The organism is Blautia sp. OM06-15AC (genome assembly GCF_003481425.1).
In the GTDB taxonomy this organism is placed as follows: Bacteria; Bacillota; Clostridia; order Lachnospirales; family Lachnospiraceae; genus Fusicatenibacter; species Fusicatenibacter saccharivorans.
This window is the reverse complement of the sequence record NZ_QULD01000003.1, coordinates 152,753-268,095: the sequence shown is the minus strand read 5'-3', so window position 1 is coordinate 268,095 and position 115,343 is coordinate 152,753. Positions and strand designations below refer to the sequence as shown.

General features: G+C 48.8%; 93 protein-coding genes and 1 pseudogene (2 of these 94 running past the window's edge). 84 read left to right on the top strand and 10 right to left on the bottom strand.

The window, feature by feature from the left end; all coding sequences use genetic code 11:
• Together DXB83_RS06505 and DXB83_RS06500 are read right to left on the bottom strand one after the other, a co-directional pair.
• Nucleotides 1–785, bottom strand: partial view of an EAL domain-containing protein gene (locus DXB83_RS06505; RefSeq protein ID WP_118697362.1) — the 5' end (the start) only. The gene continues 1,288 nt to the left of window position 1, outside the view; 785 of the gene's 2,073 nt are visible here — the first part of the coding sequence; the start codon lies at nt 783–785; its stop codon lies off the left edge, out of view.
• Nucleotides 786–1,149: 364 nt separating this feature from the next.
• Nucleotides 1,150–2,685, bottom strand: coding sequence for an aminotransferase class I/II-fold pyridoxal phosphate-dependent enzyme (locus tag DXB83_RS06500; RefSeq protein ID WP_118697361.1), 1,536 nt, complete (start codon nt 2,683–2,685; stop codon nt 1,150–1,152).
• A gap of 299 nt (nt 2,686–2,984) precedes the next feature.
• Between DXB83_RS06500 and DXB83_RS06495 the strand changes: the two genes are divergently transcribed.
• Complete coding sequence (locus DXB83_RS06495; protein ID WP_055219502.1) at nt 2,985–4,307, top strand: APC family permease; 1,323 nt, start codon at nt 2,985–2,987, stop codon at nt 4,305–4,307.
• A 22-nt stretch (nt 4,308–4,329) separates the two neighbouring features.
• Complete coding sequence (locus tag DXB83_RS06490; RefSeq protein WP_055219500.1) at nt 4,330–5,709, top strand: MATE family efflux transporter; 1,380 nt, start codon at nt 4,330–4,332, stop codon at nt 5,707–5,709.
• 78 nt (nt 5,710–5,787) lie between these two features.
• Here DXB83_RS06490 and DXB83_RS06485 read toward each other — a convergent pair whose 3' ends face one another.
• On the bottom strand, nt 5,788–6,192 hold the full coding sequence (locus DXB83_RS06485) for an ACT domain-containing protein (protein ID WP_022461391.1): 405 nt from the start codon (nt 6,190–6,192) through the stop codon (nt 5,788–5,790).
• Nucleotides 6,193–6,515: 323 nt separating this feature from the next.
• Here DXB83_RS06485 and DXB83_RS06480 point away from each other — a divergent pair, with 323 nt between their 5' ends.
• From DXB83_RS06480 to glgD, 3 genes are all read left to right on the top strand, one after another.
• Nucleotides 6,516–9,131, top strand: coding sequence for a glycoside hydrolase family 3 protein (locus tag DXB83_RS06480; RefSeq protein WP_118666485.1), 2,616 nt, complete (start codon nt 6,516–6,518; stop codon nt 9,129–9,131).
• A 299-nt stretch (nt 9,132–9,430) separates the two neighbouring features.
• A complete protein-coding gene (locus DXB83_RS06475) occupies nt 9,431–10,639 on the top strand; it encodes a glucose-1-phosphate adenylyltransferase (RefSeq protein ID WP_118666484.1) in 1,209 nt (402 codons plus the stop codon).
• The gene (gene glgD, locus DXB83_RS06470) at nt 10,633–11,775 is read left to right on the top strand and encodes a glucose-1-phosphate adenylyltransferase subunit GlgD (RefSeq protein WP_117801747.1); all 1,143 of its coding nucleotides are present in this window, start codon (nt 10,633–10,635) and stop codon (nt 11,773–11,775) included. The genes DXB83_RS06475 and glgD overlap by 7 nt, the downstream gene beginning before the upstream one ends.
• 221 nt (nt 11,776–11,996) lie before the next feature.
• Here glgD and DXB83_RS06465 read toward each other — a convergent pair whose 3' ends face one another.
• A complete protein-coding gene (locus DXB83_RS06465) occupies nt 11,997–13,760 on the bottom strand; it encodes a Na/Pi cotransporter family protein (protein WP_118600565.1) in 1,764 nt (587 codons plus the stop codon).
• A 283-nt stretch (nt 13,761–14,043) separates the two neighbouring features.
• The gene (locus DXB83_RS06460) at nt 14,044–14,472 is read right to left on the bottom strand and encodes a hypothetical protein (RefSeq protein ID WP_022461386.1); all 429 of its coding nucleotides are present in this window, start codon (nt 14,470–14,472) and stop codon (nt 14,044–14,046) included.
• A gap of 181 nt (nt 14,473–14,653) precedes the next feature.
• Between DXB83_RS06460 and DXB83_RS06455 the strand changes: the two genes are divergently transcribed.
• From DXB83_RS06455 to DXB83_RS06405, 11 genes and pseudogenes are all read left to right on the top strand, one after another.
• Entirely contained in the window at nt 14,654–16,087 is a 1,434-nt protein-coding gene (locus tag DXB83_RS06455; RefSeq protein ID WP_117509272.1) for a glycoside hydrolase family 32 protein, read from the top strand.
• Nucleotides 16,088–16,091: 4 nt separating this feature from the next.
• Nucleotides 16,092–17,510, top strand: coding sequence for a GH32 C-terminal domain-containing protein (locus DXB83_RS06450; RefSeq protein WP_117509271.1), 1,419 nt, complete (start codon nt 16,092–16,094; stop codon nt 17,508–17,510).
• 190 nt (nt 17,511–17,700) lie between these two features.
• Nucleotides 17,701–18,576 (top strand): methionyl aminopeptidase, encoded by an 876-nt coding sequence (locus tag DXB83_RS06445; protein WP_117509270.1) that lies wholly within the window; start codon nt 17,701–17,703, stop codon nt 18,574–18,576.
• Between the two features lie 89 nt (nt 18,577–18,665).
• Complete coding sequence (locus DXB83_RS06440) at nt 18,666–19,574, top strand: radical SAM protein (protein ID WP_243030452.1); 909 nt, start codon at nt 18,666–18,668, stop codon at nt 19,572–19,574.
• Nucleotides 19,575–19,710: 136 nt separating this feature from the next.
• Nucleotides 19,711–20,913 (top strand): class I SAM-dependent rRNA methyltransferase, encoded by a 1,203-nt coding sequence (locus DXB83_RS06435; protein WP_117760780.1) that lies wholly within the window; start codon nt 19,711–19,713, stop codon nt 20,911–20,913.
• Nucleotides 20,914–20,980: 67 nt separating this feature from the next.
• Complete coding sequence (locus DXB83_RS06430; RefSeq protein ID WP_117760782.1) at nt 20,981–21,205, top strand: DUF6472 family protein; 225 nt, start codon at nt 20,981–20,983, stop codon at nt 21,203–21,205.
• A 74-nt stretch (nt 21,206–21,279) separates the two neighbouring features.
• Nucleotides 21,280–21,801, top strand: a complete 522-nt coding sequence (locus DXB83_RS06425; protein ID WP_022461381.1) for a nitroreductase family protein — start codon at nt 21,280–21,282, stop codon at nt 21,799–21,801.
• A 135-nt stretch (nt 21,802–21,936) separates the two neighbouring features.
• Nucleotides 21,937–22,690, top strand: a pseudogene (locus DXB83_RS06420) (response regulator transcription factor).
• Nucleotides 22,691–22,713: 23 nt separating this feature from the next.
• The gene (locus DXB83_RS06415; RefSeq protein WP_199607195.1) at nt 22,714–23,733 is read left to right on the top strand and encodes a sensor histidine kinase; all 1,020 of its coding nucleotides are present in this window, start codon (nt 22,714–22,716) and stop codon (nt 23,731–23,733) included.
• Between the two features lie 146 nt (nt 23,734–23,879).
• Nucleotides 23,880–24,647 (top strand): ABC transporter ATP-binding protein, encoded by a 768-nt coding sequence (locus tag DXB83_RS06410; protein WP_118697360.1) that lies wholly within the window; start codon nt 23,880–23,882, stop codon nt 24,645–24,647.
• Nucleotides 24,640–26,640, top strand: coding sequence for an ABC transporter permease (locus DXB83_RS06405; protein WP_118697359.1), 2,001 nt, complete (start codon nt 24,640–24,642; stop codon nt 26,638–26,640). Before DXB83_RS06410 ends, DXB83_RS06405 begins: the two co-directional genes overlap by 8 nt.
• A 117-nt stretch (nt 26,641–26,757) precedes the next feature.
• On the opposite strand, the gene DXB83_RS17140 is transcribed toward DXB83_RS06405, so the two are convergent.
• Nucleotides 26,758–27,297, bottom strand: coding sequence for an FKBP-type peptidyl-prolyl cis-trans isomerase (locus DXB83_RS17140; RefSeq protein ID WP_330418077.1), 540 nt, complete (start codon nt 27,295–27,297; stop codon nt 26,758–26,760).
• Between the two features lie 327 nt (nt 27,298–27,624).
• Between DXB83_RS17140 and DXB83_RS06395 the strand changes: the two genes are divergently transcribed.
• The 10 genes from DXB83_RS06395 (at nt 27,625) to DXB83_RS06350 (ending at nt 37,280) form a co-directional block, all read left to right on the top strand.
• The gene (locus tag DXB83_RS06395) at nt 27,625–29,097 is read left to right on the top strand and encodes a vWA domain-containing protein (protein WP_117760790.1); all 1,473 of its coding nucleotides are present in this window, start codon (nt 27,625–27,627) and stop codon (nt 29,095–29,097) included.
• 87 nt (nt 29,098–29,184) lie between these two features.
• On the top strand, nt 29,185–30,627 hold the full coding sequence (locus tag DXB83_RS06390; protein ID WP_117760792.1) for an ATP-binding protein: 1,443 nt from the start codon (nt 29,185–29,187) through the stop codon (nt 30,625–30,627).
• Between the two features lie 102 nt (nt 30,628–30,729).
• The gene (gene truA, locus DXB83_RS06385; protein ID WP_117760794.1) at nt 30,730–31,467 is read left to right on the top strand and encodes a tRNA pseudouridine(38-40) synthase TruA; all 738 of its coding nucleotides are present in this window, start codon (nt 30,730–30,732) and stop codon (nt 31,465–31,467) included.
• A gap of 106 nt (nt 31,468–31,573) precedes the next feature.
• On the top strand, nt 31,574–32,902 hold the full coding sequence (rsxC, locus tag DXB83_RS06380) for an electron transport complex subunit RsxC (RefSeq protein WP_118697358.1): 1,329 nt from the start codon (nt 31,574–31,576) through the stop codon (nt 32,900–32,902).
• 13 nt (nt 32,903–32,915) lie between these two features.
• On the top strand, nt 32,916–33,872 hold the full coding sequence (locus DXB83_RS06375; protein ID WP_117814170.1) for an RnfABCDGE type electron transport complex subunit D: 957 nt from the start codon (nt 32,916–32,918) through the stop codon (nt 33,870–33,872).
• Nucleotides 33,869–34,507 carry an FMN-binding protein gene (locus DXB83_RS06370; protein WP_117801738.1) on the top strand — a complete coding sequence of 213 codons (639 nt, stop codon included), beginning with the start codon at nt 33,869–33,871 and terminating at the stop codon, nt 34,505–34,507. Before DXB83_RS06375 ends, DXB83_RS06370 begins: the two co-directional genes overlap by 4 nt.
• Nucleotides 34,504–35,208, top strand: coding sequence for an electron transport complex subunit RsxE (gene rsxE / locus DXB83_RS06365; RefSeq protein WP_118697357.1), 705 nt, complete (start codon nt 34,504–34,506; stop codon nt 35,206–35,208). The genes DXB83_RS06370 and rsxE overlap by 4 nt, the downstream gene beginning before the upstream one ends.
• Entirely contained in the window at nt 35,205–35,780 is a 576-nt protein-coding gene (gene rsxA, locus DXB83_RS06360; protein ID WP_022461368.1) for an electron transport complex subunit RsxA, read from the top strand. Before rsxE ends, rsxA begins: the two co-directional genes overlap by 4 nt.
• 13 nt (nt 35,781–35,793) lie before the next feature.
• Nucleotides 35,794–36,588, top strand: coding sequence for an RnfABCDGE type electron transport complex subunit B (locus DXB83_RS06355; protein WP_117509259.1), 795 nt, complete (start codon nt 35,794–35,796; stop codon nt 36,586–36,588).
• A gap of 191 nt (nt 36,589–36,779) precedes the next feature.
• Nucleotides 36,780–37,280, top strand: coding sequence for a heme-degrading domain-containing protein (locus tag DXB83_RS06350; RefSeq protein WP_022461366.1), 501 nt, complete (start codon nt 36,780–36,782; stop codon nt 37,278–37,280).
• 113 nt (nt 37,281–37,393) lie between these two features.
• On the opposite strand, the gene DXB83_RS06345 is transcribed toward DXB83_RS06350, so the two are convergent.
• Nucleotides 37,394–38,284 carry an RluA family pseudouridine synthase gene (locus DXB83_RS06345; protein ID WP_118697356.1) on the bottom strand — a complete coding sequence of 297 codons (891 nt, stop codon included), beginning with the start codon at nt 38,282–38,284 and terminating at the stop codon, nt 37,394–37,396.
• 257 nt (nt 38,285–38,541) lie between these two features.
• On the opposite strand from DXB83_RS06345, the gene ftsH reads away from it, so the two are divergent.
• The 37 genes from ftsH (at nt 38,542) to DXB83_RS06160 (ending at nt 85,878) form a co-directional block, all read left to right on the top strand.
• On the top strand, nt 38,542–40,401 hold the full coding sequence (gene ftsH / locus DXB83_RS06340) for an ATP-dependent zinc metalloprotease FtsH (RefSeq protein WP_117509257.1): 1,860 nt from the start codon (nt 38,542–38,544) through the stop codon (nt 40,399–40,401).
• 219 nt (nt 40,402–40,620) lie between these two features.
• A complete protein-coding gene (locus DXB83_RS16410; RefSeq protein WP_158565830.1) occupies nt 40,621–42,318 on the top strand; it encodes a hypothetical protein in 1,698 nt (565 codons plus the stop codon).
• Nucleotides 42,319–42,379: 61 nt separating this feature from the next.
• Nucleotides 42,380–42,772 carry a TIGR04086 family membrane protein gene (locus DXB83_RS16405; protein ID WP_158554962.1) on the top strand — a complete coding sequence of 131 codons (393 nt, stop codon included), beginning with the start codon at nt 42,380–42,382 and terminating at the stop codon, nt 42,770–42,772.
• 133 nt (nt 42,773–42,905) lie between these two features.
• Entirely contained in the window at nt 42,906–43,046 is a 141-nt protein-coding gene (gene scfA, locus DXB83_RS06330; RefSeq protein ID WP_022461131.1) for a six-cysteine ranthipeptide SCIFF, read from the top strand.
• 116 nt (nt 43,047–43,162) lie between these two features.
• Nucleotides 43,163–44,521: a thioether cross-link-forming SCIFF peptide maturase gene (gene scfB, locus DXB83_RS06325; protein ID WP_117509255.1), complete on the top strand. Its 1,359-nt coding sequence runs from the start codon at nt 43,163–43,165 to the stop codon at nt 44,519–44,521.
• 24 nt (nt 44,522–44,545) lie between these two features.
• Nucleotides 44,546–46,825, top strand: coding sequence for a protein translocase subunit SecD (secD, locus tag DXB83_RS06320; protein WP_117509424.1), 2,280 nt, complete (start codon nt 44,546–44,548; stop codon nt 46,823–46,825).
• Between the two features lie 79 nt (nt 46,826–46,904).
• Complete coding sequence (gene recJ, locus DXB83_RS06315) at nt 46,905–48,629, top strand: single-stranded-DNA-specific exonuclease RecJ (protein WP_118697355.1); 1,725 nt, start codon at nt 46,905–46,907, stop codon at nt 48,627–48,629.
• Between the two features lie 131 nt (nt 48,630–48,760).
• The gene (locus tag DXB83_RS06310) at nt 48,761–49,285 is read left to right on the top strand and encodes an adenine phosphoribosyltransferase (RefSeq protein ID WP_022461135.1); all 525 of its coding nucleotides are present in this window, start codon (nt 48,761–48,763) and stop codon (nt 49,283–49,285) included.
• A 47-nt stretch (nt 49,286–49,332) separates the two neighbouring features.
• A complete protein-coding gene (locus tag DXB83_RS06305; RefSeq protein ID WP_117801734.1) occupies nt 49,333–51,630 on the top strand; it encodes a RelA/SpoT family protein in 2,298 nt (765 codons plus the stop codon).
• A 15-nt stretch (nt 51,631–51,645) separates the two neighbouring features.
• Complete coding sequence (locus DXB83_RS06300; protein ID WP_117801733.1) at nt 51,646–52,269, top strand: MBL fold metallo-hydrolase; 624 nt, start codon at nt 51,646–51,648, stop codon at nt 52,267–52,269.
• On the top strand, nt 52,241–53,740 hold the full coding sequence (gene hemZ / locus DXB83_RS06295; protein ID WP_117814181.1) for a coproporphyrinogen dehydrogenase HemZ: 1,500 nt from the start codon (nt 52,241–52,243) through the stop codon (nt 53,738–53,740). Before DXB83_RS06300 ends, hemZ begins: the two co-directional genes overlap by 29 nt.
• Complete coding sequence (locus DXB83_RS06290; RefSeq protein ID WP_118697354.1) at nt 53,737–54,417, top strand: HD-GYP domain-containing protein; 681 nt, start codon at nt 53,737–53,739, stop codon at nt 54,415–54,417. Before hemZ ends, DXB83_RS06290 begins: the two co-directional genes overlap by 4 nt.
• Nucleotides 54,350–55,606 (top strand): histidine--tRNA ligase, encoded by a 1,257-nt coding sequence (hisS, locus tag DXB83_RS06285; protein ID WP_055227609.1) that lies wholly within the window; start codon nt 54,350–54,352, stop codon nt 55,604–55,606. Before DXB83_RS06290 ends, hisS begins: the two co-directional genes overlap by 68 nt.
• A 92-nt stretch (nt 55,607–55,698) precedes the next feature.
• Complete coding sequence (gene aspS, locus DXB83_RS06280; RefSeq protein ID WP_055227607.1) at nt 55,699–57,507, top strand: aspartate--tRNA ligase; 1,809 nt, start codon at nt 55,699–55,701, stop codon at nt 57,505–57,507.
• Between the two features lie 223 nt (nt 57,508–57,730).
• The gene (locus tag DXB83_RS06275) at nt 57,731–57,994 is read left to right on the top strand and encodes a hypothetical protein (RefSeq protein ID WP_022461142.1); all 264 of its coding nucleotides are present in this window, start codon (nt 57,731–57,733) and stop codon (nt 57,992–57,994) included.
• Nucleotides 57,995–58,216: 222 nt separating this feature from the next.
• A complete protein-coding gene (locus DXB83_RS06270) occupies nt 58,217–59,647 on the top strand; it encodes an efflux RND transporter periplasmic adaptor subunit (RefSeq protein WP_118697353.1) in 1,431 nt (476 codons plus the stop codon).
• Nucleotides 59,644–60,327: an ABC transporter ATP-binding protein gene (locus tag DXB83_RS06265; protein ID WP_117801729.1), complete on the top strand. Its 684-nt coding sequence runs from the start codon at nt 59,644–59,646 to the stop codon at nt 60,325–60,327. The genes DXB83_RS06270 and DXB83_RS06265 overlap by 4 nt, the downstream gene beginning before the upstream one ends.
• Entirely contained in the window at nt 60,324–62,711 is a 2,388-nt protein-coding gene (locus DXB83_RS06260; protein WP_118697352.1) for an efflux RND transporter periplasmic adaptor subunit, read from the top strand. The genes DXB83_RS06265 and DXB83_RS06260 overlap by 4 nt, the downstream gene beginning before the upstream one ends.
• 11 nt (nt 62,712–62,722) lie before the next feature.
• Nucleotides 62,723–63,973 (top strand): ABC transporter permease, encoded by a 1,251-nt coding sequence (locus DXB83_RS06255; RefSeq protein ID WP_118697351.1) that lies wholly within the window; start codon nt 62,723–62,725, stop codon nt 63,971–63,973.
• 275 nt (nt 63,974–64,248) lie between these two features.
• Nucleotides 64,249–64,716 carry a CBS domain-containing protein gene (locus DXB83_RS06250; protein ID WP_022461147.1) on the top strand — a complete coding sequence of 156 codons (468 nt, stop codon included), beginning with the start codon at nt 64,249–64,251 and terminating at the stop codon, nt 64,714–64,716.
• A 22-nt stretch (nt 64,717–64,738) separates the two neighbouring features.
• Entirely contained in the window at nt 64,739–66,505 is a 1,767-nt protein-coding gene (gene argS / locus DXB83_RS06245) for an arginine--tRNA ligase (protein ID WP_118697350.1), read from the top strand.
• A gap of 142 nt (nt 66,506–66,647) precedes the next feature.
• Nucleotides 66,648–68,255 carry a serine/threonine protein kinase gene (locus DXB83_RS06240; protein ID WP_117804371.1) on the top strand — a complete coding sequence of 536 codons (1,608 nt, stop codon included), beginning with the start codon at nt 66,648–66,650 and terminating at the stop codon, nt 68,253–68,255.
• Nucleotides 68,252–69,586, top strand: a complete 1,335-nt coding sequence (locus DXB83_RS06235) for a hypothetical protein (RefSeq protein WP_117804372.1) — start codon at nt 68,252–68,254, stop codon at nt 69,584–69,586. Before DXB83_RS06240 ends, DXB83_RS06235 begins: the two co-directional genes overlap by 4 nt.
• 90 nt (nt 69,587–69,676) lie before the next feature.
• The gene (locus DXB83_RS17135; protein WP_117801725.1) at nt 69,677–71,296 is read left to right on the top strand and encodes an HAD hydrolase-like protein; all 1,620 of its coding nucleotides are present in this window, start codon (nt 69,677–69,679) and stop codon (nt 71,294–71,296) included.
• Nucleotides 71,297–71,474: 178 nt separating this feature from the next.
• Nucleotides 71,475–72,206, top strand: a complete 732-nt coding sequence (gene rpsB / locus DXB83_RS06225; protein ID WP_022461152.1) for a 30S ribosomal protein S2 — start codon at nt 71,475–71,477, stop codon at nt 72,204–72,206.
• 120 nt (nt 72,207–72,326) lie between these two features.
• Nucleotides 72,327–73,265, top strand: coding sequence for a translation elongation factor Ts (gene tsf, locus DXB83_RS06220; RefSeq protein ID WP_022461153.1), 939 nt, complete (start codon nt 72,327–72,329; stop codon nt 73,263–73,265).
• A 254-nt stretch (nt 73,266–73,519) separates the two neighbouring features.
• On the top strand, nt 73,520–75,199 hold the full coding sequence (locus DXB83_RS06210; RefSeq protein ID WP_117804373.1) for an FMN-binding protein: 1,680 nt from the start codon (nt 73,520–73,522) through the stop codon (nt 75,197–75,199).
• A gap of 205 nt (nt 75,200–75,404) precedes the next feature.
• Nucleotides 75,405–75,782: a hypothetical protein gene (locus tag DXB83_RS16835; RefSeq protein WP_243108863.1), complete on the top strand. Its 378-nt coding sequence runs from the start codon at nt 75,405–75,407 to the stop codon at nt 75,780–75,782.
• 157 nt (nt 75,783–75,939) lie between these two features.
• Nucleotides 75,940–78,678, top strand: coding sequence for a translation factor GTPase family protein (locus DXB83_RS06200; protein WP_117804374.1), 2,739 nt, complete (start codon nt 75,940–75,942; stop codon nt 78,676–78,678).
• 1 nt (nt 78,679) lies between these two features.
• Nucleotides 78,680–79,384 (top strand): IspD/TarI family cytidylyltransferase, encoded by a 705-nt coding sequence (locus DXB83_RS06195; RefSeq protein WP_055219430.1) that lies wholly within the window; start codon nt 78,680–78,682, stop codon nt 79,382–79,384.
• Nucleotides 79,381–80,394: a galactitol-1-phosphate 5-dehydrogenase gene (locus tag DXB83_RS06190; RefSeq protein ID WP_117804375.1), complete on the top strand. Its 1,014-nt coding sequence runs from the start codon at nt 79,381–79,383 to the stop codon at nt 80,392–80,394. The genes DXB83_RS06195 and DXB83_RS06190 overlap by 4 nt, the downstream gene beginning before the upstream one ends.
• Before the next feature lie 4 nt (nt 80,395–80,398).
• Complete coding sequence (locus DXB83_RS06185; RefSeq protein WP_117801721.1) at nt 80,399–81,070, top strand: ribulose-phosphate 3-epimerase; 672 nt, start codon at nt 80,399–80,401, stop codon at nt 81,068–81,070.
• Between the two features lie 80 nt (nt 81,071–81,150).
• The gene (locus tag DXB83_RS06180) at nt 81,151–81,711 is read left to right on the top strand and encodes a manganese efflux pump (RefSeq protein WP_055219426.1); all 561 of its coding nucleotides are present in this window, start codon (nt 81,151–81,153) and stop codon (nt 81,709–81,711) included.
• Nucleotides 81,712–81,850: 139 nt separating this feature from the next.
• On the top strand, nt 81,851–82,615 hold the full coding sequence (locus DXB83_RS06175) for a glycosyltransferase family 2 protein (RefSeq protein ID WP_117804423.1): 765 nt from the start codon (nt 81,851–81,853) through the stop codon (nt 82,613–82,615).
• Complete coding sequence (locus tag DXB83_RS06170) at nt 82,615–84,012, top strand: sugar transferase (protein WP_118697349.1); 1,398 nt, start codon at nt 82,615–82,617, stop codon at nt 84,010–84,012. Before DXB83_RS06175 ends, DXB83_RS06170 begins: the two co-directional genes overlap by 1 nt.
• Nucleotides 84,005–84,880, top strand: coding sequence for a LicD family protein (locus DXB83_RS06165; protein ID WP_055219421.1), 876 nt, complete (start codon nt 84,005–84,007; stop codon nt 84,878–84,880). The genes DXB83_RS06170 and DXB83_RS06165 overlap by 8 nt, the downstream gene beginning before the upstream one ends.
• 17 nt (nt 84,881–84,897) lie before the next feature.
• On the top strand, nt 84,898–85,878 hold the full coding sequence (locus DXB83_RS06160; protein WP_055219419.1) for a glycosyltransferase family 2 protein: 981 nt from the start codon (nt 84,898–84,900) through the stop codon (nt 85,876–85,878).
• Between the two features lie 58 nt (nt 85,879–85,936).
• Here DXB83_RS06160 and DXB83_RS06155 read toward each other — a convergent pair whose 3' ends face one another.
• The gene (locus tag DXB83_RS06155) at nt 85,937–88,183 is read right to left on the bottom strand and encodes a hypothetical protein (RefSeq protein ID WP_158565832.1); all 2,247 of its coding nucleotides are present in this window, start codon (nt 88,181–88,183) and stop codon (nt 85,937–85,939) included.
• Nucleotides 88,184–88,382: 199 nt separating this feature from the next.
• On the opposite strand from DXB83_RS06155, the gene DXB83_RS06150 reads away from it, so the two are divergent.
• The 6 genes from DXB83_RS06150 (at nt 88,383) to DXB83_RS06125 (ending at nt 92,223) form a co-directional block, all read left to right on the top strand.
• Entirely contained in the window at nt 88,383–89,450 is a 1,068-nt protein-coding gene (locus DXB83_RS06150; protein WP_117804378.1) for a DUF6077 domain-containing protein, read from the top strand.
• A 12-nt stretch (nt 89,451–89,462) separates the two neighbouring features.
• Nucleotides 89,463–90,299 (top strand): hypothetical protein, encoded by an 837-nt coding sequence (locus DXB83_RS06145; protein WP_117804379.1) that lies wholly within the window; start codon nt 89,463–89,465, stop codon nt 90,297–90,299.
• 16 nt (nt 90,300–90,315) lie between these two features.
• Nucleotides 90,316–90,666 carry an EamA family transporter gene (locus tag DXB83_RS06140; protein ID WP_022462984.1) on the top strand — a complete coding sequence of 117 codons (351 nt, stop codon included), beginning with the start codon at nt 90,316–90,318 and terminating at the stop codon, nt 90,664–90,666.
• The gene (locus tag DXB83_RS06135) at nt 90,659–90,997 is read left to right on the top strand and encodes an EamA family transporter (protein WP_022462983.1); all 339 of its coding nucleotides are present in this window, start codon (nt 90,659–90,661) and stop codon (nt 90,995–90,997) included. Before DXB83_RS06140 ends, DXB83_RS06135 begins: the two co-directional genes overlap by 8 nt.
• A gap of 95 nt (nt 90,998–91,092) precedes the next feature.
• Complete coding sequence (locus tag DXB83_RS06130; protein ID WP_117804380.1) at nt 91,093–91,284, top strand: hypothetical protein; 192 nt, start codon at nt 91,093–91,095, stop codon at nt 91,282–91,284.
• Between the two features lie 126 nt (nt 91,285–91,410).
• Nucleotides 91,411–92,223, top strand: a complete 813-nt coding sequence (locus tag DXB83_RS06125; protein ID WP_117804381.1) for a hypothetical protein — start codon at nt 91,411–91,413, stop codon at nt 92,221–92,223.
• A gap of 117 nt (nt 92,224–92,340) precedes the next feature.
• Here DXB83_RS06125 and DXB83_RS06120 read toward each other — a convergent pair whose 3' ends face one another.
• Nucleotides 92,341–94,290, bottom strand: a complete 1,950-nt coding sequence (locus tag DXB83_RS06120) for a sulfatase-like hydrolase/transferase (protein ID WP_243002033.1) — start codon at nt 94,288–94,290, stop codon at nt 92,341–92,343.
• A 305-nt stretch (nt 94,291–94,595) separates the two neighbouring features.
• Between DXB83_RS06120 and rfbC the strand changes: the two genes are divergently transcribed.
• The 9 genes from rfbC to DXB83_RS06075 are packed head-to-tail and all read left to right on the top strand — an operon-like array spanning nt 94,596 to nt 105,530.
• A complete protein-coding gene (gene rfbC / locus DXB83_RS06115) occupies nt 94,596–95,156 on the top strand; it encodes a dTDP-4-dehydrorhamnose 3,5-epimerase (protein WP_022462980.1) in 561 nt (186 codons plus the stop codon).
• A gap of 16 nt (nt 95,157–95,172) precedes the next feature.
• A complete protein-coding gene (locus tag DXB83_RS06110; RefSeq protein ID WP_055227566.1) occupies nt 95,173–95,973 on the top strand; it encodes an ABC transporter permease in 801 nt (266 codons plus the stop codon).
• Between the two features lie 9 nt (nt 95,974–95,982).
• Complete coding sequence (locus DXB83_RS06105) at nt 95,983–97,314, top strand: ABC transporter ATP-binding protein (protein ID WP_117801715.1); 1,332 nt, start codon at nt 95,983–95,985, stop codon at nt 97,312–97,314.
• Nucleotides 97,315–97,342: 28 nt separating this feature from the next.
• Nucleotides 97,343–98,266 (top strand): class I SAM-dependent methyltransferase, encoded by a 924-nt coding sequence (locus tag DXB83_RS06100; RefSeq protein ID WP_117804382.1) that lies wholly within the window; start codon nt 97,343–97,345, stop codon nt 98,264–98,266.
• 4 nt (nt 98,267–98,270) lie between these two features.
• Nucleotides 98,271–99,647 (top strand): hypothetical protein, encoded by a 1,377-nt coding sequence (locus tag DXB83_RS06095; protein WP_117804383.1) that lies wholly within the window; start codon nt 98,271–98,273, stop codon nt 99,645–99,647.
• A 2-nt stretch (nt 99,648–99,649) separates the two neighbouring features.
• A complete protein-coding gene (locus tag DXB83_RS06090; protein WP_022462975.1) occupies nt 99,650–100,621 on the top strand; it encodes a glycosyltransferase family 2 protein in 972 nt (323 codons plus the stop codon).
• An 18-nt stretch (nt 100,622–100,639) separates the two neighbouring features.
• Nucleotides 100,640–101,881, top strand: a complete 1,242-nt coding sequence (locus tag DXB83_RS06085) for a rhamnosyltransferase WsaF family glycosyltransferase (protein ID WP_227093573.1) — start codon at nt 100,640–100,642, stop codon at nt 101,879–101,881.
• Nucleotides 101,862–103,295, top strand: coding sequence for an ArnT family glycosyltransferase (locus tag DXB83_RS06080; RefSeq protein WP_117509230.1), 1,434 nt, complete (start codon nt 101,862–101,864; stop codon nt 103,293–103,295). The genes DXB83_RS06085 and DXB83_RS06080 overlap by 20 nt, the downstream gene beginning before the upstream one ends.
• A 30-nt stretch (nt 103,296–103,325) precedes the next feature.
• Nucleotides 103,326–105,530 carry a glycosyltransferase gene (locus tag DXB83_RS06075; protein ID WP_118595180.1) on the top strand — a complete coding sequence of 735 codons (2,205 nt, stop codon included), beginning with the start codon at nt 103,326–103,328 and terminating at the stop codon, nt 105,528–105,530.
• A gap of 194 nt (nt 105,531–105,724) precedes the next feature.
• On the opposite strand, the gene DXB83_RS06070 is transcribed toward DXB83_RS06075, so the two are convergent.
• Nucleotides 105,725–107,032 (bottom strand): D-alanyl-D-alanine carboxypeptidase family protein, encoded by a 1,308-nt coding sequence (locus tag DXB83_RS06070; RefSeq protein ID WP_118595181.1) that lies wholly within the window; start codon nt 107,030–107,032, stop codon nt 105,725–105,727.
• Between the two features lie 250 nt (nt 107,033–107,282).
• Here DXB83_RS06070 and DXB83_RS06065 point away from each other — a divergent pair, with 250 nt between their 5' ends.
• From DXB83_RS06065 to glmS, 6 genes are all read left to right on the top strand, one after another.
• The gene (locus DXB83_RS06065) at nt 107,283–109,118 is read left to right on the top strand and encodes a glycosyltransferase family 2 protein (RefSeq protein WP_055265472.1); all 1,836 of its coding nucleotides are present in this window, start codon (nt 107,283–107,285) and stop codon (nt 109,116–109,118) included.
• On the top strand, nt 109,106–110,080 hold the full coding sequence (locus DXB83_RS06060; RefSeq protein ID WP_118666456.1) for a glycosyltransferase family 2 protein: 975 nt from the start codon (nt 109,106–109,108) through the stop codon (nt 110,078–110,080). Before DXB83_RS06065 ends, DXB83_RS06060 begins: the two co-directional genes overlap by 13 nt.
• A gap of 150 nt (nt 110,081–110,230) precedes the next feature.
• Nucleotides 110,231–111,640, top strand: coding sequence for an undecaprenyl-phosphate glucose phosphotransferase (locus tag DXB83_RS06055; protein ID WP_117509226.1), 1,410 nt, complete (start codon nt 110,231–110,233; stop codon nt 111,638–111,640).
• 18 nt (nt 111,641–111,658) lie between these two features.
• Nucleotides 111,659–112,855: an LCP family protein gene (locus DXB83_RS06050; protein WP_118595183.1), complete on the top strand. Its 1,197-nt coding sequence runs from the start codon at nt 111,659–111,661 to the stop codon at nt 112,853–112,855.
• A gap of 22 nt (nt 112,856–112,877) precedes the next feature.
• Nucleotides 112,878–113,831, top strand: coding sequence for a glycosyltransferase family 2 protein (locus tag DXB83_RS06045; RefSeq protein ID WP_118595184.1), 954 nt, complete (start codon nt 112,878–112,880; stop codon nt 113,829–113,831).
• A gap of 173 nt (nt 113,832–114,004) precedes the next feature.
• Nucleotides 114,005–115,343: the 5' portion of a glutamine--fructose-6-phosphate transaminase (isomerizing) gene (gene glmS / locus DXB83_RS06040; protein WP_118697348.1), read on the top strand. 488 nt of this gene lie beyond the right edge of the window; 1,339 of the gene's 1,827 nt are visible here — the first part of the coding sequence; the start codon lies at nt 114,005–114,007; the stop codon falls past the right edge of the window.

Genomic DNA, 115,343 nt, shown 5'->3' with positions numbered 1-115,343 from the left:
TCGTAATCACGCTCGTGCTCTATACGCTGCCGTTCCAGCATAACGGAGGTAAAATCTTCGACAAGTCCGATCTGCGCATAGCCCTCGCGGGAGGTCTCCATACGGATGTAGCGGATTGTTCCGTCAGAAAATGAAATTTCATACACCTTAGAATGCCCGACCCATACGGTATGAGAATGTGTCTGGTCAAATTCACGCAGCATCTGCTGGAAATACCGGGTGGAAAGCCCGGAGACATCTTCAGATGGAAGGTTGAGCATGGGAAAAAAGTTCTTTGTGACATAGACCGTGTTGAGATCAAAACGCATCTCATAGCCACCCAGTTCAATACTTGCCATTTCCATGATACGCAGGAATTTTGTGGAGGTTGTCAGAATAATGTGGATACTGCCGTCATCGGAAAAGTCACCTTCTTCCAGGTAATTGGGAAGATAGGCAGCCTTTTCTTTCTCTGTAAGATAAGGGGAAAGATCAACGACCTGTCCCATCTGCTCAAGCGTATAGGCGGTATCGGCGTAGGCGGAAAAAATATTTGGCATGGCAAGGGCACCAACCCTTCCTTTGGCGGCATCGAGAACATTTTTTTCCAGGTCATTGATGCTGCCCTGACTGGAGGCTCCGACCGTAATATGCTCTTTTTTTCCGATCGTTGTATTGAATTCCTCAACAAGACGTTCAAAGGAAGCTAACTGATCTCCGTTGTAATACGTCCATACGGTCAGCGTAACGGGTTTGTCGGAGGCGCGGCATCCGCCAAGAAGCGATACAGCGAGAACAGAACTCAAAAGAAAGGTTGTGACTTGATTTGAAAGAATTATAACATAAAGGAACAGGAGCCGCAATCGAAATTAAGCCGTGGAACAGAAAAGTTGTTACAGTTCACTGGTTCCCAGCGAACTGTAACATTCGCAGCCCTCATTTAAAGTTTTGCTTCGCAAAAGGAGGGCTGCTCACGCCTGAATCACTTTCTTACGCAGCGAAACAGCAAGTGTTTCACTGCTGAGTGAACAGTAACGAAAAGTTACCTGTTGTTTGCCGGGTACCGGTGAAGTGTAATGCAGCAGGAAAGAATCCGGTAAAGGAAAAAAGCTCCGCCGGAAAAAAAGGTGGTATTTCCGGTGGAGCTCTGTGAAAAAAGTGATCAGAATTTTACTGATGATAATAAGAGAGAAAGTCGGTGATCTTTCCAACCGCATCCTTTAAAACTTCAATTCGCGGCAGGTAAACAACGCGGAAGTGATCCGGCTGTCCCCAGTTGAAGCCGCCGCCGTGGACAATCAGAAGTTTCTTGTCGCGCAGCAGATCGAGAGCAAATTTTTCATCGTTTGTAATATTGAACTTTTTGGTGTCAATTTTCGGGAACATGTAGAACGCAGCTTTTGGTTTGACTGCGGTGATACCCGGAATATCGCAGAATGCCTTGTAAACGTATTCGCGCTGCTCGTAAATCCGTCCGCCCGGAATGATGTAGTCGTTGACACTCTGGTGGCCGCCAAGAGCGGTCTGGACAACGGACTGTGCCGGAACATTGGAGCAGAGACGCATGTTGGAGAGCATTTTGAGCCCTTCAATATAGTCCTTTGCGATAGCTTTATTTCCACTTAAGATCATCCAGCCGATACGGAAGCCTGCGATCATGTGCGATTTGGAAAGACCACTGAAGGTGACACAGAACAGATCCGGTGCGAGGGATGCAATAGAAACATGCTCGAGACCGTCCATGACGAGCCGGTCATAAATTTCATCGGAAAAGATGATCAGCTGATGTTCTCTGGCAAGCTCGACAATCTGCTGCAGTACCTCTTTCGGATAGAGTGCACCGGTCGGGTTATTCGGATTGATGATAACAATCGCTTTTGTGCGGTCGGTGATCTTCTTTCGCATATCATCAATGTCCGGATACCATTCGGACTGTTCGTCGCAGATGTAGTGGACGGCTTTTCCGCCGGCCAGCGTTGCGCAGGCAGTCCAGAGAGGGTAATCCGGGGATGGGATGAGGATTTCATCCCCGTCATCCAGAAGAGCGGACATACAGAGGTTGATCAGCTCACTGACGCCGTTTCCTGTATAAATATCATCAATAGAAACATTTGGCAGTTTCTTTAACTGTGCGTATTGCATGATTGCTTTTCTTGCGGAGAAAAGTCCCTGGGAAGGAGAGTAGCCCTCACAGTCGGTAAGCTGATGACTCATGTCGTAGATGACCTCATCCGGGGTACGGAAACCAAAAGGAGCCGGATTTCCAATGTTCAGCTTCAGAACCTGCGTGCCGCACGCTTCCATGCGGTTTGCTTCTTCTACGACAGGTCCGCGGACATCATATAAGACATTGTCGAGTTTCGATGATTTTTTAAATTCTCGCATAGGGGAACCTCCTGTTTTTGTCTGGGAAAGGGAAGCGGCAGATGGATCAGAAAAGGATTCTGCCGGATCGGAAACCGTATCTGCCGTATAGTTTACTGTGGAATCTTTTGCAAGCAGCCAGTCGGGATCGACCTGGAGCACATCGGCCAGAAAGTGAAGAATGTCGGAGCGCGGAACCGTTTTTCCGCTGACATACTGGCTGACATGGCTTTTCCCAAGCTTCACACCGCGCCGCTGGGCCGCTCGGATCAAATCGACCTGCTTGAACTGTTTCGCCTGCATGGCTAGTTTCAGACGGTCGGAAAAGGTTTCGTTTGTCATAGAAAATCTCCTTAAGATAGAATACAAAATAAAAAAAAGTTCAAAACTGTGCTTATTGTAGCATGGACAAGAAAAAAGTTCAATAGAAAAACTGAAAATTGTAAAAATGTTGAAAAGTTCAAAATTAAAGCGAAACAAGTTCAATTATAATATTGTCTATTCTGTACAGGTAAAGCGTTAAACCTTGCGCATTTTGCAAATTGACAAACGATGAGATTTCGGTAGAATAAAAAAATAGGATGCTATGCGTTTCTGTTGGGATCCGCCAATAGAAACGGGAGAGAAAGGAAGGAAAATGTATGGGGGAAGGTCATAAAAAACTGAATTTTTCCGATTGTATGGGACTTGCGATCGGACAGATCATCGGTTCGGGCATCATGGTACTGACGGGAATCGTCATCGGTCTGACAGGACACGGCATTGCCGCAGCGTTTATTTTAGGTGCCGTGCTTGCCATTATCACCTGTGTACCGTTCATCATCCTGACGTCCGCAATCCCGTCATCAGGCGCCGGCTTTACTTACATCCGACGATTGATGGGTGAAAAAGCCGGCTTTATGTACATTGCGATGTTTGTCTTAAGCCAGGTTCTGATCGCAACGTACGCGAAAGGCTTTGCGAGCTATTTCTGCTCGATTTTTCCACAGTTTGGCGAGTCGGCTGTCGCAATGGCAGCACTTGTAATCTGTACCGCCGTCAATCTCATCGGACTGAAATCGAGCGCACTGGTGCAAAAGGGCATGGTTGTGCTGTTGCTTTTGAGCCTGTTCTTATTTATTGTATTCGGTCTGCCCAAGGTGAGCTGGGATGCCCTGACACCGACGGTATCCAACCTGATGCCGAACGGTCCGAAGAACTTTTTCACAGGCGTAGCGCTTTTAAGTTTTGCGTGCGGAGGCGCAAAATTCGTTGCGGAGAACGGAGATGATATCGTGGAGCCGTCCCGCACGATTCCAAAGGTTATCGTGCTTTCCACGAGTATCGTTGCTGTATTCTACGTGCTGATCGGTATCGTGGCAGGCGGCGTGCTTCCGGTCGAAACGGTCGCATTTCAGAATCTGACGCTTGTCGCACAGGAGATTTTTCCAACCTGGCTGTACCTGTTTTTCGTGTTCGGTGGTGCCGTATTTGCGCTGCTTACCACCCTGAACGGAACCTTGAGCTGGGTGACAAGAGGACTGCAGGCTGCCGCAAAACAGGGCTGGCTGCCGGAAAAAACCGCGGAGGAGAATAGAAACGGTGTTCCGGCGATCCTTCTGATGGTCTTTTTCCTGATGGGCGCCATTCCGATCCTTACGGGAATGGATCTGACATTGATTTCCAACATGGGTGTCGGAACCGATATGGTGACGGAATTTATGGTACTCCTGGCCTGCTGGCGTCTGCCGGATATCTTCCCGGAAGAGTATCAGAAATCTGCGTTTTGTATGAAAAAGCGGACACTTCACATTCTGCTGTTTTTCATCGGCATTCTGATGATCGGAACCTCGTATGTCAATCTGTCGGATCTTACGGTTCCCGCGGCGATCGCATGCGGCATCTATATTCTGGTGATGTTTGTTTACACGCAGGTCCGATACCCGTATGTGAAGGCAAAACAGGAAAAGAAAGAAGACAAATAAAGAAGAGAAATGGAGAAGAAACATGAGGGCAACAACAAAAGAGCAGGGCTTTTACAGCCAGATTTTTAAGCTGGTTCTGCCGATTGTGATTCAGAATCTTTTAAGCGCGGCAGTCAACTCTGCCGATGTCGTGATGCTGAACTACGTGGGACAGTCCGCTATTTCCGCGGTATCCCTGGCATCCAACTATGCAAATGTATTATTTATGGTTTATTACGGACTGGGAACAGGAGCAACACTTCTGTGTGCCCAGTACTTTGGAAAAGGCAATATGCGAGCAATTCAGACTGTCGAGGGAATCGCACTTCGATTCTCCGTCATCATCTCCGTCGTTGTGGCAGGAATTGCTTTTACCATGCCACAGATGATGATGCGTCTGTTTACAGATAATGCGGAACTGATCCGGATCGGTGCTTCGTATCTGCGCGTCATGGGTGTGACCTACCTGTGCTGGGGCATTACGGAGATCTATCTTGCGGTGCTTCGAAGCCTCGGCCGTGTGACGATCAGCATGGCGATGAATATGATGGCATTCGCACTGAACGTATTTTTCAACGCATGCTTCATTTTTGGCCTCTTCGGATTTCCGAAGCTTGGAGCAACCGGTGTTGCAATCGCAACGGCGATGTCGCGTGTCATTGAACTGATCGGCTGCGTGATTGTGTCGATTATGAGTAAGGATATCAAGCTCGATCTGCGGTACATGTTCATCCGCAACAAGCTGCTGTTTTCCGATTTTGTGAAGCTTTCACTTCCGGCACTTGGAAATGATCTTTCCTGGGGCGTTGCATTTTCGATGTATTCTGTGATCCTGGGCCATCTGGGAAGCGATGCGGTAGCGGCAAACTCGCTCGTTGTCGTTGTAAGAAATATCGGAACCGTGCTGTGCTTTGGTGTGGCAAGTGCAGGCGGTATTCTGCTTGGAAATGTTATGGGAGAAGGAAATCTGGAAAAGGCGAAGGAATATGCATCGAAACTGCTGAAGCTGACGGTTGTTGCCGGAGCTGTGGGTGGACTGGTTGTGCTGGGTATCACGCCGTTTGTATTGAAATTTGCTTCTTTAAATGAGACCGCGATGCATTATCTGAAATATATGCTGCTGATCAATACCTATTATATTATGGGGGCGGCCGTCAATACGACGCTGATTGCCGGAGTATTCCGTGCCGGAGGTGACACAAAGTTCGGACTGGTCTGTGATACGATTGATATGTGGTGCTACGCGGTGCCGCTTGGATTTATTGCAGCGTTTGTCTTCAAGCTTCCTGTCCTTGTGGTTTATTTCCTGCTGTGTACAGACGAGTTTGTAAAATGGCCGTGGGTTCTGAAACGGTATAAGAGCGGACTGTGGGCAAAAAACATTACGCGGGATCACCTGTTTGAGGATGAAGAAAAAGAATAGATGATATAGAAAAAAGACATCTGCAGGGGTGAAAAATCACTTCGCCAGATGTCTTTTTTCGTGTTTTTCAAACATGCTCTAGAGAACGGTATATCCCTTGCTCTTTAAGCTTGCTTCTGTCTCGTATACATCCGGTACATGAAACACCATGATCGGGCAGCCGGACTCGCGGTTGAAAGAGAGATAGATATAGTCGATGTCGATATTTGTCTCAAGCAGTGTTTTCAGAAGGGAATTTAAGTTACCCGGCTGATCAACTACCTCGACACCGAGTACATCCGTCTGGCGTGTCATGTAACCGGCAGCCTGAAGCGCCTGCTCTGCTTTATCCGGATCGGAAACGACCATGCGGACAATGCCGTACTCTGCGCTGTCGTTGTTGACGGAACCTAAAATATTGACGTCGTTTTCAAACAGAATCTGTGTGATCTGCTGCATCGTGCCTTTTTTATTTTCTGCGAAAATAGAAAGTTGTTTTAACATAATGGGGGCCTCCTAAAATTGATCTCTGATTCCATTATACTGCCAAAATCAAACGCGTCAACGAATTTTGTAAAAGAAGACGAAAAAAAAGGTAAAAAAGCGTATCGTTTACAGAAAATTAATAGAATAAAAGCATCAATATAAAAAAATAAAAAAAGAAATCAATGAGCGAAAAAAAGACAGAAAAGTCGGATAATAAGAGAAAATGCACAAAATACAAATAAAATATGAGAAAACAGGTGAAAAAACTTTTGCATAATGACGAAAAATGCGTTACAATATAAGCGCTATATGTGAATTTATTATTGGGAGGTATTAGAATTATGGCAACATTTTATGCATCAAAAACAGGAGAAGTATCTGCAAGAGAAAAAGAACATTCCGCGCTGGTACGTGAACTGGCCGGTGAGTGCATGACACTTCTTGAAAACGACGGAACCCTGCCGCTTGCAGGTGCAGGAAAAGTCGCAGTTTATGGTAACGGCGTCCGCCACACGGTAAAAGGGGGTACCGGTTCCGGAGACGTTAACACAAGAACGGTTGTTACGATCGAACAGGGCTTAAAAGAGGCCGGCTTTGAAATTCTGACTGGTAAATGGCTCGATGAATATGACAAAGTGCTTGCAGATGCGCAGGCTGCATATCAGGCAGAGCTGGCAAAAAAAGCAGAGGAGCTTCACGTTCCGATTTTTGCTGTTATGTTCTCGGAAGTATTTGCACAGCCTGACGTGCCGGTAATTACCGAAAAAGAGGACACCGATACCGCTATCTATGTTCTGTCAAGAAACTCCGGTGAAGGTGCAGACCGCTATAACAGAGCATGCGATTATCTGCTCGGCGAAAACGAGCTCGCTGACATTGCCTATCTGGCAGAGCATTATGAGAAAACAGTTTTAATTTTGAATATTGCGAACCTTGTAGACACCACAGAGTTAAAGAAAATCAAAGGACTGAATGCAATTCTTCTTGCAGGACAGGCCGGAAATGCAACCGGAAACATCGTTGCAGACGTTGTTCTCGGAAAGAGCATCCCATCCGGAAAGCTGACTGATACATGGGCTGCTTCCTATGAAGACTATCCGTCCTCAAAAAATTTCAGCCACAACAACGGTGACACCAACGATGAGTATTACAGCGACGGCATTTATGTCGGCTACCGTTATTTTGACACCTTCAACGTAACCCCGAACTACTGCTTCGGCTATGGCAAAGGTTATACTGATTTTGAGACGGAAGTAAGGGACGTGGAGGCAGATGCCAAGAACGTTACCGTTACCGCATCCGTAAAGAATATTGGTGATACATTCGCCGGAAAAGAAGTCGTACAGGTTTACTATTCCGCACCGGATGGCACGATTGAGAAACCGTATCAGGAGCTTGGCGGCTTCGGAAAATCCGATCTGCTCTCGCCGGGTGAGTCCCAGACGATTACCATTTCCTTCCCGACGAGATCTATGGCTTCCTACGATGAGAAAAAAGCAGCATGGGTACTCGAGGCAGGAACGTATTACATCCGTGTCGGCAACAGCTCCAGAACAACGAAAGTAGCAGCAGCCCTGAATCTCAAAGAGACCGTTGTTACGGTTCAGGGAAAGAATCTCTTCCCGGCAGATGACGCTCCACAGGAACTCTCCAAAGCAGGCGTAACACCGTACAGCTATGAAGGTGAGGCAGAAGAAAAAGCAGCTGCAAAACAGATCGATATCTGCAGCAAATGCATCAAGACGGAGACTGTTGTCTACAGTGAGACACCGGAAGCATTCCCGGCTTATGAGGGAGAGAAGCTGACAGCGGCAGATGTAAAGAGCGGAAAAGCGACGTTAAAAGATCTCGTATCGCAGCTGACCGTAGAGGAGATGGCTGCCGTCTGCAATGGTACTGCAGACGGACTTGGCCAGGAAGGATTTATCGGATCTTCTTCCGATATGGCGCCTGGAGCAGCGGGAGATACAACTTCCATTCTTCTTGAGGACAGAGGTATTTACAATACGATTCTTGCAGACGGTCCGGCCGGTCTTCGTCTGATTCCGCACTTTGTCGTTGATGCAGACGGAAAGATGGTATCCTCCGGAAATCCTCTGGAAGATGCGTTTAACAAAAATGAAATCGAAGTTCCGGAAGGCGGCACGGAGTATTTCCAGTACTGCACCGCAATCCCGGTAGCAGCGCTTCTTGCGCAATCGTGGAACATGGATCTGATCCGGAAATGCGGTGATATCGTCGGAAAAGAGATGGAAGAATTCCACATTTCCGTATGGCTGGCGCCTGGCATGAATATTCACAGAAATCCGCTTTGCGGAAGAAATTTCGAGTACTACTCGGAAGATCCGCTGGTGGCAGGTATGTGTGCCGCAGCCGATACCAGAGGAATCCAGTCCCATGCCGGAATCGGAACCAGTATCAAGCACTTTGCAGCCAACAACCAGGAAGATAACCGTATGTACGTCAATGAGCACATCAGCGAGCGCGCAATGCGTGAAATCTATCTGAAGGGCTTTGAAATCGCAGTCAAGACAGCACAGCCGATGACGATCATGTCTTCCTACAACCTGGTAAACGGTGTGCATACTGCCAACAGCCACGACCTTCTGACCGCAGCAGCAAGAGATGAGTGGGGCTTCGCAGGCTATGTCATGACCGACTGGGGAACCTCAGAGGACATGAGCGGATTGTTCGCTTACAAATATAACCTGAAATATGGACATTCCACTTCAAGAGAGTGTGTTCTTGCAGGAAACGATCTGCAGATGCCTGGCCAGCAAGGAAACCGTCAGGAAATTGTAGCATCTGTTGCAGACGGAACTCTGCCGCTTGGACAGCTTCAGACCTGTGCATACCGCATTCTGAATGTTGTTCTGCAGTCCCTCGCCTATGATGACTGCAAACCATACGGTGATCAGTTCGATCTCGAAGAGGCAGTTACCGTTACAAAAGCATAAAAAATCAAAAAACATAGAAGCAGCCCCGCAGACCTTTACCATAAGGCTTTGCGGGGCTGCTTTTTGTACGGTCAAAGGAGCAAGGCTGTGACTGCAAGAGATAAGCGATTTCCGCAATCTGCAAGCCCAGCTTGGTGGCATAAAATGTAAAAAGCTCACGAAAGAACTGTAAAACTGGAGAAAAATACAGAATAAAATCGGTAAAAAAATAAAAAATAGTGAAAAATGCACAAAAAGATTGTCCATAGAGCAAATAGTGTGTTATAATGAATGCATCTATTAAAACAGGGGGATAGATTATGGCAAAAGAAATGATAGCAATGCTTCTTGCCGGAGGTCAGGGATCTCGCCTTTATGCGCTGACCGAGAAGCTTGCAAAACCGGCAGTTCCATTTGGCGGAAAATATAGAATCATCGATTTCCCACTTTCTAACTGCGTAAATTCCGGAATTGATACCGTAGGTATTCTGACACAGTATCAGCCAATGGTGTTAAATGAGTACATAGGAAACGGCCAGCCGTGGGATCTGGACCGCCTCCATGGAGGTGTTCACGTGCTGCCTCCTTATCAGAAAGCCTCAGGTTCTGACTGGTATAAAGGAACTGCAAATGCCATCTACCAGAATATTCCATTCATCGAGAGCTACGATCCGGAGTACGTCATCATCCTTTCCGGAGACCAGATCTGCAAACAGGACTACAGCGATTTCCTCCGCTTCCATAAGGAAAAGGGGGCAGAGTTCAGCGTTGCGGTTATGGAAGTACCGTGGGAGGAAGCATCCCGTTTCGGACTTATGGTGGCAGATGAAAATGACAAAATCACCGAGTTTCAGGAAAAACCAAAACAGCCGAAATCCAATCTGGCATCCATGGGTATCTACATTTTTAACTGGGATATCCTGAAAAAATATCTGATTGAGGACGAGGCAGACCCGAATTCTTCGAATGATTTCGGAAACAACATCATCCCGAATCTTTTAAAAGACGGACGCAATATGTACGCTTATCACTTCAGCGGATACTGGAAAGATGTAGGAACCATCTCCTCCTTGTGGGAGGCAAACATGGAAATCCTCGATCCGGAACACAGCGGAATCAACCTGTTTGACAATAACTGGAAGATTTACAGCCGAAACAGCGGAAAAACAGGCCATAAGATCACCGAAACCGCTGTTGTGGAAAACTGTATGATCACCGATGGCTGCCGTATTGCAGGTCATGTCAAACATTCGATTCTGTTCTCCGGCGTAAAAATCGCAGAGGGCGCAGAAGTAGAAGATGCCGTTATCATGGGAGGAACCGTGATCGAATCCGGAGCAGTCGTGAAACACTGTATTGTTGCGGAAAACGTTGTGATTGGCCAGAATGCCGTGGTAGGAGAAATGCCGCATGACGGTGAAAAAGGTGTTGCCACCATCGGATCCGGAATCCATATCGGTGAGCGTGCCAAAGTAGGACCAAATGCAATGGTAAATGCAAATGTAAAGGATGGTGAAGAAGAATGGTAAACGCAAATGCAGATGCACTGGGCATCATTTTCCCAAACAGCTATGATGAGCAGGTACCGGATCTGGTAAACGAGCGTCTGATGGCCTCCATTCCTTTTGCCAGCCGTTACCGCATGGTGGACTTTATTTTATCCAGCATGGTAAACTGCGGAATCGGAAATGTATCCATTATCGTCCGCAAAAATTACCATTCGCTGATGGATCATCTCGGCTCCGGACGTGAGTGGGATCTTGCCAGAAAAAAAGGCGGCTTAAACATTGTTCCGCCTTATTCCGAGAAGAAAATTCAGGTGTACTCCGGAAGAGTGGAAGCACTGGCAAATGTTCTCGATTTCCTGAAATGGCAGAAAGAAAAATACGTTGTTATGGCAGATACCAACATTGCCTGCAATTTTGATTTCAAAGAGATGCTGAATCAGCATATCGAAAGCGGCGCAGATGTTACTGCAGCTTATACCAAGCAGCCGATTCCGGAAGGCGTCAGAAGCTCTTACGAGAAAACCAATTATCTGCACTACACCTTCTCCATGGCAGGACAGAAGATCAGCAAGATTTTTGTAAACTCAGAGGAAAACGGAGTACAGAATGTATCGATGAATATCTACGTGATGGAGCGTCAGCTTCTGATCGACGAAATCAAAAAAGGCTTTGTCCTTGGAAATAAATTCTTTGAGCGTGATGTTCTGGCACCGCAAACGGAGAAACTGAACATTCAGGGATATGAGTTTACCGGTTATCAGGCAAGAATCGACGATATGAAGAGCTATTTTGATGAGAACATGAAGCTCTTAAAAGATGAGAATCTGGATAGTCTCTTCTCCGGCAACCCGATCTATACCAAAGTCCGCGACGACAATCCGACCCGTTATATCAACGGATCAAAAGCGAAAAACGTGATGGTAGCAGACGGCTGTGTGATCGAAGGCGAAATCGAAAACAGCATTTTGTTCCGTGGTGTCAAGGTAGCCAAGGGAGCAAAAGTAAAGAACTGCATTCTGATGCAGGATACTGTGATTGAAGCAGGCGCTGAGATTGAGTACGTTGTTTCTGATAAATACGTTACGGTATCTGAAGGAAAACAGCTCAAAGGAACCGATTCCTTCCCGGTATTTATTGCGAAGGATCAGGTTGTATAAAGAAAAGAATAGAATGAAATAGAAATACCGACTGCCAATGTAGAATATATCAATATTGATGGGCAGTCGGTATTTTTTGGAAAAATTCAGAGAAAAATAGTAGATTGAGTAATGCATCTGTGATATGGTAATAAAACAAAACAGTGATAGCCTAAGGAAGGGAAGATTCTTACCATAAAAATTCCCGGTTGTACAGCTTATGGTTACAGTACAGTCTGTTTTTAGGCTTTCAGCGTTGGCAGCTGATACTGTTTTTTCAGCTCTTTATATTCTGTCTCAAATTCTTCTTCTTTCTTTAATGCATGCAGATACTCATGTGTATCAAAGGATCCGCTGTGGATCTGGCTGACGCAGACGGCAATGTTGGAGCAGTGGTCGGAAATCCGTTCGAAGTCGGTCATCACATCGGAAAGGATAAAACCAAGCTCGATCGTGCATTTTCCACTCTGGAGCCGTTCGATGTGGTGGTTCTTCAGGCTGGAATTCAGGCTGTCAATCACCTGCTCGAGTGGTTCCACTTCATTTGCTTTTTTTACATCCTCATTGTTGAAAACGGAGAAGGTCAGGCTGACAATATCTTTGACTGCTTTTCCATAAACAGCAAGCTCTGCGGCTCCGTCAGAAGAGAACTGCAGGTTCTTGTCATGCATCTCTCTTGCAGCTTTCATGATGTTGACGGTGTGATCGGAAATTCGTTCGAAATCGCCGATGCAGTGCAGAATCATGGAAAGTGTCTGGCTGTCCTTCGGGGAAAGCTTTTCGCTGGAAAGCTTCACCAGATATGTGCCGAGGGCATCTTCAAAATGATCCACCTTTTTCTCAAGAATATCTACATTTTCCGCATCCGCCTCGTTGTAGGAGGCCATCAGGTCAACAGAAGTAACAAGACCGGTTTCGGTCAGTTCTGCCATTTTTGCGGCTGCAACTTTACACTGCTGCAGAGCAAAAGCCGGGCTGTCGAGGAAACGGGTATCGAGCATCTGAACCGCTTCGTCTGCTTTTTCTTCCGGTCCGTCCGGAATGGTCAGTTTCGCAAGTTTGACCAGTCCGTCTGCAAACGGGAACAGGATCAGTGTTGCGAAAATATTGAAGCCGGAGTGAACGATTGCGATGCCGGCTGCATTTGCCGAGGTTTCCAGGAATGGAAAATGTACAAAGGCATTGATTCCATAGAAGAGAACCAGGAAAAGAACAGTACCGATAATGTTAAAATAAAGGTGAACCATTGCGGTACGGCGTGCATTGCGGCTTGTACCGATGGAGGAGAGCAATGCGGTGATACATGTACCGATATTCTGTCCCATGATGATCGGGATCGCTACGGCGTAGCTGACGGAACCGGTTGCGCAGAGTGCCTGGAGAATACCGACAGAAGCAGAGGAACTCTGGATCACGGCGGTCAGAATGGTTCCGGCAAGAACACCGAGCACCGGAATTGAGAATTTTACGAGAAGTCCCGTGAATTCCGGTACATCTGCGAGCGGTGATACAGCGCTGCTCATGGTGTGCATACCAAACATCAGAATGGAAAAACCGGTTAACAGGGTACCGACATTTTTCTTTTTATCGCTCTTTGCCAGCATCAGCATAAAAACGCCGATGATTGCAAGAATGGGGGAAAAGGACGACGGGTTCAGCATTTTAATGAATACATTGTCGCCCTGAATGCCGGTAAGACTTAAGATCCAGGAAGTGATGGTGGTACCGATATTGGCGCCCATGATGATGCCGACTGCCTGGTTCAGCTTCATGATGCCGGAGTTTACGAATCCGACAACCATAACAGTAGTTGCAGAAGAGGACTGGATAACTGCGGTAACACCGGCACCTAAAAGAACTGCCATAATCCGCTTTGATGTCAGCTTTTCCAGCAGGTATTCCAGTTTACCGCCGGAAAGTTTGGTCAGGCCATCGCCCATGGCACTCATGCCGTATAAGAACATGGCAAGGCCACCGACAAAGGATAACACTCCAAAAATGTCCATAATTTCTCCCTTTACGTAATTTTCTTTTTCTTTTCGTGGTTTTAACAATAGATACACGTTTTGCAGGTCTTACTCGAGAAAAAACCTACATTTAGAAGATAACACATCTAAAAACAGTTTTGTGTTAAATGTATGTAAAGTTTGTAAAACGGTCAAAACAACTCAAAATCCGGTGCGGCACTGTTTTGTGCCGGTACCGGATCGTTTCTCGATTCCTTTGCATCCGAAAGAAGCTGCCACTCGCAGGATCTGCAGATGCGGGTAGTTTGGCTGAATATGATTTTCATAAGAAATCTTTTAACTTTTCCATGTTGTATTCTTCAAATTTTCGCAGCTTATCCATCAGATCCCGGATTTTGGGATCCGCGTCCTCATACTGGCGGTACTTCTGGATTGCCTCGACGATGCCCATGCTGCTTCCGGTAATCAGCATGCTGGCAATGTGTGAGACGGACGGATCCGTCATAGTCTGCAGGTTTATCATAAAATACGTGCGTGCTTTTTCCATTATGCCAAGGCCTTTTTCATCGTAGCCGTGTTCATTCAGCAGCTCCTTTGCCGCCTGATGAAATTCCTCATAGCCCTGAAACTGGGTTTTCAGATGTTCTTTTAAGTCTTTGTCCTCAACGACTCCAATGAGCTGCCGGATCGTGTCGACACCCATCTGGGAGTTCTGGTAAATAAAGTTTAAAAGCTCTGCATCTCCACTCATCGTGCATCTTCCTTTCTTACTTTCTTTGGTGGTTTCATGAAAAAGTATTGCCGGAAATCGGGGCAAATATACCTGATTTTAATTGTAATTTTACAGGGGAAAAAGTATAATAAAAGCATCGGAAAAAGAGTACGAAAAAGCGGGAAAAACCGCAGAAAAACGGAAAGGAGAAGAAAAAAATATGCAGTTATTTTATACCCCGCAGCATGCCCGTGTCGGCGATGTGATTCCTTATTATGAAGATGGGAAATTCCACCTTTTTTATCTGAAAAACTGGAATCCATATTTCGGCAGCGACAGGAAAGACGGCTGGCATCTGCTAAACACAAAAGATATGGTGCATTACGGGCCGGAGACGGCGATTGGGATTCTGGGAGGAACGGGATCTGTCATCAAGGCAGATGGGATTTACCATTTATATTACTGCGTCTTTGAACAGAATCCGCAGCGGCAGTACGTCTGCCACGCGACGAGCCGTGATCTGGACAGTTGGACGAAACACGAAGAAGAAACATTCGGACCGGACGAAACGATCTATCTGCCGACCGACTGGCGCGATCCATACGTGTTCTGGAATGAGGAAGAAAACTGCTGGTGGATGCTGCTGTGCGCGCAGAGCCAGGGAAAAACAGGCCGCCGCGGCTGTGTAGGCTTATGTAAATCTGCCGATCTTCACCACTGGGAGTGCTGTGAGCCGCTGTATGCACCACATGCGAGCATGTCGGCATACGAATGCCCGGATATGTTTTACGAAAACGGCTGGTGGTATCTGATCTTTTCGCAGTTCACAGACCGTTTCCAGACCATTTACCGCATGAGCCGTTCCTGCCATGGACCATGGAAACGCCCGAAAACAGATTCCTTTGACGGTCGTGCGTTCTACGCGGCAAAAAGCTGCGGGGATGGAAAACACCGGTATCTGTTCGGCTGGAATCCGACAAGGACACAGAACACCTGGAATTTCGACCCGGATCCGAACCACGAGGGATACGATTACAAAACATATGACTGGGGCGGTACGCTGATTCCGCATGAAATTTATGCACGGGAGGACGGCACACTGGCGGTAAGACCAAATCCGGCGCTGAAAGAGGTTCTGACCATTCAAAATGACGTAAAGTGGGCACCGATGAACGGCGCGTGGGAGATTGGTGAAACATCTGCCGTTGTTGATACGCCGTATGCTTATGCGTCTGCACTCAGTGAAAACGATGTTCCGCATCAGGGCTGTCTGGCATTTGATTTCACGTTTTCGGAAGGAACAGAGCGTTTTGCCGTGGCACTGCAGGTGGATGAGGAGTTTGCGAGAGGCTACTATTTCTACTTAGATCCGAAGCGGCAGCGTCTGGAGTACAAGAGCGCAATCCGTATGCATGAGCAGGGCGGATGGACGTTCCAGTACGATGTCGAGCTGGAGCGGCCGCTGGAACTGATTCCGGGGAAAACGTATTCCATGGAAATTTATATCGATGAGTCTGTGATGGAAGTCTATGTGGGCGGAACAACGGCTCTCAGTGTGCGCGCGTATGACTTGCACGACCGGAAGTTTGGTCTTGCTGTATCTGACGGAAAGGTGCGCTTTGAAAATATTCAATTGACAACGATGGGAGGGTGAGCGGATGAGTCTTTATTTTCGACCGGAAAAGGCAGTGCTGGGTGATGTGATCCCCTATTATGACAATGGTGTTTTTAAACCGTTTTATCTTCGCAATTACCGTGCGAACCGGGATGAACAGCATCAGGACAGCTGGGTGATGCTGAGCACGACAGATCATATTCATTATACGGAGCATGATACAAAAATTGTGGGCGGCACGGGTTCTGTGATCAAAGTGGATGGCCTGTATCACATGTTTTACTGTACCTTTCAGAAGCTGCCAGAGAAGAACTACATGAATCACGCCGTCAGCACCGATCTGGATGTGTGGACGGAAATCCCGGAGGACCGCTTCGCATCGGATGATGTGATCTATGAGCCGATCCACTGGAGGGATCCGTTTGTTTTCTGGAGTGAGGAGGAAAACTGCTGGTGGATGATTTTTGCGGCGCAGAAAAAAGGAAAAACGACGAGGAGAGGCTGTGTGGGTCTGTGCAAATCGAAGGATCTGCATCACTGGGACTACTGCGAGCCGTTCTATGCTCCGATGAATGCACAGTGTGCGTTTGAGTGCCCTGACTTTTTCCGGATGGGAGACTGGTATTATCTCGTCTTTTCTTCGTATGCGGACCGCTATCAGACGATGTACCGGAAGAGCAGAAGTCCGTATGGACCGTGGCAGACGCCGGAAATTGATACGTTCGACACGCGTGCTTTTTATGCGGCAAAGACGGGAAGTGATGGCGTTCACCGATACGTTTACGGCTGGAATCCGACAAGAGAAGTCAACGAGCACAATTTTGATCCGCCGGGATATCCCGGAAAAGACTGTAATACATGGGACTGGGGCGGCAGTCTGGTGGTGCATGAGCTGTGGCAGGATGAGAATGGCGATCTTTTTGTGAAGCCGATTCCACAGGTGCTGGAAGCCGTGGGATGGGAAGAACCGCTTCAGATGCAGGCACTGACAGGAGAGTGGAAGCTGGAAAAGAACCAGGCAGAGGTTGATGCACCGTACGATTTTGGTGCGCTGCTGCTGAATCCGGTGGGGGAAACGAGCCGTCTTTCCTTTGACGTCGAAGTGGACGGGGATTGTCCGAGCGTTGGAATTGCCGTGCATGTCGAAGAAACATTTACGGTCGGTTATTATCTTCTGATTGATTTTGGCCGCCGCCGGATCGAGTTTAAATCCGGAGTCCGCATGACAGAGCGGGGCGGACAGATGTTCCCATATGAGGTGGAACTGGAACGGCCGCTGCCGTCATCAACGGGAAGAAGCTTTCATGTCGATGTGATTGCAGACGGTACGATTCTGGAAGCTTATGTGGATGGCAAAATTGCGCTTGGAACACGGATGTATGATCAGACGGGCGGATGCTTCGGGCTGTATGCATCGGATGGGAAAGCGGTATTTCGGGATATAAAAGTTTTTCACGCATGATAACCTTACTGCACGCGCCGTCCGCATGCGGAATCCGGCGGAGGGTCTCTTTTGAGAGAGTTATTCATTTGGGAACTTTTGCTTGCAGTTTTGCCGGAGTGTGGTAAAGTAGTAGAGGAGTTATATGAATTTCAGCGGGAGACAGAAAATCGGATCTGTCGTTCCGCGTTCAGAAAGAGGATAGAACATTATGCTGAAAAAAATTGGAAGAAATGATCCCTGCTGGTGCGGCAGCGGGAAGAAGTACAAAGACTGCCATCTGGCGCTGGATGAGAAAATCAATTCTTATAAATTAAAGGGATGGAAAATTCCGCCGAAGAAAATTATCAAAAGACCGGATCAGATCGATGGAATTCGTGAAAGCGGTCTTGTCAATATTGCAGTTCTGGATTATGTGGCCGAAAACATTCATGCAGGCATGAGTACGGAAGATATCGACCGTCTGGTCGCAGAAAAGACAAAAGAACTCGGCGGAATTGCAGCACCGCTGAATTATGAAGGATTTCCGAAGAGCGTGTGTACCTCCATCAACGATGCGGTATGCCATGGAATTCCGAATGAGGAGGAAATTCTGCAGGACGGAGACATCATCAACGTCGATGTTTCTACTATTTATAAGGGATATTTTTCCGATTCTTCCCGTATGTTCTGCATCGGCGATGTAGATGATGTTTCGAAGAAGCTGGTGGAAGATACGTTAAAAGCCGTACAGCTTGGACTCTCTGAAGTACGCCCGTTCAACCGCCTCGGCAATGTCGGCGCGGTAATCAATGAATTTGCCCAGAGCCAGGGCTATAAAGTTGTCCGTGACATCGGTGGCCATGGCGTCGGTCTGGAGTTCCACGAGGATCCGTTCGTCAGCTATGTCACAAGACGCGATACCGGAATGCTGCTCGTACCGGGCATGGTATTCACCATTGAGCCTATGATCAATCTCGGAACCGATGAAATCTTCATCGACTCCGACAACGACTGGACTGTCTACACTGAGGACGGCGCACCGTCAGCCCAGTGGGAGGTTACGGTTGCGGTAACAGAAGATGGATATGAAATTCTGGCATATTAATTGACGCATAGAAATATGAAAGCTGTGTCTGTGGAAGAACTATTTTCCGGAGACACGGCTTTTTTCTAAAGAGAAAAGGGAGAAATACGATGCAGGATTTGGAACTGGAGATGAGCCGGTGCCGGGTTTGTCCGCGGAAGTGCGGAGCGGACCGGGAGCATGGAAAGACGGGATATTGTAAGGCGCCCTCCGGGGTTGCGGCGGCGCGGGCTGCACTGCATTTCTGGGAGGAGCCGTGTATTTCCGGGACGACGGGGTCGGGGACGGTTTTCTTTTCCGGATGTAATCTGCGGTGTGTTTACTGTCAGAACCATCATATTGCGGAGATGGAGAGCGGAAAAGTGATTTCGATCGGGCGGCTTTCGGATATTTTTCTGGAGCTGCAGGCGCAGAATGCGAATAACATCAATCTCGTGACGCCGAGCCACTACGTGCTGCAGATCCGGGAAGCACTTCTTCTGGCGAAAGAGAAGGGACTTACCGTACCGATTGTCTATAACTGCGGCGGGTATGAGAGCGTGGAAGCCCTGCAGGCCCTTGATGGGCTGATCGATATTTACCTGACGGATTTTAAATATATGGTTCCCTCCCTTGCAAAAGCGTACTCGCGGGCAGAAGATTACCCGGAAACAGCAAAACGGGCGCTGGCGGAAATGGTGCGTCAGACGGGCAGGGCTGTATTCGATGAGAATGGTCTGATGAAAAAAGGTGTGATTGTGCGCCATTTATTGCTGCCCGGTGCTGTAAAAAATGCAAAAGCTGTGGTAAAATACGTCTATGAGACGTACGGCGATACCGTCTGGCTGAGCCTCATGAGCCAGTACACGCCGCTTCCGCAGGTGGAAAACATAAGTCCGCTGAACCGGAAAACGACAAAACGGGAGTATGAGCGTCTGCTGGACTATACGTTTTCCCTCGGCGTCACCAACGCCTTTTTACAGGAAGGCCCGGTGGCTGAGGAGAGTTTCATTCCGGAGTTTGATGGAAGAGGAATCTGACGTTATAGTTCACTCGTGCAAAAAGGAGCTGCGCAGTAGCAAAAAGCGCTGGAAGCGCGGTTTTGAGAATGCAAGCAAAACACATTTGTCCATGATTAGATATGACTAACTATATTGTTTTAAGGAGGAAAAACTTTTGAGCAACGCAGTTGTAACACTGAAAAAAGGAGAGGGCCGCGCCTTAAAGCAGGGCGGAGCCTGGATTTTTGATAATGAGATCGCTTCGATTTTAGGAGCATATGAAAACGGAGATATCGTGCTGGTGCGCGACTTCGACGGATACCCGATGGGACGAGGTTTCATCAACGAGCATTCCAAAATCCGCATCCGTATGATGACAAGAAATATCGACCAGGAAATCGATGAAGCATTTTTGAGAAAAAGAGTGCAGGATGCTTGGGAATACCGCAAAAAAGTGACAGACACATCAAGCTGCCGCCTGATCTTTGGCGAGGCAGACTTCCTGCCGGGACTCGTAGTGGATAAATTCTCCGATGTGCTGGTCGTTCAGTCGCTGGCACTCGGTATCGACAAAATGAAAATGACGATCATCCGCCTGTTGGAGGAGGTTCTGGCAGCTGACGGGGTTAAGATCCGCGGCGTGTTTGAGCGAAGTGATGCAAAAGTGCGTGAGCAGGAGGGCATGGAGCGTGTGAAAGGATTTCTCTCCGAGCCGTTTGACACCAGCGTGGAAATCGTCGAGAATGGTGTCCACTATCTCGTCGATGTCAAGGACGGCCAGAAAACTGGTTTCTTCCTGGATCAGAAATACAACCGTCTGGCTGTGCAGAAGCTCTGCAAGGACGCGAGAGTGCTCGACTGCTTTACCCATACCGGATCGTTTGCACTGAATGCGGCATATGCAGGAGCAAAGGAAGTTATCGGCGTTGATGCATCAGAGCTCGGCGTAGAGCAGGCACGGAAAAACGCATCCTTAAATGGTCTGGAAAACGTAGCATCTTTCGTGTGCGAGGATGTCTTTGAACTGTTGCCGCGTCTTGAAAAAGAGGGAGAAAAATTCGACGTCGTTATCCTTGACCCGCCGGCCTTCACAAAATCAAGAAACTCCATCAAAAACGCAATCAAGGGATATCGTGAAATCAATCTGCGCGGCATGAAACTGGTCAAAGACGGTGGCTATCTGTGCACCTGTTCGTGTTCCCACTTTATGGACTACGAACTCTTCACGAAAACCATCAACCAGGCGGCTCACAACGTCCACAAACGCCTTCGTCAGGTAGAATACCGCACCCAGGCCCCGGATCATCCAATTTTGTGGGCGGCGGATGAGTCCTATTACCTGAAATTCTATATATTCCAGGTGGTGGATGAAAAATAGAAATTCTTCCTCTTCCGGAAGCGCCGAAACGGAAAAGCGAAGTGTAAGAAATGGGAGGAATTGCCATATGATAGAACCAACACCCCACACACAAAAGAAAAAGCACTCCCGCCAGATGGCCACAAGCTGTGAGTCGTGCGGCAATTTTGTGTATGATGAGGAGTATGAGTGCTACACCTGCGAGGTCGATCTCGATGAGGATGAGATGGCACGTTTTCTGCAGGATAAATTTTACGACTGTCCGTACTACCAGCTCGGCGATGAGTATCGAATTGTGCGGAAACAGATGTAGGCAGGCAATGCGTCCGGTATACAAGGCTGCGGCGTTTGCGATAAAAATAGAAAAAGAACAGGAGGATTTTTACCATGAACAATGAAGTATTAAATGCAATCAAAACAAGAAGAAGCATCCGCAAATACAAAGCGGAGCAGATTACCGATGAGCAGCTCGATGCAATTCTGGAGGCCGGAACGTATGCGGCAACCGGCATGGGAAAACAGTCGCCGGTGATTGTTGTGGTACAGAAACCGGAGCTGATTGCAAAGCTTTCGAAAATGAATGCGGCTGTTATGGGTACAACATCCGATCCGTTCTACGGCGCTCCGACCGTTCTGATCGTGCTTGCTGACCCGGAGCGCGGAACTTATGTGGAGGACGGCTCTCTTGTCATGGGAAATCTGATGCTGGCAGCACATGCCGTTGGTGTGGATTCCTGCTGGATCCATCGTGCAAAAGAAGAGTTCGCGAGCCCGGAGGGAAAAGCCCTCTTAAAAGAGTGGGGACTTTCCGAAAATTATGTTGGCATCGGCCACTGCATCCTCGGCTATCGCGACTGTGAGTACCCGGAGGCAAAAGAAAGAAAAGCAGATTATATTGTAAGAGTATAATCATCTGCGAAAACGGCTCTGGGAGCGGCTGTGCGTTGAAAACACCCGCCCGGAGTCCATATTTTTAACCGAATCAAGCAAGTAGCGAAGCGGATTGTGAATATCCGCTTTGCTAGAGACAACAGAGGAACAGCCATGTATCGAATTATGATTGTAGAAGATGATGAAGTCATCGCCCGCGCCGTGCAGCAGAGCCTGGTTTCCTGGGGCATGGATGCGTTCTGCGTACAGGATTTTTCCGGCGTTCTCGCCGAATTTGCCGTGAAAAATCCGCAATTAGTGCTGATGGACATTCATCTTCCCTTTTTTAACGGATTTCACTGGTGCCAGGAGATTCGAAAGGTCTCTAAAGTGCCGGTAATTTTTCTTTCTTCTGCATCGGACAACATGAACATCATTATGGCCGTTAATATGGGCGGCGATGACTTTATCGCGAAGCCGTTTGATTTAAGTGTCCTGACCGCCAAAGTCCAGGCGATGCTCCGCCGCACCTACGAATTTGCCGGAGAAACGAATTTCCTCGAGCACCGCGGTGCCATGCTCGATACGGGAAGTGGTGTGCTGAATTACCGGGGAAAGCGGATTGAGCTGACAAAAAATGAGTGGCGCATTCTGCAGTCCCTTCTCGAAAATAAAGGAAAAGCCGTCAGCCGCGATATGCTGATGATGCATCTGTGGGAGTGAGTGGCGCATTCTGCAGTCCCTTCTCGAAAATAAAGGAAAAGCCGTCAGCCGCGATATGCTGATGATGCATCTGTGGGAGTCGGACAGCTTTATAGATGACAACACGCTGACCGTCAACGTCACGCGCCTGCGGAAAAAACTGGAGGAGGCAGGACTTACAGACTTTATCCAGACGAAAAAGGGTGTCGGCTACCTGATCGCATGACGGAAGCAGAACAGGAGAAAAGGATGGAACAACAGAAAGAGGGAATCCGGCAGGAGTTTATGCTTCTTAACTGGTATTTGAAAGAGCATCTTGCATCGGCCGTGCGGATTGCCGCTTTTATAGGAGTATTTTCACTCCTCTGTTTTCTGCGCAATGTGCCGCAGGATGTCACCGTTTATATGATCGTGCTGATGGCTGCTGTCGGAGCCACAGGTTTTTGCTTTCATTATGGGAAGTACCGGAAACATCATCTGGTCTTAGCACTCCTTGCCGCCGAACCGCAGGGCAAAACAGAAGCGCTTCCGGAGGCGGACGGGCTTCTGGCGCGGGATTACCAGCAGATCATCGCATCCTATGAGCGGCAGTTTCAGGAAGAACAGATTAAGATGGAGCAGAAATACCGCGATATGATGGAGTATTACACGATGTGGACCCATCAGATCAAAACGCCGATTGCGGCGATGCGGCTGCTTCTGCAGGAGGAGGATACGCCGTTTTCGCGTGAAATGCAGAGCGAACTTTTCCAGACGGAGCAGTATGTGCAGATGGCGCTGCAGTACCTGCGCATGGAAAAAATGACATCGGATCTTGTCTTTGCAAGGTACGATTTGGATGCGCTGATCCGCCAGGCTGTGCGGAAATATGCTCCGCTTTTTATCCGCCGGAAGATTATCCTTTCCTACGAGCCGGTGCACTGCGAGGTGCTGACAGATGAAAAATGGCTCGTCTTTGTGCTGGAGCAGATTCTGTCAAATGCGCTGAAATACACGAAAAGTGGAAGCATTCACATCTATCTGTCACCGGATGCACCAAAAACGCTGGTGATTGAGGACACCGGCATCGGCATTGCGCCGGAGGATCTGCCGCGGATTTTCGAAAAAGGCTACACGGGCTGCAACGGCCGCGCAGACAAGCGGTCAACGGGCATCGGACTGTATCTGTGCCGCCAGATCATGGAGAAACTTTCGCATACCATCCGCATCGAGTCGGAGATGGGAGTGGGAACGAAGGTGTATCTTGGGCTGGATACCGTATCCCTGTAGTACATAGAGAGCTTCGCCGGGAATCTTACAGAAATGTAAGGTTGCCGGTCTTTTTGTAAGATGATCCTAAGGCAGAAGAGGGCGCGGACGGGTATAATAAGCCTTGTCAATTAAGAAAACAGTTCAGACAGAAAGGAAAATGTGACATGGCAATTCTGGAAGTAGAACATCTGAAAAAAACATATACCACGCGCCTTGGCAGCAACCGGGTGGAAGCGTTGAAAGACGTTAATTTTACAGTGGAACGGGGCGAATTTGTTGCAATCATGGGCGAATCGGGAAGCGGAAAAACGACGCTTCTGAACCTGCTCGCAGCACTAGACAAGCCAACTGGCGGACAGGTGCGGTTAAATGGAAAGAATCTCGGCGAATTAAAAGAGAAGGAGATTGCCGGATTCCGCCGCGAAAACTTAGGCTTCGTGTTCCAGGACTTCAACCTGCTCGATACCTTTTCCCTGCGTGACAACATTTATCTGCCGCTCGTGCTGGAAGGAAAAAAATACGAGGAGATGAGTCTTCGGGCAGAGCCGATTGCGAAAAAACTCGGCATCACCCAGATCCTCAATAAATACCCATATGAGGTATCCGGCGGACAGAAGCAGCGTGCAGTCGTTGCGCGTGCGCTGATTACCAATCCGGAGCTGGTTCTTGCGGATGAGCCTTCCGGCGCGCTCGATTCCCATGCAGCGGATGGCCTCATGAAACTGTTCGGGGAGATCAACGAGGAGGGCCAGACGATTGTTATGGTAACGCACAGTGTGAAGGCGGCCTGCTCGGCGAAACGTGTGCTGTTCATCAAGGACGGCGAGGTCTTCCACCAGCTGTATCGCGGTTCTTTAGGGCGCGATGAAATGTATCAGAAGATCTCCGATACGCTGACAATTCTTGCGACGGGTGGTGAACGGGATGAATAATCTGCTGTATGCCAGACTGGCAAAAACAAATTTGAGCAAAAACCGTCAGAATATTCTTCCGTATCTGCTGTCATGCATCGGCACGGTGGTGATGTTTTTTATCATGGATACACTGGCGCAGGGAAGTGGCTTTGATTCCATGATCGGAAAAGATACGATCCTGACAGTGATGGGGATGGGAACCTATATCATTGGCCTGTTCGCGGTGATTTTTCTGATCTACAGCAACAGTTTTTTGGCAAAAAGAAGAAAAAAAGAGTTCGGTCTGTTCCAGATTCTCGGCATGGAGAAAAAGCATCTGGCGAAGATCCTCTTTTTTGAGAGTCTGTATCTGTGGGCGGCATCGCTTGGAATCGGTATTCTGCTCGGTGTGTTGCTGTACCGCCTGCTGTTTCTGGTGCTGATGAAGCTGACCGGACTGAACGGAACAATTGGTTTTGCGTTCAGTGCAAAAGCCGTGGGAAGTACGATGCTGCTGTTCGGCCTGACTTTTGTGATCAATTTTCTCTTAAGCCTTCGCCAGATCCACGTCTCACAGCCGGTCGAACTGCTGCACGGCGGCGCGCAGGGTGAGCGGGAACCGAAAACGAAGCTTTTGACGGCGGTTCTTGGATTCATGCTTCTTGGTGTTGGCTATTATCTGGCTCTGACCTGCCAATCCTCGATGGACGCACTTGATAAGTTTTTTAATGCAATCGCTTTGGTTATGGTGGGAACGTACTGCCTGTTTTCTGCTGGAAGTATTGCATTTTTGAAAATTCTGAAGAAAAACAAAAATTACTATTACCAGACACGCCATTTTACAAGCATTTCAGGCATGCTGTACCGCATGAAGCAAAATGCGGTCGGTCTTGCGAATATCTGTATTCTGTCAACGGGTGTGCTTCTGGTTATCTCCATCAGCACATGTCTGTGGACGGGAATTGAGGAGGTTACCTATACGCGGTTTCCACATCAGATTTCGATCGAAGCAAATACTGGCGTGAGCGGCATTATGAAGACGGTGGAACCGGTCAGTCAGAAGATGATAGAGGAAGTGAAAACTGGGATTGATCAGCATCTGGAAGAAAAGCAGCTCAGAAAAAAGTATGAAAGTGATCAGAGATACTATGTTATGCTTGCTGATGTAGATAGAAACAAAGTAGAAAAAACACAGTCAGATGATGCTGCGGCGAGTACACTGATAAAGATTATGGAAGAGTCGGAGTACGAACAGGTAACCGGCGAACAGGTAGAGCTGGAACCAGGGCAGGCTCTGGTTTTTCAGGCAAAACAGAAAAATTATGGATATGACACGATTGAACTGGGAAATCAGACGTATGAAGTAAAAAAATGGAATACCGATAAGAAATCGTACATTCTGGATGAGAAGACGCAGGTGTATGAGACAATGACGGTGGTGACGCGGAATAAGGAAGCAAAGGAAGCGTATGCAGCTGTGCAGGGAAAGGAGCCAGAAGGATACAGTTGGGAATATGCTCTGGATCTTATCGGGGATGCCGGCGAACAGATCACAGTTGGAGATGAGATTGAGACGATACTGACGGAGTCATCTTTTAACGGATGGGTGGAAGTGCGCGAAAAAGAGCGCAATACGGTTTACAGTCTGTATGGTTCACTTCTGTTTTTAGGTGTTTTCGTCGGTGCGCTATTTTTGATGGGTGCCGTTATGATTATCTATTACAAGCAGGTTTCAGAAGGCTTCGATGACCGAAAACGGTTCCAGATTATGCAGAAGGTCGGCATGAGCCGCAAAGAAATCCGTCAGACGATTCAGTCACAGGTGGTAACGGTCTTTTTCCTGCCGCTCGCGGTGGCCGTGGTGCATACAATGGTAGCGTTTCCATTGACCAGGCGTATCATGGCAATGCTGAATTTCCCGGACAGCAATCTGTTCCTGGCTGCAACAGCGATTACGATTGCGGCGTTTGCCGTGGTTTACCTGATCGTCTATGTGCTGACGGCGCGGGCGTATTACAAAATTGTGGAATAAAAAGATGTACTTTTTTCAAAACATCAGCGCGGCTTTGAAAAAAACTTAACAAAAAACGATGAGAAAAAGACATCCGGCGCAGACGGAAAATCTGTGGAGGATGTCTTTTTTGCTGTTCTATTTATAAATGCCGTTGACGGTAACTTTGAAAAGAGCTTCTTTTCCGTTGAGTTCGTCTTTTCCATAGTCTTCCGGGAAAGTGACGGTTACATCTACGCTGTCGCCCGGGTGATGACCGATGAGCTGTTCTTCAAAGTCATCGATGTAAGTATGAGAACCGATCACAAGATCAGCGCCGTTTCCTTTTGTGTTTCCACCTTCAAATTCCACGCCGTCAATGGAGCCGACATAGTCGATATTGACGGTATCACCGTCCTCGATGGTAAGGGAAGTGTCGGTCTGCAAAGAGGCAGAAGCCGAAGTGGAGGCTGATGAGGCGGATGCGGTCGATGAGGCTGTGGAGGTATCCTCCGAGGCACTTTTGGTAGAGAGTCGTTTGGAATCGAGTACGCTGGCAATAATAAGGCCGACGATCACAACGACAATCAGAGCCGGTCCGGCCCAGCTCCAGATCTTTTTGTAATGCGCTACTTTCGCTTCGTGCTCCCGCTCTTTGGCACGCCGTTCCTTGGCAGCTTTTCTGTTTTCTTTGTTCATAAAAAGGATCTCCTTTGCACTTTTACGACTGCAATCGTATTTTATAATATCAAGTATATCATAAAAATATGGTAAAAGTGTGAAAAAAATAACACGATCCAACATTGTCAATGCTCAAAAATGACGATATAATGAGTGCAAGTGAGTCAAATGAAAATTTATTTTCAGTTGACGAACGACGAATGTTGCTTACGCGGCAGCGTAAGATTGAGTGCAAGTGAGTCAAATGAAAATTTATTTTCAATTGACGAACGACGAATGCCGCTTACGCGGCAGCGTAAGATTGAGTGCAAGTGAGAAAACGCGGCGAGTAAGGGAGTGAATAAAATGGATGACTGGAGTAGTTTCAGAACGACGACATCCGAACAGCAGCGCCTCCGGGCTGCACTTTCCAGCTTTTGTGAATCGCAGGATCTTCCGGAAGAACAGCGAGCCGCATATACTGCATACCTGCGGAAACGCATTCGTCCCGCTGTCGAAATGCTGATTCGTGAGGATGATTTTTCAAAGCTGGAACGTATTCTGCAGACCGGATGGCTGTCCGATGCAGACCGAAAACGTTTTCTCAACCTTGCTGCCGACCAGCAGAAATGGCAGGCTTTCCGTATTCTCCTGAACCGGAGCTCACAGGATCCGATGCAGGAGAATACGGAAAGCAGAAAAACAGAAGCTGCGTTTCAAAAAGAAAAGCCCACAAAAGAAAAAGAAGCGCTGGCGCTCCGGCTTTTCGAAGAAGCCCGCAAAAACCTCTGCTGGTTGTACCCGGAACTTGGTGAAGCGATTCTTTTCTTTCAGCATCAGCCATCCGACAGGACAAAAGCCATCACATCCGACGGTCATACGATATATTTTAACTCCGATTTTGTACTCTGCATGTGTGCCGAAAATTCATCGTTCCTCAAGGAAGGCTATCAGCACCTGCTGCTGGAATGCATCCGCCGGTTTGGGAAAGAAACACCGGAGCCGGAAAAAAAAGAACAGCCCCCGGTTTCATGGCTGATGCCGGAAAAAGAAAAACAGTCTCCGGTTTCATGGCTGGTGCCGGGAAAAGAACCGGAACTTATCGAGTCTTTTCAATCAGTCTGGAAACGTGCTTCCCGCAAGTTGGCGGAAAACTACGGCACCGGCGGCCTGCTGCGAGGCCAGAACCGTGGTGGAAAAAAAGAAACCCTGTCCGGGATCGAAAAAAGAGCGTACGATTACCGCCGCTTCCTGAAACGCTTTACCGTTACCCGCGAGGAAATGGAGCTGGATCTCGACAGCTTCGATCCAGTCGCTTACCATTATGGGCTTATGTATTACGGAAATTTCCCTTTCATCGAGCCGCCGGAGACGCGCGAGGGAAACCGTCTCGAAGAGCTGGTTATCGCGATCGACACATCCGGTTCGTGCAAAAAAGAAATTGTAGCAAAGTTCCTTGGTGAGACGCGCAGCATTCTTGAAGAAAAAGAAAACTTCTTTTCCCGATGGAACGTCTGCCTGATCCAGTGCGACAGCTTCGTGCAGGATGTCACGATGATCCATTCACCGAAAGAATGGGAAGCTTACCGTGAAACAATTATCATCAAGGGCCGAGGCGGAACCGATTTCCGTCCTGTCTTTCAGAAAGTGGAAGAGTTGCGGAAACAGCATGTATTCCGAAACTTAAAAGCGTTGATCTATTTTACCGACGGAGACGGAATTTATCCCGAACAAAAGCCCGATTACGAGACGGCATTCGTCTTTGTCAGACAGACCGAAAAAATGAATCTTGTCCCAAAATGGGCAAAAAAACTGCTGACAGAAGAATGTACTCTTTGAACAAAACTGACAAAAAAGCATCTCGCAAAATCAAACACAGAAAGATTTCGAGAGTACATAAAGAGTGCATAAGATAAGAGAGATCATATGAACATACAAGAAGCAAAAGAGACAATTGAAAAAGCCCTGCGCGCATACTTTGCAAGAGATGAAATTGGTTTTCCGCTGGTTCCGCTCCGGCAGCAGCGTCCCATTCTCCTGATCGGCCCGCCGGGCATCGGAAAAACGGCAATTATGGAGCAGATCGCAGAAGAGTGCGGTGTGGGGCTTGTCGCCTACACGATGACACACCATACGCGTCAGAGTGCCATGGGCCTTCCGGAGATCTGCACACGTGGAATCGAAGGGAAAATGGTACATACAACGGAATACACGATGAGCGAGATCATCGCCTCGATCTATGACTGCATGGAGCAGACCGGAAAGAAGCGGGGTATCCTCTTTCTCGATGAAATTAACTGCGTCTCCGAGACCCTCGCTCCGGTAATGCTGCAGCTTTTGCAGGACAAAAAATTCGGCAATCAGCACATCCCGGATGACTGGCTGATCGTGGCCGCCGGAAATCCGCCGGAATATAATAAATCTGTGCGGGAATTTGATGTGGCAACGCTTGACCGTGTGCGGAAGATCGAGGTGCTTCCCGAGCTTTCCGTGTGGCTTTCCTATGCAGAGAAAAATCAGATCCACAGCGCCGTGACAACGTACCTTATGGCACACAGTGACCATTTTTATTCTGTTTCGCATGAAGCGGATGAGAAGCGTTTTGTGACAGCACGCGGCTGGGAGGATTTGTCGGCAGTGCTGAAAAGTTATGAAATCCTGCATTTTCCGGTCGACGAAGCACTGATCGGACAATATTTGCAGGAAGAAAAGACGGCGGAGGAATTCAGCTCATACTACAGGATTTACGAAAAATATGGACAGGATTACGGTGTAGAGGAGATTCTGACCGGTGCATTTTCCGGAAAAATCATGGCAGAAAAACAGAAGATGGCGGCAAATGGTTCCGCAGAAGAGCGATCTGTACTGCTGTCTCTGTTTCATGCGGCACTTCAGAAAGAGGCATCCGGCTGCCAGAAGCAGGAGCACACGGCAAAGGAGCTCTCCGAGTGCTTTCGCCAGTTTACCGGGCTTTGCAGGCAGAAAAAAGATGAGACATACGCATCCTGGCTACAACAGAAAGAGCAGGGATTTGCAGTGTGCAAACAGCAGGGACTGCTGAAAAAGGGCGAGGAAGAAACGAATGCGCGGGTCTTGAAAAAGTTAAAAAAACTCGAGGAGACCGCTAAAAAATGTCGCAAAACCGATTCAGATCAGATGAAAGAGCTTTTTGAAACGGTATGTGAACTGGAACAGGAAAAAGTGGAGAAGGAAGTAAAGGATGTGAAACTGCAGATCCGCCGTGCCGCTGAATTTTTACAGAACAGCTTTCCGGGCGGAGCAGAAGTGGTGCTGTTTGAAGCAAATCTGGCGCGAAGTCCTGCGCTGCGAAGCTTTTTGATTGAGAAAAGCATGGATGCCGAAGGATAAGCTGCCACTTTGGAAAGAAGAAAATGGTTCTGAAAAGCCCATTTCTGGAGAAAAATGATTTGAAAGGAAGAGGAAGAACAGGACAGAGGAAGGAAGAAAAAGATGAATTATAAAATGATCCTGCAGTACGATGGCACGCGCTATAACGGCTGGCAGAAGCAGGGAAATACGGACAACACGATTCAGGGCAAGCTCGAAACGCTGTTGTCCAGGATCGCAGGAGAGCCGGTGGAGATCCACGGCGCGGGCAGAACCGATGCCGGCGTCCATGCGGCGGGACAGGTCGCAAATGCAAAGTTCCATACGGATCTATCCGATGAAGAACTTCTGCAGACAATCAACCATTATCTGCCGGAAGACATCGAAGTCACCAGCCTCGCGCGGATGCCGGAGCGCTTCCACAGCCGTCTGAATGCGGTGGACAAAACATACGAATACCGTATCGTGATCGATGGCAGAAAGCATGTTTTCGAGCGGAAATACGTGTATTTTCCGGAAGCACCGCTCGATGTGGAAAAAATGAAAGAAGCATCGAAAGCGTTTATCGGAACGTATGATTTCAGGAGCTTCTGTGCCAACAAACGTATGAAAAAATCGACAGTACGGACGATTACCGGAATTGATTTCTGCGAGAAAGACGGGATTCTTATCATTTCCTATACCGGAACCGGTTTTCTGTACCACATGGTGCGGATCCTGACCGGAACACTTGTGGAGGCCGGGATGGGAAAACGGGATATCGCATCAATGACGGAGCTTCTCAAAGCAAAAAATCGCGAAAGTGCGGGTTTTCTTGCACCGGCATGCGGACTCCTGTTAAAAGAAGTCCGATATGAATAACCGAAATAATCAGGGCAATGCACCAGCCTTTTTTGCATAAAAAACCGAAAAAAGGCTGTGAATTGATAAATGTAGCATAGAAAAGAGAAAGGATGAGGTGAAAAGCATGTTTCAGAAGAAAAGAAATACTTTTCATGGCGGCGTTCACCCGTACGAGGGAAAAGAGCTCTCCAAGGACAAACCGATTGTCAAAGCGCAGCCGGGCAACTTATTGTATTACGCAGTGTCACAGCACATCGGAGCGCCTGCTGTGCCGATCGTACAAAAAGGCGACCATGTAAAAGCGGGACAGAAAATCGCAGAAGCGGGAGGATTTGTTTCGGCTCCTGTTTACGCATCAGTTTCCGGCATGGTAAAAGGAATTGAGAAAAAAGTTTCCGCAGCCGGTTCCCCGGTAGATTGTATCGTTGTGGAGAACGACGGGTTGTATGAAAAAGAAACATTTGAGGAGTGCCCGCACTGGGAAAAACTCGACGCAGATACGATCCGGAACAAGATCAAAGAGGCCGGAATCGTGGGAATGGGAGGTGCAGGCTTCCCGACACACGTCAAAGTATCCCCGAAAGATCCGTCAGCAATTGACCACATTCTCGTCAATGGAGCAGAGTGTGAGCCGTATCTGACGAGCGACTATCGCAGAATGCTCGAAGAGCCGGAAAAGGTGATCGGAGGCTTAAAAATCATGCTGCATATGTTCCCGAAAGCAAAGGGAATCATCTGCATTGAGGACAACAAACCGGACTGTATCACAAAATTCCGTGAGCTGGTACTTCCGGAGGACAACATTGAGGTTCTGGAGCTCAAAACGAAATACCCGCAGGGTGCCGAGCGTATGCTGATCTATGCAGCAACAGGACGAAAGGTAAATTCTTCCATGCTGCCGGCGGACGCGGGCTGTATCGTGGATAACATTGATACCGTGACCGCTATTTACCAGGCAGTCCGCTTCGGCGAACCGCTGATGAGCCGTATCGTTACCGTGACGGGAGATGCTGTACAGAATCCGTGCAACTTTGAAGTACCGGTCGGCATGCTCTTGTCCGAACTTTTAGAGCAGGCAGGCGGTCTGAAAAACGAGGCGGTCAAGATCATCTGCGGAGGCCCGATGATGGGAAAAGCATTGTTTACAATGGATGTTCCTGTTACTAAGACAACATCTGCACTGACCTGCCTCACCGAGGATGAAGTATCTGCGCTGGCACCATCTGCCTGCATCAACTGCGGACGCTGCGTTTCCGTCTGTCCGGGTCAGATTCTTCCGGCCCGCCTTTCCGTTTTTGCGGAGCACGGCGAGGAAGAGAAGTTCCTGAAATATGGCGGAATGGAGTGCTGTGAATGTGGCTGTTGTTCCTTTATCTGCCCGGCAAGACGTCCGCTGACGCAGGAGATCAGCTCAATGCGTAAAGTGCTTCTGGCAAAGAGAAAGAAGAAATAGGGGGACCTTACATATGAATGGATTATTACACGTATCATCTTCCCCGCACGCACGGTCCAAGGTAACGACGGATAAAATCATGTTTGCCGTCCTGCTTGCCCTTGCCCCGGCAGCCTGCGTGGGAATCTGGAATTTCGGCCTTCGGGCGCTGCTTCTGATTGTGATTTCGATGGCAGTCTGTCCCCTGACGGAATATCTGTATGAAAAAGGAATGAAGAAACCGGTGACGATTGCCGACGGCAGTGCACTGGTAACCGGCCTTCTGCTGGCCATGAACATGCCGGTGCAGGCGCCTCTTTGGATGCCGGTGATCGGCGGTGTGTTTGCAATTCTCGTTGTAAAACAGCTTTTCGGCGGTCTTGGCCAGAACATCATGAACCCGGCGCTTGCAGGAAGATGTTTCCTTTTGATTTCCTTCCCGGGTCATATGACAAACTTCGCTGCCCCGGCAGCCGCACACCTCGTGGATACCGTATCCGGTGCGACACCGCTCGCCGCAGCAAAAGCAGGAGAGCAGGTGAATCTGCTGTCTATGTTCCTTGGAAATACGACCGGAACGATCGGTGAGACTTCCGCACTGGCACTTCTGCTTGGCGGCATCTTCCTTGTCTGTATTCATGTGATCGACCTCAATATTCCGCTCATCTACATTGGAACAGAGCTTTTATTTGCCCTGATTTTCGGCGGCCACGGTTTTGATATCAACTTCCTTGGCGCGCATCTTTTTGGCGGTGGTCTGATGCTTGGCGCATGGTTCATGGCAACCGATTACGTTACCCGCCCGATCACAAAGAAGGGACAGTATATCTACGCGGTCATTTTAGGACTTCTGACCGGTGTATTCCGTATCTTTGGAAATTCGGCAGAGGGCGTTTCCTATGCCATCATCTTTACCAACCTTCTGGTTCCGCTTATTGAGCGCGTGACCGTGCCGGTTGGATTCGGAAGAGGAGGCAAGAAGAAAGCATGAATAAAATAGTAAAAAATGCCCTGATTCTTGCGGCGATTACGCTGATCGCCGGCCTGCTTCTCGGTGCGGCCCACCAGGTAACCTTAGAGCCGATCCAGAAACAGCAGGAAAAAGAAAAACAGGAATCCTGCCAGAACGTATTCCCGGAGGCAGTTTCCTTTGAAGAAGTAACAATGAGCGATGCGGAACAGGCAGAGCTTACGGCAGCACTGATCGGCCACGGTTTTGAAGCACAGACGATTGACGAACTGCTGCTTGCAAAAGACGCATCCGGCGCGACGATCGGCCTGGTTGAGATCATCTCCACAACCGAAGGCTATGGCGGCGGCATGCAGTTCTCGATGGGAATTGCATCGGACGGAACGACAAAGGGAATCTCTTTCCTGTCACTTTCCGAGACGGCCGGCCTTGGTATGCGTGCCGACACAGACGATTTCAAGAATCAGTTCAAGGATAAAAACGTAGAAGCATTCTCCTACACAAAATCCGGCGCATCCGCGGATGATGAAATCGATGCGCTGAGCGGAGCAACTCTGACAACGAACGCTGTAACAAACGGTGTCAATGCAGGAATCTGCTGTTTTAACTACTGCAACGAATCCGGTCTGCTTTCCGGAGAGGGAGGGAACTCATGAGAAAAGATACGCCGCTGGAACGGCTTTATAATGGTATCATAAAAGAAAACCCGACCTTCGTCATGATGCTGGGTATGTGTCCGACGCTTGCGGTTACCACTTCTGCAAAGAACGGTATCGGCATGGGCCTTGCGACGATGGTCATCCTGACCGCCTCCAACCTGATGATTTCCCTGCTTCGGAAAATCATCCCGGACGGCGTGCGTATGCCAGCATACATCGTTGTTGTGGCATCGTTTGTAACCATCGTGGAATTTTTGATGGAAGGTTTTATTCCGGCACTCTATTCCGCCCTTGGCATCTACATCCCGCTGATCGTTGTAAACTGTATCATCCTGGGACGCGCCGAGGCATATGCTGGAAAACATGGTCCGATCCCGTCTTTATTTGATGGTATCGGCATGGGCCTTGGATTTACCGTCGGCCTGACCCTGATCGGTATGTTCCGTGAGCTGATCGGAGCCGGAACCCTGTTCGGTATCCAGGTAATGCCGAATGCTTACGAGCCGGTAAACATCTTCATCATGGCGCCGGGTGCATTCCTTGTGCTGGCAATGCTCGTTGCGGTGCAGAACCGCATCAAACGCCAGAAGTCAGAGAAAACCGGAAAACCGGCAGTCCCGGCAGAAGAGACCGGCTGTATGGCATGCGCCAATAAGGCATACTGCCAGGCTGTGAAAGGAAAGGAGGAAGCGAAATGAAAGAACTGATTTTGATTGCCATCGGTGCTGCGCTGGTGAACAACGTTGTCTTAAGCCAGTTCCTCGGCATCTGTGCGTTCCTCGGTGTTTCCAAAAAGATGGATACGGCGGCCGGCATGGGCGGAGCGGTTATTTTTGTCCTCACGATTTCTTCATTTGTGACAAGTCTGATTTACAAATTTATCCTGGCACCGGCAGAACTTGATTATCTGAAAACGATCGTTTTCATTCTTGTCATCGCGGCGCTGGTACAGCTCGTTGAGATGTTCCTGAAAAAGACGATTCCGTCTCTGTACCGAGCGCTCGGCGTTTACCTTCCGCTGATTACAACAAACTGCGCGGTACTCGGTGTGGCACTCATCAACGTACAGAAGGATTACACGATTCTGCAGGGTACGGTTTACGGTCTGGCAACCGCAATCGGCTTTACAATTGCCATGGTGCTGATGGCCGGCCTGCGGGAAAAGATGGAGTACAACGATATCCCGGAGTCATTCAAAGGAATGCCGATCGTTCTTCTTACGGCTATGCTGATGTCAATGGCATTTATGGGATTTTCCGGAATGATCTAGGAGGGATGAAGAGATGAATGGTATTTTAGCAGCCACCCTGATGGTGGGTGGAACCGGCCTTTTGATTGGTATTCTCCTTGGAATTGCCGGAAAGAAGTTTTATGTGGAAGTGGACGAGCGCGAGACGAAGGTCCGTGAAGCGCTGCCGGGCAACAACTGCGGCGGCTGCGGTTACCCGGGCTGTGACGGAGCGGCGGCTGCAGTGGTAAAGGGTGAAGCCCCGATTTCGGTCTGTCCGGTCGGCGGAGCGCCGGTTGCGGCAGCGATCGGTGCCATTATGGGACAGGAAGCCGGAGCACAGGAGCGCAGAAAAGCAGTGGTACGGTGCGCCGGTACGTGTGACGTGGCAAAGAACAAGTATGAATACACGGGTGCAAGGGACTGCTCCTACGCTGGTTTTGTACCGGGCGGCGGTCCGAAGAGCTGCGGAAACGGATGTCTTGGTTTTGGAAACTGCGTGAAGGCATGTAAGTTTGATGCGATCCATATTGAAAACGGCATTGCCGTTGTGGACGGCGAAGCGTGCAAGGCATGCGGTGCCTGCGTGAAGGCCTGTCCGAGAAATCTGATCGACCTGATTCCGTATGAGCAGAGGATCACGGTGAAATGCCGCTCAACCGAGAAGGGCAAGGCGGTGATGGCAGCGTGTGAGATCGGCTGTATCGGATGTAAGAAGTGCGAGAAGAACTGCCCGTCGGATGCAATTCACGTTGTGGACCAGCGCGCGGAGATCGACCCGGCAAAATGTACAGGCTGCGGCCTCTGCGCGGAGAACTGCCCGCGGAAGTGTATTATGGTAGAAAAATAAAAATGAGAAATTCCATGCTGTGGGAGGGAACTTCTGCGGCGTGGAATTTTTGCTTTTCGGTGATATCGTGTTAGCCAATGCCGGTGGTGGCTGGCTTGACTTGAATTTGGGAAAATGATAAACTGAAAGTCAGAAAACGAGGGGCAAAAAGCTAAAAAAATATAAAATGGCAGAAAGGACGGGGCAAAAGTATGACAATGACAATGGATGAACTGATGAAAGTGCTCGATATGCAGGAGGATATTCTGCAGTTTACGCATTTTACAAATGCAGACGCATGGGAACTGGGAACGATGATCCTGATGGAGGCAAGACGGCGCGGAGCACAGGTTGGCATCATGATCCGCAGAAGCAACGGGGAAGTTGTATTCCAGTATTGTGATAACGGCATTACGCCGCACAATGTGGAGCTGATGAGACGGAAGAGCAATTCGGTGCTTCTGACGGAGCGGAGTTCGCTGCAGCTCTACATGGCAGCGACGAATGCGCCGGAGAGCGTAAAACAGATGGTACTGGACCCGAAGGAATACGCAATGCTGGGCGGAGGTTTTCCGATCTGCGTGGAAGAAGTCGGCGTTGTGGCAACCGTAGCAGTGTCCGGCATGGGACAGGTTTCGGATCATGATGTGATTGTGAAATGCATCAGCAAATATTTGCATATCGATGAAGTACCGAGAATCAGAACTGTATGAAAATGATGATTGAAACTAAATTTTGTGTATGATACAATGTCACCGGCAAAAAGACATGACAGTTCCATCAGGGACAACAAAACCCCCGTGAGCGGCAACTCACGGGGGTTGGTTTATGTCAGCAGGTTTTGCATATCTTCCGGCAGTGGTGCGTGGAAGTTTAAGGGTTCTCCGGTGATCGGATGGACGAAGGAGAGCGATGCAGAGTGAAGTGCCTGGCGGGGGAAAGTGCCGGGAGTTTTGTTGTAGAGGGTATCGCCGAGCAGCGGATGGCCGATGTAAGCCATGTGGACGCGGATCTGGTGGGTGCGGCCGGTTTCGAGATTGAGTTCGAGGTGGGAGAAAACGGAGCAGTGCGCGAGGGTGCGGTAATGGGTTACGGAGCGCTCGCCGGAGGCAAAGTCGACGGTGCGCTGGATGAGGGAGCCGTTGAGGCGGGCGATCGGGGCGTCGATGGTGCCGGATGCAGCGGTTTCGCCGAGGGCGAAGGCCTGATACGTGCGGTGGATTTCGCGGGAGCGCATGGCCTGGGAGAGGACGGCGGCGCTTAAGGCGTGCTTGGCGAGCACGATAAGGCCGGTGGTGTCGCGGTCGAGGCGGTTGATGCAGCGGTAGACGAAGGGTTCACCTTTCTGTTCAAAATACCATGCAATGCCGTTTGCCAGCGTATTTTCATAATTTCCAATCGACGGATGAATCGGCGTATCAGCGGGTTTATCCACAACGAGGATGTCGTCATCCTCATACACAACCGAAAACGGAACCGGCCGCGGCAGAATTCCGTCGGAGGGTTCTGTTTCGACAAGGTGCGTTTCGATCACATCCCCGGCGTGCACGGCCTGGCTCGTCCAGGCGCGGACGCCGTTTCGGAAAATGCCGTCCTCTGTGCGTTTTAAGCCCGTAATAATATGGCGCGAATATCCATGCCGGCGGAGAAACCATTCCACAGTCAGATTTTCCCGTTCCTCCTCCGGCAAAACCACATATGTAAACCTGTGTCCCATACACAAAACCTCCGTTTCTATAGCTTTTTTATCGAATGAACCCTGTCATTTCGGGGCAAAATTTCAAAAAGAGACTTTCCCAGTCTTTCGCAAGTATAGCCGAAAACAGATGGAAAAGCAAGAAACTTACCTTTCTATAGCGAAAATATAAAAAAGTATAAAAGTTTCATGAAATGTCAGAATTTGATTGATTTTAGCGAAAGAAAAGTTTATGCTACTAAAAAAGAAAGAAAATCAAGAAACAGGAGGGGATACAGATGAAACAGGTGCAAAAACCGAAAAAACCCATAATTTTTTATTATGTGATTGCGCTGATCGTCATTCTGCTGTTAAATCTTCTGCTTTTCCCGAGACTTCTCGAGCCAAAAGTAACAGAAGTTGATTACGGAAAATTTTTGCAGATGGTAGATAACAACGAAATCAGCGAAGTCCAGATCCAGTCAAATGAGATTATTTTCAGCGACAAATCAAGCCCGGCGAATTATTATAAGACGGGTGTGATGAATGATTACAAGCTGGTAGATCGTTTATATGAGGCAGGTATTACCGAATTCGGAACGCCGATCATAGAGCAGATGTCGCCACTCATGGAATTTCTTTTAACATGGGTAATACCGATCGTTGTGATGGTTGCGCTCGGACAGTGGCTGATGAAACGCATGACGAGCAAGATGATGGGCGGCATGGGAAATGCGATGAGCTTTGGAAAGAGCAACGCCAAGGTTTATGTACAGTCCGAAACCGGCATTAAATTTGCAGATGTTGCCGGAGAGGATGAGGCAAAAGAAATTTTACAGGAGATTGTTGACTTCCTGCATAATCCCAAAAAATATGAAGAAATTGGTGCAAAAATGCCGAAAGGAGCACTGCTTGTCGGCCCTCCAGGAACCGGTAAAACGCTGCTTGCAAAGGCAGTAGCCGGAGAGGCAAATGTTCCGTTCTTCTCCATTTCCGGTTCTGAGTTTGTCGAGATGTTCGTCGGCATGGGAGCTGCGAAGGTGCGTGACCTGTTCCAGCAGGCAAATGAGAAAGCACCGTGTATCGTCTTTATCGATGAGATCGATACCGTCGGCAAAAAACGTGACGGCGGCGGATTCTCCGGAAACGACGAGCGTGAGCAGACCCTGAACCAGCTGCTTGCCGAGATGGATGGATTCGATGGAAAGAAAGGCGTTGTCATTCTGGCAGCGACGAACCGTCCGGATTCCCTGGACCCGGCACTTCTTCGTCCGGGCCGTTTCGACCGCCGTGTGCCGGTTGAACTGCCTGACTTAAAAGGCCGTGAGGAAATCCTGAAAGTCCATGCGAAAAACATCCGCGTGGGCGACAATGTCGATTACAATGCGATCGCACGTATGGCATCCGGTGCTTCTGGTGCAGAACTTGCCAATATGATCAACGAGGCAGCACTCCGTGCCGTCCGTGATGGAAGAAAATTCGTCACCCAGGCGGATCTGGAGGAGAGCGTTGAGGTTGTCATCGCCGGATACCAGAAGAAGAATAAGATCATGACCGACAAAGAGAAACTGATCGTTTCCTACCACGAGGTCGGCCATGCACTCGTCGCAGCACTGCAGAGCCATTCCGCTCCGGTTACGAAGATCACCATTATCCCGCGTACGTCCGGCGCCCTCGGCTATACGATGCAGGTGGATGAAGATGAGCACAACCTGATGAGCCGTGAAGAGCTGGAAAACAAGATTGCAACCCTGACCGGCGGCCGTGTGGCAGAGGATCTGGTGTTCCATTCCATCACGACAGGTGCTTCGAACGATATCGAGCAGGCAACGAAGGTGGCAAGAGCCATGATCACCCGCTTCGGTATGAACGAGGAATTTGGTATGGTTGCATTTGAGACGGTAACGAACCAGTACCTCGGCGGTGACACTTCCCTGGCATGCTCCGAATCGACAGCAGCACAGATTGATGAGAAGGTTGTTGCAGCAGTCAGAAAACAGTACGACAAAGCAGAGCAGCTCTTAAAAGATAACATGCCGAAACTCCACGAGCTGGCAAAATATCTGTATGAGAAAGAGACGATCACAGGTGATGAGTTTATGGAAATCCTGAATTTATCCCCGGATCAGCTCACGACAACGAGAATGGAAACAAACTAAAAAGCGATAAAAGCAGATGAGAATCCCGCGTTACTGTTCACCCAGCAGTGAAACACTTGCTGTTTCACTGCGTAAGAAAGTGATTCACGAATCCCGCGTTTCAAGGCGACTTCAGCCTTGCGCGGGATTCTTTCTTGTGCTATAATGCTGTAATGCGAAATTATGACACAAAAAGACAGATTTTTTAGGATAGACCAAGAGAACATAAGGAGAAACGCAATGAAGAAAAAACAGGCATGGAAAGTGATGGGTGCTGTCCTTGCGGGCACACTGGTATTTTCCGATGCAGTTCCGCTCCGTGCCAGCGCATCGGCAGGAACGGAAAAAAGCGCAGTACAGAACGAAACTGTCTCCGGAACGGAGAACGGTACAGAGACAAAACGGGCAGCCGTTTATGTGAATCTGAAAACCGGCGATGATACGGCAGACGGTACAACGGCAGAGACAGCAGTAAAAACCGTGGAAAAAGCACAGGAGCTTCTTGCAGTTGCAGCGGCAGAACTGCAGGCGGACGGGAAAACAACCGAAAAAAACACTGCTGCAGATACCAGCAAAACGGCAGCGGAGGAAGCAGCAGAAAAATATCTGGTATTCGTCGGAATGGATGAAAAAGAGCTGGAAACGTATCGAAAGAAACAGCAGAAAACAGACTTCAGGGGAAGAGTAACAGATACCGTTTTTGCGGCAGATGAAATCGTGGTGACAGAAGCCGGATATGAGGCTGTTCTGGCAGCAGAAAAAGCAAAAGAAACGGTTTCGGAAACACCAACGCTTGCGCCAGGCGAGTCTCCGGCACCGGATGCGGCAGAAGATACCGTAACACCAACTCCGGGTCCGACGGAAACGCCGGATGCAGAGCCAACCGCAGAACCAACGGTGACCCCGGACGCAGAACCGACGGAAACGCCGGACGCAGAGCCGACCGTAACGCCGGCGGAGGAACCAACGGCAACTCCGACACCGGATGCGGACAACGGAGAAGATACAGGGGATACACCAACGGCAGCGCCGACACCGGATGCGGAACCGACCGTAACGCCGGAAGTAACTCCGACGACAGCACCGGGCGAGAATACCGATGACAGTGAAAATCCGGAGAATCCGGAAACTCCGGCAGAAGATCCAACCGTGACACCTGCCCCGGATGATACAGCAAAAGACGATCCTGCAGCAGATGATACAAACCAGGACGATACAAACCAGGATAACCAGAACGGAACGGGAAATGATGCATCATCGGACCAGTGGAAACAGGATGAAAATCTGGATGACCTTGTAAAAGATGAAATTCAGAAAGAAAACGAAACCGTAAAAAATTTCGATGAAATTTCCAATCCATCCGGTACGGACAGCACAGAAGACGGCTATCTGATCTCCAATGTCTCTCTTTTGATCCAGCCGGTGGCAGTAAGTCTGTCCAGAAGCCTTGTATCAGAGGAGCAGACGGAAACAGCAGAAGCTGAGACGGCGGACGAAGGCGAGCATGAACTGCTTGCAGCTGCAGAGCAGAAATCCAACCTGAGTGCAGGTGAAATGACAGCAAGTGCAGCCGATGACGTAAGTACGCTGCGTGCCGCAGGAACGATCCTTGTAGGACCGGACAACTACGGAACGAATAAGACATCCACTCCGACTCCGACAGCCACACCGTCGAAGAGCAGCAGTAACAACAGCTCTTCCAATTCCAATACCGGAAGCACAAAGATTCCGCAGAAGAAGACACAGACCACTGTAAGCATCCGCAGCATCCCGGTCAACACCGGCGATGAGACGATGGTGCTTCCGCTGGCGATCAGCTCCGCACTTTCTGCAGCCGTTATGTTCTGCATGGCATTCCTTCAGATGCAGGCGAAACGCGCAAAGAGCATGGCCGCATGGCTGGAATTCAAAAAGAATCATCCGTTTGACGAAAAATAAAGAAACAGGCATATCCGGAAAAGCCATTCCATACATTTACAGTATGGGAGGGCTTTTTCTTATGGAAGAAAAGAAAACATGGGCGGTGGGTGCGGGCAGCGGGATCAGCTGGCTGAAGGCTCTTCTCGTTTCCTATCTGATCTCGGTGCTTCTTCTTTTGCTGCTGTCTTTCCTGCTCTGGAAATTTTCCTGGAAGGAAAGCTGGGTGCAGGCGGGCATTGTGGTGATCTATCTGGCATCAAGCTTTTCCGGCGGAAGAATGGCAGGAAACATGGCGGGAAAACGGCGGTTTCTCTGGGGCATCTGCTTTGGAATCGTGTATTTTGCCATTCTGATCATCGTCTCCGCAGTCTTCCTGCCGGGCGGATTTGCCGGAGCCGGAAGACTTCTGTGGGCGGCAGCAGTCTGTGCCGTCGGCGGAATGGCAGGCGGAATGACGGCACACGGCAGATAAAAGCGGACAAAACAGAACATTTTTTCAAAAAACAGACTTTTAAATTTGAAAAACCTATGCTATAATGGGAAGAGCTAATGGCCGAAGACTATAAAAAAGTCGCGCGTCAACTACAATGAAGGAGGAATGTGCCATGAAACACATCAAAACTTTAAATACAAAAAGCTTACAGAACACTGTAAAAAAAGGTGGATGCGGTGAGTGCCAGACATCCTGCCAGTCCGCATGTAAGACTTCTTGCACCGTAGGCAACCAGAGCTGCGAGCATAAGTAAAAGTAATCCATAAGGACGAGTAAAAGGTGTTCCCAGAACCGGTTTCGCCGGATTTGGGAACATTCTTTTTGCCAGGCACATCAAAAAAAGAGAGAGTTATAGAAAGGAATACCACAGTGATACATTTATATAAAAGCAATGGCTTCAACATGGTGCTGGACGTCAACAGCGGCTCCGTCCATGTTGTGGATGACTGCGTATACGATGTCCTTTCCTGCATGAACGAAGGAAAAAATGCAGAAGAGGCAGCAGAGGCGCTTAGCAGTAAATATGCCGAGCAGGACATCACCGAAGCCAGAGAAGAAATTCAGGAACTTACAGATAACGGCATGCTCTTTACAAAAGACATTTACGAAAACGCAATTGATCAGTTTTCCAACCGTCCGACCGTCGTAAAAGCACTCTGCCTCCACATTGCACACGACTGTAACCTTGCCTGTCGTTACTGCTTCGCAGAAGAGGGCGAGTATCACGGAAGACGTGCACTGATGTCCCTGGAAGTCGGCAAAAAAGCGCTTGATTTCCTGATCGCAAACTCCGGCAGCAGAAGAAACCTCGAGGTAGATTTCTTCGGCGGTGAACCGCTGATGAACTGGGATGTTGTAAAACAGCTCGTAGCCTACGGAAGAGAACAGGAGAAGTTACATAACAAGAACTTCCGTTTCACCCTGACCACCAACGGTGTTCTCTTAAACGACGAGGTCATGGAGTTCTGCAATAAAGAGATGGGCAACGTCGTATTAAGTATCGACGGAAGAAAAGAAGTTCACGATCACATGCGTCCGTTCCGCAAAGGTGCCGGAAGCTACGATCTGATCGTGCCGAAATTCCAGAAATTCGCTGAGCTTCGTCATCAGGATAAATACTATGTGCGCGGAACCTTCACGCATTACAACACAGACTTTGCAGCTGATGTTCTCCATCTGGCAGACCTCGGCTTCAAGCAGATCTCGGTTGAGCCTGTTGTAGCGCCTCCGACCGAGGACTATGCGATCCGTGAGGAAGACCTTCCGGTGATCTTCGAACAGTACGACATTCTGGCAAGAGAGATGATCAAGAGAGAAAAAGAGGGAAGAGGCTTCAATTTCTTCCACTTTATGATCGATCTGACCGGCGGACCATGTGTTTATAAACGTCTTTCCGGCTGCGGTTCCGGAACCGAGTACCTTGCGGTAACACCGTGGGGCGATTTCTATCCGTGCCACCAGTTCGTAGGACAGGAAGATTTCTGCCTCGGAAATGTTTACGAAGGCGTGAAAAAGACAGAAACTGTCAACGAATTCAAAAAATGCAACGTTTATTCCAAGAAGGAGTGCAGCCAGTGCTTTGCACGGTTCTACTGCAGCGGCGGATGCGCGGCAAACTCCTACAATTTCACAGGTAAGATCAACGATGTTTACGAGATCGGATGCAAGATGCAGCAGAAACGGATCGAGTGTGCATTGATGATAAAGGCAGCTCTGGCCGAAGATTAAAGAAAAGAGGAAAATCGCGACATGATGAAGAAGAAACAGAGTATCATCGCACTCGTCCTGGCAGCCATTGTAACAGTGCTTCTTGGATGGACGATGATCAAAGGATGGGGTCCTACCGGAACCGGTTCGATGAAGAACATCAACCTGGGTCTGGATCTGTCCGGCGGTGTCAGCATTACCTATCAGGCCGTAAAGGACAACCCGACAGACGAAGAAATGTCAGATACCCGCTACAAGCTGGAACAGCGTGCGCAGCAGTACAGCGAAGAGGCACAGGTATATCTGCAGGGCGACAACCGTATCACCATTGAAATCCCGGGTGCAACCGATGCAACCACCATTCTGGAAGAGATGGGTAAACCGGGAAGCCTGTATTTCATCAAACAGACCAACGATGACGGAACAGAAAACTACACCTACGACAGCTCGACCGGCGAGTACGTTCTGAACGGAAAAACTATCGAAGAGCTCGAGGAGGACGGCTCCGTCGTTCTGACCGGTAAAGATGTGGAGAGCGCAGAAGCCATGCATCAGCAGAACTCCACCACAAAAGCAACCGAGAGCGTCGTTCAGCTGAAAATGACCGACGAAGGAAAACAGAAATTTGCAGACGCAACCCAGGAAGCCTACAGCGCAGGAAAGAGCATCGGTATCTACTATGATGAAAAATTCGTCAGTGTACCGAGTGTAAACGCTGTGATTTCCGATGGTACTGCAGTCATCTCCGGCGGAAACATGGACTGGGATGAAGCAACCAGCCTGGCATCCACCCTCCGTATCGGTTCCCTTTCCCTGAAACTTGAGGAGATCAACTCCAGCGTCGTTGGAGCACAGCTTGGATCTGCAGCTGTTTCCACCAGCGTAAAAGCGGGAGCGATCGGCATTGTACTGATTATCCTTTTCCTTGCAATCGTATATCGCCTGCCTGGTATTGCTGCCGGATGGGCACTGCTCATCTATGTTGAGCTGAATCTGATTGCTTTAAATGCATTTGACCTGACATTGACCCTGCCTGGTATCGCAGGTGTTATCCTGTCGATCGGTATGGCGGTCGATGCGAACGTTATCATTTATGCCCGTATCGAGGAGGAGATCGGTGCCGGAAAGACGGTTCATGCGGCAATCCGCGACGGATTCAAGAAGGCAGCTTCTGCCATCCTGGACGGAAACGTGACGACCCTGATTGCAGCAGCTGTTCTGTATGCGCTTGCGAGCGGAAGTGTCCGCGGATTCGCCATGACACTTGCTCTTGGTATTGTTCTTTCCATGTTCAGCGCCATGGTTGTTTCCAGACTGCTGGTCAACAGCCTGTACGGTATGGGACTGAAGGATGCGAAATACTACGGAACCAAGAAAGAGCGCAAGGGATTTCCATTTGTGGAAAAGAGAAAGATCTTCTTCACGATCTCCTGCATTCTGCTGCTTGCCGTTCCGGCCAGCATGATTTTCATGCATCAGACAAAGGGAAGCGCACTGAACTTCGGCCTTGACTTCAAGGGCGGTACTTCCATCAACGTTCCGTTCAACGAGGATTACTCCATCGAAGAGCTGGACAAAGAGGTAGAGCCGGTTGTGGAAGGCGTGACAAAAGATTCCAATATTCAGATGACAAAGGTTGTCGGAGGCAACAATGTCATCATCAAAACACGTTCTCTGACTCTGGAAGAGCGTGAGCAGGTTTACCAGGCAATGGCAGACAATTTCGGTGTCGATACTTCTGAAATCACTTTCGACAACATTTCTTCTACTGTAAGTAAAGAAATGAGCCAGAATGCGATGAAAGCAGTTATCATCGCTGTAGTCTGCATGCTGCTGTACATCTGGATCCGTTTCCGCGACATCCGTTTCGCATCGAGTGCCATCCTTGCACTGATGCACGATATCGCCATTGTATTCGGATTCTATGTGGTATCCCGTATTTCGGTCGGCAGCACCTTTATCGCGTGTATGCTGACGATCCTCGGCTATTCCATCAACAGTACGATCGTCATCTTCGACCGTATCCGTGAGAATCTGCCGGAGTTAAAGAGAGAGCCGATCGAGTCCCTGGTTGACCGCTGCATCACGGACACCCTGACCCGAAGCATTTACAGTTCCCTCACCACCTTTATCACCATCTTTGTTCTGTTCGTGATGGGAGTTTCTTCCATCCGCGACTTTGCAGCACCTCTGATGGTTGGTATCGTATGCGGAGCTTACACTTCTGTCTGCATCACAGGTGCTCTGTGGTATGTGATGAAGCACGTTGGAAAAAACAAATATGTGCCGTCCAAAGCAGTACAGAATAAGACAAAAAATAAATAAAAGCAGCAAAAACCATAAAAAGAGAAACGCCGGACCGGAAAAGTCCGGCGTTTCCTGCTAACAGGAAAGAGGAGAACATATGAAGAAAGAACGCTGGGTAGTTTCGGCAAAACGCGCCGATTTCCAGGCAATTGCGGACCGGTTCGGCATCGATCCCGTCATCGCCCGCCTGATCCGGAACCGGGATGTGACCGGGGAGAAAGAGATCAAAGAGTATCTCTTCGGTGATCTGGAGCAGCTCCACGATCCGCTGCTGATGAAGGATATGGAGCGCGCGGCAGATCTGATCGCAGAAAAAATTCGGGAGAAAAAGCCGATCCGCATCATCGGGGACTACGACATCGACGGTGTTACGGCAACGTATATTCTGCTGACCGGATTAAAAGATCTCGGTGCCGATGCGGATGTGCGTATCCCGGACCGGATTGCAGACGGATACGGCTTAAATGAGCATCTTGTGCAGTTTGCCGCGGATGAGGGGCGGGACACGATCGTCACCTGTGACAACGGCATCGCGGCGGGCAGTCAGATCCGTCTGGCAAAAGAACTTGGCATGACGGTTGTTGTGACGGACCACCACGAGGTTCCGTTTGAGGAGGATGAAAACGGAGAACGCCGCTACATCCTGCCGCCGGCGGACGCGGTTGTCAATCCGAAACAGAAAGACTGTTCCTATCCGTTTCCGGGCCTCTGCGGTGCGGCCGTCGCATGGAAACTGATCCAGACGATGGAGGCAAAAGCAGGTATTCCAAAGGAGCACAGCTTCCGCTTTCTGGAATTTGTCGCCATTGCGACGATCGGTGATGTGATGGATCTGCAGGGAGAAAACCGGATTTTTGTAAAAGCCGGCCTTCGGGCGCTCCATAAAACGCAGAACCTCGGCCTGCAGGAGCTGATCCGTGTGCAGGGCATCGAGGCGGAAAACGTGACACCGTATCACATCGGCTTCGTTCTCGGCCCGTGCATCAACGCATCGGGACGGCTTGACACGGCGGAGCATTCGTTAAAACTGCTCTGCGCAAAGACACGTGAGGAGGCCGCAAAGCTTGCCGGGGACTTGAAAGACCTGAATGAAAGCCGCAAAGAGCTGACGCGCCAGGGTGAGGCGAAAGCAATCGAGCTCGTGGAAACCTCCCCGCTGCAGAACGACAAAGTCCTCGTCGTCTATCTGCCGGACTGCCACGAGAGCCTTGCCGGAATCATCGCAGGTCGCCTGCGGGAGCACTTCCACAAACCATCCTTCGTACTCACCAGAAGTGAGGAGGGCGTCAAGGGCTCCGGCCGCTCGATCGAAGCGTATTCGATGTATGAGGAGCTCTGCAAATGCAAAGAACTGATGACGAAATTCGGCGGCCACCCGATGGCTGCGGGCCTTTCCCTCGCAGGAGAGGAGATGATCGAACCGTTCCGCCGGGCACTGAACGATAATTCCACGCTGACGGGAGAGGATTTCGTCGAAAAAGTTGTGATCGATGTGCCGATGCCGATCACCTACATCACCAAAAATCTGATCCGCCAGTTAAGTCTCTTGGAGCCGTTCGGAAAAGGCAACACGAAACCGCTGTTCGCACAGAAAGGACTGACTGTATTAAATTACCGCATTTTTGGAAAGAATAGAAACGTGGTGAAAGTACAGCTTGCCGATGCGGGCGGATACCAGATGGATGGTGTCTATTTCGGCGAGGGAGAAGCGTTCGCCGCATACGTGGATGCACATCCGACCCTCTCGGTAGCGTACTATCCGTCGATCGATACGTGGAACGGACGCGACAAATTACAGATCAATATCCAGAGTTATTTTTAAAGATGCAGAAAAGCCGCAAATACCTGATTTTTCTGCCCTGTTTTCTATCGGAAACAAAATTGACGCAGAAGAATATTGATGCTATACTGTAAGGTGAATTGTCAAACCTTGACGAAACGGAGGAATATTTTATGAAAAAAGTAGAGGATTACGTAAGAAGTATTCCGGATTTCCCGGAACCGGGTATTATTTTCAGAGATGTAACGAGTATCCTGCAGGACGCAGACGGACTGCAGCTTGCCATAGATGAGATGCAGCATTTTGTAGAAGAAGTAGACTGTGATGTAATCTGCGGAACCGAGTCCCGCGGCTTCATTTTCGGTATGCCGATTGCTTACAATCTGCACAAACCGTTCGTGCCGATCCGTAAAAAAGGAAAACTTCCTCTGGAGACCGTCGAGGAGAGCTATGACCTGGAGTACGGCAGCGCAACGATCGAGATGCACAAAGACTCCATCAAACCGGGCCAGAAGGTAGTCATCATCGACGATCTGATTGCAACCGGCGGTACCGTGGAGGCTTGTGCAAAAATGATCGAGCGCCTCGGCGGCGAAGTAACCAGAATCGTGTTCCTGATGGAGCTTGCCGGCTTAAAAGGACGCGAAAAACTGGCAAAATATGATGTAAAATCTGTCATCCGTTACGATGGCAAATAACGTATCCAACGAAACGCAGGGGTTAATCATGAGAGCGGAGGATACATATGGAAGAAGAGAAAAGAATCAGTGAAGAAGAATTAAAGAAGGATGTGGCGGCGGCAGAAGCCAGAATCCGCAAGACGGACGATTTTACAAGTCCGGAGGAATTATACGGGGAATTGATCGCTTCTGTGAAAAAATATCATCCATCGGACGATATTTCCCTGATCGAAAAAGCATACCGCGTGGCAGCGGATGCACATAAGGACCAGAAAAGAAAGAGCGGGGAACCGTACATCATCCATCCGCTCTGTGTGGCAATTATCCTGGCAGATCTGGAGCTCGACAAGGAGTCGATCGCGGCAGGCCTTCTGCACGACGTTGTCGAAGATACCGTCATGACCGAAGAAGAGCTGACCGAGGAGTTCGGCCCGGAGGTGTCCCTGATTGTAAGCGGTGTCACGAAGCTGGCACAGCTGAAATATTCTGCGGATAAGGTCGAGGAGCAGGCAGAAAACCTGAGAAAGATGTTCCTTGCGATGGCAAAGGATATCCGTGTTATTCTGGTAAAACTGGCGGACCGTCTGCACAACATGCGGACTGCACAGTACTGGTCGCCGGAGACGCAGAAGAAAAAAGCGCGTGAGACGATGGATATTTATGCCCCGATCGCACAGCGCCTCGGTATTTCCAAGATCAAGGTCGAACTCGATGACCTTTCTCTGAAATATCTGGAGCCGGATGCGTACTATGAACTGGTGCAGAAGGTCAGCATGAAGCGGGAGCAGCGGCAGGAGTTTGTCGATGCGATCGTAAAAGAGGTGACCCGTCATATCCACCAGGCCGGCATTGAGGCAGATGTCAACGGACGAATCAAGCACTTTTTCAGCATCTACAAAAAGATGGTCAACCAGCATAAGACGCTGGATCAGATCTATGACCTCTTTGCGGTCCGCATCATCGTGGAATCCGTCAAAGACTGCTATGCAGCGCTCGGTGTCATCCATGAAATGTACACGCCGATCCCGGGCCGTTTCAAAGATTACATTGCGATGCCGAAGCCAAACCGTTACCAGTCCTTGCATACAACCCTGATCGGACCGAACGGACAGCCGTTTGAGATTCAGATCCGTACTTATGAGATGCACCGGATTGCAGAATACGGTATCGCTGCACACTGGAAATACAAAGAGGCCTCCGACGGCAAGAAACCGGGACCGGAGCAGGAAGAGGAAAAACTGACCTGGCTGCGCCAGATTCTGGAGTGGCAGCAGGACATGGCGGACAACCATGAGTTCATGAACCTCTTAAAGAGCGATCTCGACCTGTTTGCCGACAATGTTTACTGTTTCAGCCCGGCGGGCGATGTCAAAACGCTTCCGGTCGGCTCCTGTGCCATCGACTTTGCTTACTCCGTCCACAGTGCGGTCGGCAACAAGATGGTCGGAGCGAGGGTCAACGGAAAACTCGTGCCGATCGAGACGGAACTTCACAACGGAGACCGCGTCGAGATCATCACCTCGCAGAACTCCAAGGGACCGAGCCGCGACTGGCTGAAAATTGCGAAGAGTTCCCAGGCAAAGAGCCGCATCAACCAGTGGTTCCGCCAGCAGAACAAGACGGACAACATCGTCAAAGGCAAGGAAATGCTCACCAACTATGCAAAGCTGAAGGGCAAAAACCTTGGAATCTATACGAAACCGATGTACGAAGAGGCTGTCATGAGAAAGTACGGCTTCCGCGACTGGGATTCCGTTCTTGCGGCCATCGGCCACGGCGGCTTAAAAGAGGGCCAGGTCCTCAACAAGCTGATTGAGACGTACGAAAAGCAGCATAAAAAAGAGATCACCGACGAGCAGGTGCTCGAGGCGGCATCCGGAGAGAAAGTTCTGCCGGTTGGAAAGAGCAAGGGCGGCATCGTCGTGCGCGGTATCCACGATGTGGCAGTTCGCTTCTCCAAATGCTGCAATCCGATCCCGGGCGATGAGATCGTGGGTTTTGTCACAAGAGGACGCGGCGTGACCATTCACCGCACCGACTGTGTCAATGTCCTGAATCTGCCGGAATCTGAGCGGGTGCGCCTCATTGATGCTGAATGGCAGGCAGAGGACAACGGCGGCTCTCTCTATACCGTGGAGATCAGCGTTTACGCAAACAACCGTACCGGTCTTCTGGTGGATATCTCCAAGATCTTTACCGAGCGGAAGATCGACCTTGCGGCGATGAACGTGAGAACGAGCAAGCAGGGAACGGCTTCCATCGATGTGACGTTCGACGTGCACAACAACGAAGAGCTGAACAGCATCATCGAGAAGGTGCGCCAGGTGGAGAGCGTGATCGATATTCAGAGATCGAGAGGATAAAAAGGAGAAAAGCGTATGATAAAGGTAAATTACCGGGCACTTGGAATGCTCTCGACAAACTGCTACGTTGTGGAAAATCCGGACAGCCAGAAGGTGCTGATCGTGGACCCGGGCGATTCGCCGCTGGAGATTGAACGCCAGATCGACGAGATCGACGGCGACCCGGAGGCCATTCTGCTGACCCATGGCCATTTCGACCATATGCTGGCAGCGGATGCGCTGCGGAAAAAATACCATATCCCGGTCTATGTCCATGAAAAAGAGCAGCACCTGCTGGGGGATCCAAAGGAAAATCTTTCCGGGCTTTGGAGCAAACCGTACACGATGCAGGCGGACAAAACCGTAAAAGAGGGCGATGTGCTGCATCTCGCAGATTTTGAAATCCACGTTCTTGCGACACCGGGGCACACGGCAGGCGGTGTCTGCTACTATATTCCGGCAGAGAAAACACTTTTTTCCGGTGATACGCTGTTCTGCGAGTCCTATGGAAGATACGACTTCCCGACATCCTCCGGCAGAGAGCTGACCGCGTCGGTCAAGCGCCTGTTAAAAGAGCTTCCCGGGGATGTGACCGTGTATCCGGGCCACAACGATGAAACTACGATTGAACATGAAAAGAGGTACAATCCCCTTGCTTAATATCAGCCTTTGTTTTAACAGAAAAGATTTTGAATACGATGTGTATTCCCTGATCAAGGCATTCTATCCGGGCTGTGAGATTACCTCATGGTACGAAGAGGATGGGGCGCTGGACGGGGAATTTGCATATTATGATACGATCACATACGAGGCGGATCAGATCTGTTTTTCGATTGCAGACGAGAAACATGAGACGCTCGCTTCGCAGTGTGAGGCGGTGGAATATGAAAAAGACCGCCATGAAACGAAAAATGTCCTGAAACGGATGGTATACCGCACGCTTTCCGAAGTGAGCGGCAAAGAACTTCCATGGGGCGATCTCACCGGCATCCGTCCGACGAAAATTCCGATGAAGATGCTTGAAGAGGGTAAAAAAAATGTAGAGATTGCGAAATACATGCGCGAAACTTACTACACCAGCCCGGAAAAGACGGCACTTGCGATCACGATTGCCAACCGGGAAAAGGACATTTTAAAGACGATCGACTACGAACACGGTTACAGCCTGTACATCGGCATCCCGTTCTGTCCGAGCATCTGCCTGTACTGTTCCTTCGGCTCCCATGTGTTAAGCCGCTGGGAGCATATGGTAGATCCGTATCTCGATGCACTGATCAAAGAACTGATCTTTATCAGTGAGAACATGAAGGATTACACCCTTGATACGATCTACATCGGAGGCGGTACGCCGACCACGCTGAATGCGGCACAGATGGAGCGCCTGCTTGCGAAAGTGACAGAGCTCTTCCCGATGGAGCAGGTGCAGGAGTTCACCGTGGAGGCAGGACGGCCGGATACGATCAATGAGGAGGTCTTAAAAGCCATCCGCAAATTCCCGGTCACCCGTATTTCGATCAATCCACAGACCATGAACCAGGAAACGCTGGATCTGATCGGACGTCACCATACCGTGGAGGAGATCGAGGAGAAGTTCCGTATGGCGCGTTCCCTTGGATTTGACAACATCAACATGGATCTGATCGTCGGTCTGCCGGGCGAGGACAAGGAAAAAGTGGCGCATACGTTGGAAAAAGTGGAAGCGCTGAATCCGGATTCCCTGACCGTCCATTCCCTTGCGTTAAAGCGTGCAACGAGACTCAACCTGTTCAAAGACAAATATCAGGAGATCTCGTTTGAAAACTCTGCCGAGATCATGAAAATGACGATGGACAGCGCACACCGCATGGAGATGGGACCGTATTACATGTACCGCCAGAAAAATATGGCGGGTAACTTTGAGAATGTCGGCTACTCCCGCGAAGGAAAAGCAGGCATCTACAACATCCTCATTATGGAGGAAAAACAGTCCATTCTGGCCGCGGGAGCCGGAGCGTCCACGAAATTCGTGTTTGAACACGGAGAGCGCATTGAGCGGGTGGAGAACGTGAAGGATCTGAAAAACTACGTGGAGCGTATCGATGAAATGATCGAGAGAAAGCGTATCGGAATGGAGAAGTATCTGCCAAAATGAAAGAAAATTCCAGTCAGCAGCTTCACATGCTGCACTATACCCTGACCGAGCAGCTCATCCATGGCATGGAAGTGAGCAATTTAGCTTACGATCTTGCGCGGGAACTGGGGTATGAGAAAGAAATCTGCTATGAGCTTGCAAAAGCGGGCGTTCTCCACGATATCGGAAAGATTGTACTGGAGAATTACGTAGAAGAACAGGATACGCTCGTCGTCGAGGAGATGCGCTTTGTGCGGACCCATTCCACACTGGGCTATGAACTCCTGCAGGGACACGGCTACTCCGATTTTGTGCTGGAGAGTATTCTGTATCACCATGAAAATTATGACGGAACCGGGTATCCGGCCAATCTGGCGGGGGAAAAGATTCCGTTTGGGGCGCGTATCTTACGCATCTGTGATGTGTACTGCGCGCTGACCTCCGACCGCCCGTACCGGAGTGCGTTTACGCGGGAACAGGCGATGGAGCTTATGACAGAAGAAGTCAAAAATTTCGATCTGAAAATGTTCCTGGCATTTCAGAGAGTGATCCACAGCGGCAGCCGGAAAGCGATCGAGCTTTCTGATGTCGATGAATTGATCCGGGAAATCATAAAGGAGAAAACAGAAAATGGCATTAAAAAAGAAACCGGTTACCGGAATGAAAGATATTTTACCGAAAGAAATGGCAATCCGTGACTACGTGATCCGTCTGATCAAGGAAACTTACGGAACCTTCGGCTTTACCTCCATGGAGACCCCATGCGTGGAGCACATCGAAAACCTGAACAGCAAACAGGGCGGCGAGAATGAGAAACTGATTTTCAAGATCTTAAAAAGAGGAGAGAAGCTGAAACTCGAGACCGCTGAGAAAGAAAACGATCTCGTAGACAGCGGCCTGCGTTATGACCTGACCGTTCCGCTCTGCCGTTACTATTCCAACAACGCAAACGAGCTTCCGTCCCCGTTCAAAGCACTTCAGATGGGAAATGTATGGCGTGCAGACCGTCCGCAGAGAGGAAGATACCGCCAGTTCATGCAGTGCGATATCGATATCCTCGGCGAGCCGACCAACCTTGCAGAGATTGAGCTGATCCTTGCTACCACCACACTGCTTGGAAAACTGGACTTCAAGAACTTTACGATCCGTATCAATGACCGCCGTATCTTAAAAGCAATGGCAGCCTACAGCGGATTCCCGGAGGAGTCCTATGACACCGTATTTATTATCCTCGATAAGATGGATAAAATCGGTTTTGAGGGCGTTGCCAAAGAGCTCGAGGAAGCCGGCTTTGCAAAAGAGTCCGTAGAGAAATACCTGAAAATGTTCGAGGAGATCACCCCGGATACCGCAGGCGTAGAGTACTGCCGTGAGAAACTCGAGGGATTCCTTGACAAAGAGTACGCAGACGGCCTGAAGACCATCATCGACAGTGTCAATGCCGTGAAGACCGCAGAATTCAAGATCGCTTTCGATCCGACTCTGGTGCGCGGAATGTCCTACTACACCGGACCGATCTTCGAGATCGCTATGGATGAGTACGGCGGATCTGTCGGAGGCGGCGGACGCTACGATGAAATGATCGGAAAATTCACCGGAAACCAGACCTGCGCATGCGGATTCTCCATCGGATTTGAGCGTATCGTTATGCTTCTGCTTGAGAGAGATTACCAGATCCCGGGCGCACAGAAGAAAAAAGCGTACCTGATCGAGAAAAACATGCCGGCAGAGGGAATGCAGAAGATCATTCAGCAGGCGACAAAAGAGAGAAGTGAAGGCACGGCCATCAACATCGCCGTGATGAAGAAGAACAAGAAATTCCAGAAAGAGCAGCTTGCCAGCGAGGGCTACACTGAGATCGAAGAATTTTTTGTTGACAAAATGTAAGGAATATCCAATAATAGTAATCGCATGAAAAAACGATGTGCTGCGGATGCAGATTCTTTGTGTCCGCAGTTCCAAATAGGAGGAACAAGAAAATGGCTGAATCCATGAAAGGCCTGAAGAGAACCTGCCGCTGTGCGGAAGTCACAAAAGCAGATATCGGAAAAAAAGTAACCCTGATGGGCTGGGTACAGAAGAGCCGTAATAAAGGCGGAATTATTTTCGTCGATCTGCGTGACAGAAGCGGCATTATGCAGATTATCTTTGAGAACGGCCCGATCAGTGAGGAAGGTTTTGAGAAAGCAGCAAAACTGCGCAGCGAGTTCGTCATTGCCGTAGAAGGTGAAGTTATGGCCCGCTCCGGTGCTGTCAATGAAAATCTGGCAACAGGAGAGCTCGAAGTAAAGGCTGAGTCCTTACGCATTCTTTCCGAGGCAGAAACCCCGCCGTTCCCGATCGAGGAGGATTCCAAGACGAGAGAAGAGCTCCGTCTGAAATACCGTTACCTGGATCTGCGCCGCCCGGACATCCAGAGAAACCTGATCATGAGAAGCAAAGTGGCAATGCTCACCCGTGAGTTCATGTCCAAAGAAGGCTTCCTTGAGATCGAAACCCCGATGCTGACGAAATCCACACCGGAAGGCGCCAGAGATTACCTGGTACCGAGCCGTGTTCATCCAGGCAGCTTCTACGCACTGCCGCAGTCTCCGCAGCTGTTCAAACAGCTTCTGATGTGCTCCGGCTATGACCGTTATATCCAGATCGTAAAATGTTTCCGTGACGAGGACCTGCGTGCCGACCGTCAGCCGGAGTTCACCCAGATCGATATGGAGCTTGCTTTCGTTGATGTAGATGATGTTATCGATGTCAATGAGAGACTGCTGGCACACCTGTTCAAAGAGGTGCTCGGCGTTGAGGTACAGCTCCCGATCCAGAGAATGACCTGGAAAGAGGCTATGAACCGTTTCGGTTCCGACAAACCGGACCTGCGTTTCGGTATGGAGCTGGTTGATGTTTCCGAGACCGTAAAAGATACCGAGTTTGTTGTATTTAAGGGCGCACTTGAAAACGGCGGTTCTGTCCGCGGTATTAACGCAAAGGGACAGGGCGCAATGCCGAGAAAGAAAATCGACAAGCTCGTTGAGTTTGCGAAAGGTTACGGTGCAAAAGGTCTTGCATACATTGCAATCCATGAGGATGGAAGCTGGAAATCTTCCTTCTCCAAATTTATGACAGAGGAGCAGATGGAAGCCCTCATCAAAGCCATGGACGGACAGGCTGGAGACCTTCTTCTCTTCGCAGCAGACCGCAACAAGATTGTTTGGAACGTTCTTGGCGCACTTCGTCTGGAACTGGCAGAGCAGATGGGACTGCTCGACAAGAACGAGTACCGCTTCGTATGGATTACCGAGTTCCCGCTTCTGGAGTGGTCCGATGAGGAGAACCGTTTTACTGCAATGCATCACCCGTTCACTATGCCGATGGACGAGGATCTGCCGCTTCTGGATACCGATCCGGGCGCAGTTCGTGCAAAAGCTTACGATATCGTCCTGAACGGCACTGAGATCGGAGGAGGAAGCGTTCGTATTCACCAGAACGATGTGCAGGAGAAGATGTTTGAGATGCTTGGTTTCACAAAGGAACAGGCACATGAGCGATTTGGTTTCCTTCTGGATGCTTTCAAATACGGAGTTCCGCCTCACGCCGGACTGGCTTACGGACTGGACCGTCTTGTTATGCTGATGGCAAAAGAGGACAGCATCCGCGACGTCATCGCATTCCCGAAGGTAAAAGATGCTTCCTGTCTGATGACCGAGGCTCCGTCACCGGTTGACGCAGTACAGCTGGAAGAGCTTGGTCTTGAGGTTGAGCCGCAGGCTGAGGAAGAGACAATAGAAGAGTAAAGAAAATTTTGTAATTTACAGGACAGACAATTTTGCAGAAGTGCAGCGTTGTCTGTCCTTTTTTAGGTTTCACTCGATCGGTGTAAAGAAAAACTTAAGAAATTCTTCCACGTCTTCCCCGTTGTTTTGCTGGAAAAAAGTGCTACAATATGGTTTGTAAGAAAGATACGGAAACATCCACAGCAAGTGGAACACATAGAGAAAAAGACAAGGAGGGATCACGATGTTAGTTACATTAGTCATGCTGGCAACCTGTTTTGGTCTGCTCTGCGGAATTGGAATTTTATTTGGGATCGTCGGACTGCTGCTGAAATTTGGAGGAAAAGTCCTCGGCGCATGCGCCACTATTCTTCTCCCGATTGGCGTGATCTGGCTTGGATTTAAAATCGTGTTCGCCGTCGTTCCGCTTCTGTTCAAACTGGTCTGTGCAGCGCTGATCTGTTATCTCGTATACCGCATTCTGCGGGAGATGAAACTTGTAGCATAAAAAATAAAATCTAACAGATTCGAAAGAAAACCTGCTTTCCGTCATAAACACGGAGGCAGGTTTTTAATGACAAAAACAAAAATCTATTTTCAGAAAAAGCCAGTATTTGCTAAAAAAAGAGTAAGGAAAAAGTAAGAAAACAAAAAACAAAATGTGATACGATAGAACTAACTTGGGAAAGCAGAAAATTAATTTGTAAAATAGAAAAGTGGGAGGAAGCGTATGAAGAAAAAAGTAATCGCGATTGTGTGTGCAGTCGCAGTGCTGGCGGCAGCCGGAGGGGGAGTGACATGGCATTTCCTTGGAAACAGTACAAAAGAGGACGATAACGTCGTCTATGTCAATACTGTAAAAGCCCTGACCAATCTGGGAACTGGAAATGGAATGGAAAACCGCTATGCCGGTGTTGTGGAGTCGGAAAATACCTGGAAGGTAGAGAAAAACAGCGAGAAAAAGGTAAAGGAAGTTTATGTGGAAGTCGGTCAGGAGGTTCAGGTCGGAACACCGCTGTTCTCCTACGATACCGAGAAATTCCAGAGTGACCTCGAGCAGGCGCAGCTGGATCTGGAACGCATAAACAATGAACTTTCAAGTATGAATACCAATATCGACCAGCTTTACAAAGATAAAAAGCAGGCATCAAAAGACCAGCAGGCAAGCATCACACTGGAAATTCAGGAAGCGGAGCTGGATTTAAAGAAAAAAGAATATGAAGGAAAATCAAAACAGGCGGAGATTGATAAATTAAACGATAACATCACCAATGCGACCGTGATCAGCGAAATCGCCGGTGTTGTAAAATCAATCAACAACGATGACAGCAGCGCCGGCGCTTACTCCGGTGACAACTCCGACAATTCCTTCCTGACCGTTCTTGCAACGGGAGATTTCCGTGTAAAAGGCCAGATCAATGAACAGAATATGAGCGACGGTTCGATTACGGAAGGAAGCCAGGTGATCGTGCATTCTCGTGTAGATGAGAATCAGACCTGGACTGGAACTGTGACAAAGATTGATCGGGAAAATGCACGGACAGGAAGCAATAACGTTTACAGCAGTTCAGGAGACGGTATGACGCAGTCAAGCAACTATCCGTTTTATGTGCAGCTCGACGGAACGAACGGCCTGATGCTCGGCCAGCACGTTTACGTAGAGCCGGATATCGGCCAGCAGGAAGTCAAAACAGGAATCTGGCTGTCCGATTACTTTATCAACGATGTCGACAGCAACCCTTACGTCTGGGCCGATGATGGAAACGGCAAACTGGAAAAACGAAGCGTAACGCTGGGAACATACGATGAAAATATGATGGAATATCAGATCACTGATGGTCTCAAAGAGGAGGATGCCATCACCTTCCCGGAGGATGGACTGGAAGAGGGCATGAAGACCGTCGTTAGTACCGATGGTTCGCTGGGACAGAGCAATCCGGCCGGCGGCGAGGATGACGGTATGCTTGACAACGACGATGGAATGGTCGACGACGGTATGACGCAGGATGAAAACGGCATGGTCGACAATACCATGGACGGCGCAGAGTACAGCGGTGAGGAAGATACAACGAACGTGATCGGCGGCGCCGACAATGGTGAGGCAGAACCGGCAGACACACAGGAAGCCGGATCAGCAGATGACGGGGAGGTGCAGCCGTGATTCTGGAATTAGAGAATATCTGTAAAGAATATATGCAGGGCAAAATCCCGGTTCCGGTTCTGAAAAACATCAACTTCTCCATGGAAGAAGGCGAGTACGTTGCGATCATGGGTCCTTCCGGTTCCGGAAAAACAACACTGATGAATATTGTCGGCTGCCTCGACCAGGCGACGAGCGGACGGTTGATCCTCGACGGACAGGACATCAGCAAATGCAGTGACAATCAGATGTCGGACATCCGCCTGCAGAAAATCGGCTTTGTCTTCCAGAACTTCCAACTCCTTGCAAGACAGAGCGCAATGGAAAATGTATGCCTGCCGTTGACGTACGCGGGCGTGCCGAAAAAAGAGAGAAGAGAGCGGGCAGCGATTGCCCTCGAGCGGGTGGGGCTCGGCGACCGTATGAGTTTCAAACCGACCCAGCTCTCCGGCGGACAGAAACAGCGTGTGGCGATTGCAAGAGCGATTGTCAACCATCCGAAAATTCTGCTGGCTGATGAGCCGACCGGAGCGCTCGACTCCCATTCCGGCGAGCAGGTCATGGAGCTGTTCCAGAGCCTGAACGACGAGGGCGTCAGCATCTTGATGATTACGCATGACGCGGAGATCGCATCGATGGCACAGCGCACCGTGGAGATCCGCGACGGAATGATGAAATCGAAGGAGGTGGCCGAAGCATGAAAAAAGGAAAAGCCGCAAAGAAAGCAGCGATTGCAGTCGTGACAGCGGTTGCCGTGGGTGGCGTAAGTGTCGGCGGCTATTATGGGATTCGCCAGGCGCAGAAGACAACCGTAAAAGTGTATCCGGTCAGTGACTTTACGAGTGGATACTGGGGAGACAGCATGAACATGGAAGGCCAGATCACCTCGACGGCTTCCCAGAACATCTATCTTTCCGACAGCCAGACCATTTCCCAGGTTCTCGTCAAAGAGGGCGATGTGGTAAATGCCGGAGACACGCTGATGACATACGATACCAGCATGATTGAGCTGGATCTGGAAACGCAGCAGTTACAGCTTGCACAGACAAAGCTGAAAATCCAGCAGAGTGAAAAAGAACTGGAAAAGCTGAAAAAGACAAAACCGGTATCGGATACGCCGCTGAATCCGGTGGAGCCGGATTTCCCGGATTTTCCAGATGAACCCATCGATCCGGATTTCCCGGACGAACCGATTCCGACCCCAGAACCGGAGCCGACGTACGAGGATGCTGTTCTGTACAGCAGTACGAATAAGCTTGTATTTGGTTCCAAACCATACAAAGGAGAAGGAACGCAGGAAGACCCATACACCTATCTCTGCGCACCGGGAACAGTCCTGACAGGCGGATTCCTGAATCAGATGGCAGGATACGCGGATGAAAAGGGAACGAAAAAAGAAGAGGACAGCGAAGGATACTGGTTTCGCCTGGAGATTCATGAGGAAAACAAAGCCGCAGAGGCGCTGGAAACCGTGTGGGAGCAGGATGGAACGAAGATTGCGAAAGCATACGAGACTTCGTATGAAGCAGTCCTGAGTCTGAAAGAATCCGAATCGGCGGATGCACCGGAAATAAAAATCACCACGCCGCTTGCCAACACAGAGGTGGCAGAGGGCGGCGAACTGAAGCTGAAAATCGGAATCAATGAGAAGAAAGATACCGAAGAGAAGCCGGATGAGAAAGCCGACGATAAAACGGATGATAGAACCGAGAGTCCGTCCGAGGACGATGTGACACAGCCGGGTGAAGCCGGAAATGGAAGCGGTGAGGCAGACGATTCCACGGAAAACACCGAAACGGATGTCACTTACACATACGTCTGGAAACACAACGGAAAGACAATCGACGGAGATTTTAAGGATACTTACACAAAAGAAAACATCACAAAAGAGGATGCCGGAATCTATACAGTAGAAGTGACAGCGAAAAATGACAAGGGTACTTCCATGGCAGTCAGCACTGCAAATGTGGCGGTAAAAGAAGGAACGATTACCCCGACACCAAGTGTAACTCCGACCCCGAGCGTTACGCCGGGACCGAGTGTAACTCCAGAGCCGACCGTCAGCCCGGAACCAAGTACAACACCGATTCCGACCACAGAGCCGGTTCCAACAGAAATTCCGGTGCCGAGCGAGACCCCAGTTCCGACGGAAACGCCGACGCCGACCGAAGCCCCGGCAGAACCGGAAGCGGAACCGCAGAGCGAAGATGTGCCGGAAGCAGTGCAGACGACAGCAAAAACCGTATTCTACGGTGAAAAAGCATCGGTACAGTCCCTCTTTACATCATCCACAGGAAGCAGCGCAAATAACAATACTTCTTCCGGTGATGATACCCAGATGACCTACACAAAAGATGAGTTGAAAAAAGCCATCAGCGAAAAAGAAAGCCAGATCCGTAATCTGAAGCTGGATCAGAAGGAAGAGGAACTCAAAGTCAAAAATACGCAGAAATCCCTGGATTCCCAGACCGTAAAAGCGACGATCAGCGGTGTGGTAAAGAAGGTTGGAAATGCAGAAAACCCGTCCAACGACGGAAGCGCCTTTATCCAGGTCAGTGGAAACGAAGGTCTGTACGTGCGCGGCTACTTAAGCGAGACGTATCTCGATCAGGTAAAAGTCGGCGATGAACTCAACGTGACTTCTTGGTCTTCGGGTGCTTTTGCAGCGGCAACCGTAACCGAGATTTCTCCGTACCCGACAACAAGCTACATGTCGTACAGCGAGACACCAGCCTCCTTCTATCCGTTCACAGCCGTTATCCCGGAAGGCGGAGAAGGTTTTGAAAACGGTGACTGGATCGAGATTGCAATCACTGTCGGAAACGATGTAGAAAACGGCAACGGCCTGTACGTCAGCAAAGAATTCATCCGCGAGGAAAACGGACAGAAATTCGTTTATATCCGGGATGAAAATGATAAATTAAAGAAACAGAATGTGGTAACCGGAAAACTTCTGTGGGGCAGTTATTACGAAGTGAAGAGCGGTCTTTCCGAAGAGGATTACATTGCATTTCCGTACGGCAAAACCGTGGTGGAAGGCGCAGACACGAAGGAATCCAGTTCATCGGATTATTACAACAGTTAAGGAGGCGCATTATGTTAGAAAATGTAAGACTTTCCTTTCAGGGAATCTGGTCACACAAAATGCGTTCCTTCCTGACGATGCTGGGTATTATCATCGGAATTGCGTCGATCATCTCAATTGTCTCCACGATCAAGGGAACGAATGAGCAGATCAAACAGAACCTGATCGGAGCCGGAAACAACAACGTGACCGTCAGCTTAAAGCAGGGCGACGGTGATTACTGGATGGACAACGGACTGCCAAGCGGCGTGTCGAAACTGTCCGATGATCAGAAAAAGCGGATCCGCGAGCAGGATCAGGTGGAAAATGCATCGTTTTACACCGAAAGAACGTATGTGAGCGGCATCGCAAAAGGAAACACAACACTGGACAGTGCGAAGGCGCTTGGCGTGGATGAAAATTATCTGTCGACGTGCGGATATCAGATTTATCAGGGACGCGGCTTTGTGGAGAGCGATTTCTCGAAGACCCACAAAGCTGTCCTCCTCGACGATACCGCAGTGCTGACACTCTTCCCGGATGAGTCGCCGGTCGGCAAAACGATCGAGATCATGGGAGAGCCGTTCACGGTGATCGGCGTGATCAAAAAAGCCGATTCGTTCCAGCCGGTCATCAATTCCAGAGATGACTACTATACGTACAATCAGGAATCTTATCCGCTGGTGCTGATGCCGGATGTCTGCTGGCCGATCGTATTCCAGTATGATGAACCGGAAAATGCCGTTGTGATGGCAAAAACGACTGAGGATATGAGCACGGTGGGAAAGACAACAGCGGATATCATGAACGAATCCGTGACCAATACAACTGATTCTCTTTCCTATCAGGCAGAGGATCTGCTGGAGAAAGCAAAGAGTCTGCAGGAGTTAGGCCAGAGCACGAACCAGCAGCTGATCTGGATCGCGAGCATTTCGCTTCTGGTCGGCGGTATCGGTGTTATGAATATTATGCTGGTATCTGTAACGGAACGTACAAGCGAGATCGGCCTGAAAAAGGCGATCGGAGCAAGAAAACGCAGAATTCTGTTCCAGTTCCTGACCGAGGCGGCGGTGCTCACCAGCATCGGCGGACTGCTCGGCGTGCTGGGCGGCATTATCATGGCACAGGTGATTTCGAGGGTATCGCAGACGCCTGTGGCGATCAGTATTCCGGCAATCATTTTCTCCGTGGTCTTCTCCATGGTGATCGGTATCGTATTCGGACTGCTGCCGTCGGTAAAAGCAGCGAACCTGAATCCGATCGATGCGCTGCGAAGAGAATAGAACAAAAAAGAGTTGAAAAATCCGTGCGGGTACAGCGTAGGTGCTGGATCCGTGCGGATTTTTTGTGCGGCGTGTGCGGATGAAACTTAAGATCTTTACTTTTTGCGGAAAGTCGGTTATACTGGAAAATAAGCGCAATTTGCGGCGCAGCAAAGAGGCATTCGAGTTTCGGATTCGGTATGTTTATGAAAATATAAGAAAGATTCAAAGACATTTCACATTCGTTTATGGTATAATCAAACAAGAGTATGACCAACGAAAAGGAGTATACGCGAATGAATATTTTGTTTTTTATCACACCGAAAAGTGAAACGGCTTATCTGTATGACGACTGCTCACTTCGGCAGGCCATCGAGAAGATCGAATATCATAAATACACGGCGGTTCCGGTACTGAACAAAAAGGGCTGCTACGTGGGAACACTGACGGAAGGAGATCTGCTCCGCATCATAAAAGAACGGTATCTGCTGAATTACCATGAAGCAGAGGATATCCCGCTCTGGCAGGTTCCGAAACGGTGGAATTATGAGTCCGTCAACATCAACAGCAACATCGAGGACCTGATCGAGATGTCCATGCGGCAGAATTTCGTTCCAGTTGTGGATGACGAGGGAATCTTCATCGGCATCATCCGAAGAAGAGATATCATCCAGTACTGTTATCAGAAAAGCGGCATCAAAGAAGAGGAAGAAGCCCGGCGCAGCGCGCGGAAACAAAACGCAGAACAGATGATTCTGCAGTAAAGAAGAAAATGAGGGAAACATTATGAAAAAACTGATCGATCTTATCCAGGAAGAGCTGGTAAAAGCCTTTACCGCTGCGGAGATGGACCCGTCCTATGCAAGGGTTTCCGTTTCCAACCGCCCGGATCTGTGCGAATACCAGTGCAACGGCGCAATGGCAGCTGCAAAAGCATACCACAAAGCACCGATCCAGCTGGCTGAAGCAGTTGTAGAAAAAGTGACCGATCACAGCGTGATCGGTGAAATTGAAGCCATAAAACCGGGATTCATCAACCTGAAAATCAACCCGGAATTTCTGGCAGATTATCTTTCCAAAATGCAGAACGATGAAGATCTTTCTGTAGAGAAAGCAAAAAATCCGAAAACCATTATCGTAGATTACGGTGGAGCAAACGTGGCAAAACCGCTTCACGTTGGCCATCTCCGTTCCGCGATCATCGGCGAGAGCATCAAGCGTATGGGACGCTTCATGGGCCACAACATGATCGGTGACGTTCATCTTGGAGACTGGGGTCTGCAGATGGGACTGATCATCACCGAGCTGCAGGAGCGCCATCCGGAGCTTGTTTATTTTGATGAGTCCTTTACGGGAGAGTACCCGGAGGAAGCACCGTTTACGATCAGCGAGCTCGAGGAGATTTATCCTTGCGCAAGCGGCAAATCGAAAGAGGACGAGGACTATAAGAAACGTGCACTCGAGGCAACGAGAGAGCTGCAGCAGGGCAGAAGAGGATATCGTGCGATCTGGAAACACATTATGAACGTTTCTGTTGCCGATCTGAAAAAGAACTATGGAAATCTCGACGTTCATTTCGATCTGTGGATGGGTGAGTCCGATGCACAGGAGTACATTCCGGACATGGTAGATTACCTGAAAGACAATGGTTATGCACATTATGACCAGGGCGCACTCGTTGTTGATGTCAAAGAAGAGACAGACACAAAAGAGATCCCGCCGTGCATGATCTTAAAATCCGATGGAGCAGCTCTGTATGATACGACAGACCTGGCAACCATCATCCAGCGTATGAAACTGTACAAGCCGGACGAGATCTGCTATCTGGCAGACAAACGTCAGGAGCTTCACTTCGTACAGTGTTTCCGCTGTGCAAGAAAAGCAAAACTGGTGAATGATGATACCGTTCTTTCCTTTATCGGCTTTGGTACCATGAACGGAAAAGACGGAAAACCGTTCAAGACCCGTGAGGGCGGCGTTATGCGTCTGGAGCGTCTGATCGGCGAGATCAACGATGAGATGTATCAGAAGATCGTGGAGAACCGCAGCGTAAAAGATACGGATGCAAGAGGAACGGCACAGATTGTCGGACTGTCTGCTATTAAATACGGTGACCTGTCCAACCAGGCATCGAAAGATTATGTATTCGATGTTGAGAGATTTACTTCCTTCGAGGGAAACACCGGTCCGTACATCCTGTACACGATCGTTCGTACAAAATCCATCCTCGGAAAATATAAAGAAGAGGGAAATGAACTGAAGAAAGGCGCACTTCTGGCACCGAAGAGCGACAGCGAGAAAGCTCTGATGCTTTCCGTATCCCGTTTCAACGGCGTTGTGGAGAACGCATTCGAGGAGAAAGCACCGCATAAGATCTGTGCTTATATCTACGAGCTTGCAAACGAGTTCAATCACTTCTACCACGAGACCAAGATCTTAAGTGAGCAGGATGAGGCAAGAAAAGCATCTTACCTGGCACTGCTGGATCTTGTCCGCGAGGTACTTGAGACCTGCATCGACCTGCTGGGATTCTCGGCACCGGAACGGATGTAAGATTCGTCAAGAGGGAAAAAATAGATAAAAAACAGGCGATTTTTTTGGCAGCCGTCGGCTTCTGTAGTTCTTGCGGAAACGGCGGCTGTTGTGTTATACTTACATCACGATTTTTCATCCGCTTGGACATTCGTCCTGAAAAATCGATTCTATATTACTCTATCGAAGAGCCATTCGGCTCAATTTATATCCATGTACAAAAACAGAATATCGGACTGACAAACACTTTGACGTAAAAAGAGGAGGCGGGATCATTGGAAAAGTAGAACTTCCGGGAGGGAAGTATCGCCTGCTGTCAGTGCTCGGAAGAGGGGCAACGTCTGTCGTTTATCTTGCAGAGAAAACTGGATCCGGAAAGCGGTATGCAGTCAAGGTAAGTATATGTGACAGGGAAAAACTGCGCCGAGAAGCGTTTCTTTTACAGAAGTTTTCATATCCCGGGATTCCCTGTGCGGTGGAACTTCTGGAAAGTGGGACAAAAAGCTTTCTGGTGATGGAAGCTGTAAACGGAAAATCTATCGGACAGCGTATGCGTAAGGGAGAACGGTTTTCCAGCCGGGAAATTCTGAAAACGGGAATTGCCCTGAGCGGGATTCTCTGTTATCTCCATGCACAGAACCCGCCGGTTTTCTACCGGGATCTGAAGCCGGACAACGTGATGATAACAGAGCGTGGTGAAATATACCTTGTGGATTTCGGTGCAGCCGGAACAGAAGAAACGGGTGTGGAAGTCCGTTATGGAACCCGCGGTTATGCAGCGCCGGAGCAGTATAACGGGAAGTGTGACGCCCGTTCCGATCTTTATGCACTCGGCGCACTGCTTGCGGCAATGGCGAAGCATGCGAAAAAGCGGCAGAAAAGAGGACTCTGGCGGGTGATGGAAAAGTGTATGCAGAAAAAGCCGGAGGAGCGGTATGCGTCTGCCAGAGAAGTCAAAAAGGCACTGCGGCGGCTGGAAAGAAAGCAAAAAGGCAGGAAGACTCTGCGGATCTTTGCAGTTTTTGCTTTTCTGACAGGAGGAGCGGCTGCAGTTGCCAGCAGGATGCCATGGGGTCAGTTTCCGGCGGCAGACGAATGGGAGGAGCAGGGCGATCTCTGGTTCTGCGGAAATCCGGTGGAAGAAGGCAGTCTGCCGAACTACCAGAAAGCGCGGGAAGCGTTCTTAAAGGCAGACCATCTCAGTCAGGCGGGGCGTGTGGAGCAGGAACTTGTGGAATACTGTCTGGCGGATGATGCGGCAAGGGAAAAAATGCAGATGGAGCCATTGCTGGCTGAATTTTATGATGACACGCAGCAGGAGCCGGAAAAAGAAAAACGCTGCCGCAGATATCTTGCTGTTGCAGGAATGTATTTCAGTTTTTCCGAAGAACTGGCGCGTGAAAATGACATAGACGCCATGCGGAAAGGAATCGAAGTGCTGGAAAAGGCCGCAGGCGAGAATATGGAGGGGAAGTGGGAGGCGGTTATCTGGCAGAGACTGGCGGATGCGTGCTATCTTGGCGGAAAATCTGGGGATGGGGAAAGAGAACAGGACTGGTGCCAGGAGAGCTTTCTCTATTACGAACGGCTTCTGTGCAGCAGACAGGATGGAAACCGGCGGAAAAATCTGCTCAGGGCCGCAGAGCTGGCACTTCAGTTCGACATGCAGGAAAAAACAGAACAGTACCTCAACGAGGCAGCAGAAATTCCGGGAATGGAGGAGGACATTTTTTATCAGCAGATCAGAAAAAGATGGGAGGAAGCAGGATGAGAAAAAAGACCATATGCGCAATGATGACAGGATTCCTGGCCGTCCAGGGAATCGAAGTCCACGCGGAGACACAGCAGACGACAGGCGAGGCCGCAAGTGCGGTGGAAAGCGTGGAATTAGAAGCTGAAATCATCGAGAACAGTGATGTGACAGATGCAGACGGGAAAGCCGGACCGGAGGAACTGCTGCCGGACGAAAAGTCAGAAGAAGAACCGCCTATAGAAGAGAAACCAGAGCAGGAACCAGAGCCGCCGGAAGAGAAAACAGATCCGGCAGAGACCGGAAAGAAAGAGACAGAAGAAGAAAAAATGCTTCCCCCGACGGTAATTCCGGATCCGGAGAAAGAACCAGCGGAAAGGTGGGAAGAAACAGATACAAAAGAATCAGAGACAGAAGAGTCAGATTCGGAGAGAACGGATTTTGGAGAAATGGACACAGAAAAACCAGATTATGAAGATGCAGGTTCAGAAAAATCCGGAACGGAAAATTTGATGCCAGAAGATTCGGAACCGGAAAAGCCTGATATGGAAGAAACGAAGCAGGAATCTCCGTCAACCGAAAAAGAGTCAGAAAATCAAACCTCGGAAACAAAAGCACCAGAAAAAGAAGAGCCTACCGTAATGCCAGATGCCGGAAAGGCAAACACAGAAAAGCAGGAACAAACGGAGCCCGGGCAATCGTCTCCGGAGAAAGAAGAACTCAAAACAGACGAACAGCTGCCCGTTGCTGCAGCCACGCCCGAGGAGGTGACCCAAGATCCAGATGATACTCCGCTACAAACAGAAGAAAGCAGTCCTCCGCCTGCCGAAACTCCATCTGAGAGTGCCGGGGAGGAGCCATCTCAAATACCGCCGCAGATCATCGCTGATTTCATATTATCACAGATAGCAGACGAAGATTTCGAAGCGCCGAACCCCCTGATTATCCGCCCGGCCGACACCAGCGTCGAAATAGATCCCGGTTATACCCCGGAAATTCTGCTCGAGGGAGCCGCCGACACGGCTGAAATTCTTTCCTGCATGGTAAATGGCTCCGAAGCCGAATACGAATGGAAAGAAAACAAAATCTGTCTGAAAGCCGAGAGCCTTTCCGAAGGCTACAACCGCATCACTGTAAAAGTGCGTGGCGCAGACGGCATTGTACGAACCATGAAACCGTGGGAAGTCAACGTGAAACCAAAAACTTCCACACTTGTCAGCCAAAGAACCAGCCAGAAACCAAAAGGAACCCGCCTCTTGCAGTCCTTAAGGCGCCTCTGGAACCTGATTCGTGCCATTGCCGAAATTCAGAATCAGACCACCCGCTATCTGCGTGCACTCTGCAGAAAATAGCCTGATCCGGTTTTGTTTGTATTTCTAATTTCGATATGCTAGAATAAAAGACATGTCATACGATAAAAAAGTAAAAGAGGAAATAAGAGTATGTCAGATATGATATTATTTGATCTGGACGGAACCCTGACCGATTCCGGTCCTGGAATTACAAGATGCGTACAGTATGCGCTGGCATCCTTTGGCATCGAAGAGCCGGATCTGGAAAAACTGAACTGTTACGTGGGGCCGCCGCTTCTGGAATCTTTCATGAATTTTGCAGGCCTTGGCTGCGAAGAAGCACAGCAGGCCATCACAAAATACCGGGAGCGGTACGAGGCAGAGGGCATTTTTGAAAATGAAGTATACGAGGGAATCCCGGAGGTTCTGGCGTATCTGAAAGAGAAGGGAAAAATTCTGGCGGTAGCATCGTCCAAACCGGAAAAATACGTGGAGCAGATCCTGGAGCATTTCGAAATCAGAAAGTATTTTACCGTAGTAACCGGTTCAGAAATGAACGAAACCAGAACCGATAAAGGAGAAGTCATCGCAGAGACGCTGCGCCGACTCGGAGCAGAAGACAGCCGTTCCGACGTGGTGATGGTTGGTGACAGAAGCTATGACGTAATCGGGGCAAGAGAAAACGGACTGCTCTGTGTCGGCGTATCGTATGGGTACGGCGGAAGAGAAGAACTCGAGGCAGCAGGTGCCGCAAAGGTATGTGATACACCGGAAGAACTGAAACTGCTGGCGGAGGATCCGAAAGAAGAGAAGAAAAGACGCGACCGCATCAAAAAAATGAAGCCGGAGCGTATCCCGTGGCTGACAAGAGGAGAAAGTGGAACAGGAATCTTTGCGCCGAAAGAGAAAAAAGCAGAGAATATAAAAGAAAAAAGGACAGCGAAAACAGAGCCAAAAACGGAGGAAATCGTAATTCCTATCCAGCGGAAGCTATGGCGTCTTTTAAAACCGCTTCTGACGTACGAACTGTTTCTGATCGGAGCAACCGTACTTCTGGCGCTGATCCTGATGACGTTTACGACCGGCGGTTATCTGGAAGAGCGTATGCACGCGACATCCGTTCTTGCATCAGCAATCGGCAGTCTGGCGGCGATCCCGGTTCTCTGGAAACAGTACAAAAAAGATGAAGGCATGTTCCCGAAACCGGAAAAACGGTGGAGTGCGGCAGAGGCAGCCGCCTGTATTCTGCTGGTTATGACCTTCGGCCATCTCCTGAATACTGTAATGAACGTGACCGGCTTTACCAGAATCTTTTCCGGCTATCAGGACATGGCATCAAAGATTTATGAAGGACAGAACCCGCTGCTTCTGATCCTGTCCGTCGGTGTGCTGAGCGCGGCCGCAGAGGAAATTGTTTTCCGCGGCATGATTTACCGCAGGGCAAAAGATTTCTGGGGAACCGGCTGGGGCATCGCAGCATCATGTCTGCTGTTCGGTGCATATCACGGCAATGTGACGCAGTTTGTCTATGCAGCCGTGGTAAGTGTGCTTCTGATCCTTATTTATGAGCGGTGCGGAACACTCCTTGCCCCGGTTCTTGCGCACATGGCAGAAAATATCTGGGGACTTTACCGGAGCCAGTTCGTATCCTGGATGACCCAAAAAGCGCCGGCAGGTGCATGGATGTTCATCTTTTTGGAAGCGGTAATCTGCGCCGGAACATTCTGGTATCTGTTTTTAAAGGATAAACAGGGAAAAACACAAAAATAACAGAAAAAAACCGCAGAATCCGCGAAAAAAATGCTTGTCATGAAAAAAACTCTGTGATACAATCTTACTGTTGCACAATAAGCACCCATGCGGTACCAAGGATGGTGCCTGTTTTTTGAAAAACAGGTTCCAAGGTGAAAAAACATGGGGAAGAATAAAACCATAAGGAGATAAAACAATGAGCGTAATTTCAATGAAACAGTTACTGGAAGCCGGTGTTCATTTCGGACATCAGACAAGAAGATGGAATCCTAAAATGGCTCCGTACATCTACACAGAGCGTAATGGTATCTACATCATCGACCTGCAGAAATCTGTAGGAATGGTAGATGACGCATACAAAGCTGTTGCAGACATCGCAGCAGACGGCGGCACAATCCTTTTCGTAGGAACCAAAAAACAGGCTCAGGACGCTATCGCTGTTGAGGCAGAGCGCTGCGGAATGTACTATGTAAACGAGAGATGGCTCGGCGGTATGCTGACCAACTTCAAAACCATCCAGAGCCGTATTGCAAGACTGAAAGCAATCGAGACCATGGAGCAGGATGGCACCTTCGAAGTTCTTCCGAAAAAAGAAGTCATTGAGTTAAAGAAAGAGCTTGCAAAACTGCAGAAAAACCTTGGCGGTATCAAAGAAATGAAGAGACTGCCGGACGCTATCTTCGTAGTAGATCCGAAAAAAGAGAGAATCTGCGTACAGGAAGCTCATACACTGGGAATTCCGCTGATCGGTATCTGCGATACCAACTGCGATCCGGAAGAGCTTGACTATGTAATTCCGGGTAATGACGACGCTATCCGTGCCGTAAAACTGATCGTTTCCAAAATGGCAGACGCAGTGATCGAGGCAAAACAGGGCGAGGCTGAGGAAGCTGCATACGAAGAAGCAGCAGAGACAGACGCTGAATAATTTACGCGAAGTAATGAACTGGGGGGAACTTGAAATTCAGGTTCCCTTCGGCGAATCTCACAATAGCAGACCGGCATGAAGATGCAGTCTGCTGAATCACGTATACGGAGGAATAAAACAATGGCTATTACAGCAGCAATGGTAAAAGAGTTAAGAGAAGTAAGCGGTGCTGGTATGATGGACTGCAAGAAAGCTCTTACAGCTACCGAAGGTGATATGGACAAAGCAATGGAGTTCCTGAGAGAAAAAGGACTTGCTACTGCTCAGAAAAAAGCTGGCAGAATCGCAGCTGAGGGTATCGTTATGCTGAACGTATCCGAGGATGGAAAGAAAGCTGTCGCTGTAGAAGTAAACGCTGAGACAGACTTCGTTGCAAAGAACGAGAAATTCCGTGGCTATGTAGCACAGGTTGCAGAGCAGGCTATGGATACAACTGCAGCAGACGTAGAAGGATTCCTGGCAGAGCCTTGGAAATTCGATACCAACGAGACCGTTGGCGAAGAGCTGGCTCATCAGATCGCTACCATCGGCGAGAACATGAACATCCGTCGTTTCCAGCAGGTAAAAGAGGAGAACGGTTTCGTTGCTTCTTATACTCATATGGGCGGTAAAATCGGTGTTCTGGTTGACGTTGAGACAGATGTTGTAAACGATGACCTCAAAGAGATGGCTAAAAACGTTGCAATGCAGATTGCAGCTCTTCGTCCGCAGTACACAAACCGCGACGAAGTAAGCGCTGATTACATCGCACATGAGAAAGAAATCCTCATGGCTCAGATTCAGAACGACCCGAAAGAGTCCCAGAAACCGGAAAAAGTTATCCAGGGAATGATCCAGGGCCGTATCAACAAAGAGCTCAAAGAGATCTGCCTGCTTGACCAGGTATACGTAAAAGCAGAAGACGGAAAACAGTCCGTAGCTCAGTATGTAGCACAGGTTGCAAAAGCAAACAACGCAACCGTAGCAGTAAAAGGTTTCGTTCGTTTCGAGACCGGTGAAGGAATCGAGAAGAAAGAAGAGAACTTTGCTGAGGAAGTTGCTAAACAGATGAACGCATAATTCAACTGTGAATTTGTAAAAATAACGCAAAAATATAAAACCCTCATAAATGTGCAGAAAATACACGATTTATGAGGGTTTTTTACTGTCACAGGCAGTATCCATCGGAAATGCAGTAAGTGCCCTGAAGGATACCGTCCCCGGAGATTTCTCGGCAATGAATCTTTCGGAGATTTGTGAATTAATCCAGGAACATAAATCGAATGGTCCGGTAATGGAGATGAAACGTTAAACATAAGAAAAGAGGAACAAATTTGAAAAAACAAGACAAAAGAAACTGGCCGAAAGCAGTGATTCAGATCCTTTCTTTCCTGCTGATCCCGGGCTTGTTTGAGGCGCAGTTTTCTGCGGTTGGGACGATTATTTCCGCAGTTTATCAGGGGACGGTTTCGTGGGAACGGATCAGGTATTCGGTATGGATGGTGCTGGCGACGGTTCCGGCGGTGATTATTGTGGGACGGTTTTTCTGCGGATATTTCTGCAGCTTCGGGGCTGTGCAGGATTTTCTGTGGTTTGCAGGAAATAAGCTGAAAAAGCGGTTTCGAAAAGCAGGTGCGAAAAACCTGCATTCAAATTCAAAGAAGAGTGGAAGAAATGTTCCAACAGGCTGGATCAAATATGGTGTGCTCCTGTTCTGGGCAGTCTTCGTATGGAGCGGTATGATAAAATGGAACATCGCAGGGCCGTGGCAGGTATTTGGACAGTACAGTTCCATCGGACACTGGCCGGGCGTGAAGCCGATGTTTTCGATTGGCGGTGCGCTGATTCTGGTGATTTTCGTCGGATCCGTCTTAATCCAGCGCTTTTTCTGCCGGTATCTCTGTCCCATAGGAGCCATCTACAGCATGATTTCCAGATGTACGCTGTTAAAAATTGTAAAACCGCGGAGCAAATGCGGAAACTGCCGTCTCTGTACTGCAAAATGTACCATGGGAATTGATCTGACAGAAAAAGAGCAGACGGCAGGCGGCGAGTGCATTGGATGCGGGGTATGTATAAACGGATGTCTGAAGAACAATGCACACTGGAAGTACCGATACAGCGTGTGGATCGGTGTCGGGGTGACCTGTCTTACGATTGCAGCGTCACAGTTCCTGATCCGGAGCGAGAGCGGTTCCGTTGGTAAGACAGCAGGTGATGCGGCCATTAATACGGCAGAACAGAATCTGGACAGCAGATTCCAGGACGGCGCTTATTCCGGAAGTGGAGAAGGCTACCGCGGAACCGTGACCGTTTCCGTAAAAGTGGAACAGGGAACGATAACCGGATTGACGATAGAGAACGCCGAGGATGATCAGACATATCTGGACAGAGCAAAGTCAGGAATCTTTTCGGAAATCATGAAAAAACAGAGTGCCGAGGAGATAGATACCGTTTCCGGCGCCACCTACAGCAGTAAAGGGTTGATTGAGGCCACTCAAAATGCGTTAAAAGAAGCCGCCGGAGATGAGAATACTGTACAGGAAAATACAGCATCTGAATCGACGGATACAACGGAAGAAAAACAGGCATTCCTGGACGCCGGCCGTTTCCACGACCTGAAAGACGGTATCTGCACGGGTACCGCCGATGCCTTCCGCGGGGATGTCGAAGTGCAGGTAACGGTAGAAAACCAGAAAGTGACCGACATCTCCATCCTTTCCTACTGCGACACCGAGGAATACTTTTTCCGTGCAGCGCCTTACGTGATAGGGCAGATGAAAGAAGAACAGAGCCTTAACATCGACGCCTTGAGCGGTGCCACCTACAGCAGCAACGGTATCATTCACGCCACCGCCAATGCACTCGAAATCCCGGAAGACGAATATGCACCGCGTCCTGGCCGGGATCTGGCACATAAGCAGAAAGAGCACGGTCATATTGTAAAACATACGATCGAGAGCCAGGAGCAGTATGAAGAAAAAGTAAAAGAATACGAAGACGCACAGAATTAAAAAACAAAAATAATCTCAAAATAAGCACTGTAAATACATCCATCTGTATTTGCAGTGCTTTTCTGCTGTAACAGAACCCCGCCTGACTGCATCAAAAATATAAAAAATTTAACAATCATTTGATATAGACCTTATAGGAACAGGATAGCAGTTAAAATACAAATGTGCCACGATCGTGATTGTAGTAAAAAATATTCTGAAAGAAATGGCAGGAACAGCAAAAATACAGCGGTTAGGCTGGAGTCTGGAATGGATGCAGCGCATATCTGAAAAAGGAAACGAAAACCTGGGACAGCTGGGGTATACGGATCATTCGCAGAAACACTGTATGCAGGTTGCCCATCAGGCAGAGTACGGTGCACTTCTTGCAAATGAACTTTTAAAAGAAACGGATATGACGTTGGAAGACAGAGTAACCATCGTTCCTTGGTTCTGCAGTTATTGCAGCTGTAAAACTGGCAGGCGGAACGATCAACGTGGCGGTTGCATGCCTGGCGATTTTCTTTGCACTGGGATTTATTTTCCTGAAAATTGCAGATCGGCAGCCGATGGCGGGGGAGAGATAAAACAGAACATAACATAAAAAATCTCAAAGCAGGAGAGAAATCCGCTTTGAGATTTTTTGCGTTTCACTCCGGGGTTCCGCAATGAGAGGTTTTGTGGTACAATAAGCAGTGAGTCGGGCCGCAGGGGATGAGGGGGCCTGAAAAATATGAATCATACAGACAGGATGAAACAAAATGGAAAAAACCAAAAAACTGGCGGTAGGCATTTTAGCGCATGTCGATGCGGGAAAGACGACGCTGGCAGAGGGAATTTTATATAAAACAGGCCAGATCCGGAAAGCCGGAAGAGTGGATCACAAGGACGCCTTTCTGGACACGGAGGAACTGGAAAAAGCAAGGGGCATCACGATCTTTTCCAAACAGGCCGTGCTGAAGCTGAACGAGACGGAGGTCACACTCCTTGACACGCCGGGCCATGTGGATTTCTCGGCGGAGATGGAGCGCACTTTACAGGTCATGGACTATGCGGTTCTTCTGATCAGCGGTGCGGACGGCGTGCAGGGGCATGTGGAAACCCTGTGGCGGCTGCTCGCGCGGTATGAGATCCCGGTCTTTCTCTTTATCAACAAGATGGATCAGCCAGGCACGGATGCGGAAAAACTGCTGGAAGAACTGCAGAGCCGTCTCTCAGAGCACTGCCTGAATTTCTCGCAGGATCTCCAGAACGCAGAATTGCTGGAAGAACTCGCCATGTGTGATGAGGACGTGCTGGAGCAGTATCTGGAAACGGGAAGCGTGGAAGAAAACCAGATCCGCACGATGATCGCAGAGCGGAAGGTTTTTCCGTGCTGCTTTGGCTCTGCACTCAAGATGGAGGGCGTGACGGAATTTCTGAAAATTCTGGACCGGTTTACAAAAACGCCGGAGTACGGCGGGGATTTTGGCGCGCGCGTTTTTAAGATTTCAAGGGACACGGCAGGAAACCGTCTGACGCATCTGAAAATCACGGGCGGCGTGCTGAAGGTGAAGCAGATGCTCGGCGAAGAAAAGGCAGACCAGATCCGTATTTATTCCGGTGCGGGCTATACGATGGTACAGGAAGCACCGGCGGGGACGATCTGTGCCGTAACGGGACTGAACAGCACTTTCTCCGGTCAGGGCATCGGCAACGAAACCGAGGCGGAAAAACCGGTGCTGGAGCCGGTGCTGACGTACCGCATCGAGCTTCCGCCGGACTGCGATGTCCATCAGATGCTTGGAAAACTGCGCCAGTTAGAAGAAGAAATCCCGGAGCTCCACATTGTCTGGAATGAGCGCCTCGCGGAAATCCATGCGCAGGTCATGGGTGAGGTGCAGATCGAGATCTTAAAGAGTCTGATCCACGAGCGTTTCGGCGAATGGGTGGAATTCGGAGCCGGAAATATTGTATACAAAGAGACGATCCGCAGTACCGTGGAGGGTGTCGGCCATTTCGAGCCGCTGCGCCATTATGCGGAAGTTCATTTGCTGCTGGAGCCGGCAGAACCGGGCAGCGGACTGCAGATTGGAACCGTCTGCAGCGAGGACACCCTGGACCGCAACTGGCAGCGTCTGATCCTCACACATCTGCTGGAGCGGAAGCATCCCGGCGTGCTGACCGGGTCGGAGATTACCGATATGAAAATCACGCTGGTCAAGGGCCGTGCGCACATTAAGCACACCGAGGGCGGCGACTTCCGCCAGGCGACGTACCGTGCGGTGCGGCAGGGACTGAAAAAAGCAGAATCCGTTCTGCTGGAGCCGGTCTATGCGTTCCGTCTGGAAATTCCGTCGGAATCGACGGGACGGGCGCTGAACGATATCCAGCGGATGTACGGCAGCTTTGAACCGCCGGAAATGGAAGGCGATATGACAGTGATCACCGGAACCGCACCGGTTGTGACGATGCGGGATTATCAGAAAGAAGTGACTGCTTATAGCCGGGGACGCGGAAGAGTGTTCTGTACCTTAAAAGGATATGAGCCGTGTCACAACGCGGAGGAAGTGATTGCCTTCATCGGCTACGATTCCGAGGCGGATGTGGAAAATCCGACGGGTTCTGTGTTCTGTGCCCACGGGGCAGGCTTTGTCGTTCCATGGAATGAAGTGGAAGACCATATGCATCTGGAATACACGCTGGAAAATCCGGAAGAAGAAAGCGATTCAGCCGAATCTGCGGCAGACCGGAGCGGCGGAGCATCCTCTGTGCAGAAAGCAAAAAAAGCATCCGACCGCGTGCCGATGGCAGCTTCCCTGCAGGAGGCAAAGGAGCTGGAAGAAATCTTTACGAGGACATACGGCAAAGTGGAGCGGAAGCGCGCCGGTTTCGAGCGGCGGACACGTCCGGTCACCTCGTCATCCGGCATCGGGGATCCCAAATATGCAAAATCAAACCGCCCGAAGGAGCCGCAGGAGGAATATCTGCTGGTGGACGGCTATAACATTATTTTTGCATGGGATGATTTAAATGAGCTGGCGAGGTATAATATTGAGAGCGCCAGAGGAAAGCTGATGGACATCCTGTCAAATTATCAGGGATATAAAAAAATGACGCTGATTCTTGTCTTTGATGCCTACAAAGTAAAAGGCAACCAGGGTGAGGTCGGCATGTACCATAATATTCATGTCGTTTATACGAAAGAGGCGGAGACGGCTGACCAGTACATCGAGAAAACGGTTCACAGGATCGGCCACAACGGCAACGTAACGGTGGCTTCCTCGGACGGTCTCGAGCAGATCATCATTATGGGAGCGGGCGCGCATCGTCTCTCCGCACGGGATCTGCGCACCGAGATTGAACATACAAACGGCCAGATCCGGGAAAACTATCTGGAGAAAGAACAGAAAACGAAGTCGTACCTGCTGGAGAACGCCTCTGGAGAACTGGGAGACTTTTTAAAAGAGCTGGAAGAAGAGCGAAAAAAAGAGAGTAAAAAGAGCAAAGGAAAGGCTTAAGATGAATTACGCAATCATATTATCGGGGGGAATCGGAACGAGAATGCAGATGGGGGATTTTCCGAAGCAGTATCTGGAAGTGGAAAAGAAACCGATTCTGCTGTATACGCTGGAGCAGTTTCAGAAAAGCAGTGCCGTTGAGAAAATCGTCATCGTGGCGGCAGATGCCTGGAGAGAGAAGATCCGCGGATGGATGGAAGAAGACGGGATTACGAAATTTCTCGCCTTTGCGGATGCCGGGGATACGCGGCAGGAATCCATTCATAATGGCCTTACCGTCTGCATGGAGGATTCCGTATCGGAGAACGACGGTGTGATCATCCACGACGGCGTGCGGCCTCTGGTGAGCGAACAGCTGATTGGCGACTGCCTTGCGGCGCTTGCCGATCATGAGGGCTGTATGCCGGTGCTGCCGATGAAGGACACGATCTATCAGAGCAGCGACGGAACGAAAATTGACCATCTGCTGGAGCGCAGCACGCTGTTTGCCGGTCAGGCGCCGGAAGCCTTCCGGCTGCATCCGTACGCGAAGATCAACCGGGAAGCATCGAAAGAGGAGCTGTCCCTCACAAGGGGAACGAGTGAAATTGCCTACCGCCATGGAATGGATGTGGCGATGATCCCAGGGGATGAGCGGAACTTTAAGATTACAACAAGGAGCGATCTGGAGCGTTTCTGTACGATTGTGGAAGGAGAAACGAAATGAGAGCATACGAGCTGCATGGAGTCAATGATTTAAGAAGGGAAGACATCGAAAAACCGGAAATCCCATCCGGCTGGGTTCTGGTGCAGGTAAAGGCATCAGGAATCTGCAGCTCCGATATTCCGCGGATTTTCACAAACGGAACATACCATTTTCCAACGATTCCGGGTCACGAGTTTTCAGGCGTGGTTGCCGCATACGGCGAGGGTGTGCCGGAAGAGCGAGTTGGAAAACGGGTCGGCATTTTCCCGCTGATCCCATGCCGCACCTGCCCGCAGTGCCGGCAGAAAAAATATGAGATGTGCGAACACTACGATTACCTCGGCTCGCGCCGGGACGGCGGCTTTGCGGAATACGTGGCCGTGCCGGACTGGAACCTGATGGAGCTGCCGGAAAACGTCAGCTTCCGCGAGGCAGCAATGCTGGAGCCGCTCTCTGTGGCGCTTCATGCGGTGAAACGAAGCGGTGTGAAGCCGGGCGATACCGCAGCAGTGATCGGAACGGGCATGATCGGTTTTGCAGCGGCAGCGTGGGCGAAAGCGCTCGGCGCCGAAACCGTTTTTGTGATTGGACGGGGCGAAGCAAAACGTGCGGTCGCAGAACAGATCCCGGGCATCTCATATGTGACGGAAGAGGAGAGTAAAGCGATTCAGGCGGATGTTGTAGTAGAAGCGGTCGGAACGCCGCAGGCCGTTTCCGGTGCAGTTCTTCTTGCAAGACCGGGCGGAAGCATCGTGCTGATGGGAAATCCATCGGGCGATCTTGCGATGGAAAAGAACGTGTACTGGCGCATCCTGCGCAAACAGCTGAACCTGATGGGAACGTGGAATTCTTCTTATGAAAAAGATGAAGCCTGCGACTGGACGGAGGCACTCGATGCGCTTTCGAAGAAGAAAATCCCGGCACAGGCGCTGATCACGCACTGTTTCCCGTCCGAAAAGCTGATGGACGGACTGGAACTGATGAAAAATCATAAAGAGCCATACTGCAAAGTAATGGTTTCATGGGAGTAGAAATATGAGAAAAAGTCAGATATCGGCATCCATGATGTGCTCAAACCTTGTGGATCTGCAGGCGACGATCGATGTATTTGAAAAAGAAAAAGTCGAATATCTCCATATTGATGTGATGGACGGCGAGTTCGTTCCGAACTTCGGCCTTGGCGTCGACTACATCCGCGGACTGCGGGAACTGACGAGTATTCCGCTCGATCTTCATCTGATGATTAAAGACCCGGAGTACAAGCTGCCGTGGATCGGCATTTACAAAGAGGACATCGTGACGATTCATTATGAGAGCACTTTCCAGGTGCAGCGCGCGCTCGATTACCTCGTGCCGTACGGCTGCAAGCGGTTCCTCGCGATCAACCCGGCGACACCGATCGGGCAGATCGAGGAAGTGCTTGATTATATCGACGGCGTCAATCTTCTGATGGTGAATCCGGGCTTTGCCGGACAGAAAATTGTGCCGAGTACGCTGCGCAAGGCGGAAAAGCTGCAGAAATTTCTGCAGGAGATGCACCGGGAGGACATCATTTTAGAAGTGGACGGAAACATTACGAAGGAGCACGGCGCGACGCTGCGTTCCTTTGGAGCCAGCATTTTTGTGGCGGGAACTTCGAGCATTTTCTGCACCGATGTATCGCACTTCGGAGAAAAAATCCGGGAATTCCGGAAAGCAGTGGAATAAGAAAAAGAACTGCCTTCCCGGGATGCACGGTTTGAAAAACAGACGAATACTGTAAAGTGAGAAATGACGGAGCGTGTCATATGGTAGAATTGCTTCTGCTTGCTGCGGCGCTCTCAGCCGATAACTTTGCAGTAAGCATCGGATATGGAAGCAGCAATACGAGAATTTCACCCGGCATGACGGCGCTGCTGAATCTGTTTTGCAGTGCTGCCCTGGTTGCTTCCGCGCAGTTTGGAAAAAGATTTCTGCAGTCCGCAGGACCGGAATGGGGAACCAGAGTGGGTGCGGGCTGCTTTTTTCTTATGGGAACGCTGAAAATTTTCGAAGAACTGAGAAAACGCAGAAGAAAAAAGCAGGGAAAACCAGAAGCAAGACTGGAACATCTGGAAAAACAGCTCCACCCACTGGAATTTGGCCTGCTGGCGGTTTCGATGTCGGTGGATGGAATTGTCTCCGGCGTCTTTGCCGCGGATCTTCCGGTGACAGGAGGACAGATCTTTTTTGCCTCCTTCGCGGTCGGAATGGCGGCGATGTATGCCGGAACTGCCATCGGAAAAAAGACGGGGCAGAAAAACGGCGGAAACGGAGCACTGTTCGGAGGAATTCTGTTCTATTTACTGGCGTTTTTAAAGCTCACATAGAATTACATGTAAGAAAGAAAAACCAGCAGATCCCGGCGTAAAATTGACAAGCCCGTGCAGATATGCTATAAAAGTAGGAGGTTTGCTGCTGGAAAATTTAAAAAACAGATGCAGCAGACAAAGTAAGAGAGGAAAATACATGATTTCAGTAGTAATCCCTTCGTACAACGGTGCAGAAACACTGTTTCAGGCAATCGACTCAGTCCTTTGCCAGACAACAAAAACCCCGCTGGAAATCCTGGTGATCGACGACCATTCCACGGACGATACGATGGAAAAGATGGGGCGTTACGGAGAAAATGACCGGGTACGGTATATCCGGAATGAGACAAACAAAGGAGCATCCGCATCCAGAAACCGCGGTGTACAGCTCGCAAAGGGCGATTACATTGCCTTTCTGGACGCGGATGATTACTGGGATCCCGAAAAACTGGAAAAGCAGGAAAAAGCCCTTGCAAAGACCGGTGATGTGCTCTGCTGTACGGGTCGGGAGCTGATTTACGATCAGGAACCGGAAAAGCAGAAGATTTTTTCTGTCCCGGAGCGGATCACCTACAAAATGCTACTGCGCGGCAACGTGATCGGCTGCTCGTCGGTACTGGCCAAAAGAAGCGTTCTGCTGGAATTCCCGATGGAAAAGGACGAGTGCCACGAGGATTATCTGGACTGGCTGCGGATCCTGAAAAAATACGGGACAGCCTGCGGTGTGGATGAGCCTTTGCTGAAATACCGGCTGTCCAGCACAGGAAAATCGGGGAATAAACTGCATTCTGCAGGAATGACTTACCGTGTTTACCGCGAGCTGGGAATGGGAACGTTCCGCTCCCTGTACTGTTTTGCGTGCTATGCCGTAAACGGTGTGCGGAAGTATTACGGTAAGGGCAAAAAGAGAGGAAGAGATTGATGAACTATAAAAACAGGGAACAGTACAAACATCTGATGCGTGTCCTGGCGGTCGCGGCGATTGTGCTTCTGGAATGCACTGTTTTTTCTGTGTTCTGGGACAGATACTATGCGAGCCACCTGTGGCTGGAGCCGTTCTGGGATAAGGGAAATCAGATTATCGTCGTGATCTACGGTATTTTTCTTCTGGTTTTCATGTACATTTACGGCGGCATGAAGATCGGCTACATGAAGGGAAGCAGCATCATCTATTCCCAGATGATGACGGCATTCTGTGCCAATGCGCTGATGTATCTGCAGATTATCCTGCTGTGGCGCCACCTGCCGTACATTCTGCCGATGGTCGGCATGACACTCGTGGACTTTGCGCTGGCAGGCATTGTATCCTGGCTTTTTGAGAAAACGTTTGCGCGTCTCTTTCCGCCAAGAGAGGTGCTTCTGATTTACGGTGAATACCCGATGGAAAGCCTGGAGCTGAAGATGAACCAGCGGCCGGACAAGTATATTGTAGCACATAAGGTGAGCGTGGAAGTGGGAGAGAAAGAGCTCTGCCGCCAGATTGACACATACGGTCAGGAGGGTGTGATCCTGGGCGATCTTCATTCGGAGCTGCGCAACCGTCTGCTGAAATATTGCTATGCGAAAGAAATCCGTGTCTATCTGACGCCGAAGCTGTCGGATATTATGGTACGGAAAGCGGAAGCGCTCCATATTTTCGATACACCGCTTCTGCTCGCGCGAAACAGTGGTCTTTCGTTTGATCAGAGATTCTGCAAGCGCCTGCTGGATCTGCTCGTATCGACGATTCTTCTTGTGATCACGTCGCCGATTATGCTGATCGCAGCGTTCTGCATCAAGCTGTATGACCATGGCCCGGTGTTCTTTAAACAGAAACGTCTCACGATCGGCGGAAAAGAATTCTATGTCTACAAATTCCGAAGCATGATCGTGGATGCCGAAAAAGACGGCGTAGCCCGCCTGGCAACGAAGAACGACAGCCGCATTACGCCGGTCGGGAAGGTGATCCGCGCGACGAGAATTGATGAGCTGCCGCAGCTTCTGAACATTTTCAAGGGCGATATGAGCGTCGTCGGACCGCGCCCGGAGCGGCCGGAGATTGCAAAGGAATATGAGGAATCGATTCCGGAGTTTGCTTACCGTCTGAAAGTAAAGGCAGGCCTTACCGGCTACGCCCAGATTTACGGAAAGTACAACACGACCGCATACGACAAGTTGAAGCTGGATCTGATGTACATAGAAAGCTATTCGATTTTAGAGGATCTGAAGCTGATTCTTGCAACCTTTAAGATTGTCTTCACAAAGGAGAGCACAGAAGGGCTCGAGGAAGGACAGACGATCAGCCTGAACGCAAAGGAAGAGGAGAAAAAAGATGTTTAATACCGAGGACGAAATTCTGCGCCGGCTGCAGGAAAAAAATCTGGAAATGGCCGTTATGTTTTACCACTGGTGCCAGAGAAATCATCTGACCTGTTATCTCTGCGGCGGCGGCTGTATCGGTGCAATCCGCCACGGCGGCTTTATTCCGTGGGACGATGATCTCGACTTTTTCATGCCGCGGAAAGATTACGAGAAGTTCCTGAAAATCTGGGATACGCAGGAGGAGAGTAAAATCTACAAGCTCGAGTACCCGAAAGAGGGCTTCTGCAATGCTCACACGTTTGCGAACATCCGCGACAGCCGCACCACGCAGGTGAAAAAGGAGCAGGTCGATATGGATCTCTGCCACGGCGTTGCACTTGATATTCTCCCGATCGAGGGCTATGCACCGGGAAACCTTGCGCGGAAATGGCAGGTGATCGAGGGAAAGATTTTCCAGCTCTTCTGCACGCAGGTTATTCCGACCAAAGAACGCCACGGCGCGTTTATGCATTACCTGGGAACGATTCTGCTGGCGCTGGCTCCGACGCAGAAGATGCGGTACCGGATCTGGAAGCAGGCAGAGAACTATATTACAAAATTTGATATCGACAGCCCGCGGGTGGACGGCATCACCGAGATGTGCGCACCGCAGGCGATTCTCCGGAAATATCCGAAAAAGATTTTTGCATCGGCGATTGAGGTTCCGTTCGAGAACGAGCGCCTGCCGATTCCGGTCGGATATGACACATATCTGCGCATGGCGTTCGGCGATTATATGAAACTGCCGCCGAAAGAACAGCAGAAAGGCCACCACGATGCGGCGTTTCTGGATCTCGATCATCCGTATGAGCAGTATAAGGGGATACACTACTGCTGTAAGAAATAAAGAAAGAGGATAAAACAATGCCGGAAATTTCAATCATTACCCCGGTGTATCAGGCAGAAAAATTTTTAAAAAAATGTGTGGATTCCATTCTCTCCCAGTCTTTTACGGACTGGGAGCTGCTTCTTGTAGATGATGGAAGCACCGACAAGAGCAGTGAAATCTGCCGGACATACGCAGAACAGGATGCGCGGATCCGTTATCACCAAAAAGAGAACGGCGGTGTCAGTTCGGCGCGGAATGCGGGCGTTGCGCTTGCAGAGGGGCGTTATATCACGTTTGTGGACAGCGACGATTTCGCAGCGGAGGATCTTCTGGAAACACTGTATCGTCTGGCGGAAAAATATGATGCCGAAATGAGTATCTGCCGCGGATACGATCTCTATGAAGGAAGGCCGGTGCCGGATCTGAAACAGGAGGGAATCGAATCTGTGACCGACAGCGAGGAGGGACTGCGCCAGGTGATGAAGGCGCGCGTGTTCGGCGTGATGCCGTGGGGCAAGCTGTATCGGAGAGAGATTTTCGAGGGCGTTGTCTATCCGGAGAAAACAATCGCCGAGGATGCATACGTCATCGTTCCGTTAATGGAGCACTGCCGGAAGGTGGCCTTTTCCACAGCACAGAAATACTATTATGTGCACCGGCGCGAAAGCCTCACGACAAGCGGTTTTCGCTGGTCAGATCTGGGTTCGGTGGAAGTATGGGATCATAATCAGAATGTCGTGGAAGAACGCCACCCGGCGCTGAAAAAAGAAGCAGGTGTGCGCTGCTGCTGGGCGCGGTTTTTCGTGCTGGACAAGCTGATGCTGTTGGAAACCATGGACGCGGAGAAAAAGGCGCTTGCGAAGAGGCTGGCAAAAGAGCTTAAAAAGCATCCGCTTCTGGTACTGGAAGGCGATCACTTCACGAATGGGCGGAAAATCGCCTATCTGACCCTGTTTCTGGGAACCGGAATTTACCGGCAGTGCGTTCGTGCACTGTTCCGGAAAAGAAATTTATAAAAAATGCGGCAGAAACGAATGAGATTTTCGTTTCTGCCGCATTTTTATATGGATTTTTCTAGCTTTCTTTTTCGGAAAGCAGAACACCGTTTTTATCAAACACATACGTTGTTCCGTCAATTTTTTTCGTCCCGGTGACGCATCCGCCCCAGCTCTGGAAATAATATGTTTTTCCGTCAATTTCTGCCCAGCCGGTCTGCATGGAAGCATCATCGTTGAAGTAATACCAGTTGTTTTTATAATAGAACCACTGCGATTTTCTCGCACCGCCCCAGCTGTAGGTAAAGTACCAGACACCTTCCCGGATCACCCATTGGTTTGCCGGCATGACGCCGTTTTCATCAACAAAATAAAGATTGTTGTCGTACGTAAAGGCTTCATCCGTTTTCCGTGTACAGTCCTCATTAATATAATAGTATTTATTCTGAAGCAGCAGCCAGCCTTCGTGTGCGGCACCGCCCCAGCTTCTGAGATAATAATAGTTTCCATCCCATTTCAGCCACTGGTTCTGATACATTTTTCCGCTCTTATTTACAAAGTAGAGATTGTTGTCATACAGGAAACTTTCGTTCTGCTTCAGGGAACCGTCCGCATTCATAAAATACCAGGCGCCATCGATCTGATACCAGCCATTGGTTACGCAGGAATATTTCTGTACATAATACCAGGCACCGTCATGGTACAGCCAGGTGCTGCCGGAAATACCGCCCCAGGAAAGAAATTTGACGCGGTAACCGTTTAAGGTAAGTGTCGTATTGCGTGCGGCACCTCCCCATGTGTAAAAATAGTACATCGTTTTGGTCTCCGGATCAGCGTGCCATCCGGACGAATACATAATACCGGTATCCTTGGCGAGATAGTACCAGTTGTTGCTGATAAACTGCCATCCGGTCTGCATCTCACCGCTGCCGGAAAAATAATAGTAATCTCCATCAAGCAGAAGCCAGCCTGTTGCCATAACGCCGTCCGCGCCGAGGTAATACGTTTTGTGGTCGAGGGTGAGCCAGCCGGTATACGGTGTTTCATCATCGTTGTAGTAATACCATTTTCCATCCCGTTTTACCCAGCCGATGACGTGGCGTTCGTTTGTGATCACGCCGTTTTCATCGGAGGTATATTCGATGCCCGTTTCTGTGTCGCGCCAGGAAGTGGAGCATACGAGAAGATGGCTGCTGTCTGCATAATATTTCTGTCCGCCGCGGGTGAAAAATCCGCTGTACGGGATGCCGTCATGATAAGCAACGAGCTTGGAAGAACGGCCGCGGTAAATTTCATAGGTATCATCCACGTTGGAAGTGACCGCGGAACCGGAAAAGTCAGCAATGACTGCCGGAAGATCGCCGGAATATTCTGTCGTGGAAAATACGCGCAGCCCCAGAGAGGTCAGGGTCTCGACGGTATCGTTATCCATAATACGGAAGTCACCGGTCTGGATAAAATATTCCGGGTTGACGGCAGCAAGATAGTCTGCATCGACAGCATTCGGATATCCGTGATGATTGGAAGTCATCAGATCAATGCTGTACAGCCCGTAGTTCGAAACAATCCGGCTGGCATCTCCCTCGACGTCGTCGATATCGCTCGTCAGAAAAGCGCGGTGGTCGTTTGCGGAGGCAATTACACCAAGACAGAACTGGTTGGCGTCCTCTTTTGGACTTGTGAGATAATCTTCCTCGTAGTTGACAATCTGGATCTGGAAATTTCCAAAAGCAAAATCAGGAGATCCTTCTTCTGCGGAGGCGGCACCGGGATTCAGATGCTGGATCAGGGTCACGCCTTCAGTCTCTTCTGCAGCAGTAAGAAGCTGGTCGTAGACATAAAGATTGTCCCAGAGACGCGCAGTATTATAGATATAACTGTCATCATACGGGAGCAGATAAACCCGGTCGGGGGAATACAGCCGCACGATGGTATCGCCGGTTCCAATATGGTCGCTGTGCGGATGTGTTGCAACATAAAACTGCAGATTATCGGAGGTGACACCGAGGGAGTCCAGGTAGGAGAGTACCTCATCGTCGTAGCCGGTCGACGTTGTGATGCCGCTGCGCAGCGGATAACGCGGATCAGATCCGTCAGGGTAATCCCAGTCCTCGCCGGAGTCTACCATGCCGAAAATTTTCTGGCCATTATCGTCTACACTTTCCAGAACGATGGCATTGGAGCCGCTGCCGAGTGTCAGAATGTGAATTTTTGCTGTAGTATCAGCCGCATGTGTGTTTTCCGGGGTGAGAAAAAGAAAAGCAGCGGCAAGGGATGCAGCGCCGATGGAAAACACGGATCTGCGGGTATGCCGGGAAAAAGGCATATCAATGGCTCCTTTCGTAACATATATCATTAAAACAAAAAGTAAAACAGCCGGGTGGAAAATAAGCGCTCAACATCACAATTATACAAAATTTCAGGGAAAAGTCAATGTTTATTAGAATTTCGATTACTTGACGCAGACAGGGCATCATGTTAGAATGAGTGGGATTGGGAATGTAAGGAAAAGAAAGGAACCAAACATGATTACCTTATTAAAAATGCCGGCACTGTTTCTGGGAATGCTCGCAGTGTTCTGCTGCCTGGGTTCTTTTTTTATCAGAGAAAACAGGTATGAGAGCGGACATCTGGGTGAAACTGTGCTGTTTGGCTTTATTGCATATTACTTCTTATTTGAACTGATTTCTGTGCCGATGATGGTGCTCGGTGCAAAGCTGCATCTGCTCGCATGGGTATGGGCTGCTGTTGTGGCTGTCCTTGTAATTGCTTCCATCTGTCTTCATCTGGGAATGTGGAGAGAGTGGGGAAAAAGAAGCGGCGGTTTCTGGAGAGGAAAGACGGCGGCTTTTTATGTGATGCTGGTGCTGATTGGAATCCAGCTGTATTTTGTTGCTGCACTGCAGGAAAACGGCAGTGCGGATGCAGCGTATTATGTGGGAAGTGTGACAACGAACCTTGCGACAGATTCCATCAGCAGCTTTGACCCATATACAGGAAAAGCACTGGATTTTTTTAACATCCGTTATGTGTTCAGCATGTATCCGGCAGCAAATGCAGTACTGTGCTGTTTAACGGGCCTTCATCCGCTCGTAGTGACGAAGGTGATTCTCTGTATGATGACGGTAGTTTTAAGTTATCTCGTCTATGCACAGATCGGAAAGGCGCTGTTAAAAGAAAAACAGATGGTATGGGTGCTCCTGTGCTTTATTAGTGTTGTGAATCTGAATTTTCATACGATCTTTTCGAATGCGTCGTTCCTGCTGACGAGGGGATACGAGGGAAAGGCCGTATTGTGCAATATCATCCTCCCGTTTCTGTTTTATCTTGGCCTGCGCATGTATCAGGAGAAAAACGGAAAGAGAGTCTGGCTGCTGTTTTTCATGACAGGCGTCGCTGCAATTGACCTTACGATGTCATCCATGATGACCGTACCGGTGGCCATGAGTGCTGTGATTCTGCCGAATCTTGTGCGGAAAAAACGCTGGGGACAGAGCGGGCTCTATCTGCTTGCTGTGCTGCCGTGTGTGCTGGTGCTTGGGGTCTATCTCCTTGGTGTGCGCGGTATCCTGCAGATTCCGGTTGTGCGGTAGAAAGGAGAAAATGTGGGCGGAATAAATCTGAATGAGAGCGGCCTCGATTTTGTGAGACAGGTCTTTGTGACGTTTGGAGGAAACACAACCGTACTGACGCTGTTTCTGCTGTCGGTGCTGTATCTCGCTTTAAAAGGAAAAAAGGAAGAGCGGTATGTGTTCGTAACAACCGCTGTTTTTCTGGCCTTTACGGTATACAATCCATTTGCGGTGAAATATATCCTGGGAAAACTTGGAATGGTCAATGTCTATTACCGGTTTTTCTGGATTCTGCCGATGGTACTGACCATCGGATATGCCTGCACGAAAGTTGTGGGCGGGCAGAAAAAAGGCTGGAGACGGTATCTGACCGCGGCTGTGCTGGCAGCGGTCATCTGTTTTGGCGGAAATTCCGTACTGGCTGGCGGACTGCCGAAGCTGCCGGATAACCAGTACAAGATGCCAGATGATCTTCTGGCCGTCTGTACGGTGCTGCACGAAGAAGCGGGAGAGGGAACCGTAAGAGTTGTCTTTGAACCGGATTTCAACCTGATCGTGCGGCAGTATGATGCTTCGTTTGAACTGGTTCTGGACCGCGATATGGTTCTGACCTATCAGGGCTCCAATACGGTATCAACTGATGCACTGACCGAGCAGGAAATTGAAGACGAAACAAAGATCCTTCAGATTATCACACAGATGGATCTGTCGCTGGATCAGAAAGAATTTTACAGAAGTCTTAGGGAAATGAATGCAGAGTATATTGTACTTTCGAGCAGTTCAGCGGCAGTATCCTATGTGGAAACAGCGGGGTGCATCCCGGTAAGAGAAGTAGAAGGGCATATCATTTTCCGCGTGGAAGAAAAGTAAAAAGGAGGACTTGTTTTTGAATAAGGCAAAAGATTATATTCAGCTGCACCTGAATATCCTGCTGTTTTCTCTGACGAGTGTGTTCTCGAAAGCAGCATCGGTTCAGCTGAACCGGGGAGGAATCAAAAATCCTCTATTATATGTATTTTTATTTCTGATGGTTGCAAACTGTGGCATTTACGCTATTGCATGGCAGAAGGTAATCAAAAAATTCTCTTTGTCAACCGCATATGCAAACCGCAGCGTCTATCTGATCTGGTCCCAGATCTGGGCCGTGATCATTTTCCATGAAAATCTGACGGTAAAAAATATCATCGGCCTTCTGATTGTGCTGGTGGGAGTTATGGTGGTGCAGCGATATGAATAAATATATGATTTTAATGCTGATCTGTACAATGTTTTCAGCAGTATCACAGATTCTGCTGAAACAAAGCGCCAACGAGGAGCATGCATCTGCACTTCGCGAGTATCTGAACTGGCGCGTGATTGTGGCGTATCTGATTTTTGGCAGTGTACTTCTTTTAAATACGTATGCCTACACACAGGTAGATTTGAAATACGGTCCGGTGTTGGATACCTTTACGTACGTCTTTGTCCTGCTGCTTTCCTTTGGCGTTTTGAAAGAAAAGGTATCAAAAGGAAAGCTGATTGGGAATCTGATTATTATTCTGGGGGTACTGGTGTATACATTGCCGTAAAACGTTCCGATGATGGAAAGAAAGCGATATCAGCTAAGCTGTCCTTGTCCTTTGAAATAGGGGGTCTGCGTACAACAAACGAAAGGCTTTTGATTATGAATAAGAAAAAAATAGATTATCGTTTTAAGATATTATATGCTGTGGCGATTCTGATGGTTGTTGCGGGACATTGTGATGGTGGTGGAATTTCTTTGGACTTTGCGCAATGGTTTCCGTATGAGGGAATCCATCTGGCGCTGTTTACTTTTTGTTCAGGATATTTTTTTAAAGATGCAGCACTGAAATGACCGGGGAGATATGTCTGTAAAAAGCTTCGTACCCTGATACTTCCAATGTATGGGTATACGATTGCGTATGGGCTGCTTGTCAGGTTATTACATCGGTGGGGCTTTCAAATCGGTGGAAAATTTAATTTGCACAATATTCTGATTTCACCTTTAAACGATGGGCATCAGTTTGTCCTTAATATGGCCGGCTGGTATATTGTGCCCTTGTTTATGGTAGAAATATTAAATTGTATGATTCGGGCATTTTTTAAGCGAAAAGGATGGCAGATACCGGAATGGATATTTTTTGCAGGGGCAGTACTTATTGGAATGGGCGGCAATTTTTTGGCGATTATGGAATATCGCACCAGCTGGTGGCTGACAGTGGTCAGAATTCTGTATTTTGCTCCGTTTTATGCAATGGGTATTTTTTATAAAAAGATACTGGAGAAATATGTGGACAGGATTCCATCTGTAGTGTATTTTGCGATTGTGTTTGCTGCAAAACTTATGATTTTTCTTCATTATAAAACTAGGTTGGCTTATACGCCAGCGTGGTGCAATGACTTTAATCAAGGACCGGTCATGCCAATTATTATTGGTTTTTTGGGAATTGCACTTTGGATGCGGATTGCAACGATAATGGAACCAGTATTTGGAAGAAAAAAGTGGATTAATCTTCTTGCAGACAACACATTTTCGATTATGGAAAATCAGTTTTTGGGTTTTTTACTTGTAAAAGTTGCTTTCGGAACAATTGCGAATGGCACAAAGCTGTTTTTGAAGTTTGACTGGTCAAGATGTAAAAGTGATATTTGGTGGTATTATATGCCGAAGGACGTAGAACAGACAAAAATTCTGTATTTATTAGCAGCGATTTTTGCTGCCTTACTGATCCAGTGGATCCTTACACAGGTGAAAAAAATGGGAAAAAACATATTTTTGTACGTAAGACAATAGTTAAGCGTATACTGCTTTAAATATTTTGCAAGATAAAAATCCCGCAGAAAAAGAAATGAAAACTTTTTCTGCGGGATTTTATTTTATATTGCATAGATCTGAATCGTTATCAAATTTTTATTGATAATCGATAGGAGACAGGTCGTGAGGATCATCTTCCGCAGAAGAGCCTAGATGTCTGATGGTTTTGGAATTATCCTCATTTTCAGAGAAATCGTCCTCATCTATTCCAGAAGAAGAACTTTCGACTGTGGAATCCAAATCGTTTTCTGTAAAAGAAGAAGCGGAGGAAATGTCATTTACCGAAGTGGAGTCGGGTGTTTCCTCTTCCAATTCAGGATTTGTATCGCAAGGACCCTCGATGAGATGGTAATCCGACTCGGAAAAATGATACCATTTCCCATCCTCAAGCTTTTGCCAGCCGGAAACCGCGTGGCCGTCCTTATCAATAAAATAAGACTGCTTACCGTCAGCCCAGAGCTGATGTGGATTGTAAGTTACCCATTCGTTATTGGCAAATCGATCTTCTTCCTTAATATAAAATTTCTGATATTCGCCATCGCCGACCCAGACGGGGGTAAGATCAGCATCAAGTTCATCGAAGAATCGGGAGCCCATAGAGAGCTGGCGATTCAGTTCATCGAAGCCAAGTTCTTCGGCAAGTGTAGGCTTGTCTGAAAAAAGATTCGTACCAAGTCCAAGACGGTCACCGTCAATGACAGCTCCAAGGCTTGCGAGAGTAGTTGGGAACATATCCATCGTGGTGAAAATCCGATTTTTTTCATGAACCGGAAGAATGGGTGAATTTAAAATAGCGTTATAAGTAGAACGTTGATAATCTTCAGCGATGTTTTCACAAAAATCAGAGTCCATGGTCAGATGATCACCGGAAAGAATTATAGTCGTGTTTTCATAAAAAGGCTGTTCCTTGATCCAGTCTATAAACTCACTGACACGGGAACTGGAGCAGTCAATCACCATACCGTAGTGGTCATCTCCGTACTGCTTTTCATCACACTCGTCACATTTGTAGCCGTCCTCGAAGTGGGTGGCAACAGTCAGCATACTGAAGTTGAACGGTTCGTCATTCTTGGAAATCTCCGTCAGTTTATCTTTTGCATACTCAAACAGTTTGGCATCTTCATAGCCCCACCACTGGTAGTAGCCTTCCGGGATCAGTCCCTCGCTGATCGCCCAGTAGTAATCGTCAATTTCATAATCACCGTGCGAAGTGAAGTAATTCTTCCGTCCGCCGAATGCGGCATCGGAACCCATCATAAAGTACTGTTTGTAGCCGGCTTCATTGAGAACGTCGCCAAGTGTTGAAAGCTGCGGAAAAAAGCTGTCCTGATAAGCCATCTCATTGCCTTGAATCGAAAGCTTCAGCGGAAGACCGGAAGTCTGTGCAAAGAGACCGCCCATGGTCCAGGTGGTTCCGGTTGTCGGATAAGCGCCGCCCAGCTTGTCGGAGTTGGAAAAATTGATATTGTCCAGGGCAAGATTAGTCAGGGCGGGAATAAAATTGTGGTCGTAAGCACCGCCGTCTTTTTTATCAGAATAGGTGCTTTCCATTGATTCCAGATAAATATAGATCAGATTCCGTTTCTTTTCCGGGAATGTAATCGTTGTCTGGGACGGATTGACGTAATTATCTTCGATCAAAGTGCTGTAGCTGTTCTGAATGTGCAGGTAAGTATCGATATCCAGCGTCGTCCAGACATTATAAAGAGAATAGGAAGAAAGAGCGATTCCCAGGGCAATGCAGATGCAACCGAGAATGATTTCCACTTTCTTCCGATGGCGCAGGATAATAAAAAGCGCGATCAGAATAGCAAGAACGGCAAAAGAGATCATGCCGCAGGACCAGACGTAACTCCAGAGCACATCCTTGCTGGTACCCTCAAGGGGTGCCTTTAAGTGATAAACAAGTTCTTCCATATCAAGATGCGCCCAGGTCGCGAGCATCCAGCGGGAAGACGTAAAAAGAAGGATCCCAAGGAATCCTAACAGAACGGAAAGAATGGAAAAAAGTATCTTTCCAACATGCTGTACTTTTTTGCGAGACACAGTAAATAACCTCCAGTTTTCTTTAGTGTTTTATAATAGGTAACAAACAGGTAGCGTTAGGTATAAAATATAACTGGGAACTTACGATATTATAACAGAAACTTTACGAAAAAAATAGTATTTTCTTAAAAAATACGAGTGGAAAATGAAAATCCGGGAATTTACATAAAAAGCGGCGGGGCGGGCGTGAAAATGGGTTCTTGAGTTTCTCAGAAAAGAATGGTATAATAGCAAAGATTGTAGACACAAAAGAGGTCAAAAAAAGATCTGTTCACATTTTTGTGGAGAAGAGAAAGGAAAGAAAAATGGGAAAAATTAAAGTAGAATCTTGTGAAATTGAAGGATTAAAAGTAATTACCCCGACCGTATTCGGCGATGAGCGCGGATATTTTATGGAGACATACAATTACAATGATTTTAAAGAAGCCGGCATTGATGTCCAGTTCGTACAGGACAACCAGTCTGCATCCAAAAAAGGTGTCCTGCGTGGACTTCACTTCCAGATCAATTACCCGCAGGACAAACTGGTACGCGTGGTAAACGGAGAAGTATTCGATGTTGCGGTTGACCTTCGCGAGGGATCCAAAACCTACGGAAAATGGTTCGGCGTCCTGCTTTCGGCAGAAAATAAGAAACAGTTCTTTATTCCGAAGAACTTTGCACATGGATTTATCGTACTCTCTGATTATGCAGAGTTTGCTTATAAATGTACCGATTTCTATCATCCAAACGATGAGGGCGGTCTGTACTTTGACGATCCGGAGATCGGCGTGGAGTGGCCGATGCCGGAAGGAATGACAAAAGAAGATCTGATTATTTCGGAAAAAGATCATAAATGGGGCGGAATTAAGGATTTAAAGAAATAAGGAGTAAAAAACATTTATGAACGTATTCAAAGAACTTTATCAGAACCGGAAACTGATCTGGAAACTGTCGAAAAATGATTTCCGCAACAAATTTGCCGGAGCGTATTTTGGCATCGTATGGGCATTCATTCAGCCGATGGTGACGGTTGCTGTTTATTTTGTCGTGTTTCAGCTCGGACTGCGTGTACAGCCAGCTGCCACTGGATATCCGTATATCTGCTGGCTGGTTTCCGGTATTATTCCGTGGTTCTTCTTTTCTGATGCACTGCCAAGTGCGTCAAATTGTCTGCTGGAATACAGTTACCTGGTAAAGAAGGTTGTATTTAAGATCAGTGTGCTTCCAATTGTGAAGGTGATTTCTTCCCTGTTTGTACATCTGTTCTTTATTGTGTTTGCTATTTTGATTTTTGCACTGATGGGAAAACTTCCGCCGGTTCAGATTATCCAGATCGGGTACTATACCTTTGCGGTGATCTGTCTCGTCGTTGTACTTTCCTATCTGACCTGTTCCATCACACCGTTTTTCCGCGATTTCGGCCAGATTATCAATGTAATTCTGAATGTCGGCATGTGGGCAACCCCGATTCTGTGGGATACCACAACAATTCCGAATATTCCGAACTGGCTGAACAGCCTTCTGAAGCTGAATCCTCTGTACTATATTGTCCAGGGATATCGTGACAGCTTTATGAATGGACTCTGGTTCTTCGAGCATCCATGGCACACCCTTTACTTCTGGGCTTTTGTGCTTATGGCAGGACTAATCAGTTCCAAAGTGTTCAAGCGCCTCCGGGTTCATTTCTCAGATGTATTATAGGAGGATGGAATGAGCACAGAAAATACAGAAACAGTAATTTCAATTAACCATGTCAGCAAGGTCTACAAGCTGTTTGAAAAGCCGATGGACCGTCTGAAAGAATCGCTTTCACTGACACATAAAAACTATCACACCGATCATTTTGCGCTGGAGGATATCTCGCTCGAGGTGCATAAGGGCGAGTGTGTCGGTATCATTGGAACGAACGGTTCCGGAAAATCCACACTGCTGAAAATCGTCACAGGTGTCTTAAACCCGACGAGCGGAAACGTGGAGTTAAAGGGAAGAGTCAGTGCCATTCTGGAACTGGGTGCAGGCTTTAACATGGAGTATACCGGTATTGAGAACATTTTCCTGAACGGAACGATGCTTGGCTATACCGAGGAGGAGATGAAGGCAAAGCTCGACGATATCATTGCGTTTGCAGAGATCGGTGACTTTATCAATCAGCCGGTTAAGACGTATTCCAGCGGTATGTTTGCCCGCCTTGCCTTCGCGGTTGCGATCAATGTGGATCCGGATATTCTGATTGTCGATGAGGCCTTAAGCGTCGGAGACATTTTCTTCCAGTCCAAGTGTTACCGGAAATTTAACGATCTGAAAGAAGCAGGAAAAACGATCCTTTTCGTTTCCCACGATATGGGCAGCGTCATCAAGTACTGTGAGAGATGTCTTCTGATTAACAAAGGAAAACAGGTGATGGTTGGAAAATCGTCGGAGGCAGTCGATGTCTACAAGAAGATTCTTGCCAACCAGTACGATGACGAGACAAAAGAAGAGGAAGAGACCGAAGAGAGTGCAGAACAGACCGAAGAGAGAACCGAAGCAGATGCATCCGGTGCCGTATCGGCAGAAAAGCCGAAAAAAGGCCTCTGGAGAGAACGCCTGATTGCGAATGCGCAGCTGGTAGAGTATGGAGACAAGGCTGCGGAGATCGTGGACTTTGCGATTATCGACCACAAAGGTATGATTACATCTTCTGTGGATAAAAACCAGAGATTCCGCATCAAGATGAAAATCAAGTTCCATGAAACGATGGAGCATCCGATTTTTGCCTTTTCGATCAAAGACCGGAAGGGAACGGAGATTACCGGAACGAATACGGCGCTGGAGGATTACACAAAAGACGTGGTGGAAGCAGGAAAGACCGTCACGGTATGCTTTGACCAGATCATGCCGCTGCAGAGCGGACAGTATCTGATGTCGTTTGGATGTACCAGCTACCATCTGGAAGAGCTGGTGATCCACCACAGACTGTACGATGCTTGCTTCCTGGAAGTCTTCTCCATGAAAGACACCGTAGGATTTTTTGATATGAACTCTACCGTGACCTACGAGTAGGATGCGGAGGATAAACGACGGGGGTTATATGAAAGAAACAATAGGAAATGTTCTTTTGAACCTGGATTATTATGACGGCGAAGATGCTTACAGCGACGGCAGCATTGAGGACCGGCTGCTGGAGATCGTCAAGACGACGCCGAAAGAGGATTACCAGAAGGTAATCCTCACAGAAAAAAGCTGGCCGATTTTTTATCACCTTTCTCCAGAACGGGAAAATATTCTGGACTGGTATGAGTGGAAAGACGATGCTTCCGTATTTGAAGTCGGAGCCGGCTGCGGAGCCATTTCCGGCGTGCTCTGCAGAAATGCAAAGCGGGTAGTGGCAAACGATCTGTCGAAGCGGCGCAGTACGATCAATGCCTACAAAAATCAGGATGCGTCCAACCTGGAGATTATGGTTGGAAACTTTAATGTTGTTGCAGAAAAAATGGAAGAACGCTTCGATTACGTGACACTGATCGGTGTTCTGGAGTATGCAAAAAGCTATATTGGAAAGGATAATCCGTATCCGGAATATCTGGAAAAGATCAATCGTCTCTTAAAACCGGGCGGAAAAATCCTGATTGCGATTGAGAACCGTCTGGGACTGAAGTATTTTGCCGGCTGCAGGGAAGACCATGTGGGCCGGGAATTTGCCGGAATTGAAGGATATCCGGGGATCGATTTTGTCGAGACATTCAGCAAACCGGAGCTGGAGCAGATGCTGCAGGAAAACGGTTTTTCGAAGTTTAAGTTTTATTATCCCTATCCGGATTACAAATTTCCGGCGGTCATTTATTCGGATGAATATCTGCCGAAGCCGGGTGAATTGAGAAAAAATCAGCGGAATTTTGATGCTGACAGGATCACACTTTTTGACGAAGGCAAAGCATTTGACGGAATCCTGAAGTCCGGTCTGTTTCCGGTTTTTTCCAATTCTTTTCTGATTGAAGTGGAGAAAAAGGAGTAAACGTATGAGGAAAGTTCTGTATACGAAATTTTCGAGAGAACGTCGGAACGAATTTCAGATTATGACCCGGATTACAGAAGAGGATGGGATCCGGCGTGTGTGGAAGCTTCCGCTGCAGAAAGAGGGAGAACTCCACATCCGGCATATGTATGAAAACTATAGAAAGCTGGAGCATCTGTACACCTATGCGGGCGTACAGATCTGCCCATGCGAACTGGATGAAGAAAAATGCGCGCTTGCATTTCCTTTTGTAGAAGGGGAAAGTCTGGAAACGCGCATTTCCCGTCATGGAAAAGAAAAAGATTTTGCATCGCTGAAAAAGGATTATGAACTGCTGTATCAGATCATTGCATCGGCAAAAGGGCAGAAATCCTTTGTGGAAACCGATGCGTTCTGTGAGGTGTTCGGCCATCCGGCATTGAAAGAAGGGCTTGCCGCAGCGGAGATTTCCAATATTGACATGATTCCAGGCAACCTTCTTCTGGATGGAGAAAAGGTCTGGGTGGCAGACTACGAGTGGGTATTCCCGTTTGCCGTACCGATTGCATTTATCTATGCGCGGAGCGTCTTTTTACAGGAGGCGGCGAGTGCACTGACGAAGGAAGAGCAGGAAGAACTGTACGCCATTGGCGGTATTTCCATGGAAGAGATTCCGGTATACTACCATATGGAAGAGTGCTTCCAGGAATTCGCGGCCGGAAAGGGTGAGCCAAATGCGCTCGCCACGTTCTATGGAAAACTGCACCGGCACAATTATCCGCTTTCTATCTGGGAAAAAGAAAAAATGATGTACCCGGTTGTGCTCACCGAAACAGCACCGGAGGAGAGAGAACTCTATTATGAGGACTGCTTCGGCTTGGATGAGCAGAAGGTGATGATGCTTGAAAAGGCAGACGCGGACGGAGAGCTTTCCCTTCAGCTGATGCAAGAGGGGGCTGTCATTAAAATCCGTTCTCTCGCGGGCGTATGCAGCGATGGAAAGACGGAACGTATCGCTTTTTCGCACAACGCCGAGCTTGAGATTATCGACGACTATTATTTCCTTGGAACGCCGGTTCTGAAATTCCGGAATGCCGGTTATGAACAGATCCGGATTGATTACCGGATTTACTACAAAGGCGATGGCGTTACGTCCCAGTTTATTCAATATATCCGTCAGAATAAAGATCTGAGGGATGAACTGAACGGGGAGATTTATCGGAAAGGCCAGCTGCAGGCAGAAATCGAAGCAGAAAAAGCGGCACTTGCACACAGGGAAGAAGAACTCCAGGAAACGAGAAAACAGAAGCAGTTTCTGGAGGAAGAGCTGGAGCGGATGCGCCAGCGTAAGGTTGTGCGTATGGCAGATAAAGTGCAGCATGTGATAAAAAGGAGTAAATAACTATGGATGTATCCATTGTCATTCCTACCAAAAATGGTGGGCATCTGTTTGAAAAAGTGCTGGATGCCGTTTTCAAACAGAAGACAGAGTATGAATATGAAGTAATTTGCGTGGATTCCGGGTCAAAGGACGGAACTCTCGATGTGATCCGCAAATATCCATGCCGTTTGTTTCAGATTGAGCCGTCCGAATTTGGACATGGAAAAACGAGAAACTATGGTGCTTCCAAAGGAAACGGAACGTATATCATCTTTATTACGCAGGATGCGCTTCCAGCGACCGATACCTGGCTGCAGAATTTCATTGATGCCATGAAGATGGACCCGGAAATCGTGGGAGGATTCGGGATTCATTATCCGTATCCGGACTGCAATCTGCTTGACAAGCGTGATCTGGACGGCCATTTTAAAGGATTTGGAGAAACTAATACGATTTTCCACCTTGATGATCCGGAACGCTACGAAAGAGAAGAAGGATATCGTCATTATCTGGCGTTTTTCTCCGACAATAACTCCTGTATCCGAAGAGATATTTTTGAAAAATATCCGTATGAGGATGTCAACTTTGCCGAGGATCAGATCTGGGCGAGAAAGATGATTGAACTCGGATTCAAAAAAGTATACTGCCCGTATGCACCGGTATATCATTCCCACAATTTCAAACTCAGAACGTATTTCAAACGGTATTATGATGAGCAGAAAGGATTATATGAAGTTCATCAGTATATGATTGCACAGAAATGGACGCAGCTTCCGGGCATGCTGTACCGTCAGGTGAGAGGGGACTGCGTGTATATCCGTCAGCAGCCGCTCAGTAAAAAAGAGAAAATCCACTGGGCATTTTATTCCCTGTTTCGCAATTTTGACCGCTTTGTGGGCGGCTATCTCGGCGGAAAATACCATCTGTATTCCAAACGGAAACAACAGTTCCTGGATCGTCACATTTCGCAGCAGTACGATCAGAGACATGCATAGAAGAAAGGAAAAAGAAACGTGAAAAAACCAAATGTAGCATACCGTGCGTTACGGTATCTGAAGAATCATGGATTAAAAGAAACGATTGAGCGCGCAAAACAGGGCAATGAGCCGGCTGTACCGCCGAAGAACAACGTCATCGGATTTTACAGATTTGTCGTAGACAACGATCCGATCCCGTTCAATCAAAAAGAGTATGAGAAACATAAAAACGACAAGAAAAAGATCCTGAATTGGGTTGTACCGGAAATGGGACCTGGTTCCGGCGGTCATACCACCATTTTCCGTTTTATTTCCAACCTGGAGCGCCTCGGTTTCCACAGTAGAGTTTATCTCTACATGTCCCCGAATTTTCAGGATAATGCGTCCATCCGCAAATTCCTAAAAGAGTACTTCCCGCTTCTTGTGCCGGAAGTAGAAGTTTACTGCGATGTATCCCAGATGAAATTTGCACATGCAACCGTAGCAACCTCCTGGACCACCGCTTACTACGTAAGAAAATTCCAGAATACGATTTCGAAGTTTTACTTCGTACAGGATTTCGAGCCGCATTTCTATGCACACGGTTCGGAGTATGAGTTTGCAGAGAACACGTACAAGATGGGATTCCGAGGAATCACAGCAGGAGACTGGCTGCGGGATATCATGAGAAATGAATACGGCATGCAGGCAGACAGCTTCCATTTCTCCTACGATGACAAGGTATATCAGCCGAAGGAAAAGCAGGACAACGAGAAGAGAGTTTTCTTCTATGCCCGCCCGGTTACCCCGAGACGTGATTTTGAGCTCGGTATGCTGGCACTCAATGAGCTGTGCCGCAGAATGCCGGAGATCGAGGTTGTTTTCGCGGGATGGGATGTCAGCGGCTATGAGATTCCGTTCAAACACAGAAATTTAGGTATCGTAACACCGCAGGTGCTGGCAGATTCCTATGCGATCTGTGATATGTGCCTTGTTATTTCGAATACCAACCTTTCCCTCGTACCGTTCGAGGTTATGGCCTGCAACTCGGTCGCTGTCTGCTCCAAGGGTGCAAACAGCAGTTGGATGGTAAATGAGGAAAACTCCATTCTGGTTGACTATGATCCGATCCAGATCGCAGATAGAATGGAATATTACTTCAACCACCCGGATGAGCTGGCTACAATCCGCAAAAAGGGAATGGATTTCGTAAAGGGAACCTCCTGGTACAAAGAAGCCGAAAAAGTTTACGCAAGTATGCTAAAAGGAATTGAGGAAGATGAGAAAAAACTGCAGTAAGGATGTGAGCAGAGAACGCAGAATCGAGATTCTGTTTGTATTCGGCGTATTCCTGTTTTACTTTTTGTGGTCCTGTACGCAGCGATACAATTTCTCGTCGGATGAATCAATGCGGTATCAGATTCCACAGTTCATTTATGAATATGGGAAGCTTCCGCGGGGTGACGAACCGCTGATTCGGAATGAGGATTGGGGGATTTCCTATGCATTCAATCCGATTCTCTCCTATATGGCATCTGCAGTTTTGATGAAGGGGATGAGCCTGTTTTCCACGGATGAGTGGATGCTGCTCATTTCCGCCCGTTTTGTAAATGTTCTGCTGGGAGCGCTTACTGCCTGGGTGGTCTTAAAGACGGCAAAGCTGTTGTTTCCAAGACGCTACGCATGGATGTTTACGACTCTGGTGGTTTTCCTGCCGGGCAATGTGATTTTATATTCCTATGTCAACTGCGACGCGCTTGCAATGTGTTCGACGGCCATTATCTTTTATTCCTGGGTAAAGGCGTACAAAGAGGGATGGAGCTGGACCACGTGTGCGGTATCGGCCGTTGGAATGGGAATCTGTTTCTTGTCGTATTACAATGCGTATGGATTTATTCTGATGACGTTTTTCTACTTTGTGGGAACGATGCTGACGGACCAGTCGAAACCGGTCAAAGAACGATGGAAAGAAATGATCCAAAAAGGTCTTTTTATTTTGGTGATCGTCTGTGTCATTGCTCTGTGGTGGTTTATTCGAAATGCTATTCTCTATGGAGGAGATTTTCTGGGACGCCAGGCATCGAGCGCAAGCGCGGAACTGTATGCAAGATACCAGTACAAGCCGTCGCACAGCAAGACCTTCCAGAAAAAAGGAGGCTCCATGTTGCATATGATCTTCTATAAGCCGAGTTTTCTGGAACATGACTGGCTGGTAACAGTGCTGTACAGCTTTGTCGGCGCGTTTGGCTACAATAAGATTTATCTTTCCACGATGATTATTGTTCCGTACCTCTGCTGTCTTCTTGTCGGTCTCATTCTGATGCGGAACTGTTGCCAGAGAGACTTTTTCTTCTGGAATGCAGACGGCACGCAGACGGCTCTTACCGGAAAAACGAAGAGAAAATGGAGTAAACTGGGATGGTTTACCTGGGCTAATGTGTTTGCCCTGCTGATCCCGAATTATCTGAATGCGTATTACTCCTACAGTTCTGATTTTCAGCCGCAGGGACGATACAGCATGCCGATGCTGATTCCGCTGATGTATTTCGTGACGAAGGGTGTGCAGGCGTTCCTGAAACGGGAGAAAAAACTACAGAAGTATGAAAAATTGTTCTGTATTCTGGTCTGTGTGGCGGCAGCGGCATTAGCGGCATTTACTTGGGCGAGAATCATCTATCCGATGTACTTGCAGAACTACTACGGATTGCGGTAAGCGGAACAGAGAAAGAAAGCGGTGAAACGTTTGGAAAAAATTTCAGTGCTGACAGCAAAATTAAAAAAAGCTGTTGCAGAAGAAGGAATCGGCGGTCTGGCTGGGCGTACGAAAGGGTACCTTGCGCGGGCAAAAAAAGAAAAAGAGTTTCAGAGAGAAAAATCCCGGGTCTACCGGGATATTCTCTTTATCAGTGGCTGCAATGAACAGCTGCCGCATCCACACCGGTACCGCGTGGTGCATCAGATGGAGCAGCTGGAGGCAGGCGGATATACGTGTGATACGGTTTATTTTCAGGAGCTGAAGCCCTGGATGGTACGTTGCTACGGCGCGTTCGTGATTTTCCGCTGCCCGATGACGGACACCCTGCGGGAATTTGCCACAATGGCAAAGCAGATGAACAAGCCTCTGTGGTACGATGTGGATGATCTTGTGATCGATACGAAATACACCGATCAGATTCCGTTTCTCGACCGGATGCAGCCGGAAGAACGGCAGGCATACGATCAGAATGTCCGAAACATGGGCGAGCTGCTTTCCCTCTGCGATGCGGCGGTTACGACGACAGCGGCGCTGGCAGAAGAACTGAAGCAGTACGTACCGGAGGTGCTGATCAACCGCAACTGTGCGTCAGATGAGATGCTGCTACTGTCCGAGGCGGTGTTAAAAGAAAAACAGAAAAAGAACGAAGCAGATGGAACGGCGAAAAAAGTACGCCTTGGCTATTTCAGCGGCAGTGCGACGCATCTGGACGACATCGAGATGATCGTTCCGGTGCTGAAACAGTTGCTTGGCAAAAATCCGAACCTGGAACTCCTCATCGTGGGAATTCTGGAACTCCCGGTGGAGCTGAAACTGTTTGCTTCCCAGATCCAGATGGAGGGCTTTGTCGATTACCAAAAACTGCCGGAGCGGATTGCGTCGGTGGATATCAACTTGGCTCCGCTTACCGATACGATTTTTAACCGTGCGAAATCGGAAAATAAATGGGTGGAAGCGGCTCTGGTGCAGACTGTGACAGCAGCCAGCAATCTCGGCGCTTTTGCTGAGATGGTACAGGATGGAGAAGACGGCGTACTCTGCCGAGACGAAGCGGAGTGGTTGGAAAAACTGCAGTGGCTGATCGACGACGAACCGGCACGAAAAGCCATTGCCGGACGGGCATATGGCCGGTGCAGCCGCGAGTGTGTCACAATCTTTCATGCCACCGGGATTTGCGAGTGGGTGGAGCGCCACTGGAATCTACGCTGTGCCTTTGTGCTTCCAGCGATGGAGATCAGCGGAGGCATCCGCGTTGCACTTCTTCATGCGGAAATGCTGGTAAAAGCAGGAGCGCAGGTCAGCCTCTTTACTCTGGAAGGGGAGGTGGAGTGGTATCATGAGGGTGATTTCCATTTTCCGGTGCTGTCGGCCGAGCGAGAGAAACTGCAGGGAACGCTGGATCTTGCGGTAGCGACGATGTGGAATACCGCAGAGTTCGTCGAACAGTCCAGCAAGATCCGAAAGAAAAAATATCTGGTGCAGAATTTTGAAGTTGGATTTTATCCGCCGGGAAGCCCGTACCGGATCGCAACTTCGGCGACTTACCGGATGAGGAGCCCGATGGAGTACGTAACCATTTCCAAATGGTGTCAGAACTGGCTGCGGGAGGAATACCATACCGAAGCAGCCTATCTTCCGAACGGCATCGATCCGTCCTTCTATCCGAAACGGGGGCGGGATCTGCAGGGAAAAATTCGGATTCTGATCGAGGGAGACTGCAGCGCGGAGCATAAAAACGTGGACGAGAGCTTCCGTATCGTGGAACAGCTGGATCTGGAAAAATTCGAGATCTGGTACATGTCCTACAATGGAAATCCGAAATCCTGGTACCGCGTGGACCGCTTTTTACACCGGGTTCCATATGAAAAAACACCGGAAGTCTATGCGGCGTGTGATATCCTGCTGAAAACAAGCCTGCTGGAAAGCTTTTCCTATCCGCCGCTTGAGATGATGGCGTCCGGCGGCTACGTCGTTGCTGTGCCGAACGGTGGCAATCTGGAATACCTGAAAGATGGGGAAAACTGTATTCTCTATCCGCAGGGAAATCTCGCGGAGGCAAAAGCGGCGATTGAGCGTATTCTGACAGATGCGGAACTGAGGAAAAAACTGGATACGGGAGCAGAAGAGACGGTAAAGGAAAGAAACTGGAAAAGAATCGAACCACAGATTTTAGAACAGTATCTTGGAAAATAAATAAGCAACAAAAAGGGCTGTCGCACTAGCAAATATTTCTGGCGGTAGCTCTGCTTTATACCCAAATGGCATCGAAATCGGTTGCGTTTTCGATGCCATTCTTTACTTCTTATAGGAAAGTTCGACTTCCGTCGAACTCTTGAATCAGGATCACCCGTTGGACGGGAGGTCCTGATTGCTTATAAATTAGAAGATCAGTGCCGTTTGTTTCGGTTATTGCGGCGTCTGTTTCTGCGTTTCCGTCTCTTTCTCGCGTTGTTGATCACGACAATGATCAGAATTAGAAAAGCGACACCGTTCAGGCCAAGCAGAATATAGAGCAGTGTGGAGAGAAAAGAAATTTTCTTGGTTTCTTCCGGTGTTGGAATATCTGTGCTGTCGGTTTCTTCTGATGAATTGGAGGAAACCGAAGAACTGTCGGAAACAGTACCTGGAGCGGAAACCTCGGCTGTTCCGATGAAGTGATCATCGAAAAAATACTGGCGGGTGTACGGTTCCTCAACGGAAGCGCCGTCCGGATCGGTGTAGGTTGCAGTTTCAATTTTCGCATTCTTTGGAAGCGTTACCACACCGGAAAGACTTTCCTTTTTTGCGTTCTTCAGGGTATAATGTGTAAAATTATCATAACCGAAATCAAGTACGGTACGGGTATCGTTGATATAATCGAGGTTATCACAGGTTAAAACAACGCAGACCAGCGTCATATTGCCTCGCTTGGCAGCGGTAACGAGTGTGTTGTGTGCCTCATCGGTATAACCGGTCTTTCCGGCGAAAGCACCCTTGTATCCCCACTGACCGTCCTGGAACAGCAATGCGTGGTGGTTCTGAAGATCACGCGGTGTCGAGGTCATATTGGTCGGCTGAATTGTGTAGGTCAGATCGGACTCGATGCGGCAGAAGGTCTCGTTTTTGATGCACTCCTGCATAATGAGTGCCATATCGTGTGCACTGGTGTAGTGGTTCGGATCTGGCAGACCGTTTGCATTGACAAAATGGGTATTCGTGCAACCAAGTGCAGCGGCGCGTTCGTTCATCATGGCGGCGAAACCTTCCTCGCTTCCGGCAATGTCGATGGCAAGCTGTGTGCAGACCTCATTTGCCGAGGCAAGAAGAATCGCGTGAAGAGCATCCTCCACTGTGATCGTTTCGCCAAGCTGAACGTTGATGCGGGCATTTCCCGGAATGGATTCGCTGACAGCATGTTCGCCGAAGGTAACGGTGTCGGTCATCTGCTTGTTTTCAATGATCAGCAGAGCCGTCAGAATCTTGGTGATGCTGGCAGGATAGCGCTGCTCGTCCATGTTTTTATCGTATAAAACAGCACCAGTATCGGCATCGAGTAAACAGACAGCGCCGGAATTGTTTTCCGGTCCTTCGGGCCAGGTGGTGACTGTTTTTTTATCGGTTGTGGCAAAAATCGTCTGCGGGAGGCAGGACGCGGCAAAAACAAAAGCAAGCAACAGGCATAAAAATGTGCGGGCTGCAGAATTCTTTCTAATCATAACTCACTCCTTCTGATCCAGCGGGTACAGCTGCATAAGACTGTCCGGGCAGCGGATCTCTCTAAAATGTATTAGACACACTTTTATTATTATAACATAAAGCGAGCAGGGAAGAAACACATAATTTCTTAATATTTTCAGTCGGGATTTGCAAAATGCGGTAAAATAGAGTATAATGCGAACGAGTTCATACGGAAAAAACAAAAAACCTGAAAAACAAAAACCCCAAGGAGTTAAAAAAGTGTCAGATATGAAATGGCTCCGTTTTATACGGAAATTGAAACCTTACAACATACAGAAGGGACTGCGTTACCTGAAACATTATGGCCCAAAGGAATTCCTGATCCGTCTTTCGGAGAGGATGGAGCCGGAGGAGGTTCCGTACGGACCGTGGCGGGAGCAGTACTGCGCAAAAGAGGAGGACCTGGCGCGTCAGAAAAATCATAAATTTTCTTATTGTCCGAAGATCAGCGTTGTTGTTCCGGCTTACCGTACGCCGGAAATTTTTCTGCGTCAGATGATCGAATCCCTGGAAAAACAGAGTTATGAAAACTGGGAACTGGTGATCGGAAATGCCAGCCCGGAGGATGAGACGATGGCGCGCATCCTGAAAGAGTATACCGGAAAAGATCCGCGCGTAAAGAACGTTCCGATTCCGGAAAATATCGGCATTGCAGAGAATACAAATGCAGCGCTTGCCGCAGCAGCGGGAAATTTCGTCGGTTTTATGGATCACGACGATCTGCTTGCGCCGGATGCACTCTTTGAAATTGCCATCCGTCTGGAAAAAGATCCGTCCATCGATGCTTTTTATACCGATGAGGACAAGGTACGGACCGATCTGTCCGAGTATTTCCAGCCGCATTTCAAACCGGATTTCAATCTGGATCTGCTGCGGTCAAACAATTATATCTGCCATTTCTTCGTTGTACGGCGGGAGATTGCGGAGAAAACCGGCGGCCTTCGTCCGGAATACAATGGGGCGCAGGATTATGATTATATCTTCCGCTGCACGGAAATGGCGGGAAAAATTGTACACATTCCGAGAGTTTTATATCACTGGAGGGTCCACAGCGCTTCCACCGCAGACAATCCGGCAAGCAAGCTGTACGCGTATGAGGCCGGAAAAAAGGCAATTGAGGGAAACCTTGCGCGCTGTGGCGAAGAGGGAACCGTCACACTGCGTTCGGATTATGGCTTCTACGATGTAGATTATAAACTGCGGGGAACGCCTCTGGTTTCGATTCTGATCCCGAACAAGGATCAGGCCGATACGTTACGCACCTGTCTGGAATCCATTAAGAAGAAGTGCATGTATCCATCCTATGAGATTCTGATTATTGAGAACAACAGCACTGAGGAAGCAACGTTTTCCTATTACAAAGAACTCGAAGCACAGGGCATCCGTGTCCTGAAGTATCCAAAACAGGGCTTTAACTATTCTGCGATCAATAATTTCGGCGTCAAAGAGGCAAAGGGAGAGTATCTCCTGTTTCTCAATAACGATATGGAAATTATCACACCCGATTTTATGGAAAAGATGGTGTCCAATCTGCAAAGACCGCAGATCGGGGCGGTCGGCGCGAAGCTGTATTACCCGGACAACACGGTGCAGCATGCGGGTATCATCATCGGTATCGGCGGCATTGCGGGCCACGCCTTTTTAGGGCTGGCGCGCGGAAGAAGCGGCTACCTGCATAAGGCATCGCTCCAGATGAATGTGAGTGCGGTGACAGCAGCGTGCATGATGATGAAAAAAGAGGTCTTTGAGGAGGTCGGCGGCTTTGAAGAAGAACTGTCCGTCGCTTTCAATGATGTTGATCTGTGCCTGCGCATTGGAAAAGCAGGTTATAAAATCGTATACAATCCGCACGTGGAGCTGTACCATTATGAATCGAAATCTAGGGGAGCAGAGGATGACGAGAAGAAGGTGCGCCGCTTCCAGTCGGAAATCGAATTTATGCGCAGCCGCTGGATTGGGCTGTTAAAGGCAGGAGATCCCTGCTACAATCCAAATTTAACGCTGGCATCGTGGAACTATGGACTGCGTGCCGACGGCAGGGGAGTAAAACCATGGACAAAGTAGCAGTTGTAATACCAAATTATAATGGATACCGGTATCTGGAGACGTGCTTTGCAGCGCTTGCAAAGCAGACCTTTACGGAATTTACCACATATTTCGTGGACAATGGTTCACAGGATGAGAGCTGTGCGTTTCTGCGGGAACACTACCCGGAGACGAAAATCATCCAGCTCGATGATAACTATGGCTTCAGCCGTGCGGTCAACGAAGGCATCCGCCAGTCGAAGGAGCCGTATGTGATCCTTTTAAACAACGACACCGAAGTGTTCCAGGACTTTGTCGAGCGCCTTTATGAGGGAATCTGTAAAAGAAAGAATGCGTTTGCATGCAGCGCAAAGCTGATTTCCTATCAGGAGCGTGATAAAATCGACGATGCGGGAAATTACTATAATATGCTGGGATGGGCATTCGCAAGAGGAAAAGGAAAACCGGTCAGTGAATTTGAAACGTCCGACCGGATTTTTGCGGCCTGCGCCGGAGCAGCGATCTACCGCCGGGAATTTCTGGAAAAGACCGGACTTTTTGACGAAGAACATTTCGCTTATCTGGAAGATACCGACATCGGCTATCGTGCGCGGCTTTTGGGCTACGAGAACTGGTATGAGCCGTCCGCGAAGGTTTACCACGTCGGAAGCGGAACGAGCGGCTCCCGGTATAACCTCTTTAAAATCCGTTATTCTTCCAGGAACAATATTTATCTGATCTATAAAAATATGCCGGTTTTACAGATTTTGCTTAACCTGCCGGCCTTTATCCTCGGTTTTTCGGCAAAACTGGTCTTTTTTGCATCGAAGGGATATGGAAAAGAATATCTGGCAGGAATCAAGAATGGTTTTTTCATCTGCCGGAAGCCGGAAAACAGAGCAAAAAAGATCCGTTTTGAGTGGAAGCGCCTCGGCACGTATTTTGTCATCGAATGGGAGCTTTTTATCAATGTGTTCCGGAGATTTCTGGAGAGGGTATAAGGATTCTTTCAAAAGATTACGAAAAAGTTAAAAAGTTTACGGAAATAAGAAGAATGTTAGAAAAATATGATTGCTCTTTTTTGAAACTTATTGTATAGTTAGGGGTAGGGAATTTTTAAATCCCGAAAAAAACAGATAAGGTGAACGAATTTGATCAACGATAATCAGAAATATTTTGACCGGATGCACGTTCTGATCGATGCCCTGGTGCTCGCACTTTCCTACGTACTGTCCTGGTACTGCTATGTGCGGCTGGGCGTTATGAATAATCATCCGGAGAGGGGAATTCTGCCGCCGGCGACGTATATGATGGCACTGCTCTATATCGTGCCCGGCTATCTGCTGCTTTACTATGCATTCAATCTCTATGCATCCAAGCGTTTTCAGGGAAGACGTCTGGAATTTGCCAATATCTTAAAAGCGAATACGGTTGGATTTCTGGTCTGGCTGGCCAGCCTTTACATGGTGCGCCAGGTTCACTTTTCCCGTGGTATGCTCTGCATCTTCTTTGTGCTGAATGTGACACTGGAAACGATCGTAAGAAATCTGATCCACTATATCTTAAGCAATATGTGGAAACACGGCCGCAACCAGAAGCAGATTCTGATGGTCGGCTACAGCCGTGCGACTGAGGAATACATTGACCGGATCATTGCAAACCCGGAGTGGGGCTATCTCGTCCGCGGAATCCTCGATGACCATGTCAAAGCGGGAACGATGTACCGCGGTGTCAAGGTTCTTGGAAGAATCAACAATCTTTCAGTCATTCTGCCGGAAAACAAACTGGATGAAATTGCCATTACCCTTGGCCTGAACGAATACTTCCGCCTGGAGGAGATCGTTGCCATGTGTGAAAAATCCGGCGTACATACCCAGTTTGTGCCGGATTACCACAACATCATTCCGACAAAGCCGTACACAGAAGACCTGCAGGGACTTCCTGTCATCAATATCCGCTATGTGCCGCTTTCCAACACGTTCAACGCGATGCTGAAACGGATTGTGGATATTTTCGGCGCGTTCGTGGCGATCATTCTGTTCTCACCGGTGATGCTGTTTTCCTGCATCATGATCAAGCTGACCTCACCGGGTCCGCTGATCTACCGTCAGACACGCGTCGGACTGCACAACAAACCGTTTGAAATGTACAAGTTCCGTTCGATGGAAGTTCAGACGGAGGAGAAAGAAAAGAAGGCATGGACCGTGAAGAATGACCCGCGTGTGACGGGATTTGGAAAATTCATGCGCCATACCAGCATTGATGAGCTTCCACAGCTCTTTAACATCTTAAAAGGAGATATGAGCCTGGTCGGACCGCGGCCGGAGCGACCTTTCTTTGTGGAAAAATTCCGGGAGGAAATCCCGCGTTATATGGTAAAACATCAGGTGCGTCCCGGTCTTACGGGGTGGGCACAGGTGAATGGATACCGGGGAGACACTTCCATCCGAAAGCGTATTGACTGTGATCTGTATTATATTGAAAACTGGACGCTGGGACTTGATTTTAAAATTCTGTTCCTGACCTTTTTCAAAGGATTTGTGAATAAAAACGCTTACTAAAAGATAAGGGGAAAAGAGATGTCGAAGAAGAATTACAAAAAGAGCAGAAAATACAAAAAAATGCGCCGCAGAAAAATAATTTTCGGAATTGAAATCACCGTTCTGCTGATTCTTTCCGGAATTCTGTTCGTCTACGCATGGATCAACCGTTCGATGGATAAGATGAATCAGGATACGCTGGACAGCTCCCAGATTCAGATCAACAGTGAAGTAAAGGCAAATACCGATCTCTCACAGATGTCCGGTACACAGGTCATCGCGCTGGTCGGCGTGGATGCCAGAGGTGTGAAAGGCTCCGAGCTGGCAGAAAGCATGAACAGTGACACTATTATTCTCTGTTGTATTGATCACGACAAGCAGGAAATCCGTATGGTGTCGATTATGCGTGACACCTGGATGAATATGGCGAAATATACCGATGAATATTATGAGTTTGACAAAGCCAATTCCGCCTATAACCGCGGCGGTCCGGAGAGTATGCTCTCCATGCTGAATACAAACCTTGACCTTGCACTGACCGATTACGTTACCGTAAACTTCAAGGCACTCGCCGATGCGATTGATGTCCTGGGCGGTCTCGACATCGAGATGACAAATGCAGAGTGTGTTCATGCAAACAACTACAACAGAGAGGTATCGGAAGCACAGGGCGTAGAGTATGAAGCTATTCCGTATGATGAGGACCTTGGGGATGATTACAGCGAAGTACGTCATGTCAGCGGTGCACTTGCAACCTCCTATGCGCGGATCCGTTACGGCGGCGGCGACGATGCGAAACGTACGAGCCGTCAGCGAATCGTCATCAATCTCATGGTACAGAAGATTAAACAGAATCCGACCAAGATTCCGGAGATTCTGGATAAAGTGATGGGAAATGTCAGCACCAGTCTTACCAAAAACGAAATTCTGGAACTTGGCATGCATGCGGTAACGTACAAAATGGGAACATCTTATGCATATCCGTTCCAGCTGTGTTATGGAGAAAATGTAGAAAGCGCACTTGGTGTTGATGTCGTAATTCCGGTTACACTGGAACACAATGTAAAGGAACTGCACGCTTATCTGTATCCGACGATGAGCTATGATCCATCTGCAGCCGTGATAGAGTACAGTGACTATATTGCAAGAGAGAGCGGCTACGATGATGATATGATTGAGTATGTACTGAATCAGGGACCGGGCGCTGCAACAGATTCTGTGGTAGCAGGAGATTAAAATACAGGGAGAATACGACAAGATGAGTCAATATACCGTTGATGTCATGATACCAACGTATAAACCAGGGCAGGAGTTCGCAGAACTTCTGCCCCGCCTTTTAAAACAGACTTACCCGATCCGTTCGATCCGGGTCGTGAATACGGGGAAAAAGTTCTGGAATCCGGCGTGGGAGCAGCTTTCAGACAAGATTATGGTGGAGCATATTCAGCCGAGCGAGTTCGACCACGGCGGAACGAGAAGGGCGATGGCAGAAAGTTCAGATGCGGATCTTCTGCTTTTTATGACCCAGGATGCCATGCCGTACGATAATGCGTGCGTGGAACATCTGGTGGAAAAATTTTCACTGCCGCATGTGAAGGCGGCCTATGCGCGGCAGCTTCCGCGGGATGACTGCCGTACACTGGAACGGTTTACGAGAGGCTTTAACTATCCGGACGAGAGTGATATCAAGGATGCCGGTGATCTGCCAAAACTTGGTGTTAAGACTTTTTTCTGTTCCAATGTCTGTGCAATGTATGACCGCAGGACATATGAAGAGCTGGGTGGATTTGTAGAAAGCACCTTGTTTAACGAAGATATGATCTATGCCGGGCATCTTGTGCAGGCGGGCTATGCGATTGCCTATGCGGCAGATGCGAAGGTGGTACATTCCCACAATTACGGTTGTCTGGCACAGCTTCACCGCAATTTCGACCTCGGTGTATCCCAGGCACAGCATCCGGAGATCTTTGATGCGTATCCGTCTGAGAGTGAGGGAATCCGTATGGTGAAAAAATCGGCATCCTACGTCTGCGAAATTCATAAGCCGTGGCTGCTCGTCACTTTATTCTTTCAAAGCGGATTCAAATATGTGGGCTACTTCCTCGGAAAACGATACAAAAGCCTTCCGGACAGTGTAATCCGCTGGTGTACCTCAAACAAAACATGGTGGGAATATCACGGAAAGATACGAAAAAAACGAAATAGAAGATAAGTGAAAGTAAAAAACAAAAATAAAAAGATCTTGTAAGTAAATACGAAATGCTCCATAAGGTTGACAGAGAACGGAGCAGAGTGGTAAAAAAGTAAAGAACAAGAAATTAGAAGGCGGCATAACCTGAAAACAGAACAAGGGTGCCGCCTTTTACTGTTAGGAGGAAAAAATTTATGTGTGGAATTGTTGGATATATTGGAACCTGCCAGGCTGCCCCGGTGCTGCTGGACGGATTGTCAAAGCTGGAGTACCGCGGATACGATTCGGCCGGAATTGCTGTATACGATGGAAACAAAATTCAGATGCAGAAAGCAATGGGCCGTCTGAAGGTGCTTGAGGAAATGACACAAAATGGAGCGACACTTCCGGGTACCGTAGGAATCGGACATACGAGATGGGCAACGCATGGGGCGCCTTCCGATCTGAATGCACATCCGCATTTCAATAAAGACCACTCGATTGTCGTTGTACACAATGGAATTATTGAGAATTATCTGAAATTAAAGAAAAAACTGATGTCCAAAGGATATGAGTTCCTTTCGGAGACAGATACCGAGGTAATTGCCCATATGCTGGATTACTATTATAACGGCGATCCGCTTGCAACGATCACAAAGGTTATGCACCGTATGGAGGGATCGTATGCACTGGGTATCCTGTTCCGCGACCATCCGGATGAGGTGTATGCGGTCCGTAAAGACAGCCCGCTGATCGTTGGTACAAGTAAGAGCGGAAACCTGATTGCATCCGACGTTCCGGCTGTACTGAAATATACAAGAGATGTCTATTTTCTGGAAAATGAGGAGATTGTCAAGCTGACCCGAGACGGCCTTCATTTTTACAATATCGATGAGGAGGAGCTGCAAAAGGAGCCTACGCACATCGAATGGGATATGAATGCCGCAGAGAAAGGCGGCTATGAGCATTTTATGCTGAAAGAGATGCATGAGCAGCCAAAAGCCGTAAAAGATACGCTGACCCCACGCATCAAGAATGGTGACGTAGTGATCGAGGAGCTTGGCATGACGGACGAAGAGATCCGTACAATCAGCAAGATCTTTATCGTTGCCTGCGGTTCCGCATACCACACCGGTGTAACCGCAAAATACGTCTTCGAAAAGCTGGCAAGAATTCCGGTTGAGGTAGATCTGGCAAGCGAATTCCGCTACCGTGATCCGATTCTGCCGGAAAATACGCTCGTGGTCATCGTCAGCCAGTCGGGTGAGACGGCCGATACCCTCGCGGCTCTCCGCCTTGCAAAAGAAAAGGGCGTGCGTACCCTTGGCATCGTAAACGTAGTTGGAAGTTCGATTGCAAGAGAGGCAGACAATGTCATGTACACCTGGGCCGGTCCGGAGATCGCTGTTGCGACAACGAAAGCGTACAGCACACAGCTTATCGCGCAGTATCTTCTGGCGATGAAGTTTGCCAAAGTACGCGGAACCGTTTCACAGAATGACTTCAATGCAATGATCCAGAGCCTTGAGCGCCTGCCGGAGCAGATTTCCCTGC

Coding starts and splice junctions, on each gene's coding strand:
- DXB83_RS06170 (WP_118697349.1), top strand. CDS start 82,615: ATGAACTATAAAAACAGGGAACAGTACAAACATCTGATGCGTGTCCTG.
- DXB83_RS06250 (WP_022461147.1), top strand. CDS start 64,249: ATGAATATTTTGTTTTTTATCACACCGAAAAGTGAAACGGCTTATCTG.
- DXB83_RS06080 (WP_117509230.1), top strand. CDS start 101,862: ATGAGAAAAAACTGCAGTAAGGATGTGAGCAGAGAACGCAGAATCGAG.
- rsxA (WP_022461368.1), top strand. CDS start 35,205: ATGAAAGAACTGATTTTGATTGCCATCGGTGCTGCGCTGGTGAACAAC.
- DXB83_RS06475 (WP_118666484.1), top strand. CDS start 9,431: ATGGCAAAAGAAATGATAGCAATGCTTCTTGCCGGAGGTCAGGGATCT.
- DXB83_RS06455 (WP_117509272.1), top strand. CDS start 14,654: ATGCAGTTATTTTATACCCCGCAGCATGCCCGTGTCGGCGATGTGATT.
- rpsB (WP_022461152.1), top strand. CDS start 71,475: ATGAGCGTAATTTCAATGAAACAGTTACTGGAAGCCGGTGTTCATTTC.
- hemZ (WP_117814181.1), top strand. CDS start 52,241: ATGAAAAGAGGTACAATCCCCTTGCTTAATATCAGCCTTTGTTTTAAC.
- DXB83_RS06440 (WP_243030452.1), top strand. CDS start 18,666: ATGCAGGATTTGGAACTGGAGATGAGCCGGTGCCGGGTTTGTCCGCGG.
- DXB83_RS06480 (WP_118666485.1), top strand. CDS start 6,516: ATGGCAACATTTTATGCATCAAAAACAGGAGAAGTATCTGCAAGAGAA.
- DXB83_RS06155 (WP_158565832.1), bottom strand. CDS start 88,183: ATGCCTTTTTCCCGGCATACCCGCAGATCCGTGTTTTCCATCGGCGCT.
- DXB83_RS06200 (WP_117804374.1), top strand. CDS start 75,940: ATGGAAAAAACCAAAAAACTGGCGGTAGGCATTTTAGCGCATGTCGAT.
- DXB83_RS06260 (WP_118697352.1), top strand. CDS start 60,324: ATGAAAAAAGGAAAAGCCGCAAAGAAAGCAGCGATTGCAGTCGTGACA.
- DXB83_RS06405 (WP_118697359.1), top strand. CDS start 24,640: ATGAATAATCTGCTGTATGCCAGACTGGCAAAAACAAATTTGAGCAAA.
- DXB83_RS06410 (WP_118697360.1), top strand. CDS start 23,880: ATGGCAATTCTGGAAGTAGAACATCTGAAAAAAACATATACCACGCGC.
- DXB83_RS06485 (WP_022461391.1), bottom strand. CDS start 6,192: ATGTTAAAACAACTTTCTATTTTCGCAGAAAATAAAAAAGGCACGATG.
- DXB83_RS06415 (WP_199607195.1), top strand. CDS start 22,714: ATGGAACAACAGAAAGAGGGAATCCGGCAGGAGTTTATGCTTCTTAAC.
- DXB83_RS06370 (WP_117801738.1), top strand. CDS start 33,869: ATGAATAAAATAGTAAAAAATGCCCTGATTCTTGCGGCGATTACGCTG.
- DXB83_RS06270 (WP_118697353.1), top strand. CDS start 58,217: ATGAAGAAAAAAGTAATCGCGATTGTGTGTGCAGTCGCAGTGCTGGCG.
- DXB83_RS06445 (WP_117509270.1), top strand. CDS start 17,701: ATGCTGAAAAAAATTGGAAGAAATGATCCCTGCTGGTGCGGCAGCGGG.
- hisS (WP_055227609.1), top strand. CDS start 54,350: ATGGCATTAAAAAAGAAACCGGTTACCGGAATGAAAGATATTTTACCG.
- DXB83_RS06235 (WP_117804372.1), top strand. CDS start 68,252: ATGAGAAAAAAGACCATATGCGCAATGATGACAGGATTCCTGGCCGTC.
- DXB83_RS06135 (WP_022462983.1), top strand. CDS start 90,659: ATGAATAAATATATGATTTTAATGCTGATCTGTACAATGTTTTCAGCA.
- aspS (WP_055227607.1), top strand. CDS start 55,699: ATGGCTGAATCCATGAAAGGCCTGAAGAGAACCTGCCGCTGTGCGGAA.
- DXB83_RS06070 (WP_118595181.1), bottom strand. CDS start 107,032: ATGATTAGAAAGAATTCTGCAGCCCGCACATTTTTATGCCTGTTGCTT.
- DXB83_RS06465 (WP_118600565.1), bottom strand. CDS start 13,760: ATGGACATTTTTGGAGTGTTATCCTTTGTCGGTGGCCTTGCCATGTTC.
- DXB83_RS06100 (WP_117804382.1), top strand. CDS start 97,343: ATGAAAGAAACAATAGGAAATGTTCTTTTGAACCTGGATTATTATGAC.
- DXB83_RS06095 (WP_117804383.1), top strand. CDS start 98,271: ATGAGGAAAGTTCTGTATACGAAATTTTCGAGAGAACGTCGGAACGAA.
- DXB83_RS06290 (WP_118697354.1), top strand. CDS start 53,737: ATGAAAGAAAATTCCAGTCAGCAGCTTCACATGCTGCACTATACCCTG.
- DXB83_RS06430 (WP_117760782.1), top strand. CDS start 20,981: ATGATAGAACCAACACCCCACACACAAAAGAAAAAGCACTCCCGCCAG.
- rsxC (WP_118697358.1), top strand. CDS start 31,574: ATGTTTCAGAAGAAAAGAAATACTTTTCATGGCGGCGTTCACCCGTAC.
- DXB83_RS06065 (WP_055265472.1), top strand. CDS start 107,283: ATGAAATGGCTCCGTTTTATACGGAAATTGAAACCTTACAACATACAG.
- rsxE (WP_118697357.1), top strand. CDS start 34,504: ATGAGAAAAGATACGCCGCTGGAACGGCTTTATAATGGTATCATAAAA.
- truA (WP_117760794.1), top strand. CDS start 30,730: ATGAATTATAAAATGATCCTGCAGTACGATGGCACGCGCTATAACGGC.
- DXB83_RS06045 (WP_118595184.1), top strand. CDS start 112,878: ATGAGTCAATATACCGTTGATGTCATGATACCAACGTATAAACCAGGG.
- DXB83_RS06180 (WP_055219426.1), top strand. CDS start 81,151: ATGGTAGAATTGCTTCTGCTTGCTGCGGCGCTCTCAGCCGATAACTTT.
- DXB83_RS06165 (WP_055219421.1), top strand. CDS start 84,005: ATGTTTAATACCGAGGACGAAATTCTGCGCCGGCTGCAGGAAAAAAAT.
- scfA (WP_022461131.1), top strand. CDS start 42,906: ATGAAACACATCAAAACTTTAAATACAAAAAGCTTACAGAACACTGTA.
- DXB83_RS17135 (WP_117801725.1), top strand. CDS start 69,677: ATGTCAGATATGATATTATTTGATCTGGACGGAACCCTGACCGATTCC.
- DXB83_RS06490 (WP_055219500.1), top strand. CDS start 4,330: ATGAGGGCAACAACAAAAGAGCAGGGCTTTTACAGCCAGATTTTTAAG.
- DXB83_RS06395 (WP_117760790.1), top strand. CDS start 27,625: ATGGATGACTGGAGTAGTTTCAGAACGACGACATCCGAACAGCAGCGC.
- DXB83_RS06185 (WP_117801721.1), top strand. CDS start 80,399: ATGAGAAAAAGTCAGATATCGGCATCCATGATGTGCTCAAACCTTGTG.
- DXB83_RS06450 (WP_117509271.1), top strand. CDS start 16,092: ATGAGTCTTTATTTTCGACCGGAAAAGGCAGTGCTGGGTGATGTGATC.
- DXB83_RS06310 (WP_022461135.1), top strand. CDS start 48,761: ATGAAAAAAGTAGAGGATTACGTAAGAAGTATTCCGGATTTCCCGGAA.
- DXB83_RS06255 (WP_118697351.1), top strand. CDS start 62,723: ATGTTAGAAAATGTAAGACTTTCCTTTCAGGGAATCTGGTCACACAAA.
- DXB83_RS06090 (WP_022462975.1), top strand. CDS start 99,650: ATGGATGTATCCATTGTCATTCCTACCAAAAATGGTGGGCATCTGTTT.
- DXB83_RS06110 (WP_055227566.1), top strand. CDS start 95,173: ATGAACGTATTCAAAGAACTTTATCAGAACCGGAAACTGATCTGGAAA.
- DXB83_RS06195 (WP_055219430.1), top strand. CDS start 78,680: ATGAATTACGCAATCATATTATCGGGGGGAATCGGAACGAGAATGCAG.
- DXB83_RS06390 (WP_117760792.1), top strand. CDS start 29,185: ATGAACATACAAGAAGCAAAAGAGACAATTGAAAAAGCCCTGCGCGCA.
- DXB83_RS06130 (WP_117804380.1), top strand. CDS start 91,093: ATGAATAAGAAAAAAATAGATTATCGTTTTAAGATATTATATGCTGTG.
- DXB83_RS06150 (WP_117804378.1), top strand. CDS start 88,383: ATGATTACCTTATTAAAAATGCCGGCACTGTTTCTGGGAATGCTCGCA.
- glgD (WP_117801747.1), top strand. CDS start 10,633: ATGGTAAACGCAAATGCAGATGCACTGGGCATCATTTTCCCAAACAGC.
- argS (WP_118697350.1), top strand. CDS start 64,739: ATGAAAAAACTGATCGATCTTATCCAGGAAGAGCTGGTAAAAGCCTTT.
- DXB83_RS06375 (WP_117814170.1), top strand. CDS start 32,916: ATGAATGGATTATTACACGTATCATCTTCCCCGCACGCACGGTCCAAG.
- DXB83_RS06345 (WP_118697356.1), bottom strand. CDS start 38,284: ATGGGACACAGGTTTACATATGTGGTTTTGCCGGAGGAGGAACGGGAA.
- DXB83_RS06305 (WP_117801734.1), top strand. CDS start 49,333: ATGGAAGAAGAGAAAAGAATCAGTGAAGAAGAATTAAAGAAGGATGTG.
- rfbC (WP_022462980.1), top strand. CDS start 94,596: ATGGGAAAAATTAAAGTAGAATCTTGTGAAATTGAAGGATTAAAAGTA.
- secD (WP_117509424.1), top strand. CDS start 44,546: ATGAAGAAGAAACAGAGTATCATCGCACTCGTCCTGGCAGCCATTGTA.
- recJ (WP_118697355.1), top strand. CDS start 46,905: ATGAAGAAAGAACGCTGGGTAGTTTCGGCAAAACGCGCCGATTTCCAG.
- DXB83_RS06495 (WP_055219502.1), top strand. CDS start 2,985: ATGGGGGAAGGTCATAAAAAACTGAATTTTTCCGATTGTATGGGACTT.
- DXB83_RS17140 (WP_330418077.1), bottom strand. CDS start 27,297: ATGAACAAAGAAAACAGAAAAGCTGCCAAGGAACGGCGTGCCAAAGAG.
- tsf (WP_022461153.1), top strand. CDS start 72,327: ATGGCTATTACAGCAGCAATGGTAAAAGAGTTAAGAGAAGTAAGCGGT.
- ftsH (WP_117509257.1), top strand. CDS start 38,542: ATGAAACAGGTGCAAAAACCGAAAAAACCCATAATTTTTTATTATGTG.
- DXB83_RS06190 (WP_117804375.1), top strand. CDS start 79,381: ATGAGAGCATACGAGCTGCATGGAGTCAATGATTTAAGAAGGGAAGAC.
- DXB83_RS06050 (WP_118595183.1), top strand. CDS start 111,659: ATGTCGAAGAAGAATTACAAAAAGAGCAGAAAATACAAAAAAATGCGC.
- DXB83_RS06275 (WP_022461142.1), top strand. CDS start 57,731: ATGTTAGTTACATTAGTCATGCTGGCAACCTGTTTTGGTCTGCTCTGC.
- DXB83_RS06425 (WP_022461381.1), top strand. CDS start 21,280: ATGAACAATGAAGTATTAAATGCAATCAAAACAAGAAGAAGCATCCGC.
- DXB83_RS06105 (WP_117801715.1), top strand. CDS start 95,983: ATGAGCACAGAAAATACAGAAACAGTAATTTCAATTAACCATGTCAGC.
- DXB83_RS06300 (WP_117801733.1), top strand. CDS start 51,646: ATGATAAAGGTAAATTACCGGGCACTTGGAATGCTCTCGACAAACTGC.
- DXB83_RS06355 (WP_117509259.1), top strand. CDS start 35,794: ATGAATGGTATTTTAGCAGCCACCCTGATGGTGGGTGGAACCGGCCTT.
- DXB83_RS06460 (WP_022461386.1), bottom strand. CDS start 14,472: ATGAGTGGAGATGCAGAGCTTTTAAACTTTATTTACCAGAACTCCCAG.
- DXB83_RS16835 (WP_243108863.1), top strand. CDS start 75,405: ATGGCAGGAACAGCAAAAATACAGCGGTTAGGCTGGAGTCTGGAATGG.
- DXB83_RS06500 (WP_118697361.1), bottom strand. CDS start 2,685: ATGACAAACGAAACCTTTTCCGACCGTCTGAAACTAGCCATGCAGGCG.
- DXB83_RS16405 (WP_158554962.1), top strand. CDS start 42,380: ATGGAAGAAAAGAAAACATGGGCGGTGGGTGCGGGCAGCGGGATCAGC.
- DXB83_RS06350 (WP_022461366.1), top strand. CDS start 36,780: ATGACAATGACAATGGATGAACTGATGAAAGTGCTCGATATGCAGGAG.
- DXB83_RS06160 (WP_055219419.1), top strand. CDS start 84,898: ATGCCGGAAATTTCAATCATTACCCCGGTGTATCAGGCAGAAAAATTT.
- DXB83_RS06060 (WP_118666456.1), top strand. CDS start 109,106: ATGGACAAAGTAGCAGTTGTAATACCAAATTATAATGGATACCGGTAT.
- DXB83_RS16410 (WP_158565830.1), top strand. CDS start 40,621: ATGAAGAAAAAACAGGCATGGAAAGTGATGGGTGCTGTCCTTGCGGGC.
- DXB83_RS06175 (WP_117804423.1), top strand. CDS start 81,851: ATGATTTCAGTAGTAATCCCTTCGTACAACGGTGCAGAAACACTGTTT.